The sequence below is a fragment of the Deinococcus metallilatus genome (assembly GCF_004758605.1).
GTDB classification, from domain to species: domain Bacteria; phylum Deinococcota; class Deinococci; order Deinococcales; family Deinococcaceae; genus Deinococcus; species Deinococcus metallilatus.
Window position 1 is genome coordinate 2022501 of record NZ_CP038512.1, and the last position, 114760, is coordinate 2137260.

A 114760-nucleotide genomic window follows, 5' to 3' on the forward strand; every position below is an offset into this window, starting at 1 on the left:
GGTTGCGCCGATCCAGGCCTGCACCGGAATCATCCCCCAGCCGTACGTCACGAGCTTTGAGGCGGCTTGCAGATCGTGGCATGGCTCTGCCGGAACGGTCACGAAGTACCAGGGGGCAGGGCCACGCCAGTACCAGAGGGGGCCGCTGAACTCAAGATTCATGACGCAGCTTACCGGAGGGTTCGTGGTCGCCGTACAGCTCCGCGTAATGCTGGCCGAGGTCCACCAGAAACCCCATCTCCTCCTGGGTGGTGCGGGCGGAGAGGCGGGTTTCGAAACTCAGGAGCAGGGCCGCGTAGGCGAGGGCCGCCGCCCCCAGCAGCGCGAGGACGACGGGCGGGGGGCCGGGGGGATTGCCGAGCAGGGACGCTCCGCCGATCAGGATGCTGGTCAGCACCAGCAGGGCCACGGCCAGATACAGCGAGGTCATCGCCCGCTGGAGGATACGGGTGCGGCGGGTCAGGCGCGGGAGTTGCCGGATGATCATGCGTTTTTCCTCGCGGGCGAGGGCCTCCTGCCTGCCCTCGGCACTGACCAGCACCTTGAAACGGGCCGTGAGGTGACGCACGCGGTCGGTGGCGCGGCCCAGGCGCGTGCTGGTGCTCATGATCAGGGTCCCCGCGCCGCTGATCAGCACGGCGGGCGTGATCATCGCCGTCAGGACGCTGAGGTTGGGGTCGGCCATGCCTTCAGGGTACGGTGTGGGGAGGAGTTAGCGGGAACCGCCGCAGATGCCGCCGGTGCGCGGGGGGCAGAGGCCGTCGCTGACGCCGAAGTTCCCCTTCTCGTCCCCGGTGATGACGAGGCGGATAGGTTGGGAATCGCGGTGAAGCTGCGTGCTGCTGGCCGTACCGTGATCGTCCACGACATGAATGACCAGGGTGCCCCGTGCAGGAAGGCGGCCCGCCCAAGTCAGCTTCTCCCCTGCGCGAATGGGGCGGCTGTTCAGATTGACGACTTCCCCCTGCGGCGTGACGGCTGTGACCAGGATCTGAAGCGGGCCACCGGGCTGCGTGCGGGTGCGGGAAAGGTTCACCTCCACGGTGAATGGCACCGCCTCACCCGTAAAACGCACGGTGTCGGCAAAGGGCATCAGCGGGGGCAGGCCACCTGCTCCCCCTGCCAGAGCAGGCGCGGCGAGAGCGGCAAGCAGGGTCAGGGTCAGGGGGAAACGTGGGCGCATGTCCCTCAGCCTACCTCCCCTCACGAACGTGCCCCATGCCCCTCCCCCACCCCGCCTTACCCGGTAGACTTTCCTGATGCAGCTTCTCCTCGACCTTCACCCCGACCGGTACCCGCTTGAGGGCTTCCGGCAGCGGCAACTGCTGGAGTGGGTGTTCGTGCAGGGCGTCGGCACCTTCGGCGCCATGACGAACCTGCCCGCGGAGGTGCGGGCCGACCTCGCCGCACGCTACACCCTGAATCCCTTCCGCGAGATCGAGACGGTACGCAGCGCGGACGGCTCGGTGAAGTACCTCTTTACGCTGCTCGACGGGCGGCAGATGGAGGCGGTCTACATGCCCTACCTCGACCGCAAGACCATCTGCGTGTCCACGATGGTCGGGTGCCCCGCCAAGTGCGCCTTCTGCGCGACGGGCGCGATGGGCTTCGGGCGCAACCTGACGCCGGGCGAGATCGTGGGGCAGGTGCTGGCGGTGGCGGGCGGTGAGGGCCTCGCGCCGCGCGAGCTGCGGAATCTGGTGTTCATGGGCATGGGCGAGCCACTGCTGAACTACGAGCACACCATGCAGGCGGCCCGCATCCTGCTGCACCCCCAGGCGCTCGGCATGAGTAAACGCCGGGTGACGCTCAGTACCGTGGGCTTGCCCAAGGGCATCCGGCGGCTGGCGGCGGAGGACGACCTGGGCATCAAGCTGGCGATCAGCCTGCACGCGCCGGACGAGGCGACCCGGCAGCGCATCATCCCCACCGGGCACCGCAACTCCATCGCGGAGATCATGGCGGCGGCGCGGGAGTATCAGGCCGTGACGGGCCGCCGGGTGACCTTCGAATACTCCATGCTGCGCGGCGTGAACGACCATCTCTGGCAGGCGGAGGAACTGGCCGAACTGCTGCGCGGCCTGGTCAGCCACGTGAACCTGATCCCGATGAATCCCTGGGACGGCTCGGGCTTTGAAAGCAGCACCGAGGAGGAGATCCAGGCCTTTTACGACGTGCTGGCCGGGCGCGGCGTGGACGTGAGCGTGCGCCGCTCGCGGGGCAAGGACGCGGGCGCGGCCTGCGGACAACTGGCCTTGAAACGGCCTGGGGCCGCCCCCGCTCCGGCCTGAACCCCGCCTTCTGCCTGTCTATGCCTCCCGCGTCCGGGAGGCCTTTTTGTTGTCGCCTTGACGCCGCCCGTCCCGGAATGAGGCGCGTGAGGAAGATGAACGTGCTTGCGGTCACACGGCCCGCCTGAGCATGAGAGAATTACAGCGCCCAGCGCATCCCAAAGCGCGTAAGGGTTCAGACAGAGCTCGGTCGCTAGCCTTTTCACGTTTCCCCTCAGGAGGCTCCTCCGGTGACCCAACCCAACCTCAAGGTGCTGCTTGGCCTGCTGCTGGCCACCTCTCCCGCCGCCTCGGCCCAGACGCTGCTCGATACGTCGGCGGCCATCTCCGTCCAGAACACGTTGCAGCAGACAGGAACACCGGTCAGGCCACAGGTGCCCACGCTGCCGTCCCCGGCGGCCACGCCGACCGGGACGAACAGCCCCAGCCCGGCCGCTGCCCCGGCGCCCCCCCCACCTCCGCCCTTCACCGAACAGCAGCAGGCGGCGCTCACGCAGGCGCAGACCGCGCTGGGCGCCGGGCAGTTGCCGCAGGCCCGCACGCTGTTCGAGCGCCTGATCGCGCAGAACTACCGGCAGCCCGAACCGCATTTCGGCCTGGGCCTGACGCTGCTGGCCCAGGGCAACCTGAAGGGCGCGGCCTTCGAGTTCACCCAGCTGGTCACCCTCGCGCCCGGTCGCCCTGAAGGGCCGTACAACCTGGGCGTGATCGCCACCCGTGAAGGCCGCTACGCCGACGCGCGGCGCCTCTACGGCGAGGCGGCCGCCCTCGCCCGCACCCAGGCCAGCCCCGCCACCCAGCGGCAGGTGCTCGAAGCCCTGGCCGCCGAACAGACCCGCGCCGGAGAGTTCGCGGCCCTGAGCGCCACCCTGGCTGAGATCACGGCGCTCGATCCCCAGGACGTGGACGCCCAGTTCCGGCTGGCGCAGGCCCAGGTGCTCGCCGGTCAGGGCGCCGCCGCGCTGCCCGGTGCCTACGCCGTGCTGGAGCGCCAGCCGCAGCGGCTGGACGCGGCCCTGCTCGTCGCGGACATCTACCTGGGCCAGGGGCTGCCGGACCGGGCGGTGCGCGAACTGGACACCGCCGCCGGGCGCGTCAAGACTGGCGGGGACCGGGCCGCCCTGCTGCTCCGCAAGGCGGACATCCTGGCCACGCGGGGGGACACGCGGGGAGCGGTTCTCGCCGCGCAGGCCGCGACCCGCGAGGACGGCCGGAGCGCCGCCGCGTTCGCGCGCCTGGCCGAACTGCACACCCAGCGCAACGACCGCCCCGCCGCGCTCGCCGCCTACCAGAAGGCCACGGCGCTCGCGCCGCAGAATGCCGCGTACTGGACCGGCCAGGCGGCGGTGCGGCTGGCGCTGGGGCAGATCGCGGAGGCGGCCCGGGACGCCGCGCAGGCCCAGCGCCTGAGCCCCGACCCGGCGACCCTGGCCCGCGCCCAGTTCGTGCAGGGGGTCGCGGCGTACCGCCAGGGCCAGTACGGTCCGGCGCGGGCCGCGCTGCGCTCCAGCACCCTCAAGGCGCCCAGTGCCAAGGCATACCTGTGGCTGGGCCTCAGCGCCTACGCCCTCAAGGACTACGCCGGGGCCGCGACCGCTCTGGGCGAGAGCGTGAAACTGAACCCCACACCCACCGCGCGGCAGAACCTCGCGTCGGCGCTGCTGGCCTCCGCCCGCTACGCCGAGGCCGAGGCCATCTTGCGCGGTCTGGTCAGCGACAACCCGGGAAGCGGCGAGGCGTGGTACCTGCTGGGCCTCGCGCAACGCGCCCAGGCCCGTGAACCCGAGGCCCGCCAGTCCTTCAAGACCGCCGCCCATCTGGGGAACACCCAGGCGAAGGGAGCACTGAAATGAGCCGCACGGAGAGCAAACCCCGCCGCTGGCCGGACCTCCTGATCGGCCTGCTGGTGCTGCTGCTGCTCGCGGGTTTCGCGTCCCTGCTGCTCGGCCAGCGCCGTTCACAGGTCGCCCAGGCCCCGGCCGCGCCCGTCACGGAACCGGCCCCGGTGCCGGAGAGCCCCAGCGCCGATATCCCCGCCGCCCCCGGCACCGACCTCACCCCGGACAACAACGGGGCAACCGCTCCCGCAGCCTCCACCCCGCCTGCGGACACGAGCGGGACGGATCAGGGCAACACCGCCAGCAGCCAACCGGGCACCTCGGCCCCGGCCTCCCAGCCGGACCACAGCACACAAACGTCCAGTCCAGCAGCGACCAGTCCAGCGACGGCGCCTGCGGCAGCTCCCCGGACAGACACGGCCTCCTCCAGTTCGCCTGCGACCAAGCCGGAAGAGACGCCGACGCCGGGCACGACCCCCCCGCCCGCAGCCTCCGGCAACGCGCCGACCAGCAACGGCGTCCCGGTGGTGCCCGCCGAACCCATCCCGGCGGCCCCCGCCGCGCCCCCTGTCCCCGCAGTCACGTTGACGCCTCCGCCGGTCAACCCCACGGTGCCAGCCCCAGCACAGCCGTCCGCCTCACCCCGGGCCGGGGGAGCGGTGGCCACCAGCGAGCAGCGGATGCCCCTGCGCAGTGACTACCGCATCAGCCTGGGCACGTTCGCCTCGACCGACGCTGCGCAGAGCCGCACGCAGGGTGTCCGCGATCTGGGGTACACCATCTACCCCATCGACGTGGGGAATCAGGTCGTCGCGCAGGTCGGCCCCTTCGCGGACGAGGCGACGGCCCGGCAGGCCCTGAGCGACATCCACCGCGTCTACCCCCGGGCGCTCCTGTACGCTCCCCGCCACCGCACCCTGACGGAGAACAGCGAGAGCGGGAGCAGTAGCAGCAGCGGCAGTGACACCAACGGGACCGCCAGTGAACCGGACCGCACCGCTGCCCCGGCGTCTCCCACCCCCACCACCCCGGCGCCCAGTGAGGCCACGGCTCCGGCCGCCGCCTCGCCTGCCCCCGCTCCCAGCGGTCCGGTTTACCTCCAGGTCGGGGCCTTTGACCGGGTGGAGAGCGCGCAGACCCTGGTCGGCCAGCTCCGCGAGCAGGGGTACGCGCCCACGGTGAACGCCCCCGAGGGCCGCAAGGTCACCGTGCTGATCGGTCCCTTCAGCGGCGCGGCCCTGACCAGCGCCGAGGAGAAGCTGGACGCGAACGGCTTCGACCACTTCCGGGTCCGGTGAGCGGCGATGACCGGCATTCCGACCGCGACCATCAGCAGGCTCGTGACCTACCTGCGCATTCTGGAAGGGCTGGAGGCGCAGGACGTGAGCCGCACCAGCAGTGGCGACCTCGCCGAGCGGGCCGGGGTCACCGCCTTCCAGGTCCGCAAGGACCTCGCCTACTTCGGGCGCTTCGGCACGCGCGGCATGGGGTACACCGTGCCGATCCTCAAGCGCGAGCTGCTGCGGGTGCTGGGCCTGAACCAGACCTGGAACGTGGTGATCGTCGGCCTGGGCCGCCTGGGTCAGGCCATCGCCAACTACCCCGGCGCCAGCGACTACCAGTTCCAGTACGTGGGCCTCTTCGATGTGAACCCAGAACTGATCGGCCAGAACGTGCGCGGCCTGCCGGTGCGGCACGTGGATGAGCTGCGCGAGTTCACCCGGACCACCCGGGTGGACATGGGCTTTCTGGCCGTGCCGCCCGAACGCGCCCAGGACGCTGCCCAGAGCCTCGCCGACGCGGGGGTGCGGGGGATTCTGAACTTCGCGCCCACCGTCATCCAGCCGCGCACCCTGGAACGGTCCGGCCAGCAAGAAATCAGTGATGAATGGCGTGCTGTGATTGTGGAGAACGTGGATTTCCTGGCGGGGATGAAACGCCTCGCCTTTTACATCCTGAACCCGCATCTCAGCACCGTGGATACAGAGGAGACTGAATGAGAAAACTGGGACTTTTCGCCCTTCCCCTGCTGCTGGCCGCCTGCGGCGGGACTGGGCCGAGCCTCGGTCAGGCCTTTTCCGCCCAGGCTGGGGTGTCCGGCGCCCAGGTGGACGTGACCATCGTGCGCGTCTACGACAAGGCCACCGGAGCCTTCAAGTACAACGAAACCGAGTATCGCCTCACGCAGCCGCAGGTGACCTTCACCATTCTGGCGGGCAGCGTCGGGGGCCGGGTCACCGGCGCACAGGTCACGGTGAACGACCAGAGCGGCAACCGCTATGCGGACGTGAACGGCCAGTACATCCAGAACTTCAACGCCCGGCTGAAACAGGGGTATGCCTGCCCCGACTCCTCGGGCAATGCGGCGCCCGGCTCTGATCCCGACACCTGCGCGGCGGCCAGCCGTGTCCCCATCACCCGCCAGCAGACCTTTCCCGAGGCCAACAATAACGGCACCATTCAACTCGTTACCCCCCGTATTGCCGAGTACGCCGTTCAGGACTGCGTGGACGGCTCCTGCCCTGCCAACCTCAGCATGGACGTGACCTTCAGTGTCACGGACGACCTCAACCGCGCCCAGACCGTCAGCGTCAGCAAGGCCCCCATCGTCGTGTACCGGGTCAGCGACACCCGGAGAGAGGAATAAATGCCCGACCGCCTGCCCCGCCCCCTGCACCGAAGTCCCGTTCTCTGGTTGCTCACTGCTGCCCTCACCGCCTGCGGAGGCGGGGGCACTCCCGCCGCGGGGGAGAACGGCAGCAACAAGCTGCCCGAGATCGTCGTGCGCGGCCCCGAGGGCAAGGCGCTGACCGCGGACAGCTACATCGCCAGTGGCGAGAGCCTCACCCTGAACGTCTCGGACCTTGACGGCAGCATCAAAAAGGTCAGCTACGTGATCGACCGCGGCACCGGCAGCGAGCGCGGCGGCGACCTGACCCCAGCGGGAAAGATTACCCTGCCCCTTCCGCCCTTGGCAGGCGGCCCGCACACCCTGGTGGTCACCGCCACCGATAACGCGGGCGGCGTCGGCACGGCCGAAGCGGCCTTCCGCATCGATGCCGCCGCCCCCACCCTCGGTGGGATCACCCTCAACGGCAAGGCCATCACGCCGGGCAGCACCACCACCCTCAGCAGCGGGGACGCTGCGGCCCTCCAGGTCAGCGCCAGCGACACGCGCGGCGACGCGGCCAACACCCCCGCTCCCGTCACCCTCCGCATTCTGGAAGGCACCCAGGTTCGCGCCAGCGGGAGCGGCAGCGTCAGCGCCGACCTCAGCAAGAACGCGGACGGCAGTGCCCGGACCGCCGGGACCGCCACCTTCACCATCGAGGCCCAGGACAGCGTGGGCCACACCACCCGCAGCACCTTCACGCTGAATTTCCTGGCGGCCACCGGGGGCGAAACCACCACCCCCACCTTCACCTGGCTGGCACCTACCAGCAGCTATGTGAATGGTCGCGTCCCGGTGCAGGCCCAGGCCGTCCGCAACGGGGTCGATCTCAGCAGCAGCATCAGCTATAGCGTCACCTGCGGCGCCATCGAAACCGGCAGCGGCCAGGCCAGCTGGGCCCTCGGCCCCACCTGTACCGACGGAAGCCAGCAGACCATCACGGCCACCGTCAGCGACGGCGGCAAGACCTACACCGCCCGCAAGACCGTCACGGTGGACAGCAGCGCCCCCACCGTGCAGATCACCGGCCCGCAAGCGGGGCAGACCTTCACGCAGAATCCGGTCACCGTCAGCGTGGTGGCGACCGACGCGATCAGCGGGGTGGACCGCGTGGTGGTCGAGGCCAGCAGCGACGGCGACAAGACCTACAGGCCGGTCGGCGTCGTCACAGGCGCCGAGGGCAGCGTCACCTGGGCACCCACCAACGGCACTTATACCCTGCGCGCCACGGCCACCGACAAGGCTGGCAACAAGACCGAGACGACACTCGGTCAAGTCCTGGTCGCCCTGACGAGTTCGAGTGCCATCACGCCGGATGTCCCCAGCGTCAGCGCCAAGGCGCAGGCGTCCAGCAACCCGGTGTATGTGCGCGGCCTGGGCAGCCTAACCGGAAGCGCCACCAGCACCTCGGGCCTCCTCAGCGGCCAGTTGCTGGTGGACGGGCAGACTCAGGGGACGCCGACGGCGGCCACCGACGGCCAGAAGGTGTCGTTCAGCCTCGACTTCGACGCACCGAACGTCACCGAAGGGCTGCACGACCTGGGTATTCGCTGGAATGACAAGGCGAATGCCACCGTGGACAGCCCCAAGGTCAGCGTGTTCGTGGACAGGACGGCGCCCATCGTGAAGTGGAATACCCCCACGAGCGGCACCGTCACCAACAGTGCCCCCATCAACCTGAACGCCACCGCCACCGATGCCGCGTCCGGTATCGCCAGCATCACGTACAGCGTGAACGGCCAGGCCGTCCCGGATGCCTGGCAACCCGCCAGCGAGGGGGGCTTCACCGTGACCGCCACCGCCACCGACAAGGTCGGCAACACGGGGACACAGACCACGACGGTGACTTACGACAAGACCGGCCCGGTCATCACGGCCACCAGCCCCGCGAACGGTCAGGAATTCAGCACCGCGCCTGTCACGATCAGCGCCACCGCCAGCGACAACCTGACGGGCGTGAGCAGCATCGAGGCGACGGTCCAGGGACCGAAGGACAGCGCACCGAGCACACTGGGCATCCAGCAGGGCAGCAAGTACACCGCTGCTTACACGCCCGTCGACCCCGGAACGTACACTGTGAAGTTCCTTGCGCTGGACGCGGCGGGTAACGCGGCAACGGTAGAAACCCGGACGTTTGTCTATAACGTGACGACGACTCCGACGGAAAAAGCGCCCGCGCCGATTCTGGGTGTCGTGGGAAGCAGCCCCTACACCGGCAACATGAGCGTCAATGTCTCGGGGAACTTCGACACCAACAGTCAGGTGGACCGGATGATCCTTCAGATCACGGACGCAAAAGGGGTCATCGACAACACCACGTACATCACCGGTCAAGCGCAGGCCAGCTTCAGCGTGGACACGACGAAGTTCGCCAATGGTGATCTCAGGCTCCAGGTCATCGCCTACACGAAAACGGGTCTGCGGGGCACCAGCAACGTCACCACCGTCCAGGTGAAGAACGTCATCAATCCTGTGATTGCCGTCGCGGCGCCATCGAACGGCGCGGCAGTCAACACGCCCACTGTTCCAGTCCGCGTGACGATCACCAAGAGTGGAGACACGAATTACACGTTCGATCCGGCGTCCCTGACCGTTGATCTCCTTGACTACCGTGGTCAGTTGCTGGAGACGAGAACAACCACCACGGTTCCGCAGGAGCAGGCAGTGACATGTACGCCGAGTGCGGACGGTGCCACGCACACGTGTGACACCAGCTTTGACATGGCAGGCATGCCCGCCGATACGTACACCATCCGCGCGACAGCGAAGGCCGTGGTGGACGGTGCGGCGACAAATCCTCAGATCTTGAAGACGGAGAGCAAGTTCACCTCGAATACTGTCAGCGTGAACCCACCGGCCTCTGTGATTCGCTTCCCGACCGCCATTACCAAGACGGATAACACGCGGGCGCCTGCCAGGGTGGACAGCGGTTCCGGCTTCTTTGCCACGGTTAGCGACAACACGGCCGTGCAGTACGTCGAGGCGCGGATAGTGGGCCCCTTCGCGGAAGGCAATATCGAAACTGATGGCACCAAGCAGTGTCAGGCCAGCGGCAGCGTCCTCACAGGTGAGTCAGCAGTCAACGTGCTAGTGCTGAATGTTCCCGGAGCGAACTTGCCTCCTTATCAAACGCAGGACGTGTTCATTCCCAGCCTGGATATTGACGGTTCCACGTATGTACCCAATAGCAAATCAGGGCAACGCTATGACCTACGTGTGACCGTCGCGGACTCGGAAGGCAACAGGAACATTCAGTGCGTGCCTGTTCGTATCGAGCGTGGGCTGGCCCGGCCAGATTACCAGCAGGGCAGCACAAAAACGGCCAACCCGGCCCCTGGCGAATTGAATCCCTCGAGCGGAAGATGGTATCTGGATAATGTCCCCGCCAATTCCCGCGTTGTTGCAGTGTTCTATGCGAATGGAAAGCAGGTGGGAACCAGTTTCATTGCCAATACCGATGGAAAGCGTATCGAAGTCTCTCAATCCTTTGCCGATGTTGGTACTTATCAAGTGAAGTGGCTGATTGAAGACATGGACGGACTGTCAAAGTCTGCCGGTGTCGTCACCTCAAAGGAAGGTGACTACATCGAGGTTGCACGCAACCCCAAATAAGCCCTAAAGGAAACGCCCCACCCGTGGAGAGGTGGGGCGTTTCCATTTCGCCTTGCTCAGAACTTGATCAAATACTCCGCGAACCCGTCATCCCGCGTCCGCAGCAGCGTCGCTCCGGCGGGCAGGTTCTTCTGGGCGTTGGGGCTGCTGACGTACAGCAGGGTCGCGCCGGGGATGGGCGTGAGCTTCCAGTTGCCGTCAGCGGTGGGGTTCACCGTCTTCTGGTCCATGAAGTACTTGATGATGGCCTGGCGCGTCTCATCGGGGGCCTGGAGGATGATGTTCTTGCCGTTCAGGCCGGGGAAGTTGCCGCCACCCGAGGCGCGGTAGTTGTTGGTGGCGACCACGAACTGCGCCCCTGGGTCGATGGGCTTGCCCTGGTACATCAGATTCTTGATGCGGTGGGCATCCGGGTTCACCACCTCGCCCTTGCTGTTGTAGCGCGAGGGCTGCGTCACGTCGATCTCGTAGGTGACGCCGTCGATCACGTCGAAGTTGTAGGTGGGGAAGCTGTCGTCGACGAGCGCCTGGGGTTCGGTCTTGCTGGGGTCGATCTGCTTGAACTGCCCGGCGCTGCGCTCCAGCCATTCCTGAAGCTGCGCGCCGTTCACCAGCACGGCCTGAACGGTATTGGGGTACACGTACAGGTCAGCCACGTTCTTGATGGCGAGCGTCCCGGCGGGGATGTCGGTGTAGTAGCTGGCCCCGCCCCGGCCCCCGGCCTTGAAGGGCGCGGCGGCGGACAGCACCGGCAGGTCCTTGTACTGGGTGTTCGCCAGCGCGGCCTTCACGTAGGCGGTCTGCGCATTGCTGACGAGCTGCACGCTCGGGTCGTCCTGCACCAGTGCCCAGTAGGAGGTGATGGGGGCGGCGAGGTCGGCCACCTTGGCGCGCACATACGCCAGCGTCCCCTCGTGGGCCTGCTTGACCGCATTGGCGATGCGCGGGTCGGGCGTGACCAGGCTCTTCTTGGCCGCCTTGTCCCAGATGGGGCGGATGCTGGCGGTGCCGTCCACGACCGTCCACTTCTGATTCTTGCGGTCGTAGTCCAGCTTGAGGTCCACGATCCCCAGGTCGCTGCCCCAGAACCCGGCCATCACGACGGGCTTGCCGTTGATGGTGCCCTTGGTGATGTCCGCGCCGGGGATGCTCTTGTACACCGGCCCGGGGAACTCCTGGTGGCTGTGGCCGCTGAGGACCACGTCGATGCCGGGCACCTTGGTGAGTTCGGTGGCGGCGTTTTCCTGGCCGGGCTGGTAGTCGGCGCTGATGCCGGTGTGCGCGACCGCGACGATGATGTCCGCGCCCTGCGCCTTCATCTGCGGAACGAACTTGCGGGCGGCCTCCACGATGTCGGTGGTGACGATCTTGCCGTCGAGGTTGGCCTTGTCCCAGTTGACGATCTGCGGGGGCAGGAAACCGATCACGCCCACGTTGAGGACGTAGGGGCGGCCCGTGGTGTCGTAGACCACCCGGCGCTGGATCAGGTAGGGCGTGAAGGCGTTCTCGCCGGGCTTGCCGGTGCCGTCGTCCTTGTAGGCGTTGGCGCTGACGATGGGCATGGGCGCGGCGGCGATCACCTGCTGGAGAAAGGGCAGGCCGTAGTTGAACTCGTGGTTGCCGAGGTTGCCCGCGTCGTACTTCAGGACGCGCATCGCGGCGTGCATGGGGTGGAGCTGCCCGGGCTTCAGCGGCTGCACCCGCGCCACGAAGTCGCCCAGCGGGTTGCCCTGGATCAGGTCCCCGTTGTCGTACAGCAGCGTGTTGCGCTTCTCGTCGCGGGCCTGCTTGATCAGCGAGGCGGTGTACTCCAGGCCGAACTCGCCGGTGGGCTTGTCCTGGTAGTAGTCGTAGCCCAGCGCACTGGTGTGCAGGTCGGTGGTTTCGAGGATACGCAGGTCCACGGTCTGCGCGCCCGCCGCTCCCAGGAGCAGGGCCGTCATCAGGGCAAGTTGCTTACGCACGCCCCGTAGAATACGCCGCCCGCTCAGGGATGTGTAGACGAGGCCAGGTGTTGCGGCCCCAGGTCACGCGCCGCGCGCACCCCCATCAGCCCCAGCGTGAGGTCGAACTCGGCCAGCACGTTCTGAATGACCTCGCGCACCCCCGCCTCCCCCGCAATGGCGAGGCCGTAGGCATAGGGCCGCCCCAGCAGCACCGCCCGCGCGCCCAGGGCGAGCGCCTTCGCCACGTCCGACCCGGTACGGACACCGCTGTCGAGCAGCACGGGGAGGTCACCGGCCGCCACGACCACGCCGGGCAGCGCGTCGAGGGCGCCGATCTCGCCGTCGATCTGACGGCCACCGTGATTGCTGACGATCAGGCCGTTCACGCCCCGGCGCACGGCCTCGCGGGCATCGTCGGGGTGGAGGATGCCCTTGAGGAGGATGGGGAGGTCCGTCCACTGGCGCAGGCGGCTCACGTCATCCCAGCCGAGGTCGGGGCGGGTGTAGGTGGCGGTGAAGCGGGCGGCGGCGGCCTGCATCTGTTCCAGGCTGAGGCCGAACTTGCGGCCCTTCGCGGCGAGTTCGGCCCCGGCCCGCAGCAGGGCGGGCGTGCGCGGGGGCTGGACGGTGGGGGCGGGGAGGGGCCCGGCATCAGGCACAGTCAGCCGCGAGCGGAACACCGGGTCGCTGAGGTACTGCGCGATGCCGCGCCCGCGCAGGAAAGGCAGGCTGCCCAGGTCCAGGTCACGCGGGCGCCACCCCAGCAGCGTCGTGTCGAGGGTCAGCACGATGGCCTGGGCGCCGCAGGCCTCGGCGCGGCGCACGAAGGAACGGGTCACCTCGTCGTCGGTGCCCCAGTAGAGCTGGAACCAGCGGGGCGAGTCGCCCATCGCCGCCGCGCAGACCTCCATCGGCACCGACGCCTGCGAGCTGAAGATGAAGGGGACGTTCTCCGCCGCTGCCGCGCGGGCCACCGCGAGGTCGGCTTCCGGATGCGCGGCCTCCAGCACGCCGATAGGAGCGAGGAGGAGGGGCGCGGCCAGGGTGTGCCCCAGCACCTCCACGCCGAGGTCACGTTCGCGCGAGCCGCTCAGGCGGCGCGGCAGCAGGCGCACCCGCTCGAAGGCGGCGAGGTTGGCGCGCATGGTGCGTTCGGCCCCCGCTCCGCCCGCGATGTACGCGAAATCCGCCGCGCCGAGTTTGGCCTGGGCCGCTGCCTGAAGCCGTTCCGGGGCCACGGGCACGGCGGGCCGCTCGCCGCCCAGACCGCGCACGTACACCCGTGTCTGCCGTGCCCGTCCCGGTCCGGTTCCGATGTTGGTCATGGGTCAGGATAGAACGCTTGCTGCTTCAGAGGCTGGCCGCCACCCGCGCGAACAACGGGGGCATCGGGGGCACCCCCCCGCCGTTTACCCAACCGAAGCGGCGATCCCGCAGCGGGCCGCCCTCCCCTACCCCGAGGCCGTCCGGAAAGCGGGCCCTGAGGTCCAGAAGCTCCGTGACTTCCCACGCTCCCGGCAATACCCCCAGCGCCCGCTCCACCTCACGCGCGTGGCCGAAGTGCATCAGGTGAACCTCCTCGCCGTCCTGCCAGGCGAAACGGGCGGTGAGGTGGCCGAGAGCCGCCAGGGAACCGGGCGCCGCGACGTGCCGTGCGTGGGGGCCGGGGCGCAACCTCAGCGTCACCTCCAGCGCCTCGCCCAATGCCCCGAAGCTTCCGACGAAAGGCCGGGTCAGGTCGTAGCCCTGCACGTTCTTCACGGTTCGCCCGCCCGCCCGGATCACACCGCCCGAGGGCGCCCGGAAGGTCACGCCCAGCACCTCGGCGCCGAAGAAGAAGGTCTGAGCGAAGCCGCCGCGCGACACGAGGCCCCCCACGCCGCCCGGCAACTCCACCGGCGGAAAGGGCGGGAACAGCCCCGCCGGGAGCGCGGCGTAAACCTCCAGCAGCCCGGTGTCGCCGCTGACGATGACGGTCTGGTCGCTGGGCGAGAGGTCAAGGATGGGCATGGAGCCTCCTGTGGAGGGGCAGTGGGGAGTGGTCAGTGGTCAGTGGAAGGGTCACGGGTGAGCCTCGTCTGCAAGTTCCTCCGGCAGCACCTTGCCGGGATTCAGCACCCCTGCCGGGTCCAGCGCCCGTTTCACGTCCCACAGGGCCTCCAGTGTCACCGGGTCCACCGCCTCACGCATGAAGGGGCGTTTCATGGTGCCGATGCCGTGTTCTCCGCTGAGGACGCCGCCGTGGCGGATGGCGACCAGGGCGATCCGGTGGGCGAGGTCGTGGACGGCATCGGGCGACTCGCGGCGGGGGTCGAAAAGGATGTTGGGGTGCAGGTTCCCGTCCCCGATGTGTCCGAACTGGACGACGTGAAAGCCGCTGGCGTCGCCCAGCGCACGAATCTCGCGCACCACCTCCGGCAGCACGGAGCGCGGCACCACGATGTCCTCGTTCATGCGCTGCGGGCGGATGCGGCCCAGCGCGGGGCTGACGCTGCGGCGGGCCTGCCAGAGGGCGGCGCTCTCGGCATCACCAGCGGCGCGGCGCACGCTGCCCCCGGCTGCCAGGCAGGCGGCCTCCACCAGCGCGCGTTCCTCCTCCACCGTTTCCAGGTCGTCGCCGTCGGTGTCCACCAGCAACAACGCCCCCGCCTCCCGTGGCAGGCCGAGGTGCAGGAAATCCTCCACGGCGTTGAGGCAGGCGTGGTCCATGAATTCCAGCTTGCCCGGCACGGCCCCGGCCGCAATCGCCGCGCTGACCGCCTCGGCACAGGCGCCCACTTCCGCGAAACTCGCCATCAGCGTCCGGGTGAACTTCGGGGGCGGGGTCAGGCGCAGGGTGGCCTCGGTGATCAATCCGAGCGTCCCCTCCGAGCCGATCAGCAGCCCGGCCAGGTCGTAGGCGTCGCGGGTCAGCTCGTGGACTTCCCCGTCCGCGTCCACGAATTCCAGCGCCCTGACGTAATCGCCGCTCACGCCGTACTTGAAGCACAGCGGCCCGCCCGCGTTCTCCCCCAGATTGCCGCCGATGGTGCTGGTGCGGAAGCTGGCCGGGTCGGGGGGGTAGATCAGACCGAAGGGCCTTGCCTTCTCCGTCACCGCCAGCGTCACCACACCCGCCTGCGCCCGCACCTCGCGCCGCTCGGGGAAGATGTCCAGCCGGGTCATGCGGGTGAAGGAGATGACGAGTCCCGGCAGGGCCGGAGCCGCCCCGCCCGAAAGGCCGCTCGCCGCGCCGCGTCCCACGATGGGCACGCCCGCCGCCCGCGCCGCCCGCACCGCCGTCACCACGTCCGCCGTGCTCTCCGGCAGCACCACCGCGAGCGGCGTCGCCCCGAACTGGATCGCGTCATAGCGGTAATTCCGCCGCTCGGAGAGGTTGGAAAGCACTTTTTTGGGGCCAAGCAGGCGGGTGAGTTCGGCGGCGAGTGGGTTGTCCGGCGAGCCATTGGAGCGGGGCTTGGGGGCGGGGGAAGCGGGCGAGAGAGCGACTTTTTGGGGGGTCATAGGTCGCCTTCGGCTCCCGGGAGTGGGCAGTGGGAAGTGGTGAGTGGGAAAGGACGGGCGAACGCCTGAAGCCTCCGCTCTTCAGCCTTCCACAAGCCACAAGCCACAGGCCACAAGCCAGAACACCACTCACCACTTCCCACTACCAACCGACCTCCTCTCACAACTCCCCCCGGTACGCCAAATCGAGCACTTCCACCGTATGCAGCACCGGCACCCGGCTTCCCTGCCGCCGCACATGGCTCTGAATCTGCGTGTGACAGCCGATATTGCCGCTGGCGATCAGGTCGGGCGTGATGGAGAGGATGTTCTTCGCCTTCCGCACGCCGAGCTGGTTCGCCAGTTCGGGCTGTTCGAGGTTATACGTTCCCGCCGAACCGCAGCACAGGTCGCCTTCGGGCACCTCCAGGACCGTCAGGCCGGGAATGGCGCGCAGGAGTTCGCGGGGGGCGGCGCGGACGCCCTGGGCGTGGGCGAGGTGGCAGGCGTCGTGGTAGGCGACGGTGAGGGGGCGGGAGGTGGGGAGGAAGGGTTCCAGTTCGCCGTCCCGCAGCAGCCCCGCCAGAAATTCGCTGATGTCCTGCACTTTCGCGGCGAAGGCCCGCGCCTGCGCCTCGTCTTCGAGGCCGTGCAGCACCACCGGGTATTCCTTGAGGCCCGCGCCGCAGCCCGCCGCGTTGCTGAGAATCGCGTCGTAGTCGTCGGGATCGAAGGCAGCGAGGTTCTGGCGGACGAGCCGCAGCGCCTCCTCCCGCGCACCGGTGTGCAATGCGGCGGCCCCGCAGCAGCCTTGCCCTTCCGGGATCACGACCTCGATGCCGCTCCGGGCCAGCACGCGCAGGGTCGCGGCATTGAAGTTGGGCGCGAGGGCCTGCTGGGCACATCCGGCCAGGAAGGCCACCCGGCCCCGGCGTTGGCCCTTCGCGGGCGTGACGGTCGGGCTAGGCTGCATCGCCGGGACATGTTCGGGCAATAGGTCGAGCGGCGCCCGCAGCGCGGCGGGCAGCACGGGGGCGAGCGGCTTGGCGTACTGCCCCACCCGCGCGGCGAGACTGAACACCCTGGGGGCGGGGAGAATCTTCAGGATGGCGGCCCGCTTGGCCCGGTCCAGCGGCGAACGCTCGCGCTGGGGTTCCGACCAGCCCCGGAAGGAGGTGATCAGTTCGCCGTAGGGCACGCCGCTGGGGCAGGCCGTCACGCAGCCCTGACACCCCAGGCAGCGGTCCAGGTGCGGGGCGGCGTCCGCGAGGGTCAGTGTTCCTTCCAGCACCTCCTTCATCAGCACGATGCGTCCGCGGGGGCTGTCCATCTCGTCACCCAGGACCGCGTAGGTCGGGCAGGCGGGCAGGCAGAAGCCGCAATGCACGCAGGCGTCCACCGCATGCGCCATCACCTCGCCCTGCGGCCCGATGGCCTGCACGGGAATGTCGTTGTTCACGGCCCTGCTCCAGTGGATACAGCCCTCATCGCTGACAAGATAGGCGCGCGGGGCGGGGGAAAAAGGGAGATATGTAGGCGAGCCGTCAGCCCGGCCGCAGCCGGGGCAGGCCAACGAGCAGGGCCAGAGGTCCGGCCAGCAGGCACCACAGGGCCGTCTCCAGGCCGAAGCGCTCCGCGACCGCGCCCAGCAGTAGCGGCACGGCTCCGCCCACCATGCCTGCAACGCTGCCCAGCGCCATCACGGTGCCGCTCCGTTCGGGCAGGCTGGCATACAGCCTCGCCTGCAAGACGGCGTACCACCCGGCGTTCAGCAGGCCCAGCAGCCCCAGCAGGGCCAGCTTGGCGATCACCTGCGGCGCGAGCAGGAAGGCCGGGAACACCGCCGCCGTGACCAGCGCGCTCAGGCGCAGGTACCGGACGCCGGGCACGCGCTCCAGCAGCGGCAGCACCAGCACGTCCCCCACCAGCCCCACCCCGGTAAACACCGCCACCGCGAGGCCTCCCATCCCCGGCGTCGTCCCCACCGTATCCACAAAATACAGGGCGAGAAAGCCGCGCAGCACGTCCAGCATCAGGTTCGCCGCCTCCAGCAGCAGGAGGGCCTGCCAGACCTCGCCCCGGCGCAGGGCTGCCCAGAGGCCCCGCACCGTGCCCCGCCATTCCAGAGGCACAGCAGGCTGGGAGGCCAGCGCCGCAGGCGACCTCCACGCCACCACCAACGCCACCCCGGTCAAGGCGGCCAGCCATCCGTACACGGGCCGCCACCCCAGGCCCAGCGTCAGGGCGAGGCCGACCAGCAGCGGGCCGACCACGTTGCCGACCGACCCGGCCAGCGACCAGCGCGCCATGTTCTGCTCACGGCGCGAAGGCTCGGCGTCCATCAACGCGGCCTGGGTAAGGCTGACGAACGCGCCCGAAGCCGGGTAGAACAGCCCCAGCGCGGCGAGCAGCGGCCAGAAGCCCCCCGCCCCGGCGAACAGCGCCAGCGAGGCCGCGAACACCAGGCCGCCCCCGAGCACGAGCGCACGCCGATACCCGAAGTCCGCCAGTACGCCGAGGACCGGCTCCACGAGGTTGGCGAGGAGGGCGGGCAGGCCCAGCAGCAGGCCCACCTCCAGATACGAGAGCGAGAGGTCATGGCGGACGAGAGGCCAGGCGGCCCCGGTCACCCCGTCCACCAGTTCGTCGAGCAGTTCGATGGTGAGCGCGGCGGCCAGAAACGCGAGCGGCAACTTCAGCAGACGTGGCGGGTGCGTCACGGGTTTTTCCCTTTCACGAGAGCGGCGTCGATCATCGGCGGCTCGTCGCAAAAGGGGTGGAGGCAGCCCCGTGAAGACCGGCAGCCCGGAGGGGCGACCGACCGTAGGGGCACGCAGGCCTTACCAGGGCGGGAACGTCATAGGACAGTGTAAGCCGTCAGCGATCAGCAGCGGAGGCCAGAGCTGAAGCCTTCGCCTCTGACGGCTGAAAGCTGACCGCTCCCTCACCCCCGCCGGACCTGCGCCAGAATTCCCGCCGCGATCTCCTCCACGCTGGCGCTGGTGGTGTCGCGGACGGGAATCCCCGCGCGCTGGAAGAGGCGTTCGGCGCGGCGGACCTCGTGTTCGCACTGCTCCAGGCTGGCGTAGCGGCTGTTCGGCTTGCGCTGGGTACGGATGGCGTGCAGGCGGCGGGGATCGATGGTCAGGCCGTGCAGCTTGGTGCGGTAGGGTTCCAGGGGAATCGGCAAGGACTCGCGCTCGAAGTCGTCCTCGGCGAGCGGATAGTTGCTGGCCCGGATGCCGTGCTGGAGGGCCAGGAAGAGGCTGGTGGGCGTCTTTCCGGCGCGGCTCACGCCGACCAGGATCACGTCCGCCAGCCCGTACTGGCGGTCGCCCAGGCCGTCGTCGGTGGCGAGGGCGAAGTCCAGGGCGTCCATGCGGGCGAGGTAGCCGCTCTGGTCGTGCATGTCGTGGTAGCGGCCCACGCTGCGGGCAGCCTTGACTCCGAATTCCTCCTCCAGCACGCCGAGGCCGGGGCCGAGCAGGTCGAACACGCGGGCGGGGGCCGCCTCCAGCTCGCGCATCACGGCGGCGTCGGTGATCGTGGTGAAGATCAGGGGGCGCTCGCCCCGGTCCGCCAGCGCCGCGACCTCGCGGGCCACCCCCTGCGCGGCGGTCACGCTGGCGACGAAGGGCCGCTGGAGATACTTCAGGGGCTGGTCCGGAAAGTGCGCCAGCAGCGCGCGGGCGGTGTTCTCGGCGGTCAGGCCGGTGTGGTCCGAGACGATCAGAACCGTGCGGGCGTGCGGGGTCATGGGGGCAGGGTGACACGCGGGGGTGGGGGCCTGTCCAGATGGCTCAAGCCGGATGGATAAAGACTGTCCCCAGGCGGGGGGCAGACGGGACCGGGCCACCGGGTTAAGCTGTGGAGGCTTCAGAACACGAACCCCCGCCGTTTCCAGGGGCGGGAAGCCCACCTGCACGCGGAGGACGCATGGACATGATTCGCTGGTTCCAGACACTAAGGATGACGGACGTGGAGATCGTGGGCGGCAAGAACGCCTCCATCGGCGAGATGATCCAGGGCCTCGCCGGGGCCGGGGTGCGGGTACCGGGAGGCTTCGCCACCACCGCCGACGCCTTCCGCGCCTTCCTCGCCCACAACCGGATCGAGGAAAAGATCAACGCCAGGCTCGAAGCCCTGGACGTGAACGATGTGGTGGCTCTGGCCGCCGCCGGGAAGGAGATTCGCGGCTGGGTCGAGGAAGGTGAACTGCCCGCCGAACTGGAACAGGCCATCCGGGATGCCTACGCGCAGATGACCCAGGAGGCCGGGGGCACCGAGCCCGACGTGGCCGTGCGTTCCAGCGCGACCGCCGAGGATCTGCCCGAAGCCTCCTTCGCCGGGCAGCAGGAAACCTTCCTGAACGTGCGGGGCATTGACAGCGTGCTGCACCACGTCCGCCTCGTCTTCGCTTCTCTCTACAACGACCGGGCGATCTCCTACCGGGTCCACCACGGCTTCGCCCACGCGGAAGTCGCGCTGTCGGCGGGCGTGCAGCGGATGGTCCGCACCGATCTGGGCGTGAGCGGCGTGGCTTTTACCCTGGATACCGAGAGCGGCTACCGGGACGCGGTGCTCGTCACGGCGGCCTACGGGCTGGGCGAACTGGTGGTGCAGGGGGCGGTCAACCCCGACGAATACTTCGTGTACAAACCTGCCCTGAAGGCCGGAAAACGCGCGGTGCTGCGGCGCACGCTGGGCAGCAAGGCCCGCAAGATGATCTACGCCGAGGGCGGCGGTGTGGAATCGGTGGACGTGCCCGAGGAGGAGCGTCGCCGCTTCTGCCTCTCGGACGAGGACCTGACCGAACTCGCCCGCCAGTGCGTGACCATTGAGGATCACTACGGCCGCCCGATGGATATCGAGTGGGGCAAGGACGGGCGCGACGGTCTGATCTACATCCTTCAGGCCCGGCCCGAAACGGTGCAGAGCCGCGCCGGGCGCACGCTGGAACGCTTCGAGCTGCAAGGCAAGGGCGAAGTGCTGGTCGAAGGCCGCGCGGTGGGCAACCGTATCGGCGCAGGGACGGTGCGGGTGATCCGTGAGGTCAGCGAGATGGACCGGGTGCAGGACGGCGACGTGCTGGTGGCCGACATGACCGATCCCGACTGGGAACCGGTGATGAAGCGCGCCTCCGCCATCGTGACCAACCGGGGCGGGCGCACCTGCCACGCGGCGATCATCGCGCGTGAGCTGGGCATCCCGGCGGTCGTGGGCACCGGCAACGCCACCCGCGAGTTGCGGAGCGGTGATGAGGTGACGGTCAGTTGCGCGGAAGGCGACACCGGGTACGTGTACCAGGGCAAGCTCCCCTTCCGCGTGAACCGGGTCGAACTGGACGCCATGCCGGAAGTCGGCATGAAGATCATGATGAACGTCGCCTCGCCCGACCGCGCCTTCTCCTTCGCGGCGCTGCCGAACGAGGGCGTGGGGCTGGCGCGCGTGGAGTTCATCATCTCGAACGTGATCGGCATTCACCCCCGCGCGCTGCTCGATTACCCCGACGTGCCCGAGGACGTGAAGGCGCAGATCGAGGAGAAGACCGCCGGGTACGCCTCGCCGCGCGACTTCTTCCGGGAGAAGCTGGCCGAGGGCGTGGCGAGCATCGCCGCCGCCTTCGCGCCCAAGCCGGTGATCGTGCGCCTCAGCGACTTCAAGAGCAACGAGTACGCGCACCTGATCGGCGGCCCCGCCTACGAGCCGCAGGAAGAGAACCCGATGATCGGCTTCCGGGGCGCTTCCCGCTACCGTTCCGCCGACTTCGCCGCCGCCTTCGCGCTGGAGTGCGAGGCGATCCGCGAGGTCCGCGACGAGATGGGCCTGACCAACGTGCAGGTGATGATTCCCTTCGTCCGCACCGTGGGCGAGGCGCAGACCATCAACCGGATTCTGGAACAGAACGGGCTGAAACGCGGCGAGGCTGTGTCTGAAGGGGATGAGGGCCTCAAGGTCATCATGATGTGCGAGGTGCCCTCGAACGCCATCCTGGCCGACCAGTTCCTCGAACACTTCGACGGCTTCTCCATCGGCAGCAACGACCTGACGCAGCTTACGCTGGCGCTGGACCGCGACTCGGGGCTGGTGGCCGACCTGTTCGACGAGCAGAACGAGGCCGTCCTCGCCTTGATGAGCCAGGCCATCCAAGCTGCCAAGCGCCAGGGCAAGTACGTGGGCATCTGCGGGCAGGGACCCTCCGACCACCCGGCCCTCGCCCAGTGGCTGATGGAGCAGGGCATCGACTCGGTCAGCCTCAACCCTGACAGCGTGCTGAGTACCTGGCTGCACCTGGCGGGTGAAGGCGCCGGGGAGAGGGAGGCGGCGCGGACCTAGCCTCTCACCGACAGGAGCGGGACGACCCGTAGGCAGGTCGTCCCGCTCCTGTTCGCGCCGAATCAGCGGCCGGTCACTTCAGGCTCTCGGCACTCACTGTCTGCACTTTGGCGACCTGCGGCTGGAGAACGTCGTCGAAGCGCATGATCAGCACCCGCGAGTTCAGCCGCTCGCCGGTGTCCGAAAAGGCGACGGCGCCCGTGATGGTCGCGCAGCGGCTCTTGTCCGCCGTGAAGCAGGCGGGGAGGTTCACCTTGCGGACGGCGGCGCTGACCTGGGCGCGGGTCGGCAGCGCGCGGTTGCCCGTGGCCGCCGCCTTGATCGCGGCCAGCAGCGCGTTCGTCGCGTCGTAGGCATAGAGGGCCACGCCGCTCGGCTTGGTCTTGTAGGCCGCCTGATACCGGTCATTGAAGTCCAGCGCGTTGGAAAAGGCACTCACCGGCCCGAAGACCGTGCTGTACACGACGCCTGCCCCCGCGATCCCGGCCCGCTGGAGGAAGCTGGGCGAATCGAGGCCGTCCCCGCCCATGAAGGTCGCGGTGACGCCCGCCGCCCGCAGCGCCTTCACCAGTTGCGAGCCGGTGTCGTCCGTTCCCCCGAAATACACCATGTCGGCCCCGCTGGCCTTGACCCGCTTCACGACCTCGGCAATCTGGGCGGCGGTGGACGCGCCCGCATAGGCGGCCACCGGCACCTTGTGCTTCTTCAGATTGTCGAGGAGGGCCCGGGTCAGCCCGTTGCCGTAGGCCGTGTTGTCGGAGATCACGAAGACCGACGCGGCCTTCAGTTCGTCCGCGATGTAGCCCGCCGCCGCCACCCCCTGCGCGGCGTCCGGTGCGACGACCCGGTTGAAGTGCGTCCAGGCATTCTGCGTGAGCTGATCGTTGGTGCTGGCAGGCGAGATCATGGTGAGCCTGGCCGGGGCAAACGCCTGGGCCACCACGTTCGACACGCTGGAGTTCAGCGCACCGACCACGCCCAGCACGCTCTTGTCCGCCAGGACGGATTTGGCGATCTGCGGCGCCAGCGTCGCCGAGGCCTGGTCGTCATACGGCGCCAGGACCAGGTCATAGCCCAGCGCCTTGAAGGCCCCCGCCTGCTCCTGCACGGCCAGTTCGGCGCCGCGTTTGACCTCGCTGCCCATCGGCGTCAGGCTGCCGCTCAGCGGACTGACCGTGGCGATCTTGATGGTCGCGGCATTCGCCACCCCGGCCAGGAGCAGCGCGGAGAGGGCCACCTGCTTCAGCCTCTTACCCCTTGAACTTTGCATACTTCACAGTACGAATGCCAGATAACAGCACTCTTACATTCCTCACTTGTAAAGCTGAAGGGTTCAGTCCACCTGCTCGAACAGCCGGGGCGGTGGCTCGGTCGGCGGTCCCAGGCCCGAAACGGTGATGCCGACCAGCCGCACGCCGCGCCCCAGGATCAGTTCGCGGGTGACGAGGCGGGCGGCCACACGGGCCAGCGCCTCCGCCTCCCACACGGCATGGGGCAGGGACACGCGGCGCGTCACGGTGACCCGGTCATCGAACTTGAGTTTCAGGATCACCACGCGCCCCGCCAGGCCCGCCCGCACCAGCCGCCGCTCCACGTTCCGCGCCAGGTGGGGCAAGGCCGCCTGCACCTGCTCCGGCGTGTGAAGGTCATCCGCGTAGGTTTCCTCCGCACCGATGCTGACGGGGGCACGGTCCGGTTCCACGGGCCGGTCGTCCTGGCCGCGGGCGATCCAGGCGAAATGCTCCCCGATCCGCCCGAAGAGCCGGGTCAGTTGCTCGGGCGGTGCCGCGCGCAGGTCGGCCCCGGTGTGAATGCCGCACGCGGCGAGCTTGCGTGCCGTTGCCGGGCCGATGCCGTGAAAGTCGGCGGTGGGCAGCGAGGCGAGCAGCCCGTCCGCCTGTTCGGGCAGCAGCAGGGTCAGCCCGTCGGGTTTGTTCAGGCCGCTCGCCAGCTTGGCGAGGAACTTGTTCACGCTCACGCCCGCCGTCGCGGTGAGGCCGGTGCGCGCGTGAATCTCGGCGCGGATGCTCCCGGCGATCCGGGTCGCGCTCGGCCCGCCCGTCAGGGGTGCGGTCACGTCCAGGTACGCCTCATCCAGGGAGAGCGGCTCGACCAGCGGCGTGTAACGCAAGAAGACCTCGCGCACCTGCGCGCTCACCTCGCGGTAGGCCTCGAAGCGCGGTTCCACGACCCGCAATTCGGGGCAGCGTTCCAGCGCGCGGTAGAGGGGCATGGCACTCCGCACGCCGAAGGGCCGCGCCTCGTAACTCGCCGTGAGAACGACGCTGCGCTTGCCGCCCCAGGCGACCGCGACGGGCTGCCCGCGCAGGCGGGGATCGTCACGCTGCTCCACCGACGCATAGAAGGCGTCCATGTCCACGTGAATGATCTTGCGCGGCCTCTCCTCCACTTCGGCCCCGTCAGTCCAGTTGCAGGGAGATCGCCTTCAGATACTCGGCTTCCGGGAAACTCGCGTGGTGGTCGGGGGCGTGGCGGCTGGTCCGCAGTTCGCGCCATTTGCGGCCACTGCGCCGCGCGGCACCCCGCACCGCCTCGAAGAACTCGTCGGCACTGACGTGGGCACTGCACGAGGCGCTCACCAGCACGCCCCCGGGCGCCAGGCGGCGCAGGCCGTCCGCCGCCAGCTTGCCGTAGGCGCGAATGGCTCCCACCCGTTCTGCCTCGCGCCGCGCCAGGGACGGCGGATCGAGGATGATCAGGTCGAACTCGCGCTTCGTCTCCGCCAGCCACTCGAACACGTCCGCCTGCACCGTCTCGTGCCGCGCGGTGAGGCCGGGGTTCAGCGCGAAGTTCCGCTCGGCACTCGCCAGAGCATGTGGGCTGATGTCGAGGCTCACCACCTCCCGCGCCCCGCCCCGCGCCGCGTACAGGGAGAACCCCCCGGAGAAGGAAAAGGCATTCAGCACCCGCCGCCCCTTCGCCAGCGCCTCCACCCGGCGGCGGTTCTCGCGCTGGTCGAGGAAAAAGCCGGTCTTCTGCCCGCGCACCACGTCCGCCTCGAAGCGCAGGCCGGATTCGCGGAAGATGACCGGGCCGTCCGGCTCGTCACCCGCGAGCGTCTGACCATCACGCAAACCGGCCTCTTCTGCCAGCGCCACGATGTTGCGGCTGAGGCGCAGCACCACCCGGAACCCCGGAAAGCGTTCTGCCAGGAGTTCCAGCAACAGGGGCAGGTGCGGGAACCAGGCCGCCGTGTAGAGCTTCAGCACCAGCGTGTCCGCGTAGCGGTCCACCACGGCGCCGGGGAAGCCGTCCGATTCGCCGTTCAGCACCCGGTAACCGTCCGTCTCCGGGGCGAAGAGCGCGGCCCGCCGGAGCAGCGCCGCGTCCAGACGGGCCGCCCACCACGTCTCGTCCACGATCACGGGGAACCCCACGTGCAGCACCCGTACTCTCAGGGGGGAGTGCGGGTCGTACAGGCCCAGCGCCAGAAAGCGGTCGCGGCGGTCATACACCACCGCCAGTTCGCCCGCCTCTCCCTCGCGATTCTGCTCCCGCACGCTGGAGGCGTACAGCCAGGGGTGCCCGCCGCGCAACTGCGCTTCCGCCGCCGCCGTCACACGCAGGCGCAGGCGGGGGCGGGCAGGGGAAGTCGTCGCGAGGTCGGGCATCGGGAGGCAGGGTAGCGCAGGCAGAAGGAATGAAAAGGGGCGCGCCGGACCTTGCCTGGCACGCCCACAAAAGCCTTCAGCTTTCAGCAGTCAGCCATCAGCCTTCTGCGTCAGTCCGCCGCCTGCTCTCCCTGCTCCTCCTCCGGGTACACCTCGAACACGCCCGCCGCGCCCATGCCGCCGCCAATGCACATGGTGATCAGGGCCTTGCCGCCGCCACGACGGCGCAGTTCGTGGATGGCGGTCGTGGTGAGCTTGGCGCCGGAGCAGCCCAGCGGGTGCCCCAGAGCAATCGCGCCGCCGTTCACGTTCAGCTTCTCCTCGGGCAGACCGAGTTCGCGGATCACGGCGAGGCTCTGCGCGGCAAAGGCCTCGTTCAGTTCAATCAGGTCGATGTCGTCGAGGGTCAGGCCGGTCTGGGCCAGCACCTTCGGGATGGCCTTCACTGGGCCAATGCCCATCAGTTCGGGTTCGACACCCGCCACCGCGAAGCCCAGGAATTTCGCCAGCGGCTTCACGCCGAGTTCCTGCGCCTTCTCGCCGCTCATGATCAGAACGGCGGCGGCGCCGTCACTGAAGGGGCTGGAGTTGGCGGCGCTGACCGAACCGGTGGTCTTGAAGGCGGGGCGCACCTTCGCCATGTCCTCCAGGTTGGCGTCGTCGCGGATCAGTTCGTCGGTGTCGAAGAGGACCGTCTCGGACTTCAGCTTGGTGCCCTTCACGGTGTCCTTGCGGACGGGCACAGGGACGATCTCGTCCTTGAATCGGCCGCCGTCGCGGGCTGCCGCCGCCTTCTGGTGGCTGCGGAGGGCGAACTGGTCCTGATCCTCGCGGCTCACGCCGTACTTCTGCGCCACGTTCTCGGCGGTCAGGCCCATGCCGATGTAGGCGCCGGGGCGCTCGTCCACCAAGTCGGGGTTGGGGCTGGGGTTGTGGCCGGTCATGGGGACCATGCTCATGCTCTCCACGCCCCCGGCCAGCATCACGTCAGCCTGCCCGGTCTGGATCGCGGCGGCGGCCATCGCGATGGTCTGAAGACCGCTGGAGCAGAAGCGGTTGATGGTCACGCCGCCCACGCTGTCGGGCATCCCGGCTCGCAGCGCGGCCAGACGCGCCACGTTGAGGCCCTGCTCGGCTTCGGGAATGGCGCAGCCGAGGTACACGTCCTCGACGATGGCGGGGTCCACGTCCGCGCGCTTCACGGCCTCATTCAGCACCAGGGCGGCGAGGTCGTCCGGGCGGGTGTTGGCGAGGGTGCCTTTGACGCCGCGCCCCACGGGGGTCCGGACGGCGGAAACGATGACTGCGTCACGCATGAGGTTACTCCTTTAGAGGCTCCAGGCGTCGTATTTGCCTGAAATGTACTGCTCCAGAAAGGCTTCGAGTGTGTAAGAGACACGGATACGGCTATCGTCCTCATGTCGCCAGACGAATACACCTTCGTCCACCTCATTGTTCAGGATTCGGAAGAAGAACAGATCGCCATCCGCGTCTTCTCCAAAGAAAAACATCCCAGCGAATGACAGATACAGTTCCCCCCAGTGTTCTCCACGGAGTTCCTGATTTTTGAAGATGGCCTGTCGAGCGGACAAGATGACTGGAGACAAGAGTTCCAGACCGTCTGAGAACTTAAGGAAATCCTTGTAAGCGGTGGGAAGTGGGAGATTGATGGAGTTACGAAGGCTCTCCAGATCATCCCTACGGACGGGAGGATTGACCGTCGTTTGTTCCGACAGCGTGACAATACCGGCCCAGTCTGTCACACGCCTCCTCCTACCGGCTGAGGAAGAACCCTCTGAATGAACCCCTCCACCGCCCCCTCATACCCCTCCGGGTCCACGTTCCACACCCGGATGTGTTCGGCTCCCTCGGCCCGCACATACTCCACCAGATCGGGGCGGGCGGCGGCCAGGGCGTCGGATTGCTCGACGGGGACGGTGATGTCGGCGGTGCCGTGGAAGACCAGCATGGGCGTGGCGAAGGTGTCCGTCGCGCTGAGGTGGTCCACCGCCGCGAAATCCTGCTTGCTGCGGAACACGGTGGCCCGCTCCAACGGACCCGCAGCCCAGGGAATGTGCAGGCGGCGCGCGTGGTGGCGCAGCAGGGCACGCCACTCCAGCGCGGGAGAGTCCAGAACGACCCCGGCCACCAGAGACGCGAGCGGACTCCGCCGCAGGAACGACAGCACGATGTTCCCGCCCATGCTGAAGCCGAAGAGCAGCACCCGCCACGCCCCGTGGGCCTGGGCATACTGCACGGCGGCCTCCAGGTCCTCCCACTCGGCGGCCCCGAGGCGGTAGTAGCCGTCCGGGGTGCGCGGGGCACCGTGGGCGTTGCGGAAGGTAATGGTCAGGCTGGGCAGGTCCAGGCGGCGGAACAGCGGCAGCACCCGCAGAGCGTCCTCGCGCAGCCCGTTGTAACCGTGGACGAGGATGACCCAGGTGTCCTGCCGCTCACCGGGGACCAGCCACGCGGGCAGCTCCCCCACCGGCGCAGGCACGGTCACGTCCTGAAAGTCCAGGCCGAGCGTGGCAGGCGTGCCCCCGTAGGCGAGCGAAGTGGGCCGCACCCTCGCGCCGACAGGCAGCGTGCCCTCCAGCTTCAGCACCGGACGGGTGACCGTTTTCCGCGTCACCTCCGAAGCCGGGCCGAGCAGCGCGTGACCTTCCGGCCAAGTCAGACCCAGCACGCCGGGACGCACGCTCTCGGCGGTCCGCGTGAGCTTGACCTGCCCCTCGCCGTGTGCCAGCACCCGCGCCGCCTTCACGATCCGCCGCACCGGCTTGGCCCGCACCAGGGCATCCGAAAAGCGCCACGCCGAACCGAGCAGGCCCAGGACACCTACGCCCAGCGCGGCCAGGGCAGCGGGTTTCAGGGGTGAGGGGAAACGGGTCGTCATGGCACTCCTTTCAGGGGCAGGGTTCAGTTCCGCAGGGGCTTGCCGGTCTTGAGCATATGCGCGATGCGGTCCTGGGTGCCCTTCTTGCCCAGCAGCGTCAGGAAGGCCTCGCGTTCCAGGTCGAGGAGGTGCTGCTCGCTGACCTTGGCGTTCCGGTTGTTGCCGGTGCCACCGCTGAGGACGCGGGCGAGTTCGCCAGCAACGACGGCGTCGTACTTGGTCGCGTAGCCGCCTTCGGTCATGCCGTAGAGGGCCATCTTGACGGCGGCAATCGCGGCGTCCCCCATCACCGGGATGTCCTGGCGGGGCGTGGGCTGGATGTAGCCGGGCGCGAGGGCCAGCACCATTCGCTTGGCCTCCTCGATGATGTGGTTCTTGTTCATCACGACGGTGTCGTGGTCGCGCAGGAAGCCGAGCTTGCGGGCTTCGAGGGCGCTGGTGGACACCTTGGCTGTGCCGATCAGCTCGAAGGCACGCTGCACGGCGGGGAGCAGCGGCTGGCCGGGCTGAATCTGATCCGTGAAGCGCAGCAGCATTTCCTTGGTGCCGCCGCCACCGGGGATCAGGCCCACGCCGACTTCCACCAGGCCCATGTACAGTTCCGCGCTGGCGACGATGTGGTCGGCGTGGATGCTGAACTCGCAGCCGCCGCCGAGCGCCAGGTTGAAGGGGGCCGCGACGGTGGGATGCGGGCTGAAGCGCATGGAGGTGGTCATCTGCTGGAACTGCTTGACCGCGCTGTCCAGCTCGTCCCATTCCTCGTCCTGCGCCTGCGAGAGGATCAGCGGCAGGTTCGCCCCCGCGCTGAAGTTCTCGCCCTGGTTGCCCAGCACCAGGCCCGCGTAGCCCATCTCCTGCACCAGCTTGTGCGCGTCCTGCACGGCGCGGAGCTGGTCTTCCCCGAGGGCGTTCATCTTGGCGTGCCATTCGACCAGCAGCACGCCGTCCCCCAGGTCCACGATGCTCGCACCGGGGCGCTTCTTGACGACCTTCGTAGCGTCCTTCTTGAGGTCAGTCAGGATGAAATACGGCGCCTGGTACTGGGTCGGCTCGCCCGCCGGAGTGACGGTTTCGCCCTCCTGGTAGAACTTGTCGCGGCCCGTCTCCTTCATCTTCTGGAGGAGGGGCGGGAGGGTGCGGCCTTCCTTTTCCAGGTTGGCGATCACGTTCTGGACGCCGAGGGTATCCATCGTCTCGAAGGGGCCTTCCTCCCAGCCGAAGCCCCACTTCAGGGCATTGTCGATGTCCTGAAGGCGGTTGGAGACGTTCCCGGCCATCTTGGCGGCGTACCAGAAGCCGTCGTCCATCACGCCGCGCAGGAAGTCGCCTTCCCTGCCTTCGGCGTTGTAGAGGGCCTTCACGCGCTGCGCGAGGGGCAGGTTCTTCACCTGTTCGACCAGCGGCACCTTCACCTTGCCCCGGTCCTCGTATTCCAGCGTGTCGAGGTTGAGGCTGAGAATCTTGGTCTTGCCCTTCTCGTCCTTCGTCTTCTTGTAGAAGCCGCTGCCGGTCTTGTCGCCCAGGAACTTCTTCTCCTCGACCAGCTTTTTAAAGGTGTCCGTGAGGCTGAAGTCCTCGTTCTCCGGCGTGGCCTTGTTCAGGTCGTTGGCGACGTGGTAGATGATGTCGAGGCCGGAAAGGTCGGCGGTGCGGAAAGTCGCACTCTTGGCGCGGCCCAGGGCGGGGCCGGTGAGTTGGTCCACCTCGTCGGGGGTCAGGCCCGCCTCCTGCATGTGCTGCATCGCGCGGACGATGCCGTACACGCCGATCCGGTTGGCGACGAAGCCCGGCACGTCGTTGGCGATCACGATGCCCTTGCCGAGCACGTTCTCCCCGAACTCGATGAAGGCCCCCAGCACCTCGGGGTCGGTCTTGGGCGTGGGGATCACTTCGAGGAGGTGCAGGTAGCGCGGCGGGTTGAAGAAGTGGGCGCCCACGAAACGGCGCTGGAAGTCCTCCGAGCGGCCCTCGATCTGGAGGTGCATCGGGATGCCGCTGGAGTTGCTGGAGAGGATGGCCGTCTTCTTGGCGACACCTTCCACCTTCGCCCACAGGTCGCGTTTGGCGTCCAGCTTCTCGATGATCGCTTCAAGAATCCAGTCAGCGTCCTTCAGCTTCTTCAGGTCGTCTTCCAGGTTGCCCGGCGTGATGAGCGAAGCGCGGGCGGGGTCCATGAAGGCGGCGGGCCGGGCCTTGAGCGCCCGCTGGATGCCCTGCTTGGCGAGGAAGTTGCGGTCGGGGTTGTCCGGCAGCACGATGTCGAGCAGGGTGACGGGAATACCCGCGTTGGCGAGCTGGGCGGCGATGGCGGCCCCCATCACGCCCGCGCCGATCACGGCGGCCCGTTGAATGCGGTACGGCTGATTCTTCATGCGACCTCCAGAAGCAGGAATGGAATCTTGAACTCGGTCCAAATTTTAGGCGGCGTCGGGGCGTTTGTCCACTGCTGCCGCACGTTTTGGCTCTGGCCGCCGCTCGTCCCTTGAGACGTTCTTCATCCTCTGGCAATCGGTCCGGCCTGACCGTACAGTAGGCATCAGTTCCTTCCACAACCCATGCCCCACCGGAGCCGCAAGGAGACGCGGCTGGACGCCGAAGCGCCCGCTCACAGTGGACGGGCGTTTCTTGCTGGGAGCCGTCAGCTTTCAGGAGAACATCCTGCTGACCGCCGAAAGCTGATAGCTCTAAATGAAGCTTTTGACCACGTACACGGCCGCCAGTCCGGCCAGCGCGGCGAGCGCCGCGAAGCTCAGACGGCGGTCCCGGTTCCAGGCCGAGAGGGCGACCCACACGGCGGCCAGCACCGGAACGAGCGCCACCCACGTGACGCCGACCACCGCCAGGGCCGGAAACAACACGGCGACGGCCAGCAGGACCACCGCCACCCAGAAGCCCGCCGGGTACAGCCAGGCGGGGAGGCCCGCGAGTTCGTTGTCAGACTTGCGCCCTGGCGTCATCCGTGCCCCCAGTATTTCCACAGAAGCTGCCCGGCGGTGAAGACCAGCAGCAGGCTGAAAAACAGCTTGAGTTGCGCGGCGGGGATACGGCTTTGCAGGCTGGCTCCGGCGCGCGCCCCCACCAGCACGCCCAGCGCCACGCCCGCCGCCAGCCGCACGTCCAGCAATCCGCCCGCCTGGTACACCAGCGCGTTCCCCACGGCGGTCAGGCCCATGATGAAGGTGCTGGTGGCAATCGACTGCCGGATCGGGACGCCCGCGAGCAGGTTCAGCACCGGCACCTGCACGGTGCCCCCGCCGATGCCCAGCAGGCCGCTCATGATGCCCGCGAAGGTCATGGCGGGCGGGACCAGGCGGCTGGGGGTGCGCTCCACCTCCACCCGCCTGAGGCCCCGCAGCAGGTTGTAGGCGGAATACAGCAGCAGCAGCGCGAAGACGGTGGCAACGACCTTTGCGGGCAGCACCAGCCCCAGGAAACTGCCGACCGCGCCGCCGATGATGGTGTACGGCGAGAGCAGGTAGCCGGTGCGGGCGCGCACCAGCCCCTGTTGCAGGTAGCTGGCCGCGCCGCTCAGCCCCACCGCCAGGACCCCGATCTGACTGATCGCCACCGCCTGCTGGATGGTGAGGTCGCGCCCGAAGTGCGGCACCACGAATTCCAGGGCAGGGACCACCACCACGCCGCCACCCAGCCCCAGGATCGCCCCCAGCACCCCGGCGAGCAGGCCGACACCGATCACAGCAAGCATCACGAGAGGATCACGGGGACGAGGCTAACACGCCCAGCGCGGAACAGGGCCCAGAGCCCGGCCTTTACCCGTATCGCTGCCGGGCGTTCGCGCACTCCCCCTGGTTAGGCCGCCCGGCGCGAGCGGAGCGGGCCTGACAGGTCGGCTCCCGCCAGGGAGCTGGGAGTTTCCTGAACGGCCCGGTAAGAGAATCCGAAGGTGTAACACAACAGGTCGCCGGACAATTAAAATCAATGTCAATCTTTACAGCACACCCCGCACGACAGGAGGCAGGCGAATGAGGCAGCACCGAATACTCAAGACGGCGCTCGCGCTGGTCCTCGTGACAGGAGCCGGACAGGCCGCCAGTGGGACACCGACCAAACCGGGGACTGCCACCACCTCCAGCGCTGGCCAGGCCAAGCCCGCCACACCTCCCAAAACCACGGCAAAACCTCCGGCGAAAACCCCGGCGAAGAACACGGCAAAGACTCCAGCGAAGACTTCAGCAAAAACCCCAGCAAAACCTCCCGCGAAAACTCCGGCAAAACCGGCCGTCACGCGCCCCACGGCTCCCCTCCCGGCGCCGCATCCGGTCAGCTTCAAGAACGGCGATCCGGTCGCCATCCTCCTACTGGGCATCGACCGCCGCGCGCAGGAACGTGGCCGCAGCGACACCATCATGGTTCTGGTGCTCAATCCCCGGCAGAACCGCGCCAAGCTCCTCAGCATCCCCCGCGACTCCCGGGTCGCCATCCCGGGACGCAAGGGCCTCGACAAGATCAACCACGCCTACGCCTACGGCGGGACCGGCCTCAGCGTCAAAACCGTCAGTGCCCTGATCGGGCTGCCCATCTACTACCACGCCGAGGTGGACCTCGCGGGCTTCGTGCAGCTCGTCAACGGCCTCGGGGGGGTCACCGTCAGCGTCAAACAGGGCTTCAAGTACGAGGGCCTGACCTACCAGCCCGGCGTGTCGCGCATGAACGGCACGCAGGCACTGGGCTACACCCGCATGCGCTACGACGATCCCAAGGGGGACCTCGGGCGCATCGAACGCCAGAAATCGGTCCTGGAGGCCCTGGGCAAGCAGCTCCACACCCTGCGCGGGATCGCGTACGCGCCCGCCATGCTGAATATCGCCCTCAAGAACGTCCAGACCAACATCGGTGCGGGCGACGCCTTCAACCTCTACCGCAATTACCGCCCCAGCCTGAAGAACGTCGAGCGGCTCTACCTGGGAGGGAAATCCCGCAAGATCGACAATCTCTGGTATTACGTGCTCGACCCGCAGTCGGTGAAGCACGTGTCCGCCGTGCTGCAACACGAAGCGCAGGGCGGGAAGCGGTAGCGGCCGGGGCTGATCGGGCCGCCTCTCGGTACGAAGCGGTCCTGAACAAGGATGCGGACAGTTTCATCATCTTCCGGGCTTTCCCCACAATGACGCGGCGTCGCCGTCCGCCCCTCCCCAGCAAGGGAAGAGGGGCTTTTGGCGTCCTGCACAGCCTTCCCAGATATATCCCTTGCAGGGGGGTGCAAAACTGTCTGCACCCTTGCCTGAAGCGGAGCAGTCGTGAAAGTTTAGTGTTTTCCCAGAATCGGGGGGTACAGTAAACCTACGTTTTGACTCACCCTGGGGGTTGGCGTGAACGTTTCAGACGGTTCCGCTCGGACGTTTTTTCCACTGGGTCTCAAGGAAGCAGGATGAAGGCGCTGCTGGTCGGCCTCGTCCTCAGCACGCTGGGGGTGGGCTTTGTGGCGGGCCGCTCCAGCGTCTCTGCCCCTGCCGGGGGCGGCGTCACCGTGGTCCCGCAGCCCATGACGGTTCAGGCACAGAACGATCCACGTGAACTCATTCCACTCACGCCTCGCCCCGGCAACGCGCCCGGGCAGGGGCAACAGCCGCAGCCGGGCCAAGGAGCGTGCACGGTGCTGATGTTCAAGGACGGGCAGTTTTATCAGTTGCAACCGGGAACACCGGGTCCTGGCGGTGAGCAGCCCGGTGGTCAGCCGGGAGGGGACGGGGAGTTGTTCCCGCTGCAACCGTTCCAGGCCCCCGGCCCGCTGCCGGGCCTGCCGCTCCCGCAGCCGGACGTGCCGCTGACGCCCCCGCCGGACCTGAGGGTCTGATGACGGGCGCCTCTCCCCTCACCCCGCTCTCGCCGCAGGCCGTCATGGAGGCCGCCGCGCGGCTGCGCACGTTGCTGTTCGAGGTCAAGAAGGTCATCGTCGGGCAGGACCTGCTGCTGGAGCGCCTGCTGGTCGCTTTGATCGCGCGCGGGCACGTGCTGGTGGAGGGCGTGCCGGGACTCGCCAAGACGCTGGCGATCCGCACCACCGCCGACGCCATCGGCGCCAGCTTCCGGCGCATCCAGTTCACGCCGGACCTGGTGCCCGCCGACCTGATCGGCACCCGCATCTACAACCAGAAAACCGGGGCCTTCGAGGTCGAACTCGGCCCGGTGTTCGCCAACCTGATTCTGGCCGACGAGATCAACCGCGCGCCCGCCAAGATCCAGTCGGCGCTGCTGGAGGCCATGCAGGAGCGGCAGGTGACCATCGGCGTGCAGACCTTCCGGCTGCCCGATCCCTTCCTGGTGCTGGCGACCCAGAACCCCATCGAGTCGGAAGGCACCTACTTCCTGCCGGAAGCGCAGGTCGACCGCTTCATGTTCAAGGTCCTCGTCAGCTACCCCGGCTTCCACGAGGAGATGACGGTGGTGGAGCGCGTCTCGCAGACGTTCCCGCCGGTCGGGGTGCAACTGTCGGTCGAGGAGCTGCGCGAGCTTCAGGGCCTGGCCGATCAGGTGTACGTCCACCCGGCCGTGACCGAGTACGCGGTGACCCTGGCCCGCGCCACCCGCGACCCGGCCCAGGCGGGGTTGCCGGAAGTGCAGCGGGCCGTCGCCTACGGGGCCAGCCCCCGCGCCAGCGTCAACCTGATCCTGGGAGCCAAGGCGCTGGCCATCGTGCGTGGGCGCGAATACGCGCTGCCGGAGGACGTGCGTGACCTGGCGCCGGAAGTCCTGCGGCACCGCCTCATGCTCTCCTACGAGGGGCTGGCCGAGGAGGTCCGGCTGGAGGACCTGGTGGGCCGCCTGATCGCCGCCGTGCCGCTGCCGCGCGTGCATCTGGGCGACCCCCACGGCGCCTCCTCCCCCGGCGTGACGCGCGATGAACCTGCTTAGACGCCGCCGCAGCGTGACCGCCCCGCCGCCGGTGCCCAGCGGGGTCCGGCCACCGCCGGAACGCCCCGCCCAACTGCTGCGGCGGCTGGAATTCAGGGTGGTGCGGCGCCTCGACGGTTTCCTGTTCGGGGATTACCGGGGCCTCTTCTACGGTCCCAGCCTCGACCTGGCCGAGGTGCGCGAGTACCAGCCGGGCGACGAGGTGCGCCGCATCGACTGGAACGTCACCGCGCGCAGCGGACGGCTGCACGTGCGGCAGTACCGCGAGGAACGCGAACTGACCGTCTGGCTGCTGGTGGATACCTCGGCCTCCATGAACTTCGGCACGCGCCGCACCCTCAAACGGGACCTCGCGCGCGAGTTCGCGGGGGTGGCGGCGCTGGTGGTCACCCGCCACGGCGACAAGATCGGCGTCAGCACCTTCGGGGCCAGCTCGGATGTGGTCCCGCCGCGCGGCGGGCGTTCGCAGGCGCTGGCGGTGCTGAACCTGCTCGCCCGGCCCGCCCGCCCGGAGCAGCCGCAGCCTGCCGATCTGGCCTCGGCCCTGAAGGCCGCCGAACGCACGTTGCGGCGGCGCTCGCTGGTGTTCGTGGTGTCGGACTTTCTGGAGCCGGGCAGCGGGGGCTGGGCCGGTGCCCTGGGCCGCCTGGCGCAGCGCCACGACGTGGTGGCCGTGCGCGTCTCGGACCCCGCCGAGCGGACCCTGCCGGATGTGGGCGGGCTGCGGCTGCGTGACCCGGAAACGGGAGAGGAGCTGTGGCTCGATACCTCCGACCCGCAGGTGCGCGCCGCACATGCCCGGCTGGTGGGCGAGCGGGACCGGGCGCTGCGGCGGGCGCTGCAATCGGCCCAGGTGGACCTGCTGGACCTGGACACCGAGCGGGACCCGGTGGGGCCCCTGCTGCGCTTTGCGGCAGTCCGCCGGGGGCGGCGCCCATGACCTTCGGTTTTCCCGCCCTGCTCTGGCTGCTGCTGCTGCTGCCGCTGGCGGCGTGGGTACTGTGGCTGGGCGCCCGGCGCCGCGAGCGGCAGGCCCGGCGCTACGCCGACCCGCACCTGCTCGGGGCGGTGCTGCGCGCCGGACGTGGCCCGCGCCGCCGCCTGCCGCTGCTGCTCCAACTGGGCGCGCTGGCCCTGCTGCTGTTCGCGGCCGCGCAGCCGGTCGCCCGGCCCCGCCTGCCGGTCAACCAGGCGGCGGTGATGATCGCGCTCGACGCCTCGCGCTCGATGCTCGCGGACGACGTGCCGCCCTCCCGGCTGGAGGCGGCGCGGGCCATTGCGCGGCAGTTCCTGGCGCTGGCACCTGCCTCCACCCGGATCGGCTTCCTGACCTTCTCGGACAACGCCTCGGTGCTGGTGCCGCCCACCACCGACCGTCAGGAGGTGCTGGGCGCCCTGAACCGGGTGAAGCCCGCGCAGGCGACCTCGTTCGCCAGCGCCCTGGTGAGCGGCGTGCGGGCCCTGCCGCAGCGCGAGAACGCGGTCCCGCCGCGTGAGTTGCTGGAAGGCCAGCCCGCCCCGCGCAGCACCCCGCTTGACCCGCGGACGCTGCCTCCCGGCGCGATCCTGCTGCTTTCCGACGGCATCTCGAACCGGGGGGCCAATCCGCTGCTGGCCGCGCGCTTCGCCTCCGACGAGCAGGTCAAGCTGTACGCCGTCGCGGTGGGCCGGGAGGGCGGCGCGGTCAGCCGGGTGGAGGGCCAGCTGGTGTTCGTCCCGTTCGATACCCGGGAACTGCTCCGCCTGACCCAGCTCACCGGCGGACAGTTCCTCTCCCCACCCGACCCGGAGGGGCTGCGCCGGTTGTACCGCGACCTCGGCACGGCGATCCGCTGGGAGCCGAGCGAACTGGGGCTGAGCGGACCCGTGGCCGGGCTGGCGGCGCTGCTGCTGGTGCTGGGCGGCGGCCTCGCGCTGGCCTGGCAGCGGAGGGTGCCGTGAAGGAGGTGCCGTCATGAGTTTTGGCTGGCCCTGGGCGCTCGTCCCGCTGGGGCTGCTCCCCCTGCTGGTGTGGCTGTACCTGCGCGGGCTGGCCCGGCCCGCCGAGGCCGCCGCGCTGCACCCGGATTTGCCGCTGCTCGCGCGGGCCAGCGGGCGCCCGCACCCCCTGAGGCGGCATGCCCCGGCGCTGCTGTACCTGGTGGCCCTCACCCTGGCGCTGCTGGCCCTGGCCCGGCCTCACGCGCCGCTCCCGCTGCCCGACAACCGGACGACGATCATGCTGGCCATCGATGTCTCGCGCTCGATGGAGGCCCAGGACATCGAACCCAACCGCTTCGTCGCCGCGCAGGAGGCCGCGCGCCGCTTCGTGAAGTCGTTGCCGGAGGGCGCGCGGGTCGGCCTGACCTCGTTTGCCGGGTACGCCGTCCTCAACTCGCCGCCCACGACGCAACACGCCCAGGTCTTCGCCGCCATCGACGCGCTGAACATGGCCAACAGCACCGCCATCGGCGAGGGGCTGCTGGAGGCGCTGCACGCCCTGCCGGGACGCGGCCCGGACGCTCCTGCGGGCAAGGAACGGGTACCTGCGGCCATCGTGCTGCTTTCCGACGGCCGCAACAACAGCGGCCCCGACCCGCTCGAAGCGGCGGCGCAGGCCAGGAAGCTGGCGGTGAAGGTCTACACCGTGGGCCTCGGCACCCAGAACGGCAACTTGCGCAGCAACCGCTGGGACGGCTTCCGGGGCGGCGTCGACGCCGCGACCCTTCAGCAGATCGCCGCCGCGACCGGCGGGCGCTACTTCGAGGCGCGCTCCGCCGATCAGCTCAGCTCGATCTACCACGACCTCGGCCGCTCACTGGGCTGGACCTTGCAGCCCCGCGAGGTTTCGGGCTTCGTCGCCGCGCTGGCCGGACTGGCGCTGCTGGGGAGCCTCGCCGTCTCGGAACTGCTGACCCGGCGCCTCCTTTAGAACATTGAACAGAATAAGGCTGTGCAGAGACGGGTGGGGGCGCGGGAGTACAGCCTGGACCTCCGGGAACGGCTCGTCGCAGCGGCGTTGACGAACCCAGACCCGCATGTCAGCCTTTCATCCCCGTGAGGACGATGCCCTCGATGATCTGGCGCTGGAAGAACGCAAACACCAGCAGCACCGGAATCACCGCCAGACTGCTCGCCGCCATGATCAGCCCCCACTGCGTCCCCGCCTCGCCGTTAAACAGGGCCGTGCCGACCGGGAGGGTGCGGAACTGGGGCTGCTGGATCACGATGAGCGGCCACAGGAAGGCATTCCAGTTGCCCAGGAACGTGAAGATGGCGAGGCTGGCGAGGGCCGGGCGCACCAGCGGCAGCGCGATGTGCCAGAAGATGCCGAACTCGTGCATCCCGTCGATGCGCGCGGCTTCCAGCAGGTCACCCGGCACGCTCTCGAAGAACTGCCGCATCAGGAACACCCCGAAGGCACTCATCAGGCCGGGGAACAGGATGGCGAAGTAGGCGCCGGGCACCGATCTCGTGAGGTGCAGGTCGGTGACGCCCACGAACCAGGGGATGACCAGCATCTCGGTGGGGATCATCAGCGTGGAGAGAATCAGGATGAACACCAGGTTCTTGCCGGGAAAGTCGAACTTGGCGAGGGTGTACCCCACCAGCGAGTCGAAGAACAGCACGCTGAGGGTCGTCACCGTCGCCACCAGCAGGCTGTTGCCGAACCACTGGAGGAACTGCGTCCCGCCCAACACCTGCCGGTAGTTGTCCAGCGTGGGGTCGGCGGGGAAAAAGGCCAGGTTGAAGAGTTCCTGAAAGCTTTTCAGGCTGGTGAGCAGCATCCAGGCGAAGGGAAAGAGCGTGAGGATCACGCCCAGCGTGAGGACCAGATAGGCGAGGCCCGTCCGCAGGTCCACCCGCTTGCGGGGAAGGGCGGTCGTGGCCGTCAAACGTCATACCTCCGGGTCAGGAAGCGCAGTTGCAGCAGCGTGATGAGCAGGATGATCACGAACAGCACCACCGTGATCGCGGAGGCGTAGCCCATCTGGTAGCGCCCGAAGGCGAGCTGGTAGATGTAGAGGGCAACGGTCATGGTGCTGCCCAGCGGCCCGCCCTGGTCGGTGAAGTTGAGGTTCACCACCTGCGTGAACAGTTGCAGGTAGGCGATGGTCCCGGTCACCACGCTGAAGACGATGGTGGGGTTCAGCAGGGGCAGGGTGATCTTCCAGAACGCCTGGGGGCTGCTGGCCCCGTCAATCTCCGCCACCTCGTAGTACACGCGGGGAATCGCGGCAAGCCCGGCGAGGAACAGCACCACCTGGAAGCCCAGGTTCTGCCAGACGACCAGCGCGGCGGTCGTCGGGAGTGCCTGACTCGGGGAGGTCAGAAACGCCTGCGGCGGGATATGCAGCCACATCAGGAAGGTATTCACCGGCCCGAACTGCGGGCTGAACACCCATTGCCACACCCAGGCGGCAGCCACGATGGGCGTCACGTACGGCGCGAAGTACAGGGCGCGGTAAAGCCCTTGAAAGGCGCGAATGCGGCCCAGCAAGAGCGCGATGCCCAGGCCCAGGACAAGCTGCGCCGGAACGCCGATCAGGGTGTACAGCGCCGTATTCTTCAGCGCCTGGCCGAATTTCTCGTCCTGGAGGAGCGCCCGGTAGTTCTCCAGCCCCAAAAAAGGCTGCTGCTCCTTGAGGATGTTCCAGTCAAAGAGGCTGAGGCGCAGGGCCATCAGGGTCGGGATGAAGCGGACGATCAGGAAGAACAGCAGCGGCAGCAGCAGGAAGGTGTACGCGGTGAGAATCTGGTGCCGCCGCAATGAACCGGGGCGGGCGGAGGAACGGGCGGGTGCCCGGTCCCCCCGCGCCTCACTTGTAGTAGCCATTCAGAATCTTCTGCTCGTCCGCCGCTGCCTTCTTCACGGCGTTCGTGGGACTGTCCCCTTGCAGGATCACCGAATTGATCGCGTCCACCCAGGCCTTGCGCTGCCCGGCCTCGTCCACGAACAGGGTCGAGTGCGCGAAGGGCAGGGCGTACACGAAGGGACCGTAGACCGGGTCACGGCGCAGGGTGGGATCGTTCGCCAGCTTCTTGCTCGCCGGGATCTCCCCCACTGACTGGAGCCAGGTGCGCTGGGTGTCCTCGCTGGTCAGGAACTTCAGGAACTTGACGGCGGCGGCGAGCTTGTCGCCCTTGGCGTTCTTGGTGATGCCGTTCACCCAGCAGGAGCCGAAGTTGCTGCGGACACCGTTCCCCTTGAACACGGGCAGCGGCACCACGCCCCAGTTGAACTTCGCGCCCTTCTGGATGGTGCCGATGGCAAAGGACCCGTCGATGATCATGCCGACCTTCCCGGCGATAAAGGCGTCGCGGTAGCTGTTGTTGCCGGGGAAGAAGTTGGGCGTGCCCAGCTTGTACTTGGTGTAGAGGTCGGTGTAGAAGGTCATCGCCTTCACGCCCGCGTCGCTGTCGTAGGTGACCTGCCTGCCGTCCTTGCTGTAGGGCGCGCCGCCGAACTGCCGCACCAGCACCTCGCGCACGACATGGTAGTCCTGACCGTCGGGCTGGATGCCGAAACCCAGCGTGGTGAAGCGGGGCGGTGCGCCCTTCACGACCTTCTGCGCGGCAGCGATGAAATCTTCCCAGGTGCGCGGGGGCGTCAGCACCCCGGCCTGCTTGAACAGGTCCTTGTTGTAGAAGACGGCCAGCGTGCGGACGGCGGTCGGCAGCGCGTAATACTGCCCCCCGATCTTGCTGGTCTGGACCATCGGCACGAAGGTACTCTCGATCTGCTTCGCCGGGAAGTCCTTGGCGGGCAGCGGCTGGAGGTACCCGCTGTCCACGTACTGCGGCAGCCAGCCGTAGTAGAGGTTCACCACGTCGGGACCCTGCCCCGCCGGGACGCTGGAGGCCACCTTCTGGTTGTAGGCGTCGTAGGGGAAGGTTTCCTGCTTGATTCTAATGTCGGGGTTCTGCGCCTCGAACTTCTGGATCAGCTTGTTCATGGTGTCGACCTTGCTGGCGTAGTCGTACTGCCAGTAGGTGAGGGTGACGGGCGCAGCGGCGGCGGTGGCGGTGAGGGTGAGGGCCAGCGTGAGGAACTTGCGCATGGGAGGCTCCTTGCAGGGTGAGAGGCGACTTGCCGAGGGTCACGCGGGGCCACAGGGAGGGCAGGGCCTGCTTGCCGCCCCAGGCGAAGGCGGCCCAGGCCAGCCCGCTCTGGCTGCTGTTCGCGCCCACGCGGGCATTCGCCTGGTCGCCGCCCTCCATCACGATGTTCAATCCCAGGGTAGCGCCTGACTGGGGCTTCGTGGGCATCGCGGGCCAGGGAATCCGCAGCTCGATGTGGCGGCCATCCGGTGCTGCCCGTGCGTGCCCGGCCCGACCTGGGCGGCGGGGCAGGCCAGCGCGGCCAGAAGTGTGGTCCCAATCCGGCGGTTCACCCTTCCGTTCCTCCTTCCAGACGTGTCCGGGCGTCTGCGAAGCGTTGCTGGGTGTGCTGATGGATGAGTATGTCCTGCTCCAGCCGTTCCCGCGCCGTGTGGAGGGCCCCCCGCATTACCGCGGGGGCCGGACCGCCAAAGGTCGTGCGGCGGGCGATGAAGGCGGCGGGGTCGAGTGCGGCGGCCAGTTCCCTTTCGGGCAACTGGACCCCCAGGGGCGCCAGGTCCCCAGCGGTGACGGACGCGAGTGGGCGGCCTGAGGCCTGAAGTTGCGCCAGCAGGGTCTTGACCGCCCCGTGCGCCTGACGGAACCCGCCCCCCTGCTGCCGGGCGATCACGTCCGCGAGTTCGGTGACGGCTGATCCGCTCCCCTCCGCTTCCTCTCGCCAGGCGGTGCGGTTGATCACCGGGGCAGTCAGCGCGGCGGTGAGCAGTTCCACGCCCTCGCACAACTCCTGCCACATGCTGTGGAGGGGCGGCTGCATATCTGGGCCGGGGTCGTTGATGTCCCCGAAGGGCACGTTATGCGCGCACAGCATCACGCTCTGCGTGGCGCCGATGGCCTTGCTGAACTTCGTCCGGGCATGTTCCAGGGCCACCGGGTTGCGCTTCTGGGGCATCACGCTGCTGCCCTGCACCAGGCCGTCTTCCAGGGTGAGGAGGCCCCGGGACGCCCACAGCAGCAGGTCGTAGACGCCGCGCGACAGGGTGGTGGCCGCCGCCGTGACGGTTCCGGCCAGTTCCACCTGCCAGTCGCTGGCACTCACCGCGTCGTAGGTGTTCTCGATGGGCCGGTCGAAGGCCAGCAGGCGCGAGGTCAGTTGCCGGTCAATCGGAAAGCTGGTGCCTGCCAGCGCCACCGCGCCCATCGGACTCAGGTTCACCCGCCCCAGGGCGGCGAACATCCGCCCGGTGTCGCGCGCCAGCACGTTCTCGAGTCCGGCGAGATAATGCGCGAGTGTGGTGGGCTGGGCAGGCTGATGGTGCGTGTAGGCGACGATGACGGTGTCCACCTCACGTCCGGCGAGGTCCAGCAAGGTGCGGCGCAGGTGCAGCAGGCGCTGGCTGGCCCGCATCAGGCGCTCACGGGCATTGAGGCGGTAGAGGGTCATGTCCAGGTCATTGCGGGACAGCGCGGTGCGCAGCGCCCCCGCCGCCTCCGGGTCCTCATCCGCGAGGCGCCGGTCCAGGCTGAAGAACACGTCCTCGACCTGGGGATCGTAAGGCGGGAAGGGGGCACGTCTCAGGGCGCGGAGCAGGGACGCCGCCTGTCCGGCGTGGGGCAACCCCTGGGTGTCCAGCATCAGCGCGTGGGCGGTGAGCGCGTCGAACAGGTGCGGCAGCAGGTGCGCTCTCGCATAGGCATCATCAGGCCTCAGGACGGTGGACAGGTAAGTGTCATGCCACACAGGAACGGGCCTCCTGCCAGTGGAGGGCGTCTTTCAGGAGGTGCTCCTGGGCGCGCTGCCGGGCGAGCAGCACCGCTCCCTGCAACGGCGTGCCGCTGGCGTCCTGCGGAAGGGAAAGGGCAACCCCCGGCTGTAGTTGTTGAAGCCGGTCTGCCAGCGTGTGTGGTCCGCATTCCAGCAGCTCACGGACAATGGCGGTCACGGTGACCTTGGAAAGACCAAGTTGCTCGGCAAACTGTGGACGTGTCCGCACCTGGGTGCCCAGCAGTGCCCGGAGAACCTGCTGCCGGTTGAGTCGTCGAAGGGTCTGCGGTTGTCCCATGCTCACCCCGTTCGGAAACTTTGCTTACGAATTGCAGACAGGGTATGGCTCAGCCTCTCCTCATGCAACCTAGAGAAGGTTGCCGTTGATCGTCACGAACCTTGGGGATGACGCCGCAGACATGATCGCGGCAGATCGTGAACCGCAGGCTCACCGTGATCGGTCACCCGGAACCCGCCGAGGACGAGCAGTTCTCCACGGCCGCAGCCCGCCTTGCAGAACGCCGACGAGACCGATAGCTCGTCGGTGACTGGGTCGCTCCCCCCATCCGCTGGACGAGGTGCTGGCCCGCTTCCGCGCCGGGGAAGGGCGGGCGCAAGCGGACGGTTTTGCTCGATGATCCCAAACTCATGGCGGCCCTCCGCCAGTACTTCCGGCAGCTCCCTTATGCCCACGGACACCTCATTGCAGGCGCGGAAGAACGGTAAGGGGTAAGGGTCACCGGCACACCCAGACCACCCTTCGCTACGCGGAGATCAGCGGTCAGACGGCGGAAGCAAAGGTGAGCGCCGGGGCCTGTTCCGCCCCGGCGCTCTCTGTCACTTACTGGCCGTCATTGGTTTCGCTGTCCTGACCGCCTTCCTGATCCCCTCCCTGTTCGTTCTGCCCCGCCTGTTCCTGGTGCAGCACCCGGCCGTTCCCGGCGTCCACCTTCACCTCGGTCTGGCCGATCACGACCGCATAGACCAGACTGCCGTTCTCGTTTTCGAGCTTGACGCTGCTGACGGTGCCGGGCAGGGCGGCCTGGGCCGCCGCAGCGGCCTGCTGGGGCGTGATGCGGGCAAGGCCGCGGAGCTGGGCTTCTTCCTGGGCCTCTGGCAGTTCCGTCCCCTGCTGCTCGGCGGGGAGTTGGATGCTGCCCTGGTAGGCCGGGGTCTGGTCGTCCTGCGTTTCCGTGTCGTTGTCCCCCGTGTTCTGGCCCTGCGCCGTGCGGGTCTGGGCCGCGCCGCTCTGTGCCGGGGTGGTCTGGGCGAAAGCGTATCCGACCAGCGGAACGCCGACGGCGGCGGTGGTGGCGAGGGCGAGCAGGATGGTGCGCGTATTCTTGTTCATCAGTGATTCTCCTTGGCGGGGGTGAGGCCCTGTGCTTCACCTACCGCCAGGATGCCTGCACACGGTATAGGGGCGGTATAAACCCCGTCCAGCACGGGTAAAGTCGGATTTAACCGATCTGGTGCGGTGGGTGCAGACCGGATCAGCCCACTTCCCCTGTAAGAGAGGACGGACGGCCAGGGGGTATACCCGAATTCAACCTGCCCGAACTACGTTGAGTCATGCGCCGAATCCTCCTGCTGTCTGCCGCGATGTTGCTGTCCACAGCCGCCGCCCAGCCTCCCGCGCCGGTCCCGCCCGTCACGCCACCCGGACAGGTGCAGCCGCTGGCCCCCGGCACGCGCGCCGCCCCGACCCTCCCCACCCTGACCCTCACCCCGGCCATTCCCGGGGTCCGGAAGGTGGAGGTGCTGGGCAACGGCTTTATCGAGGTGGCGCACGCGCTGGTGCTGCTTCCGGCGGGGGAAGTCTCCCCGCAGCGTGCCCTGGCGCTGGCTGTTCAGAGCGTGCAGGGGGCTTACCGCGCCGACCCGCAACTCGCGGAGGTGGATGTCAGCATGTACCGGGCAGAAACTTACCGGGGGTTGGGCGGACCGCTCCCCGTGCTGACCCTCTCGGTGCCCCGTGCGCGTCTGAGGACCTTCCAGAGCGAACTCACGGCCGACACCTATGACCGCCTCTGGACCCCGGAGAACATGGAGCTGCCCGAACCGCCCGGCACACCCGCCCATGAGCCCGAACGCCTGCCGGTCTTTGTGGGCACGCCAGCAGAGTTGCAAAAACAGCGGCTGGAACAGAGCCTCGCCCAGGCGCGCGGTGGTGTGCGGGGCGGCCTGCTCTTCAAGGGGAATCCCACGGGGAGGCAGGTGGCCCTCACCTTCGACGACGTGCCCCACCCGCTGTACTTCCCGCTGGTGCTGGACCTGTTGCGGCGCGAGCAGGCCCGCGCCACCTTCTTCATCATCGGGCGCAACGCTGAAGCCTACCCCTACTTCATCCGTGACATGGTGCAGGCCGGACACGAATTCGGAAACCACACGTACCACCACGTCCGGTTGCCCCACCTGACGGACGCGCAGATTCGCGCCGAACTCCAGTCCACCAATGAGCTGCTGACCCGCCTGACCGGCGAGCCCGTGCGTTTCTTCCGTCCGCCCGGCGGCGAGTACAGTGAGCGCGTGCTGAACATTGCCCGGAGTCTGGGCCTGACCACTGTCTTCTGGACCGACGACCCGGGCGACTTCCAGAATCCGGGGGTAGAGACGGTGGAGGCGCGCTTTGCCCGTCACCTGCGGCCCGGCGGCATCATCCTGCTGCACGACAACGCGCCGGACGGCCTGGCGGCCCTGCCGGACCTGCTCAAAGCGGCGCGGGAGAAGGGCTACCGGGCGGTTCCCGCGGGAGCGTTCGTCCGGTGAACCTGAACCTCTGGCTCTCCGGCCTGGACCCCACGCTGCTGAACGCCGCGACCTTCGGCCTGCTGACGCTGGAAGGGGCGGGGATTCCCGGCGTCCCCGGCGTCCTGCCAATGCTGGCGCAGTCGGCCCTGATCGATGCAGGACGCACCACGCTGGCGGCGGCACTGACCTGGGGGGTGCTGGGCAACTGGCTGGGCAGCCTGCTGGGGTACGCGGCGGGGCGCTGGGGCCAACGCTGGCTCCCGCCGCGCTGGCAGGCGGCCATCCGGCGGCAGCGGAACCTGGACCTGCTGGAACGCTGGGGCGCACCGCTGATTGTCGTCAGCCGCACGGTGGGCAGCCTGCGGACGCCCGTGACGCTGGTGGCGGGCATGACCCGCTACCCCTGGCCGAAGTACCTGCTGCTGAGTCTGCTGGGGGCCTTGTTGCACGTTGGGGTGTGGCAGACCGTGCTGTGGCGGTTCGGCCCGGCGGTCCTGCCCCACATCGAACACTACGGTGCAGAGGTGCTGGCCGCCGTGTTGCTGGCGGCGCTGCTCCTCTGGCTGCTGCGCGGGCGGATGGGCCGCATCACCCCTCAGCGGTAGTTCCCGGTATGCCCCAGCGAGTAGCGCCCTGGCTGGGGGAAGAAGGTCAGGCCGTGCGGCCCCTGTCCCACCCGGACCTCGTGGATCACCTGGCCGCTGCGGGTGTCGAACACATAGACGACGTTGCTGTAGCGCCCGGAGAGCCAGAGCTGCTTGCCGTCCGCCGAGACGCTGCCCATATCGGGACTGCCGCCGCCCGGAATCCGCCACCTGGCCGTCACCCTGCGCGTGGCGAAGTCCAGCACGCTCACGCTGCCCTCGCCCCGGTTCGAGACAAAGAGCCGCGTCCCGTCCCGGCTGGGGTACAGACCATGCGCCCCCTTCCCGGTGGGCACGAAGCCGAGCTTGCGGGGCGTGGGGCCGCGGCCGTCGATCAGGTGCAGCCCGCCCAGCATCATGTCGGCCACGTAGTACACCTGACCGTCGGGCGAGAGGCGCACGTCCTGCGGCATCCCGCCCACGTGCAGCTTGCCGGTGACCTTGCGGGCCAGCAGGTCCAGCTTGATCAGGTCCCCGCTGAACTCGCACGCCGCCAGCACGTGCTGTCCGTCCGGGCTGAAGTCCAGGTGGTTGACGCCCTGGCAGGGCACCGGAAGGCTGAAGACCAGGCGCATGGTCCGCGCGTCACGGAAGTCCAGTCGGCGCTCGTTCTCGGCCACCACCAGGGCATAGCGCCCGTCGGGGGTGAAGTAGAGGTTGTAGGGGTCGGGCGTGGGCACCGGCTGGCCGGGTTTGCCCGTGCGCGGGTCGATGGGGGTCAGCGACTGCCGCCCCTGGTCGCTCGCCACCCACAGCGTCTTCAGGTCGTGCGAGGCGACCACGTGCTGCGGTTCTTTGTCCACCGGAAAGGTGCGGATCACCTTGAAGGTGGCCGGGTCGATCACGCTCACGGTGTTGTCCTTGCCGTTGGGGACGTACACACGCGCCGGGATGCCCTTCACCGCCGGGCTGAGCATCCCCGCATGCGTGTGCGCGTAGATGGACACGGCGGAGGCCGGACTGCTCAGGAGCAGCAGACCGAGGAGCCATTTCATGGAATCACCCTCACCAGATGCGCCTTGACTTCCCGAAGCTTGTGCTGATGGATCAACGTGTGAACTTTCCGCAAGGGAGTTCCGGCGGGCACGCCCAGCGAGGACACGTCCAGGGCGTAGAAGTCCACGTAAATATCATGCCGTCCCCTTGCACAGAGGGCGGTATACCCCGGTTGCCCGGCGTCGTTGAGGGCCACCTTGCCGCCTCCCACCTGAAGGCGTGAAGCGTCCTGCGTGTCCAGCCGGGTGGTCTTGAGCGGCAGGTCGAACACCAGCCAGCGGCCACTCAACTGATTCGGCCTCTGATCCCACAGCAGCACGGCCAGACTGCGGGTGCCGGGAGGAGGCGGGCCAAAGGTGAGGGCCGGGGTGGACGCCGAGTGGCAGGCCAGCGCCGGGTCATGTGGGAAAAGGGTCACGCTGAAGGGCGCCGTTCCCGCTTGCGCGGCGGACAGGGAGAGAAGGGCGAGAAGGAGCGGCTTGAGCGTCGGCATAGAAGCACCTCTCCGTCAGTTGGGGAACGGCGCCAGGCATCCACGGTTCACCTGCCTGGCGCGTTCATCAGGCCGCCCGCAACACTTCCGTGACCCTGCGTCCCGAAGCCCTGCGGGCAAAGTTCAAGGCCAGCGTGGTCGCGACGATCCCGGCCACCAGCAGACCCAGCAGGTAGAGCCAGGGCAGCAGCATGTGTTCGGGCGGCGGGTCGAACACGCCTTGCAGCAGCTTGATCAGGGTCTGAGCCACACCCAGGCCGATGACCAGCCCGAACAGGCCCCCGAACCCCACCACGACCAGCCCCTCGCCGTTCAGGAACGCGCCGAGCTGACGGGGGCGGGCCCCCAGGGCATTCAGGACCGTGAAGGTGCGGCGGCGCTCCGCGAGGCCCAGGGCCAGCACCAGACCCGTGGAGGCGGCCAGCAGCAGCACCGCGAAGGCCAGTTCGAGGCGGGCCAGCCCCGACAGGTTCACGGCGGTCAGCCCGGACGCGATCCGGCTGCGGACGGTGGCGAGGTCCGTGACCTGCACACCGGGCAGAGTGCCCGTGGCCTTTCGGGCGGCCTGCACGACGGCTGCCGGGTTGCCGCTGACCTTCAGCAGCGCGACCTCCGCCGCACCGTTCCCGGTCATCCGCGCGAGGTAACTCGCGTTGGCGACCAGGAAGGAATCCTTGGGGGCGGTGGGAAACTCGCGCACCACGCCCACGAAGGTGAAGGGCACCACCTGATACCGGTGCGTCCGGGCATTCAGCAGCCGGAGCCGTAGCGGGTCCCCCAGCGCGAGCTGGTAATCGTTCACGGTTTCCTGGGACACGAAGACCGCGTCCGGGCGGGCCTGAAGTTTCGCGAGGGCCTGCGCGGCGGACAGGTCCTTGAAGTACGTGTCCGAGAGATGGCTCACGTCGGTGAAGTGCCGGGCATCGATGCCAAAGAGGTCCTGAAGATCGGCGCCGACATACGCGAAGCGGTGGATCAGGGGCTGGGCATCGGTGACGCCAGGCAGGCTCTTCAGCATGGCCAGGTGGTTTCCTGCGGGCGCATTCGCATTGCCGGTCACGGTCACGTCCGCGCCGTTGGTCAACACCGCGTCCACCCGAGCCTGGTCGTTGTAGGTGGCGTTGAAGATCGAGGTGGACACCGCGAAGGCGGTGGCGAGGGCCACCAAAGCCGCGCCGCGCATCAACAACGGGCGTTGCCGACTCAGCGAGGCCGCGACCACGCCGGAGAGCGGGCCGCTCAGAGGACGCAGCAACCGGGTCAACAGGTTCTTGGCGAGCAGCAGGCCCAGCAAACGCAGCGCCAGCAGCGTGCCGCCCAGCCACAGGGCGAGGGGAGCGACGAAGGCCTCGAGTTGCAGACTTGCTTTAGCGACGCCTTCGGGGGCGAGGACCAGTTGATAGCCGCTGGCCGCGCTGCGCCAGAACACCAGGCCCGCGAGGGCCAGCAGCAGCACGTCCAGGTACAGGCGTTGCCAGAGCGGGGTCCCCGCCCGGCCCACGGCCTGCCGCTGCGCCACCACGCTCGCACCGCGCACGGCCCGCAGGGTAGGGAGCAGCACGGCCACGAATGCCAGCCCCAGGCCCACGAGTGCGGGAAGCAGCCAGACAAGCGGGCCGAAGGCCAAACCGCCGGTGAGGTGCGGCGCGATCAGGGCGGCCAGCGCCAGGCCCAGCAGCGTCCCGATGCTGCCAACGGTCAACGCTTCCGCCGCACCCAGACGCACCACCGTCCGTTCGGACGCGCCGCGCACCCGCAGCAGCGCCGCTTCCTGCTGCCGCTGCGCGGCACTCGCCCCGGCGACCGTCAGGGTCAGGGCGGCGGCCAGGATGGCTCCGGGCAAGCCCAGGAAGAGGAACAGCGCCTCGGCGTACAGGGCGTCCTCACGGGCACCGTCCAGCTTCACCGCCAGGTTGTTCCCGACGACGGCAGAGCCAGAGAGGCGCGCTTCCACGTTGTTGGCAAGGCTGGTGACCAGGGCGAAGGCCTGGCCGGGATCACTGGGCAGGGTGCGGGCCAGCCGCACGTGGAGTTGCTCGCGGACAGTGTTCGGGCGCGCGACCTTTTGCGGAGCGAACAGCGTGTCCCATTGCCTGCGGGGCAGCAGCAGCACGTTGTCCGGTGGAGCCTGCGGGGCCAGACCTCTGGGCGCGCCGACGGCCTGGAACAGCGAGTCGGCCTCCGGCAAATCCACGATGCCCGCCACCTTGACCACTGCGGGCGCGGCCCCATAGCGCAGGATATTCACCGTGTCCCCGACCGCCGCATGCAGGTTCGCCGCCGTCTGCTGAGACAGCAGCGCGCCGTCCGCCGAGCCTATCAGCGGGCGAATCTCGGCGGGAAACTGCGCGCGGTAGCCGTCCGGCAGACCCAGCACCTTGCCCGCGCCGGTGGTCTGCACCGTGCCCCCCGTGCTGGCCGTGAAGCCCGCCACGTCCGCGTATCCGACCGGGAGGAGGGTCCTCACGGGCGTGGCGGCCCGGATCGCCTGCTCCGCGGCCTGACGGGTGGTTCCCGCCCCCAGCAGCACCTGCCAGTCCACCGGCACGGACGCCACGGCCCGCCGGGTCATGTTGGCCCGCCCCGCCGAGACGAAGGCGAGCAGCAGCGCGAGAAAGGCGACGGTGAGCGCGACCCCCGCCGCGCTGCCCCAGATGCGCAGGGGACGGCGTGCGAGGAGGCCCTGAAGCCAGACCCGGTTCATGAGGTTTCCTCCTGCCTGCGGGTGACCGAGACGAGTTGCCCGTCCTGCATCCGCCAGATCGTGTCCAGGCGGCGGGCCACGTCGGGGTCATGGGTGGCCATCACCAGCGCCGCGCCCGGGTCAAGAGCGGCGAGCAGCACGTCCAGCAGGTGCTGGGCGGTCGCGGAGTCGAGTTGCCCCGTGGGTTCGTCGGCCAGGATCAGGCGGGGATGGGTGACCAGCGCGCGGGCCACCGCCACCCGCTGCGCCTGCCCGCCGGAGAGTTCTTCGGGCAGGTGGTCGGCCAGGGGCAGCAGTTCCAGGCGTTCCAGCCAGAACGCGGCCTCCTCCTGCGCCTCATTGGGCGGCTTCCCGTTCAGCAACAGGGGCAGCGCGACATTCTCCAGCGCGGTCAGGGGCGGCATCAGGCTCTGCGCCTGGAAGACGAACGCGACCTTGCCGGGCCGCAGGTCCTGCCCGTTGCCCAGCGCGGGCCAGGTCACCGTGCCGCTGGTCGGCGTGTCCAGTCCCCCCAGCAGGTGCAGGAGGGTGCTTTTGCCGCTGCCGGAGGCTCCCAGCAGGGCCACCCGGTCCCCGGGGCAAATCTGAAGGGTCGCGCCTTGCAGGGCCGTCACGGTCTGTCCAGCCACCTGGAACGCCCGCGTGACCTGCCGCGCGTCCACCAGGGGCACCGCCGCAGGTGCCGTGAGGTGAGGTTGCCCCCGGGGGCGTGCCTCTGCTTCAGGCATCCTGCCACCGCCCGTCCTTCAGGCGCAGCACCCGGCTGGCGTGGGCGGCCAGGCGCGGGCTGTGCGTGGCGATCAGGGCGCCGTGCCCCGGCTGACGGACGAACGCCTCGATCACCTGCGCGACCTGCACCTCGGTCTGGAGGTCCAGCTCGGCGGTGGGTTCGTCCGCCAGCAGGATGGCCGGGCCATGCGCCAGCGCCGCCGCGAGGGACACGCGGGCCGTCTCCCCGCCGGAAAGCTGGCTGGGATAGGCCGCCAGCCGCCCCGCCAGACCCAGTTGGGCCAGGAGTTCGCGTGCCCGGACCTCATCGGGTTTGCCCAGGATGCGCCCGGTCAGCAGCACGTTTTCCAGCACGTTCAGATGCGGGAGCAGGTTGCCGCTTTGCAGCATCACGCCCAGGTGTTCGGCGCGCAGCCGGGCACGCTGCACCTCCGGGCGGCGCGAGAGGCGACGGGAGGCGACGGCGACCTCCACCTGGCCCCCATCGGGGTCGTCCAGTCCCGCCAGGCAGGCCAGCAGGGTGCTTTTCCCGCTGCCGCTGCGGCCCAGCAGCACGACCAGTTCGCCCGCCCGGACCTCCAGGCTGGCCCCGCGCAGGGCGCGGGTTTCATCGTCTCCAACATGGTAGAAGCGGTAGACGTCGGTGGCTTGCAGCAGGGTCATGCTCTCACCTCCACTGGATGGACTGGGCCATCTGCTTCCAGGCGTCCACGTTGTCCGCCCCGAGCGGCGCACTGAAGCGCACCCTGAGCTGCTGCCCGTTCCACGCGAGGACGTACAGGTCGTTCTCCACCGGCAGGCTCTTGCCCGTCACGGCGTTCGGTGCCCCAGCGGACGTGAAGCGGGCCAGGACCGCCGGGCCAGCGGGCAGACGGACCGCCTGGACCGAGGTGACCTTCAGCCCTGGAATGGTTTTCGCCAGCGCGGGCAGGAGCGAGCCTTTCACGTTTTCCACCGTTGGGGAAGCCGCAGCCTTGCCGCTGCTCACCTCCACCGCGCCGAGTTTGGATGTGAAGCTCACCCGGTTGCCCTGCACGCGGCGTGCCCAGCCTTCCGGAACCGTGAGGCTGTAATGCCCCGCCGCGCCCGTGTAGCGCACGAAGACCTGCGAGTCGGGAATATCGCCGACCGGATGGGTTTCCGGGGCCACCTGGGATTGCGCGTGGGCCGGGCCGCCCAGTGTCATGGCGTTCAGAGCGAGTGCCAGCAGAAAGGACTTGTTCATGGAACACCTCCGCCATGACCGTAGTCCCGGAACGTAAAACGCCGGTATAGCGAAAAAAGAGCGTCACCCGGCGCCTGTGAGTCGGGAACCGGGTGACGCATCGCCCTGCTGTTCTTCGCTACGCCGCCTCCCGGACGGCGATCTGAGCCTGCCGGTCAGCCCCAGGGGCAGCTTCATGTTCAGGAGCCAAGACGCGAGTCGGGCCGACCGCCCCGCCCTGAACGGAATGGGGGGATGACGTGCAGCATGAGCAGCGAGGGGGGTGTTGGTAACGTCGCCAGAGCAGCCAGGCCGCGCGGAACGCGCCTCACTCTGCGAGCGATGAAGCCGCCGGGTCCCCCAAGGTCGGGGAGGCGCGCCCCAGCAGTTTCATGCGGAAGGCGTGCGTGTGCCCGTCCAGCCGCTCCACGACGGCGAAGCGGAAGCGGGCGCCATCGTGCATTTCGAGGATGCACTCGCTGCCTTCCTGGACGGGAAGGGCATCCACGTCCGGGTCGAGGGCGACGCGCATGAAGCCCCTTCCCCCCTCCAGGGCCTCGATCCGTCCGGGAATGGCCGCGTTGCCGAAGTGCGCGACGATGCTGTTGAACTCTCTCATAGGATTCTGGCGCGCATGGCCTTTAGGCGTCCCCCATCATCAGGCCCTCGATGGTGTGGCCCTGAACGATGGGTTCGAGTTCGTCGACGACGCGGCAGATCAGGTGATCCTTGACCTCCTGCGGCAACCGCTCGTAGTACGCGCGCGTGAATTGCAGGTCGTGCCACTCGTCATGCCCGGCGCCCGGCGCGTCCACCCCCAGGACCAGGACCGGGCGGGGCTTGTCGCTGTGATTGGCGGTGCCGCGGTGAATGGTCAGCGCGCTGCGGGCGGAGATGTCCCCCATTTTCGGCATCTTGCGCTGCGCGAGGGCCTGATAACGCGGAAACAGCGACACCGGGGGGAACATGCCGTGGTCGAAGGCGCTGGGGTCATCCCACTGGGTGCCGGGCGCGATCTCGAAGGGCCCCATGTCCGGCTCCACATCCACGGCGGTGAGATTGAAGGCCAGCGAGTTCAGGCGGCGGTCCACCAGCGTCTCGTCGCCCGCCCGGAAGTCGCGGTGCCAGGGCTGGTCCTTCGCGCCGGGGTTGGGCACGTCGAAGCCGATCTCCACGATCTTGTAGTCAGGCCCCAGGACGCTCTCGCACACCGTCCTGACCCACGGATGGGTCACGAGATCGAGAAAACCGCTGATGTCCTCGGGGTGAATCTCGACATAATGGCGGTTGGTGCCGCGCCCGACGGCGCCGCCGGGCCGGGCCAGCGCCGCCTCGTACAGCACCGGGAGTTCCCCGGCGAGTCTCGCCACCCACTCGCGTGAGAATGCGCCCTTGAGGCCAATGATGCCGTCGCCGTAGATGCCCGCCATGATGGTGGGCACGTCGTACTGTGGATCGGCGTAGGGCGTGGCATTGATCGGGGTCTGGTCGGCGGTGGGCGGCGTACTCGGAGCTTCGGCACTCATGGACGCGGCGGCCTTGGCGTCATTCGTGACAGTCATGGTGTCCTCCTGAACGGGATACGCACGAGGGGCGGAAAAACGGTTGGCGGTCCTCTCATTGTGCGCCTCTCCCAGGGTGCGTGAATGAAACGTGCGGCGTCAGGGTTCAGGACCCGCCCCCAGCCGCCCGGCGGGTCAGCCGGTTTTGCAGCACGACCACCAGCAGCAGGAAGGCTCCCCGGATCACGCTCTGCCAGTACGCGCTGAGGCTGATGGTGCCGCGCCCGTTTTCGAAGTTGAGGATGTTGAAGATGATGCCCAGGAGCAGCACCCCCACCAGCGTGCTTCCCACCGACCCCAGGCCCCCGGTGAGGAGCGTGCCGCCCACGACGACGGCGGCGATGGCGGTGAGTTCCCACCCCAGGCCCTCGGTGGGCTGCCCGGCCCCGAACTGCGAGGCCAGGATCACCCCCGCCAGGCCCGCCAGGGCGCCGGACAGGGTGTAGACCAGCACCTTCACGCGCTCCACGTTCAGGCCCATCAGCCGGGCGGCTTCCTCGTTGCCGCCCACCGCGAGGACGTGCCGCCCGAACGGTGTGGCGCGCAGCAGCAGGGCACCCAGCACATAGGCCACCCCCAGCAGGACCGCCGTGAACGGCACCCCGCCCACGTTCCCCTGTCCCAGAGCCGTGAAGCCGTGGTCGTAGTCCACGCTGACCGACTGGTTGTTCGCAAACAGCAGCGCCAGGCCGCGCGCGGCGAGCAGCATCGCCAGCGTGGTGATGAAGGGCAGGATGCGCGCGTAGGCGATCAGCAGGCCGTTCACCAGCCCCAGCAGCGTCGCGGCGGCCACCGCGCCCAGCAGGGCGGGCCACAGACCGTGCGGGCTGAGGAGGGCGCCGATCACGCTGGCAAAGGCCGCGATACTCCCCACCGAGAGGTCGATGCCGCCCGTCATGATCACGAAGGTCATGCCCAGCGCGATCAGGCCGAACATCGAGTTGTAACCCAGCACGGTGAACACGTTGTAGGCGCTCAGGAACCCCGGATAGCGCAGCGCGCCGAACAGGATCAGCAGGGCCAGCGCCACCAGCACGCCGTAGCGTTGCAGCAGGCTCACGGCGCGGGCGCGGCGGTCCCGCGCCAGTTCGCGCGGGGGATTCAGCAGGGACATTCAGCTCCTTTCCGTGTCAAATTGTCGAACGGTCTGACGGTCTAACTGTCTAACCGCTGAAGGATTCAGATCAGCGAGGGCCTGAGCGGTTCGGCGGTTAGACCTTTTGACAGTTAGACCCTCCGCAGGAGGTCTAATGCTGCTGCCGCTGCACGTACACGGCGAGCAGGATGATGGCCGCCTTCACCACCAGGGCCGCCGCGTCGGGCACGCCCTTGGCGAGCAGCGTGAAGCGGATCAGTTGAATGATCAGGGCGCCCAGCAGTGTTCCCAGGATGGTCGCGCGCCCGCCGGTGAGGGGCGTGCCGCCCACCGCGACGGCGGCGATGGCGTCCAGTTCCATGTTGAGGCCGACCTGATTGGCGTCCGAGGAGGAATTGATGGCAATCACGATCAGGCCCGCGACCCCCGACAGCAGGCCGCTGATGGTGTACACCAGCAGTTTCACCCGCTGCACGGGCACCCCGGCGAGGCGCGCGGCCGCCTCGTTCCCGCCCACCGCCAGGACGTAGCGCCCGAACACCGTCCGCGCCATGATCCAGGCGAAGAGCGCGACAACCGCCAGCATCAGGATCACCTGGAAGGGAATCCCGAAGGGACGGCCCAGGCCGATGTACTGGAAGGGGGCGTTGGCAAAGGTCTGGAGCTGCCCGTTCGTCATCACCTGCGCGATGCCGCGCCCCGCGATGAACAGGATCAGCGTGGCGATGAAGGGCTGGAGGCCGAAGCGCGTGATCAGCGTGCCGTTGAAGAGGCCAAAGCCACCCGCCACCAGGACCGGCACGGTGAACGCGAGCAGCACGCCCAGCGCCGCGTTCCCGAAGGGCGGGTGCCCGAACAGCATCGGGGCCAGCGCGCCGCTGATCGCCATCAGCGCGCCCACGCTGAGGTCGATGCCACCCGTGGCGATCACCAGGGTCATCCCGACCGCGACGATCACGGTGGTCGCCACCTGGGTCAGGTTCACGTTGAGGGTCTGGACGCTCAGGAAGTGCGGCGTGAAGAGGGCATTGAACAGGAAAAGCAGCACCAGCGCGGCCAGCGCGGCGTGAATCTGCGTGTGGCCACGCCACCACCCTGCGCGCTGCCGGGCACGTCCGGGCGCCTGCGGGGCGACGGGTCCCGCGTTGGAGTCAGCCACGCGCCCCTCCTTCCGGTGCCCCGGTCACGGCGAGGGGACTCGGGTCCTGCGCCATCGCCGCCATGATGCGGTCCTGCGTCAGCTCCTCACGCGAAAGTTCCGTCACCGTGCGGCCCTCGCGCAACACCACGACGCGATTTGAGCCTTCCGCGAGTTCCTCCAGTTCGCTGCTGATCATCAGCACACCCAGGCCTTCCCGCGCGAGTTCGCTCAGCAGGCGCTGAATCTCGGCCTTGGCCCCCACGTCGATGCCGCGGGTGGGTTCGTCGAGGATCAGCAGTTCCGGGTTCAGGCACAGCCAGCGGGCCAGCAAGACCTTCTGCTGGTTGCCGCCGGAGAGTTCACGGATCTTCTGATCGGGTCCGGCGGTCTTGATGCCGAGCTGGGCGATGAACCGGTCCACGATCTCCGCCTGCCGCGCCGCGTCCACGACGCCAGAACGCGCCAGGGCAGGCAACAGCGCGAGCGTGAGATTCTCCCGGACGGTCATGTGCGGGATGATGCCTTCCGTCTTGCGGTCCTCCGAGCAGAAGCCGATGCCGCGCGCGATGGCGCCAGCGGGCGAGCGGAAGCGCGCGGGCGCGCCGTTCACCCGCAGCTCGCCCCCGGTCAGGTCGTCCGCGCCGAAGATCGCCCGCGCCGTCTCGCTGCGCCCCGAGCCGAGCAGGCCCGCCAGGCCCACGATCTCCCCCGCACGCACGTTGAGGCTGGCGTCTTTCAGGGCAGGCCCGGTGCGGAGGTGCCAGGCTTCGAGCAGCGTCTCGCCGGGCGGCCCGCTGCGCTCGAAGGCCGTCTCGCCCTCGCGGCGCACCTCCCCGATCTCCTTGCCGAGCATCTTCGCCACCAGTTCGAGTTTGCTGATGTCCCCCATCGCCCGCTCGTCCACCGTGCGCCCGTCGCGCATGATGGTGACGCGGTCACACACGGCATACAGCTCGTCGAGGCGGTGCGAGACGAAGACCACGCCCACGCCGTCCCCCTTCAGTTGCCGGATCACGCCGAACAGCGTCTCCACCTCGCGGTCGTCGAGCGAGGAGGTCGGTTCGTCCATGATCACCAGGCGGCTCTGGAAGGACACGGCGCGGGCAATGGCGACCATCTGCTGCACGGCGACGCTATAGGACGCCAGGGGCCGCGTCACGTCCACCCGCACGCCGAAGCGTTCCAGCAGTCTGCGCGCCTCCGCGTTCATGGCGCGCCAGTCTATGAAGAGGCCCCGGCGGGGTTCACGCCCCAGGAAGACATTCTCCGCGACGGAGCGGAAGCCGACCAGATTGACCTCCTGGTAGATGGTGCTGATGCCGCCGCGCTGCGCGGCCTGCGGGGAATGGAAGTCCACCTCCTGCCCGGCGAGGCGGACGGTGCCCCGGTCCCTGCGGTACGCGCCCGTCAGAATCTTGATCAGGGTACTTTTCCCCGCGCCGTTCTGCCCGATCAGGGCGTGGACCTCGCCCTGCCCCACGTGTAGCGAGGCGTCTTGCAGGGCCAGGACGCCGGGAAAGGTCTTGGTGATGCCCTCCATCACGAGGAGGGGTTGGGCGTCGTTCACGTGGCCCCCTGGGAACGCGGGCGGGAGGTTCACGGACAGGAGACTCTCCGTGAACCTCCGGCTCCGCCGTCCGTCAGTACGAGGTGCTGAGGCTGGCCTTGGCGTTGTTGGCGTCGAAGAAGCGGTCGGGGTTGATGATCTTGGCGGGAATCTTGTCACCCCTGGCGTAGCGGATCAGCGTCTCGTAGGCCTTGGGGCCGAAGCGCGGGTTGCATTCCACCGTCGCGCCGAGCTTCCCGTCGATGATGGCTTGCAGCGCGTCCTTTTCCCCGTCGATGGACACGACGGTCACGTCCTTGCCGGGCTGCTTGCCCGCCGCTTCGAGGGCGGCGATGGCACCCAGCGCCATCTCGTCGTTGTGGGCGTACACGGCGGTCACGTCGGGGTGCGCCTGGAGCAGCGTCTCCATCACCTGGCGGCCCTTGTCGCGGGCAAAGTCGCCGGACTGCGAAGCGACGATCTTCATGCCGGGGAACTTCTTGATGTAGGTGTCGAAGCCGGTCTTGCGGTCATTGGCGGGGCTGGAGCCGGTGGTGCCCTCCAGCTCGATGATGGTGGCCTTGCCGTTCGTCTTCTTGGCGAGCCAGTCAGCGGCGCGCTGGCCTTCCTGCACGAAGTCCGAGCCGATAAAGGTCACGTAGTCCACCCCCGGCTTCGCCAGCTTGGGGTCCACCGTGCGGTCCAGGAGAATCACCGGAATCCCGGCGGCGCGCGCCTTTTTCACGGCGGCGGCCAGGGGTTTTTCCTCACGCGGCGCCAGGAAGATGGCGTCCACCCGCTGCGCGATCATCGAGTCCACGTCGCTGACCTGCTTGGCGGCGGACCCGGCGGCGTCGGTGTACACCAGTTGCCAGCCCAGCTTCTTCGCCTCGTCCTGCATGCTCTTGGTCTGGGCGAGGCGCCAGGGATTGTTGCTCTCCGTCTGGGCAAAACCGACCTTGTAGGTCTTCTTCTGCGCCAGTTTGGGCAGGCCCTGCGCGAGGGCGAAGGCGGACAGTCCGGCGGCGGCGAGCATGACCGAGAGGGCGAGGGGACGCTTCATGGTTCTTCCTCCTGTCTCCACGGGGGAACTTCGGCGCGGTGGCACGAGCTTCTCAGGCTGAAGGCGGGTCAGGCAGCGGGTGGGCGTCCTCCCTTCCGGCAGGCGGGGGTTGGTCAGGGCCTTGAATTGCAATGCTTTTCACAGCCTGCGCCTCCTCTGGGGCACTGTCAAGCCCCCTCATCCACGCGGGTCAGGCGAGCCGGTCCGGAGGCCCAACCTCAGCTTCGCGGTTGCCCTGGGGACAGTCCATTGATGCCCAGGTGGTGTTGATAGACCGCGCGAGGGCCTGACAGGAAGTTCCTTCCGGGACGTGCTTGGTCGTTCTGAAGGGAGCATCCCCGCCTGCACGGGGAAAACACTCTGGAATACCGAAGCCTGACAAGTCTCAAGACCCCAGAAGTCTCTTTATGGTGATACTGAACACAATTTTCATAGGGCACGGGCTGAAGCTCCCTCTCCCAGGCGTACGGAGAGGGATCATCGCCCGTCACGCAGTCACACCCCGAGATAGGCCCGGATGATGTCCGGGTCGCCCATCAGTTCGCGGCTCGGCCCTTCCTTGACCAGCCGCCCCAGTTCCAACACGTAGGTGCGGTCGGTGACCTTCAGCACCTGCCGGACGTTCTGCTCGACCAGCAGGACGGTCAGGCCCAGTTCTCGCAGGGAGCCGATCACCCGCATCACCTCGGACACGACCAGCGGCGCGAGGCCCAGGCTGGGTTCGTCCATCAGGAGGACTTCCGGCTCGCTCATCAGCGCGCGGCCAATGGCGACCATCTGTTGCTCCCCGCCGGAAAGGGCCGCTGCGGGCGTCAGGCGTTTTTCCGTCAGGCGCGGAAAGAAGTCGTAGACCTTCTGGAGATTGGCGGCCCGGTTCGCCTTGGTGCGCGGCAGGTAAGCGCCCATCAGCAGGTTCTCCTCGACCGACATCTGGCCGAAGAGCTGGCGGCCCATCGGCACATGCGCCACCCCCAGGTCGGTGATCTTGTGCGGCGGCACGCCGTTGAGGTTGTGGCCGCGGTAGGTGGCGGTGCCCGCCCTGGCCTTCAGCATCCCCGAGAGCACCCGCAGGATGGTGCTCTTGCCGCTGCCGTTCCCGCCCACCAGGCCGACCAGCTCGCCCTTGTCGACATGCAGCGAGACGCCGAACACCACCTGCACCTCCCCGTAGGCGACCTCCAGGTCTTCGGCGTTCAGCACGCGGTCACGGACGGGGACGGGGACAGGTTGGGGCTGGACGCTAGTCATGGTCATCTCCCAGGTAGGCGCGGATCACGTCGGGATGCGCAGCGACCGCCTGCGGCTCACCCTCGGCGAGCAGTTCGCCAAAGGCCATGCAGATCACGTGATCCGAGAGAGACATGATGACGTGCATGATGTGCTCGACCATCACGACGCCGAGGCCCGACTGGACCAGCGAGCGGATCAGGGCCACCATTTCCTGTTGGGCGGGCGGGTTCAGGCCCGCGATGCTCTCGTCGAGGAACAGCAGGCGGGGTTCCAGCGCGAGCGCCTTGGCGAGTTCCAGGCGGCGGCGGCGGGCCAGGTTGAGTTCGGCGGCGGGCTGCGCGGCGCGGTCGGCCAGGCCCACCCGTTCCAGCACGGCATACGCCTGATCCTCCGCCACCCGCCCCCGGTGGTGCAGGAAGCTGGCCACCAGCACGTTTTCCAGCACGCTGAGATTCTCGAAGGGCCGCTCGACCTGGAAGGTGCGGGCCATGCCCAGCCGCGCCCGCGCCTGCGGCGGCACCTGGGTCACGTCGCGTCCGTCGAAGGTCACGCGGCCCGCGCTGGGGCGCGCGAAGCCGGTCAGCGCATTGAACAGGGTGGTCTTCCCGGCCCCGTTCGGCCCGATCAAGCCCAGAATCTCGCCGGGCCGCACCGCGAGGCTGATGTCCTTTACGGCGGTCACGCCGCCGAACCGCACGGTGATCCCCTCGGCGGTGAGAAGGGGTGGCCCCTGCGGCGCGTGGACGGGCTGGCCGGGGAAGGGGGTGACTGCGGGGAACTCGGGCGTGGTCATCTTGCCGTCCCCAACTTGCGCCCGGTGCGCCCGAAGAGGCCCATGATGCCGTCCGGGGCAAACAGCGTGATGACGAGGATCAGGACGCCGTAGATCAGCAGGTTGGCGCTGGCGAAGACTGTGCGGAACACCTCGCCGAACACGCTCAGCAGCAGGGCGCCGATGATCGGCCCCTGGATACTCCCCCGCCCGCCGATGATCGCCATCAGCGCGATCTGCACGCTGAGCGGCAGTTCCAGCAGCGTGTGCGGCTCGAAGGCTTGCAGGTAGATCGCGTAGAGGCTCCCGCCCAGGGCCGTCAGGGCCGCGCTGAGCATGAACGCGAGCACCTTCATCCGCGTGGGATCGATGCCCAATGCCCGCGCCCCGTCCTCGTCCTCGCGCACGGCCTGGAGGGCGTAGCCCAGCCGCGAGCGGCGCAGCAGGTGCGTGACCAGCAGCGTGAGGGCCACGAAGGCGAAGGCCAGGCCGTATTCCACCTTGCGGTCGAACAGGTCCAGGCCGAAGAGTCGGGGCAGTTCCGGCATGAAGAGGCCCTCCGCCCCGCCCGTCCACGAGCTGTTGATCGCCACCAGCCGCAGCACCAGCGCGACCGCGATGGTGGACAGCACGAAGTAACTCCCCCGCAGGCGGAACGTCAGCGCCCCCCACACGGCGGCCAGCAGCGCGGCCAGCCCCATGCCGATCAGGGCGCCCCACCACGGCGCCACCGGGCCGCCGAAAAAGGCCGGGACGCGCTCCGGCGTGGCCAGCAGCGTCAGGGTATAGGCCCCGACCCCCACGAAAGCCGCGTGCCCCAGGCTGAGCTGCCCCGCCCAGCCGCCCAGAATGTTCCAGCTCATCGCGAAGCCCGCGAAGATCAGGGTGGCGACCCCGAAGTTCAGCGCCTTGCCAAAGACGAAGGGGTACAGCAGCATCACGGCCAGCAGCACCAGGCTCAGCCAGACGTTGCCGAAGGTGAGGGCGCGGGGCCGGGCGGCGGGCAGCGGTGCGGCGGTCGTCACGCGGCTCCCTTCCCACTCGCGTCCGCCCGGAAAAAATGCGGGGAAAACGCCGATTTTTTCGGAATCATACGCGCTTCACCGTCCTCCCGAACAGCCCTTCCGGGCGCAGCAGCAGCACCAGCAGGAAGGCGATCAGGCCGTAGGCGTCCCGGTAGTTGTTGCTGATGTAAAAGGCCCCCAGCGACTCGATCACGCCCAGCACCAGCCCGCCCACGACCGCGCCGGGCAGGTTGCCGAGGCCTCCCAGCACGGTCACGATAAAGGCCTTGGTGGTGTAGTTCTCGCCCACCGTCGGGAAGGCGTACAGCAGCGGCATCAGCAGCACGCCCGCGATGGCGGCAAAGGCCACGCCCAGCCCGAAGACGATGGCCTGGATGTGCCCCGTCTTCACGCCCTGCAACTCGGCCCCCAGGGGATTTTGCGCGGTGGCGCGGATGGCGCGGCCCAGCTCGGTGCGGTAGAGCAGCAGGTTCAGGCCCACGATGGCCGCCACCGTGCCCAGGCCCGCGATCAGCAGCGGGATGCTGACCTGTACCCCGCCGAGCTGAAAGGTGCTGGTCGCGTAGGGCACGTTGATGCTCTGCGGCTGCGCCCCGAAGGTCAGCAGCAGCGTGTTGCTGATGATCAGCCCCAGGCCCAGCGTGGCGAGGATGCTGCCCTCGTTCAGCCGGTCCCCCAGCCGCGAGAGCACCAGGCGCTGGATCACGAAGCCCAGCGCGAAGCCAGCCGGTGCCGCCACCAGCAGGCTGAGATAGGGGTCGAGGTGAAAGGTGCGAAAGAGCGCCAGCGTGATGAACATGCCGATGGCCAGAAAGTCGCCGTGCGCGAAGTTGATGATGTTCATCACGCCGAAGATCAGACTCAGGCCCGTGCCGATCAGGGCGTACAGCCCCCCGGTAAGGAGGCCCTGCACCAATGTTTGAAGGAGTGCCGTGACGGCGGCTTGATCCATGAAGGCTCCTTTGGGAAGTGGTCAGTGGTGAGTGGGAAGTAGGTTGTCATTACCCTCCACTGACTACTCACCACTTCCCACTTACTTTCTCGGAAAGACGATCTTGCCCCGTGCCGCCGTCGCCGGGCCGACCGTCACGAACTGGCCGTTCTGGACCTGCGTGATCAGGCCCACGACGCTGTTCTGGTTCTGGTAGCCGCCATAGGTGCGGAAGTTGACGGGGCCGAAGGCGGTGCTGAGGCGGGTCTGCATGAGGGCCGCGCGGACCTTTTCGGGGTCGGTGCCGCCCCGCTGGATGGCGTCGGCAGCGGCGAGCATGGCGGCGTAGCTCTGCGCGGCGTGCTGGGAGGGTTCCTCGCCGTTCAGCGCCTTTTTGAGGCGGGTGTAGAGGCTGCGCGCCCCGGGATACTGCACGTCGGGGTTCCAGACCATCGTGACGAGGTAGTTCTCGGCGGCGGTCCCCGCGCCTTTCAGGAAGTCGGGGAGGGCGAAACCGGTGGCGATCCCGGCGATCACCTTGGGCGAGAGTCCCACCTCCTTCACCTGCTTGGTGAGCGCCACGGCGTCCTCCTCGTAGCTGGCGAGGATCACCACGTCGGGGTTCTGGCCCCGGTAGCGGTTCAGCAGGGGCCGGAAGTCGGTCAGGCCCTTGTCGTAGGTGTCCTGGGCGAGCACCGTAAAGCCCGCGCGGGGAAGCAGGCTGGCCGCGTCGTTCAGCACGCTCTTGCCGAAGGCGTCGTTGCTGGTGAGGATCACCGCCGTCTTCATGCCGCCCAGCTTCCTGAGCTGGTCAATCAGGCTGCGCGTGTAGACCGAGGACTGGTTGTTGACGCGGAAGGTGTAGGGGTTGCCGGGCTTGGTGATCGTCTCGTCGATGGCGGTCGCCACGATCAGCGGCACCTTGACCCGCGCGAGGTACTGCGACAGGGGCTTGGTGATTCCGCTGGAATAGGCGCCGATCACCACCGGCACCTTCCGGTTCACCAGCCGCTCGGCGGCATTCAGGGCCTTGTTGGTGTCGCTGGCGTCGTCCTCCAGCAGCAGTTCGAGGCGGTTGCCGTTGACGCCGCCGCGCGCATTGATCTCGTCGAGCGCCACGCGGAAGCCCGCCTGCTGCATCCGCCCAAAGGTGGCGAAGCGGCCAGAGAGACTGGTGATGGCGCCCACCTGGATGGTGTCGGCCAGGGCCAGCGAGCCGGTCGCCAGCAACGCGAGGGCGGCGAGGGTGCGGCCACGCCGCGAACGGGACTGCCTGGGGCTGGACGGTGTGGATTTGGACGGTGTGAGGCTGGACGGTGTGAATCTGAACATGGGGCCTCCGGCGGCTCAACGCTCGAACTTGATGGGGCGGGGCACGACGCTCGCGGGGTAGACGGGCACGAAGGCCCCGTTCTGGACCTGCTGCGCGACCATGGTCAGCGGGTTCTGGTTGCGGAAGCCGCTGTAGTCCTTGAACTGGATCGGGCCGAAGGCGGTCTGCATGTTGAGGCTGCCCAGGGCTGCCTTCACCTTCTCCCGGTCGGTGCTGTCCGCGCGGCGGATCGCCTCGGCGGCGGCCAGCACGGCGGCGTAGGCCTGCGCGGCGTGGTAGCTGGGGTCCTGCCCGCCCAGCGCCTTTTTCAGCTCGACATTGAGTTTCTGGGTGCCGGGGTAGCGCAGTTGCGGAATCCAGGCGGTGGCCGTCACGACGTTCTCGGCGGCCGTTCCCGCATCCTTCACGAAGTCGGGCAGCGCGAAGCCCGCCGCGCCCCCCGCGAACAGGCGGGGCTTCACGCCCACCTCGCGCGCCTGGCGCATCAGGGCCACGCTGTCTTCGGCATAGGACACCATCAGGATGCCGTCGGGGTTCTTGGCCTTGATGCGGTTCAGGACAGGGCGGAAGTCGGTCAGGCCCTTGTCGTAGCGCTGGTCCTCGACCACGGCGATGCCGTACTCCTTGGCGATGTCCTGCGCGGCGTCCGCGACGCTCTTCTCGAAGGCGCCCGTTCCCGCGATGATCGCCATGTTCTTGAACTTGTTGGCGCGGAAGATGTTGAGGATCGCGCGGGCGTACTCGGTGGCGGGCTGGTTCAGGCGGAAGATGTAGTCGTTGCCGGGCTTGGTGATGTCGTCGCCGCTGGAGCTGAAGACCAGTGCCGGGACCTTCTGGCGGGCGAGGTACTGCGCCTGCGCCTTCACCAGACTCGACGAGTATTCGTTCAGCACCAGCGGCACGCCCGCGTTCACCAGGCGCTCGGCGGCGGCCAGGCCCTTGTTCACGTCGCTGGCGTTGTCCTCGATGACCAGCTCGATTTTGCGCCCGAGGACGCCGCCCTTGCGGTTCACCTCGTCCACGCCGACCTTGAACCCGGCGAGCTGCATCTTGCCGAACTCGGCAAAGCGGCCGGTGACGGAGGTGATCGCGCCGATCTTGATGGTGCCCTGCGCGTGCGCGGCGGACAGGGCGGAGAGAGCGAGGGCGAGGCCGAGGGTCAGGGTCTTACGCATGGGTTCTCCTTGGGGAATCAGGGCCTGGTTGGTTGGGCACGGACGGCCTGCGCGACGCGGGTCAGGTGGGCGCGCATGGCGGCCTCGGCGGCGGGGCCGTCCCGTTGCCGCAGGGCGCGCTCGATGGTGCGGTGTTCCTCGTGGCTGCGGCGCAGGTGCGCGGGAGTATTGAGCAGCAGCGGCCCCGCCAGACGCATCTCCCGCGCGAGCAGTTCGGCGTGCCGGGCCAGCCGGGCGTTCCCGCAGGTCTGGACGATGATCTGGTGAAACCGGGCGTCCAGCTCGCGGAACCGGCCCGCCTCTCCCAGCGCCGCCGCCCCCTGCGCGTCCAGCACGCCCCGGAGGGCGGCGAGGTCGGGGGCGGTCATCCGCCCGGCGGCCAGGCCCGCGGCCAGGCTTTCCAGGGCCGCGCGCAGTTCGTACAGCTCCAGCAGGTCACCCAGGTCCAGCCGCGCCACTTCCGCGCCCCGGCGGGAATGCTCGACCGCCAGGCCTTCCCCCACCAGCAGCAGCACGGCCTCGCGCACGGGCGAGCGGCTGACCTGGAGATGGCGGGCGAGTTCCGGCACACTCAGGCGGGTCCCCGGTGCCAGCTCCCCGGCCAGGATGGCCGCGCGCAGCCGTTCCCGCACCACGTCGACGACGCGGTCACTGGCGACAGGTTGAAGCACGGCCAACCAACCTCCCTTCCGGCGAGGCGTGAGGCCCCCGGCGATAACTCTGATGTGAAACACGGTGAGTGTTACATGTAAGAGTGCTGAATTCAAGCGGGAGTCAGGCCCACGCGGGAGAGCTGCGGGGCTGTCGCGGGTGCAGGAGTTCTCTGGAACGTTACGCTTCTGCCCGCTTTTCCCAGGCGAAGGCGGCGATGGCGGCGGCCAAGGCGAGGGTCGCGAGCACCGAGGCGACGACGGCTGGCCAGCCGGACGCGGCATACGCCAGACCGACCAGAACCGCGCCGAGGGCACCCCCCGCGTAGTACGCGAGGTTGTACAGGCCGGACGCGAGCGAGCGCCCAGACCTGACGCTCGCCGCGACGTACCCGGTGGTGGTGGCCTGAGCGATAAAAATGCCGCTCGAACCGACCGCCAGGCCCAGGATGATCAGCGGCAGCGGCGCGGCGAGCGTGGCCGCGAAGCCCAGCGCGGACAGCGCCAGTGCCCCCAGCAGCACGCGCCGGTACCCGAAGCGGGCGACCAGGCGCCCGGAGGGTGGGGTGACGATCACGCCCAGCAGGTACACGGTGAACACCGCCCCGAGGGCCGCGGAGGTGAGCCGGTAGGGGGCGGCCGCCAAGTGGTAGTTCACATACGTGAAGGCGGCCACCAGCGCAAACAGCAGGGCGAACCCCACCGCGCAGGCGGCCAGCAGGGCCGGATTCCGCAGGTGGCCGGTCAGGGTGGGCAGGGCCTGCACGGCGCTCTGGGGAACAAAGTTCTTCGCACGCGGGAGAACCACCCAGGCCACCAGCGCGATCAGGACGTTGGATACGGCAATCACATGGAACGCCTCACGCCAGCCGTACGCCTGGGCGACCAGGCCGCTGATGAACCGTCCGCCGAACCCCCCGACGACCGTGCCGGTGATGTACAGCGCGAGCGCCGCCGGAACGCGGGGGGCGGGGAGTTCCTCCGCCACGTACGCCGTCGTGACGACCATCACCCCGGGAATCAGAAGGCCCTGCATGAAGCGCCAGAGGATCAGGTGCCCCAGGGAGTCGGTGCGGGCGATCAGCAGGCACGGCAAGGCGAGCAACAGCAGGGCGCCCACCATCAGGCGTTTGCGCCCGGTGGCGTCCGCCAGGAGGCCCACCAGCGGGGCACAGAGGGCCATAGCGAGGGTGGTGGCGCTGACCGTGACGGACGTGACAACGCTCGATGCGGCGAATTCCCGCGAAAGCTCGGGCAGCAGGGCCTGGGTGGTGTAGACATTCAGAAACGCGCCACACCCCACGAGGGCAAGGACGGGCAGAAACGCGCGGGAAGCTGTGGAGGACTCTGGAGGATTCGCCACGCGCCCATCATGCGGCGTGCAGGGTGACCCGTGAGGGGCTGGCCCACCCGTCCACTGTGATGGACGTCCTCCAGCAACGTCCGCACCCCTCCGCCTGAGGCGAGGAGCTGTCCCACGTTCCCTTCCGGGTAGGGTTGGCGCCTGTCCCAGACGCGGCCCTTGTCCTGGCGCGGCCTCACATTCTGAAAGGGATCGTCCCGGGGTGCCCTCGCCCAACGCGGGGCCGCGTAGAGCGTCCGGGCCCCCGCGAGCAGCCGTATCGACGTCTTCAATACAGGCCTGTCGGCAGTTCAGCACCTGGCGTTGTGTCCGCTGGCGTCCCGGGCGACACTGCTGTATGACCGCTCCTTCGACATTGTGCGCCTGCGTTCAACCACCGTCCGATGACCGCCCCTCTGGCCAGGGAAGCGCACGGCAGGCGCGAGCGGTGAGTTCCATCGGCCTGTCCCAGGTACCCCCGGGGCTGCATGATTCATGGGGCGCCCAGGGGCACTCTGGCACGCCGGTTTCACCCCGGATTCGGGCTGCACGCCCGTCCCTGGGCGCACCGTGAACGCGCGCCGCTTCACGCAACTGGACGTCTTCGGCTCGGCCCCCTGCACCGGAAACCCCCTGGCCACCGTCATCGATGGTGCGGGGCTGACCACGGCCGCCATGCAGCGGTTCGCCCGGTGGACCAATCTCAGCGAGACGACGTTTCTGCTGCCTGCGACGACGGAAGCGGCCGATTATCGCGTGCGTATTTTCACGCCTGTGCGTGAGCTGCCGTTCGCGGGGCACCCCACGCTGGGTTCCTGTCAGGCCTGGTTGGAAGCGGGTGGACAGCCGAGGGCCGAAGGAATGGTCGTGCAGGAATGCCAAGCGGGCCTCATCGAAATCAGGCGGGGGCCAGGGGACGGACGCCTGGCTTTCGCGGCCCCGCCCCGTCGACGCACCGGTCCGCTGGACGCGCCGCTCCTGAACGACATCGTCAGGGTCCTGCGAATCCCGGCCACCGACGTGGTCGCGCATCAATGGGTGGACAACGGGCCCGGGTGGGTTGCCGTGATGCTGCGTTCCGCCGCTCAGGTGAAGGCCTTGAACCCTGACTTCAGCCAGATGAACGACCTGGAACTCGGCGTGATCGCTCCCTATCCGGCGGGAAGCGAGGCGCAATTCGAGGTTCGGGCGTTCATTTCGCAGGGAACGGCCGTTCCGTATGAGGACCCGGTGACCGGGAGCCTGAATGCCAGCCTCGCCCAGTGGCTCATGGAGGCCGAACTGGCACCCGCCCGATATGTCGCTTCTCAGGGGACGGCGTTGGGGCGCCAGGGCCGGGTCTACCTGGAACGCGACTCGCACGGAGGCGTCTGGGTAGGTGGTCACACGTTCACCGCAATCCACGGAACCGTTTACCTGTGACGGCCAGCAGATCCGCCGTCGACGTGACAGGTCACGCTGGCGCTGTATCCCTGGCGTCGCCCAGGAACAGGTCGGCCGTTCCTGGATGACGGCGTGCTCGCGTCCATCAGGCGGGGTCGAGAGCGTTCCACTTCTGAGCCGGTAAAAGCGAATTGAGAAAGCGCCTGACGATGGCAGAGAAGCGTTCCGGCTGATCAATGTGAAGCGCGTGACCAGCTTCAGGGACTTGTTCAACCTGAAGGCGAGGATTAAGACCTTGCAATTCTTCTGCCACAGTGGCGGAAATGACGCCTTTTTCAGCGACGACGAGCAAGGTGGGCAACTGGATGTCCCGCACCAGAGGTCTGAAGTCCGGGTTCGGTGGCGTTAGCACATCGAACGCACTCATGCGGGTTTGCAGGCGTGCCCGGGAGAAGAGTTCAAGGGTTTCCTCTGCCCGCTTGGGATGCCTGCGGCGTGCGTCCGCCACAACGTACTCAAATGTCTTTTTGAGTATTTGCCGATGCTGATCCGCCACATCACTGTCACGCACTTCTCGCTGAACCGCCGAGCTTAGAAAAGAGGGATCAGCCAGGATCAAGCCCCGCAGGAGGCCTGGCTGACGCTGAGCCACCAGCCCCGCCGTCATCCCTCCCATGGAATGTCCGAGGAGCACTGGCGGGGACAACCCTAGGACTTTGATCAGGCCGGAAAGGTCATTGGCATGGTCTTCATAACGGTATCCATAGGCAGGCGCACTCGACTCGCCATGTCCCCGGGCATCCGGCATGATGACGTCATAATCGGTGGCCAGGGTGCGCGCCAAGCCCGTCCAGCACAGCCCGTTTGTCATTAAGCCGTGCAGGAGGATCAAGGGCGGTTTGTTGCCCCCGGTTCTGGTGTAGTGAATGTTAATTCCATTGGTTTCGCAGACTGCGGAATGCCAATTGTTCATCTGTCTCCTGCTTCTGACGTGATTCACTTGTCTCCCCATTAGGCCAGGCTGGGGCTGAGCGCAAGGGACAAAGGCGGCAGTGGTGTGAATCGTCACTCATGCTCAGCCTGGGTTACACGTTCCAGGGTCCGACAGCGTGGTTGAGGCTGGCCCATGGCCCCCGCTTTACATCCGGATCAACCGTGCGTCTCGGGCACATAGGTCAACAGCAGGACCCCTGAGCCCAGGTCCCTGGTGGACGCCAGCTTCATCGGCAGTCGGTCACCGCCGGAGAAGAGGCGTTTGCCGCTCCCGAGGACGAGGGGGTAGACCATCAGGCGGAGCTCGTCCACGAGGCCGTGGCGCAGCAGCGTCTGGACGAAGGTGCCGCTGCCGTACACGAGGAGGTACGGGCCGTCCCCTTCTTTCAGCGTCCTGACTGCCTCGACGACGTCTCCTTCGAGGGCGGTGGCATTCCAGGAGAGGTCCTTGAGCGTGGTGGTGGCCACGAACTTCGGCAGGCTGTTCATCCGCTCACCGAATGCCCCGGTTTCGGTGGCGTTCGGCCAGTACTGGGCGAAGCCCTCGTAGGTCACGCGGCCCAGCAGGAGGCCGCCACTCTTGAAGAGCTCCTCGCGCTTGAACTGGCCGATCTCCGGGCTCTCGTAGCCCCGCTGCCACGGGGTGGAATCCTCGTACACCCCGTCGAGGGTCAGGAACTCGGTCACGATCACTTTGCGCATCTGTGCTCCTTTCGCTGCTCATCGGCCGCTTCAGCCGGGTCGGGAGAATGGAATGCGATTTGGACATCCATAAGTCCTATCGCTGTCGAGTGCGGCGTGCTAGCAGTGGCCGCCGTGCTCGCCCGGTGGGGCCGCGCTGCCGAGGTCGTCACTGTACCCGGCGGCGAGGCCCGACCACCGGGGCGCCGGAACGCCCCTCCCGTGGGAACGAAGAGCCGAGGTCCAGCCCGATCTCCTTCAGGCGGAGGCGAATATTCCTGAAAATCTGCCGGGCCTGTTCCGGGGCTCCTCCCTGCACGAGGGTGGCGCTGGCGGGGTCCTGACCCACCCGACCGGACAGAGAGACGAGTTTGCCGCTCTGGACCACGTCAGAGAACGGGCCAGTCGCGGGAGCGAGACGGGAGCCGACAAAAGCTTTCCTCGGCATACTAAAGGCTGCGCGGCATGGAATGAGGCACGTGCCCCCGCAGCGTGCAGCCGCCCTGATTGAGCTGCGGACGACACCCTCAAGGCTTACTGACTGAAAAATTGCACCAGTTTCGGGGCGATCACCGCAGGATCAACGTTGTGGTTCTGCCCCTCTAGGATTTCCAAGTAGGCGTCGGGCAGCGCCGCCGCCAGAGCCTCGGCCGACTCCCGCATCCAGGGGCTGGACCCGCCCCCGGCCAGGACGAGCGTCTTGGCTGGCACGCGCGCCGCCAGTTCGGTCGGCACGCGACCATCCCCCATCACTGCCGCGTCGTAGACCAGTGAGGGCGCCAGGGCCTCCACCCTGGGCCACCACGGGGCGGAGCGGAACTGGGCGATCTGTTCGGCCGGGGTGCCGGTCAGCAGCATGAAGTGCTGCGCGGCGTCACCCTTCCGGCCAGCAGCCACCAGGGCCTCCAGCCGCTCGCTGTAGACCCGCTGACGCTCCGGCGCGCCGGGGTCCTGCTGATAGGGCGCTTCCCACAGCGCCAGGTGATCGACAGGCAACTCCGCTGCCGCCCGCAGCGCCAGGGCGGCCCCGGACGAAAAGCCGAACAGGGACGCTGAGCCACCGATGTCCTGCACGAGGGCCCGCAGATCTTCTATTTCGCGCTCGACGCGCTCCTCGGCCCCGCCAGGCCCTCCCGCCGCGTCCCCGCTCTCTCCCCGGTGCCGCCGGTCGTAGCAGACGACGCTGAAGTTTGGGGCGAGGCGCGTGGCGATCCCACGCTGACTCGACCGGTCGTTCAGGGCCCCGCCGATGAGGACCACCGGTGCTCCCTCCCCCGAACACTCGTATGTGATCAGGGTTCCGTCAAAGGACCGGACTGTTTTCGTTTTCATCATGATCCTCCCAGGGTCGTGAGATGCGGCCCGGCAGATGCGCTGGCCGGGTTCGACGCGGGCCAAACCATCGCCTCATGGACAGGCGCTCCCGCAGGTCACGTTGAGACTGGACACCGTCATCGCGCTGGCGAGGTCCGACGCGGCGAGCACGGCGGCGTCACCGATCTCGGCCAGCTTCGGAAGGCGCTTCAGCGCGAGCCCCTGTCCAAGCTGCGCCTCGAATGCCGCGCGGGTGAGCCCCCGCAGCCTGGCGTGCTGCTCGAACACCTCATCCACGCCCGGGGCGTCAGGTGAACCCGACGACCGCAGGCAGAGCGCCCTCACCCCATGACGCCCGACTTCGAGGGCCAGCTGCTTGAACAGCAGTTCGGTGGCGGCGCAGGCGATGCCGAAGCCGCCCGTGTTCGTTCCGGGGACCTCCGCCGTGATGCCCAGGATCACACCCGAGCCCGCCTGCACCATCTGCCGTGCGGCCGACGTGGCCGTGATGAACTGGGTCTTCACGGCTCGCTCGACCGGGCGCGCCACGTCGGCCAGCGACATCTCCAGCAACGGTGCGCCCTGCACGTCCTCCAGGCCGACCGCGTGAAACGAGATGTCCAGGCGGCCCGTTCGGGCGATGATCCGGTCCAGGTACGACTGCACCTGAGCGGCATCGGTCGCGTCGACACACGCCGCGTCGGCCACCCGGCCGGTGTGCTGGAGCCTGGTCGCCGTCGCCTGCACGGCCGCCAGGGTGCGGCCGGTGAGGTACACCTGCGCGCCGTGCCGGGTGAACGCCTGAGCCACAGCGCCGCCGACGGCTCCCCCCGCGCCGTAGATAATCGCCACTTTGTCCTGGAGCAACATCATGTCGTTTTCTTCCTCCTCTGGCACTCCTCCGTCGGTGCGGGCGGAGTGCGGTGATTGGCTCGCACGTCCCCTCGGTGTCGCTGCCGCCCAGATTCCCGGGGGTGGGGCCCCGAGGCCCTGCGCCGCGGCCTATGCACGTGGAGCCACTGGAACGGAAGGCCGCTTGCCCTGGCGCGGTGATCACTCGTCATGTTCAGGGAGTATTCCGTGACACGAAATTCGCGGCAATGCGGATTCCCGTTCCGAACGGAATGCCGTATCGATGCGGTCAATGGAACAGGTTTTCCGCTGGCTGCCACCGGGGCTGTCCCTTCAGCTCGGTCATCCGAGTGCCAGACAGGGCCGGGGGAACCTAACTCCCGCGTACCGTGACGGACACCGCCTCCATCCTGGCGGCGATGACCGGCGTTCACTGATGCTGGCGCCTTCAGAAGCTGGAAGGAACTGGCGGATGGTGCGGTGCCCGGGCGCCGTCAGACTCGGATGACGTGGGGTTTCCTGTCCACGCACGATTCTGAAAACCCATCTTCGCATTCAGCGATTCCCTGACGTTCTGGGGCGCTTCCATCGAATTTCGCCATAGAATGCCGCATGGGTTCCACCTCGCCCTGGCCGCACGAACCGTCACCCCTCCTGCGCACGCCCTTGACGGCGGTGCTGGCGGTGGCTGAAACCGGAAGTTTCAGTGAGGCGGCGGCGCGGCTGGGCCTCGCCCAATCCACCCTCAGTTACGCGGTCCGGCAGGCGGAGGACGCCCTGGGTATCGTCATCTTTGAGCGGGGGCGCCACGGCGCGCGGCTCACCCCGGCCGGTCAGGCCGTGATGGTCCATGCCCGTCACGCCGCCCTGGCCGTGCAGGCCATGCAGCTCACAGCCCACGGTCAGTTGAGCGGAACGCTCCGCCTGGCGGCCAGCCGCAGCATCCTCCGCCACGTGGTGACGCCCGCGCTGCGTCCCTTTGCCGCGCATTACCCGCAGGTGGAGGTGGTCCTGACCGATACGCGGGGGGAACACGACGAGGTTGCCGATCTGGTGGCCAGCGGCAAGGTCCACCTCGGTCTGGGACGCCTCCCCATGCCCTCCGGGCTCGTGACCACGCCGGTTGTCGGTGATGAATACCTCATCGTGAACGCGGCGTCCGCGCCACCGCTGCGCACCTGGGACGACTTCCATGCCGCCCGCTTCATCGTCTGCGAGGAAGACTGCGCTCCATACGTGGCGGCGCACATTGCGAGGCACTCCCGACCCCCTGCCGCGTCGGTTCGGCTCAGCGACGCTGGCGTGGCCCTGGGAATGGTGGCCGAAGGGCAGGGCTTCACCGTCCTCAGCCGCCTGGTCGTGACGCCCCTCCCGCGGGGCTTGCGGACCGAGTCCCTGCCCACACCGCTGTGGCGTTCCACGGGCCTGGTGACGACGGATGCGGGGGCCTGCCATCCACTGGTGACCGCGTTCAGTCAACTGGTGCTGACCCCGGACGCCGTGAGGGCCCAGGTGGGACCCCTGGCGCGATTGCTCCAGCTTCCCGAAGGGCAGGCTCACCCCCAGCCGGACCCGTCGGTTGACGGGCAAGCCTGTTAGCCGCTGCCAGGGAAGGCGTTGAAGTTCAGGAACCGGGCTCGCTGGCGCGCCGGGGAGCTGGGCGCTCCAGTGGGTTCTGGCAAGTCGACGAGGAGCAGGCCGACGGACATGGCAGGCAACGTGAACCTCAGGCGGCCGGACTATCCATATTTTCGATGATGCCGGGGGGTTTCATCTGCCTCATGCATTGCTGGCTCGCCTGCGGCACCCCACAATGGGATCGTTTTTCTCCCTCCGCTGCTTTCCCCTTACCCGGACAAGGAAGGTACGATGTCGCGTCCATTGCTTCTTACGCTGCTCCTGACGACCGTTCTCAACCCTGCCGTCGCCAGCGGAACGGGCGGCGTTCAGACGGTTGCCCCACCGACCTTGCCGTGGGCCACACCGGTCCGGGACCTGCAACTCGCGGCAGATTCGCGTGGTCAGCTCACGCTGGCCATCATCACCGACACCCGTGAAGCCAGCAGCGGCCGGGGGACCTTCATGGCGCGCGCCGTCAGCGCCTGGCAGTGGGCGGCGGGGACCTGGACGCCGATGGGCGGCATCCTCAACTATGACCAGCCGCGCCCCGCAGCGAACCTCAATCTGGCACTCGACGCCGGGGGCACCCCCATCCTGGCATGGAACGAGAATTACGGAGACAACGATGTCGTCGTCTTCCGAGCCTGGCAGGGCGGGGCCTGGACCGACTGGAAGACCCGGTATCTGGGGATCAGTTCACCGCAGGCCGCCAAGATGCGGGCCCTCGCGGCCTGGCAGGGCACACCCATGCTGCTGTGGGGCGAAAACGTGCGCGAAGGCGTCGGCACCGTGCTCACGCTGCGCCGCTGGCAGGACGGCGAGTGGCTCCGCAGCCCGCCCCTCAACGAAGGCACCGGGTACGTCCGGCAACCCGCCCTGGCCCTGAACGGCCAGGGAGAAGCCACCGCCGCCTGGGTCAAAGGCCCCATCGAGGCCGGTCAGGTGGTGGTGAAACAGCAGTCGGGCGGTCACTGGACGCCGCTGGGTCAACCCTTCAGCCGCCATCCTCAAAGCTACGTCGCCTCCCCGCACCTGGCCCTGAACAGGGACGGCCAGCCGACGGTGGCCTGGCTGGAAGACCGTGGAGGCCGCGACACCCTGTTCGCCTCCCGCTGGACAGGCTCGCGCTGGGAAGCCCTCGGCGGGGCCATCAGTACGGGCTTCGCCTCGGCGCCGTCGCTCGCCCTCGACCAGGGCGGCCAGCCCGTGATCGCCTGGATCGAGGAGCGGGGCGGGGTGGGCCAGGTTCGTCTGGCCCGCTGGACTGGCCGGGCATGGCAGACCTACGGGCCGGTCAACCTGGACCCCGCGCACGACGCGCGCTCACCGTCGGTCGTGGTGGACGCCTCCGGGGCGCCCGTCCTCGCCTGGCGCGAGGACCTCGGCGGGATGTACGGCCTTCAGCTCCGCCGCTTCGCTCCCTTGACGGCGGCGACTTCCCCTTTTTGATCCACCGGATGACCGTCTGCCGGTGACCCCCAAGGGCGCGCCGGACACCGCGCAGGCTCATCCGCTCGCGGAAGGCATCGAGAATTTGCTTCCGGGTCACTTCACTGCGCTACGGGTTTGGCGTCTGGATGGAAACGACGACCACACCCGGCATCAGTACGTGCGGGTGCCATTTTTCGCCTTCCCATTCTTGACTGTCTGGCTGCGGTGGCAGGCCGGACACTCGGGCATCCCTTCATTCCATCACCTCCCCGCAGCCACGACCCGTACTTTCTCTGCTTCGCAGCTTTGCAAGGCCCTTCGGTCAGATTTCCAGGTTTACAAGTCAACCTTTCGGAGTCCGTATCCATCACGACTGAGCAGCCTACCCGAGTGAAGGTGCCAGAACCGCCGAACCGGTTCTGGCAGCGCGAACTCCTGCCCTCACCTACCTGTTTTGCGGGAAGCCCAGGTCCACCCGGCTGCTCGCCGGGTCCGGCCAACGCGAGGTGACCACCTTGGCGCGGGTGTAGAACTTGATCCCCTCCGGCCCGTACATGTGGCTGTCCCCGAAGAGGCTCGCCTTCCAGCCGCCGAAGGAGTAGTACGCCACCGGCACCGGGATGGGCACGTTGATCCCCACCATCCCCACCTCGACCTCGAACTGGAAGCGCCGCGCCGCCCCGCCGTCCCGGGTGAAGATGGCGGTGCCGTTGCCATACGGGTTCTCGTTGATCAGGCTCAGGCCCTCGTCGTAGCTGTTCGCGCGCACCACGCACAGCACCGGGCCGAAAATCTCGTCCTGATAGGCGTCCATCTCGGGCGTCACCCGGTCGAGGAGCGAGACGCCCAGGAAGAAGCCGTCCCCGTCGAACGGCTGTTCGCGCCCATCCACCACCACCGCCGCGCCCTGCTGCCGCGCGCGCTCGATGTACCCCGCCACCCGGTCGCGGTGCTCGCGGGTGATCAGCGGCCCCATCTCGTTGCCGGGTTCGTCCCCGGGGCCGACCTTGAGGGCGGGCAGACGTTCCTGAATGGCCGAGACGAGGGCGTCCCCCACCTCACCGACCGCCACAAGGACGCTGATCGCCATGCACCGCTCGCCTGCCGAGCCGTAGGCGGCGGAGACGGCGGCGTCGGCGGCCATGCCCACGTCGGCGTCGGGAAGGACGAGCATGTGGTTCTTCGCCCCGCCGAGGGCCTGCACCCGTTTGCCGTGCGCGGTGCCCTTCTGGTAGATGCTGCGGGCGATGGGCGTGCTCCCCACGAAGCTCACGGCGGCGATCCCGGGGTGCTCCAGCAGGGCGTCCACCGCCTCCTTGTCCCCGTGAACGACGCTGAATACGCCGTCCGGCAGCCCCGCCTCCTTGAGCAGCTCCGCCAGGAAGAGGCTCGCGCTGGGGTCCTTCTCGCTGGGTTTGAGGATGAAGGCGTTGCCGCAGGCGAGGGCGTTCGCCAGCATCCAGAGGGGCACCATCGCCGGGAAGTTGAAGGGCGTGATGCCCGCCACCACCCCGAGCGGCTGCTGGATGGAGTACACGTCCACCCCGCTGCTCACCTGTTCGGAGTAGCCGCCCTTGAGGAGGTTCGGCACCCCGCAGGCATACTCGACATTCTCGATCCCACGGGCAATTTCCCCCAGCGCGTCGGCACGAACTTTGCCGTGCTCGCGGGTGAGGATGCGGGCCAGTTCCTCGCGGTTGCGGTCGAGCAGGTCGCGGAAGCGGAAGAGGACCTCGGCCCGTTTGCCCAGAGGCGCGGCCCGCCACGTCTTCGCGGCGACCGTGGCAAGCTCGACCGCCCGGTCCACCTCGGCACGGCTGGCCAGCGGCACGAGCGCCTGCACCTCCCCGGTGGCCGGGTTGTAGACGGGAGCGGTGCGCCCGGAGGTCCCCTCGGCGGGGCCACCGGAGAGCCAGTGGGTGAGGGTCTGGACGGCGGGCTTTTCAGCGGTACTGGTCATGGGGGAACCTCCGGGGTGAGGGCGAAAAGTGCTTTGGCACTGGCATTTTTGCTCCTCCCCCTTGAGGGGGGAGGCCGGGTGGGGGTGAGTAGGCCGGGCGTCGGAAGGCCACTGAGAAGGCTCTTGAACCCCGTTTTTAGGGCAAGCTCCGCTTGCCACCCCCCTCCCAACCTCCCCCGCAAGGGGGGAGGAGTAAGGGCGCATTCAATCCGCCGCCACCGGCGCCCCGATCATCTCGTCCACCAGAGCCAGCGCCTCCTCGTAGACGGCGAGTCCGGCGTCCAACTCCTCCTTTGTAATAACGAGAGGTGGGCAGACCCAGAGCATGTTGAAGCGGCTGAAGGCGTAGACGTGTTTGGACTTGATGTGGGCGGCGAGCTTCGCCATCTCCGGCGAGGTACCGTTGTAGGGAGCGAGCGGCTCCTTGGTCTTCTTGTCCCTCACCAGCTCCAGCACGCTGAAAAGCCCGATGGAGCGCACGTCACCCACACAGGCGTACTTGCGCTTCATGGCCTCCAGGCGTTCGCCCAGGTAGTTCCCCAGCTCCAGGGTGTGCTCGAAGAGGTGTTCCTCCTCGTATACCTTCAGGTTGGCGATGGCGGCGGCCAGGGACACCGGGTGACCGCTGTAGGTCAGGCCACCTGCCAGAAAGTGGTTCTCGAAGTAGTCCGCGATCTTCTGGTTCACGACGACGGCGCCGAGCGGCATGTAACCGCTCGTGAGGCCCTTGGCGCAGGTCACGATGTCCGGCACGATGCCGTAGTGCTGGGTGGCGAGCCATTTGCCGGTGCGCCCGAAGCCGCTCATCACCTCGTCGTCGATGAGCAGGATGTCGTACTTGTCGAGCAGCGCACGCAGCCGGGGGTAATAACTGTCCGGCGGGATCAGCACGCCGTTGCTGCCGGTGATCCCCTCCACCAACATCGCCGCGATGGTGTGCGGGCCTTCGAGCTGGATCACCTCCTCGATGTGGGTGATGCAGCCGTCCTCCCACTCTGAAGCGCTGCCGCCCATCGGCGGGCGGTACATGTAGGGGTCGAATACCCGCACGATCCCGGGAATGCCCGGCTCCACCGGCCAGCGCCGGGGATCGCCCGAGGCGCTCATACTGCCCATGGTCGCGCCGTGGTAGGAGCGGTAGCGGGTGATGATCTTGTCGCGCCCCGTGTAGAGCTTGGCTATCTTGATGGCGTTCTCGTTGGCCTCGCTGCCGCCCAGGGTGAAAAAGCTCTTGGCGAGGCCCGTGACTTCCGCGAGTTTCTTGCCCAACTCTGCGCGCACATCGGTGGCAAAGCTCGGCCCGGCGAAGCACATGCTGTCCACCTGGGCCTTGATCGCCTCCAGCACTTTGGGATGCTGGTGCCCCACGTTGAGGTTGATGAGCTGCGAGGAGAAGTCGAGCCAGGTGTTCCCGTCCCCGTCGTAGAAGTAACTGCCCCGCCCGCCCGTCATGTGGATCGGGTGGGTCTGCTGCTGCACACTCCACGAGAAGAGGGTGTATTCGCGGTTCTCGGCGATGACCTGCTGGGTGTCGGGCCTGGGTTCCGGCATAGGGCGCCTCCTGGGTGGGGCGAAGGGGGATGAGGGACGACCTGATGGTAGGTTCCGGGGGCAGCCCTGCCAAGAGACAGAGTGTCCAGGCGGAGTCAGGAGTCATAACCTTCTTTTCCAGAGCTGGGATGGCGTTGCCGTCCACCCCCCTCTGCTCCGCAGCTCGACGAGTCCCCGACCCCTCTGCAAGCAGCTCTGCGAGTCCCCCGCAAGGGGAAAGGGGCTTCTTGCGCCTTACACACCATTTTCGGGTACCCCGGCGCAAGAGGAGGCAAAACTGGCCGCACCTTTGATAAGGCCGGGGATCACGGCGGGGCGGAAGTCTCCGTGGTCCGCAGCAGTTCGAGCGCCAGGCGCAGCCCGAGTTGCCTCCGGGCATCTTCCAGTTCCCCCAGCATGACCCGGAGTTGCTCCATGCGGTAGTACACGGTCTGGCGCCGCACGCCGAGCCGCCGGGCCGCTTCGGCCACATTGAAATTGACGGTCAGGAGGGTGTCGAGGGTCGAGAGCAGCGTTGCGCGGGGCCGGAGCGGCAGCGAGAGCAGCGGCCCCAGATGGGCCGTGACGAAGTCGGCCCCCCGCCCCGTTTCGGCCAGCGCCAGCCAGAGCGGCTCCAGGGACGGCTCGGCGGGGGCCGTGACGGGGGCCAGGATGCGGGCGTGCGCGGCCTTCGTGAGCTGCTCGAAGCTGACCTCACGGCGGGCGACGAGCAGCGGACAGTCGAGCTGCCGGGCCGCGGCCAGCAGGGCGGGAGGCACCTCCTGAACGTTCCGCACGAGTTCCAGCAGCAGCCCCACCGCCCCCCCCTGGGCGAGGGAGTGCAGGTACGTCTCCTGGGCGCTCTCCGTCATCGTGAGGAGCGGCAGGCCCGTGCTGAGCAGCAGCTCGCCCCCCGTCAAAAACCGCGCCGCGTCGGGGAGTTCGGAGATATGCACCCACGTCACCGGCTGGCCGAGCTGCGCCCTGCCGCACGCGACCTCGATCTCCGCGAAGGCGGGGAGGGCCAGCAGGTCGTGGAGGGTGGTCTGCATCAGGGGCACCGGGTGCGGCGTGTGGCAGGAGAGGACCGGAGCGGCGCCTGGGTGGTGAGCCGACAGACGCTCCGGTTGATCCCTCACGGGCGCCACCTTAACCGACGGGCCTTCAGGATGAAGACCGGGTCCCGGCTTGTCAAATGGCAAGACAGACCCAGTAGCGTCTGGGAAGTAGCTCTGGTGCGGCGCTTTCCTTCCACCCCTTCCACTTGCGCCGCTGCTGAGTCGCTGGCGCGGTGCAAGCGCAGCCTGGAGCCTTTGTCCTCAAGAGAGCGGGTTTCCCGTTTTCTTTCTGGCAACTGGCGACTGGCTTCTTCTCCAAAGGAAATCTTCCGACCAATCCACTAACGGCAGGCCGTCGGGAATTTGTCGCAGTAGCTCTGCTGGGAACCGACGGTCTTGGCGTTGAGGATGGCGTGGACGATGGCCCGCGTCATGACATCGGCGGCGGCGGCCCCGATGGCGCTGAGCTGACCCACGTCCTTGACCTCCACCTCGCCGGTCCCGAGGGCAAAGACCGTGTCGCCGTCGAACATCGTGTGGACTGGCCGGATCGCGCGGGCCAGGCCGTCCTGGGTCATCTGGGCGATCTTCTGGGCCTGCGCCTTGGTGAGTCTGGCATTGGTGGCGATGACGCCGATGGTGGTGTTCTGGCCGACCTGCGCGTTGAGGACGTAGGTGTTGAGGCCCGAGGCCGGAAGGACGCCCGTCGGAGCCTTGAGGTTGCCGAATTCCTTGCCGATGCCGAACGAGCGGCCATACAGGTCACCCGTCTGGGGGTCAAAGACGCTCCCGGCAGGATTGACCGCCACGATGGCCCCCACCACCACACCCCCGTCGAGCACGATGCTGGCGGTGCCCACGCCGCCCTTGACGGCCCCCGCGTAAGCGCCCGTGCCCGCGCCCACATTGCCCTGGGCGACGGGTCCATCTTTGGCCGCCTGCGCGGCGCGGTACCCGAAGTCGGCGGTGGGGCGCTTTTTCCAGTCGCCGCCGCGCCCCAGGTCGAACAGAATCGCGGCGGGCACGATGGGCACCACCCGGCCTTCCCCGACGGGATACCCCAGCCCCTTTTCCTCCAGAAAGCGCATCACGCCGTCCGCGGCGGCAAGGCCGTAGGCGCTGCCCCCCGAAAGCATGATGGCCTGCACCTTCTCGACGAGGTTCATGGGATTGAGCAGGTCGGTTTCGCGGGTCCCCGGCGCGCTCCCGCGCACGTCCACGCCGCCGACCGCGCCCTGCTCGACCAGGACGACGGTGGTGCCGCTCAGGATGGCCGGGTCCTCATACTGCCCGACCTTGACCCCCGGAACGTCGGTGATCGCGTTGAGCGGCCCCGGCTGGCCCGGTGCGGAGGCCGCCAGGGTGCCCGAGAGAAGCAGGGCTGGCAACAGCGCGCGCAGCATGGTCATACAGTCCCTCCTTTGGAAGTGGGCCGGGTGGCCCAGGTGGATGACGGGTGAACGGGGCTACGAGAGCAGGATCACAGTGGCGGTGTGAAGCGCCCGTCGATGGCCGTCCAGCCGCCGTCGACATACAGGATCGTGCCCGTGATGTAGGAGGCAGCGTCGGAAGCGAGGAAGACCACCGCTCCGGCGAGTTCTTCGGGCTTGCCCCAGCGGCCGAAGACGCTCTTTTGCGCGTAGGCGTCGTACCACGCCTCGTTTTTGCGGATCGGCGCGGTGAGCGGCGTGTCGATGACGCCCGGCGCGATGGCGTTGGCCCGCACTCCCCTGGGGCCAAGCTCGCTCGCCAGGCCGCGCAGCATCTGGAGGGTCCCGGCTTTGGTCGCGGCGTATACGCTCTGCCCCGGCTCGACCACCTGGGAGCGCACGCTCGAAAAGGCCAGCAGGCTGCCGCGCCCCTGACGCGCCATGACACGGCCCGCGCTTTGCAGCAGGTGGAAGGTGCCCCCCAGATTGACCCGCAGCACCCGCTCGAACTCCTCCTGGGTGTAGTCCAGCAGGGGCTTACGGACATTGATGCTGGGGCTGCTCACCCCGATGTCGAGGTGGCCGTGCTGCCGCGCGATCTCGTTGACCGCCGCCTCGACCGCCGCCGCGTCGGTGAGGTCGAGTGTGCGGCTTTCGGCGCTGCCCCCCTGAGTGGTGATCGCGTTCGCGACGCGCTCCGCCCCCTCACCGTCGAGGTCCGCCACGACGACGTGCGCCCCATTGGCCGCGAGGGCTTGCGCACTTGCCTCACCGATGCCGCTCGCTCCCCCCACCAAGAGCGCTACCTTGCCGTCCAGCCGAAACATGTTGCTGTAGTCCATCCAGTCGCTCCTTTCACCTCTGGCTTCACCTGGCCTGGCTGGGTTCACGCTCCAGCGCCGCGAGCAGCGCGTCCCCGACTTCGTGTGTGCTGCAAGACCCCCCGAGATCGGGCGTAAAGACCTGCTGGCGGGTGACGTCCTCCATCGCCCGCTCGATGCGCCCGGCGGCCTCCCGTTCGCCGAGGTGCGCGAGCATCAGGGCCGCGCAGGCCACCGCGCCGAGCGGATTGGCCTTCCCCTGCCCGGCGATGTCGGGGGCCGAGCCGTGGACGGGTTCGAACAGGGCGAGCCGCTGGCCGGGGCACAGGTTCGCGCTCGCCGCGAGGCCCAGGCTGCCCTGCAAGCCCGCGCCGAGGTCGGTCAGGATGTCGCCAAAGAGGTTGGAACCCACCAGCACCCCGAAGCGCGCCGGGTTCTTGACGAGCTGATACGCCACGGCGTCGACATGCATCTTCTCGAAACGCACGTCCGGATGCCGGGCCGCGACCTCGGCGGCGACCTCGTCCCAGAGGGGAAAGGCGTGCCGCAGGGCATTCGACTTGGTGACGCTGGTGACCAGGCTACCCGGCGCGGCGAGCGAGAAGGCGTACTCGACCACCCGCTGAATGCCCCGGCGCGTGAACACCCCGGTCTGCACCGCCAGCTCGTATTCCCCCTGCCCCTGCCGCCCCCCCAGGCCCGCGTACTCGCCCTCGGTGTTCTCGCGGACGAAGGTGAAGTGGGGTTCACCGACTTCGGGCCGCAGCGGCGTGGGGACGCCCGGATAAAGCCTGACCGGGCGCAAGTTGACGTACAGGTCGAGTTCCCGGCGCATAGGCAGGATCAACCCCCAGACCGTCAGGTCGTCGGGCAGATCGGGGCGACCCACCGCACCGAAGTAGATGCTGTCAAAGGTCCGCAGGGTGGGAATGGCGTCCCCGGGCATCATCCGCCCGTGGCGGTCGTAATAGGCGCTGCCCCAGGGCAATTCTTCGAGTTCGAGCGAAAAGCCCGCGTCCGCACCGCCCACCGCGCGCAGCACCCGCAGCCCCTCGGCCACCACTTCCGGCCCGATGCCGTCACCGGGAATCACGGCGATCCGGTAGGTGTTCATCCGCTCCTCTTCCCCAGCAGGTCGCGCAGGCCGTCCCCAAGCAGGTTGAAACCCAGCACCACCGCCGCCACCGCGAGGCCGGGAAAGACGGTGGCATAGGGCGAAAGGACCATGAAGCTCTGCGACTCGCGCAACATCCGGCCCCAGCTCGCCGTGGGGGGCTGGATGCCGAGGCCCAGGTACGAGAGGCTGGCCTCGATCAGCACGGCGGCGCCCATCGTGAGGCTCGCCTGCACGATCAGCGGCCCCAGGATGTTGGGCAGGATGTGGCGCAGCATCACCCGCCGCGGGCGGGCACCCAGCGCCGTCGCCGCCTCGACGTAAGGCATAGCCCGCACCTGCAACACGCTCGCCCGCGCCACGCGGGTAAACGCCGGGATGGCGGCGATGCCGACCGCCGTCATGGCGCTCACCAGACCCGGTCCCCACGCGGTCACCAGCAGCATGGCGAGCAGCAGCGCGGGGAGGGAGTAGAGCGCCTCCAGCAGCAGCATGATGATCCGGTCGGTGCGCCCCCCGAAAAACCCGGCGAGGAGGCCCAGTGCCAGCCCCGCCCCCAGCCCGATCCCCACCGCCACCGCCCCGACCAGCAGCGAGGCCCGCGCGCCGACCAGGATGCGGGCGAGCAGGTCGCGCCCGTACTGGTCGGTCCCCAGCAGGTGCGCCGCGTTGGGCGGTTGCAGGCGCCCCAGCAGATCCTGGGCGTTGGGATCGGCGGGCAGCCACACCAGGCTGAGGAGGGCCATCAGCACGACCAGGCCCACCAGAGCGCCGCCCAGCCGCAGGGCGGGGGGCCAGCGGTTCAGGGGTATCCGCCACGCGGACGGAGTGCCCCGCCCCGCCGCCGACTCAGCCATAGCTGACCCGCGGGTCGAGCGCCGCGTAGGAAAGGTCGACAAGCAGGTTCGCCAGGATCACCAGCGCCGAGAGCACCAGCACGATGCCCTGCACCATCGGGTAATCGCGGGCTTCAATCGCGGTCAGCACCAGCGTGCCGAACCCCGGAAGCGAGAACACGACCTCGACAATCACCGAGGCGGTCAGCAGTTCGGCGAACTGCACGCCGAGAACAGTGACGATGGGAATCAGGGCGTTGCGGAGGGCGTGGCGGTAGAGGACCCGCCGCTCCGGGACGCCCTTGGCACGCGCCGTGCGGACATAATCCTGACCCAGCGCGTCGAGCAAGCTCGCCCGCACCATACGCGCGAGCACCGCCACCCGCGTGAGCGTCAGGGTGAGCACCGGCAAGGTCAGCGCCAGCAGCGCCCGGCCCGGGTCCTGCCAGCCGGGAAAGCCGCCCGAGGGCAGCCAGCGCAGCCACACCGCGAAGGCGAGCATCAGCATCAGCCCCACCCAGAAGCTCGGCAGGGCGGAGACCAGCACCGCGAGCGTCGTGATCAGGGTGTCGCGTCCGCGCCCCGTTGGCCGCGCCGCCGCGCGGGCCGCCGCGCCCCCCAGCCACAGCGCGAGGAGACTGGAGAACAGCAGCGTCAGCCCGATCAGCGGCAGGCTGACGCCCAGGCGTTGCCCCAGCAGTTCGCCCACCGGCGCGTCGTAGCGGATCGACTGCCGCAGGTCGCCGTGCAGCGCCCCGGAAAGCCACTCCGCGAAGCGCGTGAGCGGCGGCTGATCCAGCCCCAGTTGATGACGCAGCCGCGCGAGTGCCTCGGGTGCGGCGTCGAGGCCCAGCACCGTCTGCGCCGGATCGCCGGGGATGGTCAGCAGGATGCCGAACACCAGGGCGGCGGCGATCAAGAGGGTCAGCGCCGCGCCGAGGAGCCGCTGGAGCACGTAATTCAGCACGGCCTAGAGCCTGTTCGGAAAGGGTCTGTGGCGGACGGAGACAACCTGGCTTCCATGCATGTAGGGCAGGCTGCGCCTGCCACCCCCCTCCCGGCCTCCCCCGCAAGGGGGGAGGAGAAAAAACCTCGTTTGTTTCCCAGATAGGCCCTTACTTACGCAGGTAGACCTGGGTCACGTTCAGGCTCGGCAGGGGCTGGTCGGTCCACCAGCCCACGACCCGGTTTTTCATGGCTGCCATGTACGGCAACTCCTGAACCCAGACATTCACCGCGTCGTCCGCCAGACGCTTTTGCAGGGCGCGCATGGTGAGGCAGGCGGCGCTGCGGTTGGTGCTGCGCAGGTAGCTGTCGAACTGCTGCCGGAACTGGGGGCTGTCGTAGTGGAAGTAATAGCTCTTGTTGGCGTAGATCCCGATGTCGTTGGGTTCGGCGTGGCCAATCACGCTCATGTCGTAGTCGCCGCCCTGGAACACCTGCTTGAGCCAGGTGCTGAAGTCGACCAGCTTGATCTCGGTCTGGATGCCCACCTTGTTGAGCTGCGCCGCCACCGCCTGCCCGGTCCGCACCGCGTAGTCGTACTGGGAAGGCAGCGTCAGTGTGATCTTGAGGGGCTTCTGGGCGGTGTACCCGGCCTGCTGCAAGAGGGAGCGGCTGAGCCGCGGATTGGGCTTGTACAGCCCCGCGAGATCGTAATAGCAACTCTCGACGGGGGTGCGGTGCGTCCCGATCACGGTGCCGTTTCCGAGCATCACGCCTTGCAGGATCGCGTTCTTGTCGACGGCGTACTGCACGGCCTTGCGTACCCGGATGTCGTTGAACGGCGCGCGGCCATTGTTCATGCTGACCGTGACCTTGTTCGTCGAGTTCCCCACGATCACGTTGAAATCGCCCCCCTGCTTGAGGCTCAGGGCATTTTCGGGGGCCAGCCCGTAGCCGATCACGTCAATATCCCCGGAACGCAGCGCGGCGAGTTGCGCGTTGGGGTCGGAAATGAAGCGGAAGGTGACCGCGTCGAGGTACGGCAGCGCCTTGTTGTAGTACGCCGGATTGCGCTCCAGCGTGATGGCGCTGCCGCGTTGCCACGACACGAACTTGAAGGGGCCGGTGCCGATGGGCGCCGACTTCATGGCGTCGGTCTTCCCGGCGGGCATGATCACCGAGTCGGCGCGGGCGAGGTTGAAGAGAAAGTCGGCATTGGGGCGCGCGAGCTTGATCACGACCGTGTTCGGGCCGCTCGCCGCCACGCTCGCCATATCGGCGTAGTACTCGGGGTGGGTGTGGCCCGACTTGGGGTCCATCGCCCGTTTGAGGGCCGCCACCACGTCGTCGGTCCCGAAGGCGCTGCCGTCGTGGAACTTGACGCCCGGACGCAGGGTGAAAGTGTACGTCTTGCCGTCCGCCGACACCTGATAGCGCGAGGCGAGGGAAGGTTCAATCTTCCCGTCCGGCCCCAGCTTGACGAGGCCTTGGAGCACGTTGTCGTACAGAAGGCGGCTGATCTCGGCGGAGGTGCTGCTGGTGGGATCGAGCATCGGCGGCTCGGCACTCACCGAGACGGTCAGCCGCCCGCCCCGCGTGGGCTGGTCCGCTGAAGACTGGGCATTCGCGCCGCCAGCCGCGAGGACCAGCATCAGAGATGCACCCAGGGCCATCCTGCGAGTTGGGATCATCGGTCTTCCTCCCTTTCCAGAAACAAGGTGGCCGCTGCCGCGTAGGTTCTGGCGGCCCGGATCAGGTCCTGAACCTCCACATACTCGTCGATCTGGTGCGGAATGTCACGCCGCCCCGGCCCGCACGTCACGATCGGAAGACCCGCCCAGGCATGCAGGAAGGTGCCATCGGTGGCGCCCGGCACGCCGCCGTAGCGCACCGGAAACCCCAGCAACTCGGTCGCACGGGCCAGAGCTTGCACCACGGCGGCCTCCGGGGGCGTCTCGGTGGCGGGGCGGTCCTCGAACACGTTCATGGTCACTTGCATACCCTCGTCGAGACACTCCTCCGCCAGACGCAGCAGCGCGGCCTGCAAGGCGGCGTGGTCCGTGGCTGGCACCGTCCGCACGTCCAGGCCCACGGTGCAGAGTTCGGGAATCACGTTGTTCTGCCCTTCGCCCGCGCTCGCCTGCATGACGGTGGGCGTGACGTACACGTCGCCCAACTGTGGATGACGCTCGCCAGCGTACGCCGCCTGCACCTCGGGGAGCCGCGCCACGAACTGGGCGGCGGCGGGCAGCGGATTAAGACCGGCATAGGGCATCGCGCCGTGCGCCATGCGTCCCCGGAAATGCAGCCAGATACGCAGCGCCCCCTTTTGCCACAGGCAGAGTTCGTGTTCTTCGGGTTCGCAGATGATCGCCCCGGCAAAGCCCGCCGCGTACCCTCCCCGCACGAACGCCTTGACGCCGAGCATCAGGCCTTCCTCATCACACAGGATGGCGAGGCGCAGCCGCCGTGAAGAGCGCGGCAGCACCCGGCTCACCGCCACCGCCGCCGCGACCGCGCAGGCCACGCCGCCTTTCATATCCGCGCTCCCGCGCCCGTGGAGGACGCCGCCTTCCACGCGCCCCTCGAAGGGGGGAACCCGCCACAGCGCCGGGTCACCGCTCGCCACCACGTCCGTGTGCCCTTCGAGGATCAGCCCGCCTTCCCCCTCGCCCCAGTCGGCGATCAGGTTGGGGCGTCCGGGGGCCACCTCCTGCCAGGTGGTCTGAAAGCCCTGCGCCCGCAACACTTCCTCAAGGAGCCGGGCGGCCACCTCTTCACCGGGGTGGGGCGCCTGACTGTCGACGGCCACCAGACGCGCCGCCAGGTCGATCAGAAAAGCCTCGTCCATAGCGGCAGCGGCACGCAGGGCCAGCACCTCCGGGTGGGAAGACGGGGAGACGGAAACCGGCGAAGACATGGACGCTCCTCTCAGATGAAGCCCGACTTGAAGGTTGAATGGCATTATCCTCAGCCACTTCAAACAACTCAATGGACACTGTGTACAAAAGCCCGACATGGGAGGCAGCCTCTGCTGGTCTGCCCCCCGAGAATTGGACAAAGCTGACTGGAAATTATCGGCTCGCCCTGGCGGGGAAAGGGAGCTTCCCCTTCCCGCGACCAGAAAGCGAGGATGACTTGTGGAACATCAGCGCAGCAGAGGGGGTGATCCCCGCCCAACCCTCACCCGCCCTGAATCCACGCCATCGCCCGGTCCGTCAGCCGGTCCAGCGCCACCACGCTCAGCTCAAGGTGTTCCTCCAGTGTGTCCTCAATCCTGTTGTGGCTGATGCCCCGCAGGCTCTGGACGAAGAGCATCACGGTGGGTACCCCCGCGCGGGCCACCTCCGCCGCGTCGTGCAGCGGGCCGCTGGGGAGGCGGTGGCTCGTCGGCACCGTCTCCAGGATGGCCGCCTCCGCCGCGCCGATCAGGTCGGGGTCGAAGGGGATGGGTTCGATGTTCCACAGCCTCCCGACTTCGACGGTGCAGCCGCCCTCCTGGGCGAACCGCCCGGCCGCCTCCTGCGCGTCCTGCCACATCGCTGCCAGTTTCCCGGCGTCCAGATGCCGCTGGTCAAGGGTGATCTCACACCGCTCCACTACGCTGGTGACGATGCCGGGCCAGGTCTTGACGCTGCCAATCGTGCAGACCCCGCCGTGCCGCTCCGCGATGGCGTAGATTTCCTGCCCCAGCCGCGCCGCCGCCAGGAAGGCGTCGCGCCGGACGTTCATCGGCGTGCTGCCCGAGTGCGCCGCCTGCCCGTGAAAGGTCAGGACGTGGCGCTCGACGCCCACCGTGCCGAGCACCGCGCCCAGCGGCAGGCCCAAACCCTCCAGCACCGGCCCCTGCTCGATGTGCAGTTCGAGGTAGGCGGCGGCGTTCTTCAATTCCTGCCGCGCCTGCTGGGCGTCTTCCAGCCGCACGCCCACCCCTGCGAGGGCGTCCGGCAGGCTCACCCCGTCCCGGTCGGTCAACTTCGACATCTCCGCCACGTCGAAATGGCCGCTCGCCGCGCTCGACCCGTACAGGGAACGGCCAAAGCGCGCCCCCTCCTCGTCGGCCCAGTCCACCAGGCGCAGGGTGACGGGCGGACGGCCCGCGTACTGGGCGCTCACGCGCCGCATTACCTCCAGCCCGGCCAGCACGTTGAGGGCACCGTCGAGCCAGCCGCCGTTCGGCACGCTGTCGAGGTGCCCGCCGATCAGGAGTTCGCGCCCCGACTCGCCCTTCAGTGTCGCCCACAGGTTCCCGGCGGGGTCCTGGTGAACCTCCACGGGAAGTTCGGCGAGGCGCTCTTTCAGAAATGCCCGCGCGCGCAGCCAGGGGTCGGTGAAGGCGACACGCTGGGCGCCCTGCTCGTCGCCGGTCAGCCGCCGCAACTCTTTAAGTTCGGCCACGGTGCGGGCGGGATTGAGTCCGGTCCGGGGCGCCGGGGCGACCTCTCCCCCACTCACCGCGGGGCCTTCTTCCCGGTCGCCGCCTCCCACACCGAGTACGTCACCGCCGCGGGGTCGGGGTCGGCCTTCAGGATGCCCAGGTTCCTCAGGAGCGCCACGTTGTTGCGGTACACGGCGGGGTCGAGGTAGCCCGCCATACCCCGGGTCGTCGGGCCAATGTTGTAGAGCTTGGCGACTTCGGCCATCTGCCAGGTCTGGTGGCCCCTGGCGTCGGCGCGGGTACCGCTCCCCTTGCAGGTGTTGCCACACAGCGGCAGGACGATGTTCACGGCCTCGGCCTGATGCTTCACCGCGTAGTCCCAGCCCTTCAGGCTCGCGCGCACCAGCCGGGCGGCGATCTGCTGGCCGCTCTGGCCGCTGCCCTTGAAGTTGGCCGTCTTGAGGGTGCGGTCGGTGGTGAACATCAGGTCTTCGAGGAGGTTGATCCCGTAGTCGGCGGCGCGGAAGATGCGCAGCTTGTCGAGGCTGTACCCCAGCCCCACGATCTGGTCGATCTCGTTGTAGGTCATGGCCGACACGAGGTCCACCTTGTCGGGGAACACGATGCTGGGGTCGAAGGGATAGGTCACCGCCTGCACGTCCGGGTTGCTGACGGTGCTGTCGAGGCTGGTCGTCAGCCCGTACTTCTTGAGGAGGGCCACCGCCGGGTACTCGTTGCCGCTGGGCCACACGCCCACCCGCTTGCCCTTGAAGTCCTGCGGCTTGGTGATGCCGCTGCTCTTCAGGGCCACGAGGGTATAGCCGCTCTTCTGGAAGATCTGCGCGATGTGGACCACCGGGATGCCCTGCGCCCGCGCGGTGAGCAGGTCGGTGATCCAGGTCGTCCCGAAATCGGCGGTCCCGGTCGCCACCGTCTGGATCGGCGACTGGTCCCCGGTGGGCAGGAACTGCACGTCCAGCCCCTCCGCCTTGTAGAAACCCTTCGCCTGCGCCACGAAGAAGCCCGCGAACTGCGCCTGCGGAAACCACTTGAGCTGCACCTTGACGGGCACCAGCTTCTGGGCCTGGGCACCGGGAGCCAGCAGGGCGGCGGCAAGCGCGGCAGTCACGGCAACGGTCAGCTTGGAATGCTTCATGTGTTCCTCCGGGGGGAGAAGAAATGCGAGTTGTTTTCTTTTGCCCCTCCCCCTTGAGGGGGGAGGCCGGGTGGGAGTGAACGGGCCGGACATCCAAGAAAAACGGTTCTTCCAACAGTCCTTCACGAGTTCTGAGACACCGGCGCAAACCGCCGCTCCAGCACACTGATCAGCCCGAAGAACGCCAGCCCCACCACGCTCGCCAGCACGATGGCCGCCCACACGACGGCGAGATTGAAGCGCCCGACCTCGATCTGGATGCGGAAACCCAGCCCGTGCCCGTTCGTGCCGAAGAATTCCGCCACGATGGCCGAGATCAGGGCGAGGGTGCTGCCCACCTTGAGGGCGTTGAAGACGAAGGGCAGCGCCGTCGGCACCCGGACGTTGCGGAAGGTCTGCGCCGGGCTGGCCGCGTAGGTGTGCAGCAGGTCGAGGTGCAGGGGCTGGGCCGCCTGAAGCCCGCGCACCGCATTCACGACCACCGGAAACAGCACCGTGATCGCCACGACGACCGCCTTGCTGGGCCACTCCAGCCCCAGCGCCTTCACCACCACCGGGGCGAGCGCCACGATGGGCACGGAGCTGAACAGCGCCGCGTAGGGCAGCGCTCCGCGTTCGAGGAAGCGGAAGCGCACCACCAGCAGCGCCAGCGCCAGCCCCAGGACGGTCCCCGCCAGGAAGCCCAGCAGTGCCTCCAGCACGAAGGTGTAAAAGGTGTCGAGCAGGAGCACCGTTCGGGCCTCCCACAGCGCGGTGAGGACGCGGCTGGGGGTGGGGATCAGGCCCGCCGGGACCCCGTAGGCGCGCAGCAGAACCTCCACGCCGAGCACGGTCAGCAGCAGCGTGAAGGCGGCGGGCAGGACCCGCGCGGCCCGGCCTTCTCCCCGCGCCGCCGAGTGGATGCCGAGGACGCCCAGGAGCAGCAGCGCCAGCACCCCCAGCAGCCAGGGGAGCGGGCGGCCAGGCGCCGCCCCCTGCCGGGAGAGCGCGACGGCGAGGCCCAGCAGGCCGAGGGTACTCAAGGCCAGCGGCAGCGCCGCGCCCAGCCCAGGGCGGCGCACGGCCCCGCGCCACGTCACCGCCCCGCTCGCCACGGCGTCACCACCCGCTCGAGGAGGCCCACCAGGGCGACCAGCGCCACACCCAGCGCCGCGCCGTAGCCCATGATGACCCACAGCGCGATGGTGTCGGACGCCCGCGAGTTCTCGGCCAGCATCTTGCCCAGACCGGAAAAGGAGATCGTGCTGATCTCGGCCACGATGCTGCCCACCAGCGCCGCCGTCACCGCCACCTTGAGCGCCGTGAAGAGGTACGGCAGGCTGGCGGGCAGCCGGAGCTGGAAGAACACCCGCCCCGGCGACGCGCTGTACGTCCGCATGAGGTCCAGTTGCAGCGCGTCCGGGCTTCGCAATCCCCGGCTCATGCCCACCGCGACGGGAAAGAAGGCGATATACGCCGCGATCAGCGCCTTGGGCACGAACCCCTGCACCCCGTACTGCCCCAGCAGCACCGCCAGCATGGGCGCGATGGCGACGATGGGCACCGTCTGCGACGCGACCAGCCAGGGCAGGGTGGCCCGCTCGAAGGACCGACTCAGCACCAGCAGCGCCGCCAGAATCAACCCCAGCCCGGTCGCCAGAACGAGTCCCAGCAACGTCTCCCCGCCCGTCACGACGGCGTTGTAGGGCGCGGAGGTGGGGGCCGTGGGCGGCACGCTGAGGGAGCGGAATCCTTGCACGAGCTGACCCGGCGCGGGCAGCACCGGGTTTCTAAGCTGAGTCGCACAGGCAATTGCCGTCGGGCACCCCAGGTCTGCCCCACTCGCCAGCGCCCGCGACGCCGGGCCGACATTCGCCCACAGCATCAGGGGGAGGTAGAGCAGGATGGCGACCACCAGCACCGCCAGCATCGGGAGGAGGGGGGACGCGGCGAGCCTTCCTCGCCTGGGTGCGGCGGTCATGCGTGCCCTTTCCTGAGCAGTTCCCGTACCTGGGTCATCCGCTCGAAGAAGCGCGGTAATTCTCGGGTGTCGTCGCCCCGGGGCTGCGGCAGGTCGATGTCCACCACCCCCTCAATCTTGCCGGGGCGGGCGGTCATGACCACGACCCGCGTGCTGAGGAACACCGCCTCACCGATGCTGTGCGTCACGAAGATGACGGTCTTGCCCGTCTCGCGCCACAGCCGCAGCAGTTCGAGGTTCAGGTGCTCGCGCGTGATCTCGTCGAGCGCCCCGAAAGGCTCGTCCATAAAGAGCAGCGGTGGGTCGAAGGCGAGCGCGCGGGCGATGCTCACCCGCTGCTGCATCCCGCCCGAAAGCTGCCAGGGGTAGCGCCGCTCGGAGCCTGCCAGCCCCACGAGCTTCAGCATCTCGCGGGCGCGGGCCGCCCGGTCGCCGGGCACGTTCATCACCTCCAGCGGCAGCAGGACATTGCTCAGCACCGTGCGCCACTCCAGGAGTGCCGGGGCCTGAAAGACGTAGCCGTACTGCCGCTCCCGCCGCGCCTGCCCCGGCGGCTGTCCCCCGATCAGGATGGTCCCGGCGGTCGGTTGCACGAGGTCCGCCAGCAGCCGCAGCAGCGTCGTCTTGCCGCACCCCGAGGGTCCGATCAGGCTGATGAACTCCCCGCGCCCGATGGTGAGGTTCGCGTCCTGAAGGGCGACCGTCTGCCCGCCCGGATGCGGAAAGACCATTTGAAGGGCACGGACGGCGACGATGGGGTCAGAGGAGGGAGGGTGAACGGCCTGGGAAGTGAACACTTGTGTCACGGGGCGGCTCCTCTGGGGAAAGGCTTCAGGGATTTGTCTTTTCTCCCCCTCCCCTGGTGGGACTCGTAGCGCCGCTTGCGGAGAGGGTTGGGGCGAGGGGCGTGTGACCGGCTTCCGCGCTCTCAAGATGGCCTGCCTCATCTACTCGCCGCGCCACGGGTCGTTTGCGTTCACCCCTTCTGCTGCGCAGCTCTACGAGTCCCAGCCTCCCCCCTCTCCTGCGGAGCTGTGCCAGCCAAGGGGGAGGAGCTATAAAGCCTCACCGCCGCAGCAGTTGCCCCCGTCCAGGGTCCCCGACGAATTGCCCGCCCTCCACCGCCACCTCGCCGCGCACCGTCACCACGTCGGGGCGCCCCTCGATCTCCCAGCCCTCGAAGCCGCTGTAGTCGTTGTTCATGTGGCTCGTCGCCGCCGAGATGTGGCCCCGGTAGGCGGGGTCGTAGATCACCAGATCGGCGTCGCTCCCCACCTCGATGGTCCCCTTGCGCGGGTAGAGGCCGAAGAGCTTCGCCGCCCGGGTGCTCGCCGCGTCCACGAAGCGCGTCAGGCTCAATTCCCCCCGCTTGACGCCATAGGTGTAGAGCAGGTTCACCCGGTCCTCGATGGCGGGGATGCCGTTGGGAATCCGCGTGAAGTCGCCCTCCCCCATCGCCTTCTGGCTCAGATCGAAGGGGCAGTGGTCGGTCGCCACCGTGTCGATGTCGCCCCGCGCGAGGGCGTCCCACAAGGGAGCCTGGTTGCGTCTGTCACGGAGCGGCGGACTCATCACGTACTTCGCGCCCTCCACCCCGGGCCGCTCGGCGCAGGTCTTGTCGAGGAGCAGGTGGGGAATGACGACCTCGATGTGGAGGTTCACCCCGCGCCCCCTGGCCTCTAACGCCGCTTCCAACGCCCGCAGGTTGGAGAGGTGGACCACGTACCCCTCGGCCCCGGTCATCTCCAGAAAGGCGGCGAAGTGGGCGGTGCCCTCGGCCTCCACTCCCTCCGGGCGGCTCGGCTCGTGCCATTCGGGGCCAGTCCTGCCCTCCGCGAGCAGCTTGCGCTGGAGTTCCGCCACCAGATCGGCGTTCTCACAGTGGGCCGTGACGATCACGCCGAGTTCCCTCGCCAGCTTCAGCGTCTGGTAGAGCGCGTGATCGTCGATGCCAAAGGCGCCCTTGTAGGCCAGGAACACCTTGAAGGACTTCATGCCCTGCGCCACCAGCTCGCGCAGGGTGGCCTCGGTTTCATCGTCCCAGCGCGTTACGCCCAGGTGGAAGGTGTAGTCGCAGGCGCTGTGGCCCCCGGCCAGCCCGGTCCACCGCTCCCAGCCCTCCCGCAGCGGCTCGCTCTGGGAGGGGACGAGCATCTCAATGTAGGTCGTCGTCCCGCCGATCAGGGCCGCCTGGCTCGCCGTTGTGTGGGTGTCCTTGGCGAAGGTACCCATGAAGGGCAGGTAGACGTGGACATGCGGGTCGATGAAGCCGGGGAAGACGTACTTGCCGCTCGCGTCGATGACGCGGGTGCCCTCGGGCGCGGTCAGCCCCTCCCCGATAGCGGTGATGGTTTCGCCCTCCACGAGGAGGTCGGCCTTATACTGCTTATCTGCCGTAACTATCTCGCCGTTCTTTATAAGTAGGGCCATACGTTAGCCTCCGCAAAAAGGGTCAATTCACCAAACTCCTACGTAGGCTACTGCCACCGGAGACGCCAGCAGAACATACACGCTCCCTTGTTCATTCACATATTTCTGTCGTTCAAAAATGTAGGAGGGGGGAATAATAGCCTCCATTCGAGTGGCTACCCTTTCATCGAATAGGAAGCTGTGCATTTGGGACAGTGATCCTTCGATGTCAACATCAGGTCTCCATTCCCCGACATGGTAATTTGGGTCTATCAGATGCCTCTCCTTCAAGAATTCCAAAATCTTTGGTCGGATTGTATGGACAAAGGAACCTCCCACTTTATGAGAATCCGCAGGCAAGCTCTCATAAGTCAGGTTTGATTCTGAGCCGAAAAGAATGATCTTGTCCCCCTCCTGCGTCTTTCCCAAAAACAGCGCGAAGCCTCCAAACTCATCTGTGTAGACACCGTCAAAACTCAACGCAAAAATGGAGTCAACCCGATTCTGGCGAATGGAGTCTAAGCCAAGATGTCTTTTTAGAGACTTCTCAAGTCTTAAAAGTCCTTCTCTTGTAGGGTTGTCCACTCTGTTTCCGCCCGGCTTGTAGTTAAACTCCAACAGAGCAGGAAGTTTAAAACTTAAATCACCAAACCCATGCATGAAATTCTCAAGCAAACTCGTCTTCGAAACGAGGGCTTCTACTTTCGATTTGGAAATGTACACATAGTTCATTCGTTTACCCTCAGTGAATCTCGATCCCCGCCTCCTCGCGGTACGCCTCCATCGCGCCCCACTCCTGGGTCACGGCGGGGCGGGTGGCGGTCAGCTCGTCCCAGGTGACGGACGGGCGCCCGCTGGGCACGCTGACCATCTCGATGCAGCCGTCCACCGGGCAGACGTTGGCGCACAGGGCACAGCCCACGCAGTCGGGTTCACGGATCACCGGGCGGGGGCGACCGTCCGCCACATGCTTGCCTCCGTCGCGGATGTCGAAGCCGGGGTTCACCCGCACGCCCTCCGGCGAGTACAGGTCGATGCACTGGTGGGCGGTGTCGTTGCAGGCCACGTAGCAGAGGTCGCAGCGGATGCACTTGTCGGGGTCGATACGCGCGACCGCCTGGTAGCCCAGGTCCAGCCCGCCGAAGCTGCTCATCTGCGGCAGGCTGCGGCCCGTCACCTCGGGGATGCTGGCAAAGCCCTTGTCGTCCATCCAGTTGCTCAGCCCGTCGATGAAGTCCTCCACGATGCGGTAGCCGTAATGCATCGCCGCCGTGCAGACCTGGAGGGCCGAGGCGCCCAGCAACAGGAACTCGGCGGCGTCGCGCCAGGTCTGGATGCCGCCCATACCGCAGATCGGCACGCCGCTTTTCCGCACGGTGGGATCGCACATCAGCTCGCTGAGCATGTGCAGCGCGATGGGCTTGACCGCCGGACCCGCGTACCCGCCGTGGGTGGCCTGCCCGCCGATGCTGGGAGTCACCAGCAGCGTGTCGAGGTCCACCTTCATCACGCTGTTGATGGTGTTGATGAGCGAGAGCGCGTGTGCCCCCCCCGCCAGCGCCGCGTGCGCCGGGTCGGTGATGCGGGTGACGTTGGGCGTGAGCTTCACGATAACGGGGAGGCGGGTCACGCTCGTCACCCAGTAGGTGTTGAGCTGGCACATCTCGGGCACCTGGCCCACCGCCGCGCCCATGCCGCGCTCGCTCATGCCCTGTGGGCAGCCGTAGTTCAGCTCGATGCCGTCTGCCCCGGTGTCCTCGATCTGCATGACGATCTCGCGCCAGGCCGCAGGGTCGGCGTCCACCATCGCCGAGACGATCAGCGCCCGGTCGGGCCACAGCCGCTTGATCTCGGCGATCTCGCGCAGGTTCACCTCCAGCGGGCGGTCGGAGATCAGCTCGACATTGTTGATAGCAAGGAGGCGCTGCCCGCCCAGGGTCAGGCCGCCGTAGCGGTTGGAGATGTTGAGTACGGGAGCGCCGATGGTCTTCCACACCGCCCCGCCCCAGCCGTACTCGAAAGCGCGGTGAATCTGTGCCCCGCTGTTCGTCGGCGGCGCGGAGGCCAGCCAGAAGGGGTTGGGCGCCCGGATGCCCGCGAAGTTCACGGAAAGGTCAGCCATGATTCGCCTCCAGGGGAGAGGAGTGGGAGAGCGTCAGTCCGCCGCTGCGGGGGCGGCACCCAGCATGGCGTGGATGCTCGCCGCCGCCAGCTTGCCGTCCTGCACGGCCATCACGGTGCTCGCGCTGCCGCGCACGCGGATGCAGTCGCCGCCCGCGTAGACGCGGGGTTCGCTGGTTTGCAGGCCGTCGTCCACACAGATATAGCCCTTTTCGAGGGCGAGGCCGAGGTCCACCGCGAGGGCCGGTTTCTCCTGCCCGATGGCGGCGATCACGGTGTCGCAGGGAATGACGAACTCGCTGCCGGGTACGGGTTCCGGGCGGGGACGGCCCGAGGCGTCCGGGTGGCCCAGGCCCATCCGCACGCAGCGCAGGCCGATCACTCGGCCCCCCTCCACCTCCACTCCGATGGGCTGGGTCAGGAAGGTGAAGCCCACCCCCTCGTGCAGGGCGAACTCGTACTCGTGGCGGTAGGCGGTCATCTCGTTCTCGGTGCGGCGGTAGACGATCTCCACCTCGGCACCGTGCCGCCGTCCCACGGTCGCCGCGTCGATGGCGGTGTTGCCCGCCCCGATCACGACCACCCGCTGACCCAGGGCGAGCGGCCCCACCTTCAGTCGCCAGGGTTCCACCTTGCTGGCCTCGATGACCGCCAGCCCGTCGAGCACCGCCTCCTCACCGGGGACACCGAGGGCGGGCACCGCGCCGAGGCCGAGGGCGAGGAATACGGCGTCGTACTGGGAGAGCAGCACGTCCAGCCCCTCGCGGTCGGTCAACTCGACCCCGGTGCGGACCTCCACGCCGAGGTTTTGCACCGCCTCCACCTCGCGCAGCGACACCTCCACCGGCTCGCGCAGGCCGATGATCCCGTAGGTGCTCAGGCCGCCGCCGAGTTCGCGTTTCTCGAAGAGGGTCACCTGATGCCCCAGCTTGGCAAGTTCCGCGCTGGCGCTGATCCCCGCCGGGCCGCTGCCCACGACCGCCACGCTCCGCCCGGTGGGGGGCGAGGGGGTGAAGACCTGGAGGCCGCGATCAAAGATGTGATCGGTGGCGTACCGCTGGAGGCGCCCGATCTGGATAGGCTCGTGGTCCTTGCCCAGCACGCAGGCACCCTCGCACAGCTCCTGCACCGGGCAGACGCGGGCACAGGTGGCCCCCAGGAAGTTCGCCTCCAGAATGACGCGGCCCGACCCGCGCAGGTTTCCGGTCGAAATCTTGCGGATGAAGGTCGGGATGTCGATATGGGTGGGGCAGGCCTGCATGCACGGGGCGTCGTAGCAGTACAGGCAGCGGTTGGCCTCGGCGGTCGCCTCGTGGGCGGTGAGCGGAGGCAGGGCCTCCTGAAAGTGATACACCTCGGACTCGGGGACGACTGGACTCGAACGTTCCATGACGGACCTCGCTTCTCTGGAGGCGGGTCGGTTCGTGCCCTCACCGGAGCCGACTTAACCGAAACTTGATGAATTCTTACTCTAAGGCCGGATATACACTGCGTCAAGTTCTTGACCGGCGAGTCAGGTCGGTGCGCGGAGAAGAGAACAGAGATGGTGGTGAGGGCGGCCAGAAGCTGATCTGTCGGAATGCGGAAGCGCTATAAAAGCGAGCTTGCTGTGGGCACCGGCGACATCCGTCGTCTCGGCCAGCAACGAACCGCTCCCTTCCGCCGTTCCCTCCAACGTGAAACCGAGTACCTGCTGCCAGAAGTTGGTGGCGTGCTGCAAGTCGCTTACGGTGAGTCCGATATGGGCGATGGCCTGGACACTTAGGGACTTCGTATTCTCTATTTGGCATGTCGGGCAGGGCACGTTCCCAATGCCTCATCCTCAGGAGTTGCAGCATGACCAGTGCCATCTGCAATGCGGGCCAGCGGCCGCGCCCGTAGCTTTCCTTTCCCCACCGTGAAGCAGGCACCCCTCCCCACAGCCTGGGCATTGACCGAACAAACGACCACCAGGCAGGACCCTACACTCGGCAGATGTTCGTTGTGTCTCGACCCCTGGGAGTTCGCGCACGTGTCTGACGCGGCCCTCTCCTCCCCCGCTTCCAGCCGCGCCGTGCTGCGCCTGCCCGAGTTCCGGGCCATGCTGCTCGCCACCGTCTGTAGCACCCTGGCGGGCCGCGCCGTCGCGCTCACGGTGGCCTATCAGCTCTATCAGCTCACCAAGAGTCCGCTCACCCTGGGCATTCTGGGACTGGTCGAGGCCATTCCGGCCCTGAGTCTCGCGCTGCTGGGCGGTGTGGTGGCCGACCGGAACGACCGTCGCCGCATCCTGCTGATCACCACCGGCGTGGAAGTGGCCTGCTCACTGCTGTTCTTCCTGTACGCGCCGCACGCCCCGGCGCTGGGGTACGGGCCAATTCTGGCGCTGATCTTCCTGCTGGGCACCGCCCGCGGCTTTTCCGACCCGGCGCTGCCCGCCTTCGAGGCGCAGGTCGTTCCCCGCGAGCTGCTGCTGCGCGCCTCGGCCTGGCAGTCGAGCGCCTGGCAGGCGGCGGCTATCGCAGGTCCGGCACTGGGGGGCGTGCTGTACGCAGCAGTGGGGGCACGCGGCTCTTACCTCTTTGCTGCGGGGCTGTACGGGTTGGCGCTGGCCTGCCTCGCCTCCGTCAAGGCCAAGCCGCGTCCGGCGTTCACCCCCGGCGAGCCGGTGTGGAGAAGCGTGAAGGAGGGTCTGGCCTTTGTAGTGCAGCGGCAGGTGCTGGTGGGCAGCATGGCGCTGGACCTCTTCAGCGTGTTGTTCGGGGGCGCGGTGGCGCTCCTGCCGGTCTTTGCCTCCGACATCCTGCGGGTGGGGCCGCAGGGGCTGGGGGTGCTGGTCGCCGCCCCCAGCATCGGGGCACTGGCCGTGATGCTGTATGCCACCCGCCACCCACCGGGGCAGGGCGCCGGGCGCACGCTGCTGCTGGCGGTGGCGGGCTTCGGGGTGTGCATGTTGGTGTTCGGGCTGTCACGCCACTTCTACCTCAGCGTGGCGGCGCTGGTGGCGGCGGGGCTGTTCGACGGCATCAGCATGGTGGTGCGCAAGGCGACGCTGCGGCTGAAGGCGCCCGACCACATGCGCGGGCGGGTGAGCGCGGTGAGCAGCATGTTCATCGGGGCCAGCAACGAACTGGGCGCCTTCGAGAGCGGGCTGGCCGCGAGCTGGCTGGGCACCGCGCGCAGCGTGTGGCTGGGCGGCATCGTCACCCTGCTGGTGGTGGGCGTGACGGCGTACCTCGCTCCGGAGCTGCGGGCGATGGACCTCACCGATATCGCAGAGGACCGACCAGGATGACGGGGCAGGGCGAGCCTCAAGGGTACGTTTGGACGGAAGAGGAGCTGCTCAGGCACGGGCTGCTGTAATGGTACGAGGCCTGGGTCAGGGCACGGCTCGAACAGGGGTACACGCGGGCGCAGTTGGCTGCCGAGTCATGCCGAGCGGGCAGTGACGGCCTACCTGCTCCTGTGCCAGGTTGAAGCGCTCCACCGGGTCACGCGGCTTCCACGGATCGAAGGCGACCAGCAGCGGCCCCACACCTGTGGGGAACACTGGGCAGCGTCCTCGCGGCCCTGCAAGGCATCCGGTTCATCCCCACACCTGTGGGGAACACGTCGGCGCTCACGGCCAGGTTCTGCGCGACAACGGTTCATCCCCACACCTGTGGGGAACACACGTCCCGCACGGCGGTGATGACGGGCTTGGCCGGTTCATCCCCACACCTGTGGGGAACACGGATTAATTCCCTGGTCAAGCGGATTGCCCCACGGTTCATCCCCACACCTGTGGGGAACACGGCCCAGGCGGAAGGGGGTGCCCTGTGAGCGCCGGTTCATCCCCACACCTGTGGGGAACACGTATGCCGTGGCGGTATTGCAACTGGCGACAGCGGTTCATCCCCACACCTGTGGGGAACACATCCATGCCGCCGTGGCGCTGGGGGCGCCGCCCGGTTCATCCCCACACCTGTGGGGAACACCCCAGTTGGAAGCGGGGGAGACGTACTCCAGTCGGTTCATCCCCACACCTGTGGGGAACACCGAACACCGGGCCAAAGGACACCGATATGGGACGGTTCATCCCCACACCTGTGGGGAACACGGCCTGAGCGTGCCCGTTCGCGTTGACCTGGACGGTTCATCCCCACACCTGTGGGGAACACACCCCGACACCTACCCCGACGAGTACGCGCGGCGGTTCATCCCCACACCTGTGGGGAACACGTCTTAATGAATGGGGAAATAGGGCAGCGGGGCGGTTCATCCCCACACCTGTGGGGAACACGTCGCTCCTGGGGACCGGGCGGGTGAAACCTGCGGTTCATCCCCACACCTGTGGGGAACACGTTTTTGGTACGCTTCAAGGGAGCCTCCCTCGCGGTTCATCCCCACACCTGTGGGGAACACTCCTTGACGGCCTGACCGTGCTGGACACGCAAAGGTTCATCCCCACACCTGTGGGGAACACACTTCAGAAACACAAGGTCGCCCGCTTCTCACCCTGCCGCAAGTCCCTCCACACGGTCTGGAATTGGCTTACATTTTCATGCGGCGCGGGGGACAGACCCCGACTCAGTCTAGCCGCTCATAGGTCAGGCCGAGTTCCGGGTCAAGGCGGACGCGAGTGTTTCCCAGCGTGGCCTCGCCATTCACAAGCACCAGCGGTTGGACGTCGCGCAGGAGGGGATGGGCGGCCCAGCCGACGTGCGCCGTGCCGAGCCTGACGCCGTGCCGGTCGTGGTGCGCGCCCATGTGGCGCAGGAGGTCGTGCCGGGACACCTGGAGGCTGCGGGCATACACCGCACGGGCCGTGTCCCAGTCGTCTTTTCTGAGGGTGACGGTTTGTGCGGGGTGGTTCGCACATTCATCCAGGAACAGGCCGCGCTGGATGCAATGGACCGGCACGATCCGCAAGTTCTCCTCGCCCAGCCGCGTGCCGTGGCGCGGGCCTTCCGGGGTGGGGTCCGCGTCGTCGTGGGTAGGTTCTCCGTCGGGATCGCCTTCACCCGGGGGCGGCGCCAGGTCGAGCAGGGCCTCGGGCGTGCCGATGTGGGCGAAGGCGCCGGTCAGGGCGTCGTTGCGGCGCCGGTGCGCGAGTTGGAGGTCGGCGCGCTCCAAGGCCGTCTGCTGCGCCGCGTCCAGGCCCACAAGCAGCGGGGAGGTGGGGTCATAGACTGTCTGCACCAGGGGGTCGAGGTCGTCCGGCAGTATCAGGTGCGGGCGGTCCTGGAGGGCGTGCCAGGTGCGGTACATCAGGGCTGGCTCGTACACGTACTTCCAGTGGTACTCGGTCAGGGCCGCTTCGGGCCAGCCGTCCAGACCCGCGACGTACAGCATAGGCGTCTCGTGCGCGCCGCGGCGGCCCGTGTTGTCGGCATGCCGGTGCAGCCGCCCGGCACGCTGAAGCAGCAGGTCCACGGGGGCCAGGTCGCTGAGCATCACGTCGGCATCGAAGTCCAGGCTCTGCTCGGCCACCTGGGTGGCGATCAGGATGAAGCGCTCGGGGCGAACGTCGCCGACGTGTTCCCGACCGTTCTTGACGTAGCGGGCCGGTTGCTTGCCCAGGTAGCGCAAGACCCGTTCTTCGCGCTGGGCGCGGTCGTCGGCCGGGTAGCGGGCGTGGTAGAGATGCACGCCAACGCGCCCGGGGTGTTTGCTCGCCTGGCACATGCTCTGAAAGCGCCCGCCCAACTGCGCCCGCACCTCCCGCAGTATGTCCTGCGCGCGCTGCACCGTGTTCACGATGACGGCCACGGTGCCGCCCGCCTCGGCCAGCGCCACGGCCTGCCGGGCCAGAGCGGCCGGATCGGGGGCAGTGGCCCGGAGGGTGAGGGTCGTGCGGCGGCGTGGGCCGGGGACGTGACGGCTCCCGGCCTTCGTGTCGCCGCCGCGGGCCACGGTCAGGCGTGGATAGGTCGGGGCGGGGTCGGGCGTGGCCCCCCAGGCGTCCAGCAGGTCGCGGCGCGTCTGCGCGGGCAGGGTGGCGCTCATGATGATCACGCTCGAATCCAGGGCGCGCAGCCAGCGGCACAGGGCGTAAATCAGTTGCGTCGTGTACGTGTCGTAGGCATGCACCTCGTCCAGCACGACCACGCGGTTGCCCAGGCCCCACAACCGCACGAACTGGTGCTTCACCCCCAGAACGCCCAGCAGGGCCTGGTCCACGGTGCCCACCCCGTACTCGCTCAGCAGGGCACGTTTGCGGTGGCTGAACCATTCGGCGGCCCCCACACTGCCCCCCGGGCCGTCCGCGTCCAAGGCGTGGGGGGCAGCCCGGCCCGCCTCCGCCACGTTGGGCGTCACCGGCAGGGCCTGCTGGGCCGGGGGACGGGCCTGCGCGCGGGAGGCCCCGGCCAGGTGCGCCTGATAGGTGTCATTCAGGGCCGCGCCGCCGTGCAGCAACTGTAAATCCACCGTAATGGGGCCTGAGCGGGCACGAGCCTGCTCGCCCAGGAACGTCAGCAGGCGCGTGTACATCGCGTTGCCGGTCGCCTGGGTGGGCAGGGCCACGTACAGGCCCCGGTGCCCGGCCGCGTTCTGGAGTTGCAGGTAGCTGTACAGGGCCCCCTCGGTCTTGCCCTCGCCCATCGGGGCCTCCACCAGCACCAGCGCCGGGCGGGGGTCGTCCGCGTTCAGCAGGTCGGCCAGCAGCGTCTGGAGGGGCCGCGCCCGGAACCCGGGGAGGTAGGCAAAGGTTTCGTCCACGCTGCCCGGATCAGGATTCAGGGGCTGGCGAACGGTCCAGCCGAGGGCGTCCAGCGCGCTACGCGCCCGTTCGGCAGCCTCCTGCACGTACCCGGCCGGGTCAGCGAAGGCCAGCGGGTCGGGCGTGGGGGCCAGAGGAAAAGAGCTGCCGATCCAGTCGGCGAAGCTGGTCAGGCCCGCCAGGCGCATAAAGGCCGCGCCGGTCAGGGCCGTCACGGGTGGGGGCGCCGCGTCTTCCAGGCCAAAGCCCTTCAGCACCAGCTCCAGCAGTTCGGCCTGCACCGCCGCCCATCCGGGACCGGTGCCCCGGTCATGGGCCGGAGGGGTGGGGGCACGGAAGCCGTGGTGGCAGCCCAGGGCGTCGGCCACGCCGCGCGCCAGCGGGCCGGGCCAGCCGCGCGCCGTCAGCAGGCCGGGCAGCAGGTTCTGGGTGACCAGGCCGTGGGGCGTGGCGGGTTTGTGCGCGGGCACGCTCAGGTGGGAAGCGAGGCGCGCGGCCCCCTCGGGCCAGAGGTGCTGAAAGGCGGGGCTGGCCTTGCCCAGGTCATGCAGGGCGGCCAGGGCACAGGTCCAGCGCAGGGCCGTGGCCTGATCCGCAGCGGAATCCGCGCCGAGGTCCGCCGCGAGCAGGGCGCGGGTGCGGGCAGGCTCGCGCTCCAGGATGGCCTGCGCGCAGGCGCCCACATCCAGGAGGTGGTGCAGCACCGGCAGCCAGCCCGTCTGGGCGCCGTCCTGATGGGCCGACTTCTGGCCGCTCTTGGCCCACAGCAACGGCACCGCCGCGCTGACCGGGGTAGGGGGTGGGGTCATGGTGCCCAGCGTAAGGCGGCGGGACGGGGGGGCCGTGCCGACTTTTGGCTCACTGAACCGGACGACGCGTTTGGACGCCTGGGGCGCGCACGCTGCACCTGTCGCCGCAAACGCTGCCCCTGAGCGCGTTTGGACGGGGTAGGCCCGCGCCTGCGCCCACGCGCGACCTGTCTGTTCCGGTCCCCGCCCGCGCTCCCATCCCCCGTTTTGCCGTGTTCTGGCCGCCACTGCCGTGGGGGCCTGGGGGCGCCCTTGTCCCGCGCGTTCATGGCCAGACCGCGCCCCAGGAGTCCACCATGCCGCACCCCACCGCTGTCCGCCGCGCCCTGCCTCTCCTCCTCGGCCTGTTCCTGATGCTGAGCGTGCCGTGGAGTACGCCCACCCAGCCCATGCTGGCCGGGGACGACACGAAGATCGGCACCGGCGGCGGCTGAACCGCGATCCCTGAAAGGGGGAGGGGCCACGCAGCAGCCGTGGCCTCTCCCCCTTCTCTCGCCGCACAGCCGGTACGCTGTCGCTGATGCCCACGCACCGCCGATCCCCAATGCGCCCGGCCATTCCCTGGGCCGCCTGGGAGGAGTCCATCCGGACGCTGACCGAGCTGGGGCAGGTGGAGGCCGCTCTGCTGAGTATCGAGCGGGCCATTCCCGAACTGCAAGACGCCGCGCAGGGCGCTGCGCTCCTGGCCCTGCTGGACACGGCGGATGCCGGGGGACGCCTGGGCCGCGCGGCCCTGCGGATGCGGTTGCGGCTGTGGTCGAACGTGCCGGGCGGCGCGGCCGAGGTGGAGCGTCTGGCAGGCCAGGCGCTGGAGCATGGCCCGCCGGACGCCTTTTTGCAGGTGTTCCTGGCCTGGGCGCTGGCGCAGCGTGAGGCCTATGCCGAGGCCCTGAGCGCCGCCGAGCGTGCCCTGCTCCACGAGGCGGACCTGCGGCCCAACGAACGCACGCTGGCCTGGCGCATGAAGGGGCTGAGCCTGAACCGCACCCAGCCGGACGGTCCGTGGGAGGCGGCCTTCGCGCAGGCGCTGCAAGGCACCGAAGGGCACGCCCGCGCCCTGATTCTGATCGACCTGGGCGGCCTGCACAGTCGGCGCGGCGACGAGGCCGGGGCCATGATGGCTTTTTCCGAGGCCCTGCCCCTGGTCCGGCAGCCGCGGTACCGCGCGTGGACGCTGAACAGCATGGGGCTGATCTGCCTGCGCGCGGCGCGTCTGGACGAGGCGGAGACGTACTTTCAGCAACTCGCGCGCCTGCCGGGCGCCTTCCAGAGCCGCGCCCTGTCGGGTCAGGCGGGGGCGCGCCGGGCGCTGGGCGAGTGGGCGCGGGCGGGCACCCTGTACGAGCAGGCCGCCGCGGTCGCCCGTGCAGCAGGTGACGAGGACGACCTGCGCCAGGCGCTGCGCGGGCTGGGCCACACGCAGCGCCTGGCCGGACACCTCCTGCTGGCGCTCGACACGTTGCGGCAGGCGTCGCGGGTCACGGCGGCCGACCGGGCCTCCGGGCGGTCGTGGGTGAACGTGGACCTGGCGGCGACGCTGGTGGGGCTTCCAGCACTGGATGCCGCCAGCGTGCGTGACCACCTGGCCCGCGTTGGCCCACTCGACCGCGAGGACGGCGACCGTGCCCTGATCGTGGGCGCCGAGCTTGACCGCCGCGAGGGCCGCACCGAACAGGCGCGGGCGGCCCTGGGGGGCCTGGACCGCAGCGTGCTGTGGGTGCGCGAGGAGGCGCAGGCCTTCCCGCTGCTGTTTGGTCTGTTGTCAGAGCAGCAGCGGCCCGCCCCACTGCCCCGCCCCCCACAGACCCGGGTGGTTCTGCGCGTGCTGGGCCTGCCCGAGGTGCAGGTCAACGGCAGGCGCGTCCCTCTGCCGGACCTCGCGCTGGTCATGCTGGCCGCGCTGGTCGAGGCGGGCGGCGAACTGACCACCGACGAATTGACCGAGGTGCTGCGGGATCACCGGCCCCGCACCGCTCGCCTGGCCGCCCAGCGGGTGTCGCGCACGGCCAGGCAACTCCGTGATGCGCTGGGCTGGCCGGGCAGCGTGCAGGCCCAGAGCGGCCGCTACCGGCTCGACCCGGACACGGCGTGGGCCTCGGACCTGGACGCCGCCCGCCGCGAGGGCCGCGAGATCGAGGTCTTTCTCAGCGGGGTTTCGCTTCCCTGGGCCACCGAGCGGGAACAGGAGTTGCGTCAACAGGACACAAGTTTGCTGACATAAATATCCCGCCTCAAGAGGGCGCGACAGGGGTGCGACGGCTCTCCCCTACTTTGTGGGTCATGGGTGATCCTGTCCCCCCTCCATTTGGCCCCGAAGTCCTGCCCGGCCGACACCCACGCGCGCCCCGGCAGGCCAAAACCTGGGACAAGGCCCGCCGCCTGTCCCGGCTGGTGCATGAACTGGAAGCACGGCGCTCCACGACCGCGCAGCTCGCCCAGCGCTTTGGGGTAGGCCAGCGCAGCATTCAGCGGGATATCGAGGCGCTGCGCGAGATGGGCCACGACGTGGTGGAACACCGCAACAAGGAATACTCCATTCCGCGGAGCGGCACTCTGCTGCGCCCGGCAGAAGCGCTCGCCGCCTACGCCGCCATCCGCCTCGCGCACCACCATTCCCCGGCCCTGAACAGCCACTACCGCCAGGCCCTCCAAAGCATCTCGCTGACCCTGCCCGAACGCATCAGGCACACCCTGAACGCCAGTGTGCGCGACAATGGGGCCACGCCCTTCGTCGAGCGTCAGATGGAACAGGTCGCCGCCGCCTGGATGGACCAGCGCGTCCTGAGCTTCGATTACCGCCGCCCGAACGGCACGCTGGAGACGGGCAACGAGCTGTGCGTGTACTTCATCGAGATCAGCCGCACCAATCTCGCGCCGTACGTCATCGGGCTGGAGCGCCGTCACCGGGGGAAGGTGCGGACGTTCAAGCTCTCGCGCATGCACAACCTCTGCCTTCTGCCCGACACCTATGAACCCGACCCGGAGTTCGAGCCGCGCGACTTCCTGAGTGACGCCTGGGGGGTCATCGGCGGTGAGGCGACGGTGGCCGTCACCGTCCGCTTTGCCCCGGAGGCCGCCTACCGCGTGCTGGAGGGCGGCTTTCCGAACGCCACCCTGATTCGCCAGGACGGGCACGTGGATATGGAGTTCCGCGCCGGGACCGACGCCACGGGCCTGCCCCGCGAACTCCTGCCCTTCCTGCTGAGCTGGGGTCCCCGGGCCGAGGTGCTGTCGCCGCCCGATGTGCGCGAAGCGTGGCTCAGCGAACTGCGCGAGGCACTCCGCCGGTACGACAGGCCGGGGGGAGGCGAGATCGAATGAAGGAGAGAAGCGGGGAGCCAAAGTGCAGGAGTAGGATATGTATGGGTGGCAGCTCCCCATCTCGGTGGGGATGGACCGCTACCACTCAAGGTTGGCAACAACCAGATGGTCTATCCCCACGCTTGTGGGGATTGGATGTAAAGCTACCACTCAAAGTTGACACTCCTTCAACAGAGTTGTACGCTCTGAGGGCATACAGAGAGCGTCCCCGGACGGCAATCCGGGGGCAGCACGCATCTCTCATGCAGCCGTTGAGTTTCAACTGCACTGGGAGTTTACCTCCCGTGGTGCCTCGCCTCTCGTGTTGGAGGTCACAACTATGCCTGACGACATGTTCGAGCAGGAGGTCCTTTCGGCGGTGGAAGCCGCGTGGCGACGGGCGGCATTCCGCTGTGCTCGCAAGATTGAACCCTGGGCATTTCTCAAGATGTTCCGGGCCGAGCTTGCTCTTGAGCTGGCAGAACGTCGCCTGGAACGTTCGGGCTACCTCCTCTGAGTGCCGGGGGCACGGCTGGGGCAATTCCCCGCCGTGTCCTGGCATCGGCCAGTGCAAGTGTGCCCACCACAATTCGCCGTGCAGGAGGTGCCTTTGTTTTCTTTCAATCTACTTGACGAACCCTGGATTCCCGTCCGGCCAGGGGACGGCGGCCCTGTCCGCGAGGTCGGCCTGCGTGAGCTGCTGACCCAGGCCCGCGCGTTTCAGCGCATTGACGACCCGTCGCCGCTGGTGACCGTGGCGCTGCTGCGCCTGAGCCTGGCGCTGCTCCACCGCGCCCTGCGGGGGCCGAAGAATGCCGAGCAGGCCGCCGAATGGTTCAGGGACGGGTTTCCCGAAGACCGACTGGAGGCGTATTTCACCGCACACGCGCAGAACTTCGACCTGTTTCACCCCGAGCGGCCCTTCTGGCAGGTGCGCGACCTGACGCCCGATCTGGAAGGCGGCAAGTACCGCAGCCACTGGACGCGCCTGGGCAGCGAGGTCGGCAGCGCGAACACCTCGCCGCTGTTCAACCCGGCGGCCCGGCCCGGCGGGGAACGCAGCGACCCCCTCAGCCCGGCCGAGGCGGCGCGGCGGCTGGTGGAGGGGCAGACTTTTTTGCTGGGCGGCCTGATCAAGCGCTTCACGACGTCCGCCAAGGCCGCGCCGGTCGCCACCTATGCCCTCACGGCGGCGCAGGGCCACACCCTGCACGAGACGCTGTGCCTGAACCTCACCCCTTACCCGGAGTACGGGACCGATCAGGCCGTGTGGGAGCGCGAGCCGCTGACGGTCGCCGCCGTGAAGCGGTACTACGAACTGGAGCTGGGCGACGTGCCGCTGGGCCGCGCCGACCGCTACACCTGGCCCGCGCGCAGCGTGCGGCTGATCCCGGAAGGGGATGAGGCGGGTTCAGTGCGGGTGGCCACCATCGGCTTCGCGGCGGGCCTGCCCCTGGAGGGCGCCCCGGAAGGCGCGGGCCGCAACCTCGACCCGATGGTGACGCTGCGCGCCCCGGCCGACCCGAAAAAGCCCGAGCGGTTTCCGCTCAAGCTGCGGCGCGAGCAACTGCTGTGGCGCGACCTGAGCGCCCTGCTGCCCGACCCGCACCACGAGATTCAGGTGGCCGGGCAGGGCGGGGACACCCACTTTCAGGCCAGCTCCGGCGGCCAGGCCCCCGGCACCCTGACCCACGCCCGCCTCGTGCTGGAGGGGGTGCGGGGCCGCCAGGACGTGGCGCTGACGGTCACGGGGCAACTGAGCGACCAGGGCAAGACGTTCGCGTACCGGCAGGAAACCTACACCCTGCCCGCGGCGTTCGTCACGGATGCCGAGGGCTTCACGGCCGCCGTGACCGACGCGCTGGGGGCGGCGCGGGGCATGGCCGAGGGCCTGCGGCAGGCCACCGCCCGCCTCGCCGCCGAAGTCCTTTCCCGTGGCGGCGAGCGCGACCCCCACAAGGAGGACGTGGCCACGCTGGCTCGCACGCTGCCGGGCCTGGGGGCGTACTGGGCGGGATTGGAAGCGCCCTTCCGGGTATTCCTGTCGGAGCTGGGCACCCCCGAGCAGGCGCGGGCGGCCTGGGTCAGCGCCGTGGACCGCCAGGCCCGCCGCGCCTGGGAATTGAACCTCCAGGGCGCGGGCGGGGACGGACAGACGCTCGGCTTCGCGTACCGCCCCCGCCGCACCGACGGCAAATACCAGCCCAGCCCGCAGGCCCTGCTGGAGCGCGCCCTGAGGGCGCTCCACCGCTCCACCGATGTCCAGGAGGTCGCCCCCGCATGACCGATACTGCCACCCCCACCGAACCCACCCCGCACGAGCGGCTGCTCGTCTCCCTTTCGCGCCTCGACCGGGGCCAACTGGCGCACCTGCGCCGCTCGCTGGGCGACGACCGGCCCGGCCAGAGCGTGCCCTGGCTGGAGGGCGTGTTCCTGCGCTCGGGACTGAACCTCGCCGGGCGCGAGGGACAGTGGCGCGCGCTGGCCGTCGTGGCGGGCCTGTACGCCCTGACCGAGCGCCCCGACGGCACCGAGACCTTTGGGGCCGCGCCGGAACACCGCCCCTCGTTCGGGCGCACCTTCGGGCAGCTCTATCTGGACCAGGACCAGCGGCCCAGCACCGAGAAACGCTTTCTGGCCCTGCTGGACGCCGACGCGGACGCCCTGCCCTACGCGCTGCGGCAGGCGGTCACGCTGTTGGCGGCGGGCGACCTGCGGCCCGACTGGGTGCAACTGATGGCCGACGTGAGCGACTGGTCCCGCGACGGCGCGGGCGACCGGGTGCGCCGCCGCTGGGCGCTGGACTTCTACCGCCGCGCCGAACGCCTGAGCGACCCCGACCCCACCGCCGGGGAGCCGGACGCCCCCACCGGCCCCCTGCCCCTGGACACCCCCACCCCCTCGGATGAGGAAGGAGAGACCCTGTGAAAGCCCTTCTGGAACTGCACTACCTGCAAAACTTCGCGCCCAGCAACCTCAACCGCGACGACACCGGCAGCCCCAAGGACGCCTACTTCGGCGGCACCCGGCGGGCGCGGGTGTCCTCGCAGAGCTTCAAGCGGGCCATGCGGATGGATTTTCGTGAGCGCGGCACCGTGACACCCGCCGAACTGGGCGAGCGCACCAAGCGCGCCCACGAGGCGGTCCGGGACCGGCTGGTCGCGGCTGGCAAACCTGCGGCCGAGGCGGAACAGGCGGCCGTGGAGGCCCTGCGGGCCGTGAAACTCGACGTGAAGGTCAGCAAGCGCAAGGACGGCACCGAGGAGAAGAAGTCGGAGTACCTGCTGTTTTTGGGGCGCGACGAGTTGCAGCGCTTCAGCGACCTGATTCTTCAGCACTGGGACGAACTGGCCCTGCACCTGCAAAAGCTGGAGGAAGAGAGCAAAAAGGCCAAACCCCGGCCGGTGGAGCTGGACAAGAAATTCAGGGCGGTGTTCCTGGGGGCGCTGGACGGCTCCCGCGCGGTGGACGTGGCCCTGTTCGGCCGGATGCTGGCCGACCTGCCCGACAAGAATGCCGACGCGGCAGCCCAGGTGGCACACGCGCTGAGCACGCACGCCATGCGCGGCCGGGAGTTCGACTTCTACACCGCCGTGGACGACCTGAAACCCGGCGACACGGCGGGCGCGGACATGCTGGGCACCGTGGAATTCGGCAGCGCCACCTACTACCGCTACGCCTGCGTGGACCTTCAGAAGCTGCTCCAGAACCTGGGGGGCGACCTGGATCTGGCGGTGCGGGGCCTGCGCGCCTTTCTGGAGGCGAGCGTGTACGCCGCGCCGACGGGCAAGCAGAACACGTTCGCGGCCCACAACGCGCCCAGCCTGATGGTGCAGGTGGTGCGCGAGGACACCAGCCCCCGCAACCTCGCCAACGCCTTCGAGCGCGCGGTCCGCGAACGTGGCGAGGGCTTCGTGCGGCCCAGCATGGAGGCCCTGGCCGCCGAGATGAAGAGGCAGGACGCGGTGTTCGGCGGCGCTGGCCGCGTCCGCTACGTGAACGCCGTGGACGGGCAGGAGGTGGCGGACCTAGAGGGGCGTCTGGACAGCGTGCAGGCCCTGATCGACGCCACCGTCGCGGACGCCGAGGGGTTGCTGCGCGGCCTGAAGGTCAGTGGGGCGCTGGGGTGACCACCCTGCTGATTCCCCTGGGCGGCCCCATGCAGTCCTGGGGCACCCGCTCGCGCTTCGACGACCGCGATACCGGGGCCGAACCCAGCAAGAGCGGGGTGCTGGGATTGTGTGCTGCCGCACTGGGCATCGACCGCGGCGCACCGATCACGCACCTGAGTGCCCTGCGCTTCGGGGTGCGGGTGGACCGGGCCGGAGTTCTCATGCACGATTACCACACGGCGCAACTGCACCCGCAGCAGCGCGGCAGCGGCACCAGCCTGACCCGCCGGGCCTACCTGGCCGATGCGGCCTTCTGGGCGGGCCTGTCGGGTGACGGGGCGCTGCTGCGCGAGTTGCACGCCGCGCTGCGTGATCCGCACTGGCCGCTGAGTCTGGGCCGCAAGGCGTTCGTGCCCGCCATTCCCCTGTGGTTCCCGGAAGGTCTGCGCCCGGATGCCCTGCTGCCCGCCCTACGCGGCGCGCCCACCCTGCGCCGACGGGAAGGGGGCGGTCCGGGCGAGACCGGGGACGACCTCTACCGCCTGGTGGTCGACCGGGCCGAGGTGGGTGAGCCGCCCCTGCACGCCACGCCCGGCGAGCGCCGCGACGACCCCAGCGCGCCCTTCCTTGAGCGGCGTTACGCCCTGCGTGACGTGATCGAGTGGGCGGAAGCCCTGCCGCACCTTCACCGGCCCCCGGAGGTGAGTCCGTGACCCTGCATCTGTCCCGCCTCTTTCCGGGTGAACGCCACCGCCACGCTGTCCGCGACTTGAGTAGCCCCTACGCCCTGCACCAGACCCTGCGCTGGGCCTTTCCGGGGGCCGGTCAGCCGGAGGCAGCGCTCCCGACTGGCGAGCGCCTGCTGTGGCGTCAGGACACCCTGACGGACCCCGACTCGGGCGAGCCTGGCCCGGTGCTGCTCGTACAGAGCGTGACCCCGCCCGACTGGGGCGCGCTGAACGCCCGTGACCCCGGGTATCTGCGCGCCTGGAACGTGCGGACGCTCGACCTGGCCCCGGTGCTGACGCCGGGCCAGCCCCTGCGCTTTCGCCTGCACGCCAACGTGACCGTGCGGCGCCAGGATGAGCAGGGCCGCAGTGCCCGCCACGGCCTCCACCGGCCGGAGGACCAGCTCGCGTGGCTGGACCGCCAGGGCGAGAAGAACGGCTTCGACCTGCTGGGGGCCGACATCCGCCGTGCCGGACGTGTCCGCACGCGCAAGGGCGCCCAGGTCATCACCCTGCATACCGTCACCTTCGAGGGCGCGCTGCGGGTGAGACAACCGGACCTCTTTCACGCGGCCGTGCGGGGCGGCCTGGGCCACGCCAAGAGTCTGGGCTGTGGCCTGCTCAGCCTCGCGCCGTTATGAGACGGGCGCTCCGCCGTGGCCGCCGTTCCGGGAGGAGGCCGGAACGCCAGGGACAGAGCGGTGTCCTTCGCGCGGGATGCCTGGGGCAACCGGCATGACCGGGGGCGGCATCATCTGGCACAAGCAGAACTTGCGCGAACTCCCCAAGTTCCGCGATGGCACCACGTACCTCTACCTCGAACACACCCGGCTGGAACAGGACGGGCGGGGGGTGCGCGCCTACCACCCGGACGGCATGGTGACCCTCCCCGTGGCGAGCCTGAGCGTGCTGCTCCTCGGCCCCGGGTGCAGCGTCAGCCACGAGGCCGTCAAGGCGCTGTCGAACACGGGTTGCTCGCTGCTGTGGGTGGGTGAAGGTGGGGTCCGCCTCTACGCGAGCGGCCTCGGCGAGACGCGCAGTGCCGTTCGCCTCCACCGTCAGGCCCGGCTCTGGGCCAACACCCAAAGCCGCCTCCGCGTCGTCCGGCAGATGTACGCCATGCGTTTCCCCGAAGGGTTGCCGGAGGACCTCACCCTCCAGCAGATCCGGGGCCGTGAGGGTGCCCGCGTGCGCGACGCTTACGCCCGCTACAGCAAGGCGCACGGTGTCAAGTGGGATGCCCGCCAGTACAAGATGCAGGACTGGGACCGGGCGACGCCGCTCAACAAGGCGGTGAGCGCGGGCAATACCTGCCTGTACGGCCTGGCCCACGCGGCCATCCTCGCCACCGGGTACAGCCCG

Annotated in this window: 100 protein-coding genes, 1 pseudogene and 1 CRISPR repeat array (2 of these 102 only partly in view); of the genes and pseudogenes, 29 read left to right on the plus strand and 72 right to left on the minus strand. The window is 68.5% G+C overall.

Features of this window, described 5'->3' with window-relative positions; translation table 11 throughout:
- The 3 genes in view from E5F05_RS15830 to E5F05_RS15840 are tightly spaced (at most 27 nt apart) and all read right to left on the minus strand, a layout consistent with a single transcriptional unit that may run on beyond the window.
- On the minus strand, nt 1–162 hold the 5' portion of the coding sequence (locus E5F05_RS15830; RefSeq protein WP_129119611.1) for a DUF1905 domain-containing protein. The gene continues 123 nt to the left of window position 1, outside the view; only the first 162 of its 285 coding nucleotides appear in the window; its start codon is at nt 160–162; its stop codon lies off the left edge, out of view.
- A complete protein-coding gene (locus E5F05_RS15835; RefSeq protein ID WP_129119612.1) occupies nt 152–685 on the minus strand; it encodes a DUF2721 domain-containing protein in 534 nt (177 codons plus the stop codon). Before E5F05_RS15835 ends, E5F05_RS15830 begins: the two co-directional genes overlap by 11 nt.
- A 27-nt stretch (nt 686–712) precedes the next feature.
- Nucleotides 713–1183 carry a hypothetical protein gene (locus E5F05_RS15840; protein ID WP_129119613.1) on the minus strand — a complete coding sequence of 157 codons (471 nt, stop codon included), beginning with the start codon at nt 1181–1183 and terminating at the stop codon, nt 713–715.
- 76 nt (nt 1184–1259) lie between these two features.
- Here E5F05_RS15840 and rlmN point away from each other — a divergent pair, with 76 nt between their 5' ends.
- The 6 genes from rlmN to E5F05_RS15870 all read left to right on the plus strand — a co-directional run bounded on the left by rlmN (nt 1260) and on the right by E5F05_RS15870 (nt 10412).
- A complete protein-coding gene (rlmN, locus tag E5F05_RS15845) occupies nt 1260–2291 on the plus strand; it encodes a dual-specificity RNA methyltransferase RlmN (protein WP_129119614.1) in 1032 nt (343 codons plus the stop codon).
- A 230-nt stretch (nt 2292–2521) separates the two neighbouring features.
- Nucleotides 2522–4144 carry a tetratricopeptide repeat protein gene (locus E5F05_RS15850; protein ID WP_129119615.1) on the plus strand — a complete coding sequence of 541 codons (1623 nt, stop codon included), beginning with the start codon at nt 2522–2524 and terminating at the stop codon, nt 4142–4144.
- A complete protein-coding gene (locus E5F05_RS15855; protein ID WP_129119616.1) occupies nt 4141–5427 on the plus strand; it encodes an SPOR domain-containing protein in 1287 nt (428 codons plus the stop codon). Before E5F05_RS15850 ends, E5F05_RS15855 begins: the two co-directional genes overlap by 4 nt.
- Before the next feature lie 6 nt (nt 5428–5433).
- The gene (locus E5F05_RS15860) at nt 5434–6129 is read left to right on the plus strand and encodes a redox-sensing transcriptional repressor Rex (RefSeq protein WP_129119617.1); all 696 of its coding nucleotides are present in this window, start codon (nt 5434–5436) and stop codon (nt 6127–6129) included.
- Nucleotides 6126–6776, plus strand: coding sequence for a hypothetical protein (locus E5F05_RS15865; protein WP_129119618.1), 651 nt, complete (start codon nt 6126–6128; stop codon nt 6774–6776). Before E5F05_RS15860 ends, E5F05_RS15865 begins: the two co-directional genes overlap by 4 nt.
- Nucleotides 6777–10412: an Ig-like domain-containing protein gene (locus tag E5F05_RS15870; protein ID WP_129119619.1), complete on the plus strand. Its 3636-nt coding sequence runs from the start codon at nt 6777–6779 to the stop codon at nt 10410–10412.
- Between the two features lie 56 nt (nt 10413–10468).
- On the opposite strand, the gene cpdB is transcribed toward E5F05_RS15870, so the two are convergent.
- The 7 genes from cpdB to E5F05_RS15905 form a co-directional block, all read right to left on the minus strand.
- Nucleotides 10469–12355: a 2',3'-cyclic-nucleotide 2'-phosphodiesterase gene (gene cpdB / locus E5F05_RS15875; RefSeq protein ID WP_129119869.1), complete on the minus strand. Its 1887-nt coding sequence runs from the start codon at nt 12353–12355 to the stop codon at nt 10469–10471.
- A gap of 44 nt (nt 12356–12399) precedes the next feature.
- A complete protein-coding gene (locus E5F05_RS15880) occupies nt 12400–13683 on the minus strand; it encodes an alpha-hydroxy-acid oxidizing protein (protein WP_129119620.1) in 1284 nt (427 codons plus the stop codon).
- A gap of 25 nt (nt 13684–13708) precedes the next feature.
- Nucleotides 13709–14368 carry an FAD-binding oxidoreductase gene (locus E5F05_RS15885; protein WP_129119621.1) on the minus strand — a complete coding sequence of 220 codons (660 nt, stop codon included), beginning with the start codon at nt 14366–14368 and terminating at the stop codon, nt 13709–13711.
- A gap of 51 nt (nt 14369–14419) precedes the next feature.
- A complete protein-coding gene (locus tag E5F05_RS15890) occupies nt 14420–15862 on the minus strand; it encodes an FAD-binding oxidoreductase (protein ID WP_129119622.1) in 1443 nt (480 codons plus the stop codon).
- 160 nt (nt 15863–16022) lie between these two features.
- Nucleotides 16023–17300 (minus strand): glycolate oxidase subunit GlcF, encoded by a 1278-nt coding sequence (gene glcF / locus E5F05_RS15895; protein WP_129119623.1) that lies wholly within the window; start codon nt 17298–17300, stop codon nt 16023–16025.
- Between the two features lie 85 nt (nt 17301–17385).
- Nucleotides 17386–18561 carry an MFS transporter gene (locus E5F05_RS15900; RefSeq protein ID WP_164973510.1) on the minus strand — a complete coding sequence of 392 codons (1176 nt, stop codon included), beginning with the start codon at nt 18559–18561 and terminating at the stop codon, nt 17386–17388.
- A 224-nt stretch (nt 18562–18785) separates the two neighbouring features.
- The gene (locus E5F05_RS15905) at nt 18786–19598 is read right to left on the minus strand and encodes a pyruvate, water dikinase regulatory protein (protein ID WP_129119625.1); all 813 of its coding nucleotides are present in this window, start codon (nt 19596–19598) and stop codon (nt 18786–18788) included.
- Between the two features lie 179 nt (nt 19599–19777).
- Between E5F05_RS15905 and ppsA the strand changes: the two genes are divergently transcribed.
- Nucleotides 19778–22177, plus strand: a complete 2400-nt coding sequence (gene ppsA / locus E5F05_RS15910; protein WP_129119626.1) for a phosphoenolpyruvate synthase — start codon at nt 19778–19780, stop codon at nt 22175–22177.
- A gap of 73 nt (nt 22178–22250) precedes the next feature.
- Here ppsA and E5F05_RS15915 read toward each other — a convergent pair whose 3' ends face one another.
- The 9 genes from E5F05_RS15915 to E5F05_RS15955 form a co-directional block, all read right to left on the minus strand.
- On the minus strand, nt 22251–23414 hold the full coding sequence (locus E5F05_RS15915) for a branched-chain amino acid ABC transporter substrate-binding protein (RefSeq protein WP_241687188.1): 1164 nt from the start codon (nt 23412–23414) through the stop codon (nt 22251–22253).
- Nucleotides 23415–23510: 96 nt separating this feature from the next.
- On the minus strand, nt 23511–24587 hold the full coding sequence (dinB, locus tag E5F05_RS15920) for a DNA polymerase IV (protein WP_129119628.1): 1077 nt from the start codon (nt 24585–24587) through the stop codon (nt 23511–23513).
- 10 nt (nt 24588–24597) lie between these two features.
- Nucleotides 24598–25809, minus strand: a complete 1212-nt coding sequence (locus E5F05_RS15925) for a 23S rRNA (cytosine(2499)-C(5))-methyltransferase (protein ID WP_129119629.1) — start codon at nt 25807–25809, stop codon at nt 24598–24600.
- A gap of 110 nt (nt 25810–25919) precedes the next feature.
- Complete coding sequence (locus E5F05_RS15930) at nt 25920–27125, minus strand: thiolase family protein (RefSeq protein WP_129119630.1); 1206 nt, start codon at nt 27123–27125, stop codon at nt 25920–25922.
- A 12-nt stretch (nt 27126–27137) separates the two neighbouring features.
- Nucleotides 27138–27572 (minus strand): SMI1/KNR4 family protein, encoded by a 435-nt coding sequence (locus E5F05_RS15935; RefSeq protein WP_129119631.1) that lies wholly within the window; start codon nt 27570–27572, stop codon nt 27138–27140.
- Complete coding sequence (locus E5F05_RS15940) at nt 27569–28708, minus strand: alpha/beta hydrolase (protein WP_129119632.1); 1140 nt, start codon at nt 28706–28708, stop codon at nt 27569–27571. The genes E5F05_RS15935 and E5F05_RS15940 overlap by 4 nt, the downstream gene beginning before the upstream one ends.
- Before the next feature lie 23 nt (nt 28709–28731).
- The gene (locus E5F05_RS15945) at nt 28732–31080 is read right to left on the minus strand and encodes a 3-hydroxyacyl-CoA dehydrogenase/enoyl-CoA hydratase family protein (protein ID WP_129119633.1); all 2349 of its coding nucleotides are present in this window, start codon (nt 31078–31080) and stop codon (nt 28732–28734) included.
- Nucleotides 31081–31392: 312 nt separating this feature from the next.
- On the minus strand, nt 31393–31665 hold the full coding sequence (locus tag E5F05_RS15950; protein WP_129119634.1) for a hypothetical protein: 273 nt from the start codon (nt 31663–31665) through the stop codon (nt 31393–31395).
- Nucleotides 31662–32414, minus strand: coding sequence for a sulfite exporter TauE/SafE family protein (locus E5F05_RS15955; protein WP_129119635.1), 753 nt, complete (start codon nt 32412–32414; stop codon nt 31662–31664). The genes E5F05_RS15950 and E5F05_RS15955 overlap by 4 nt, the downstream gene beginning before the upstream one ends.
- A gap of 277 nt (nt 32415–32691) precedes the next feature.
- On the opposite strand from E5F05_RS15955, the gene E5F05_RS21955 reads away from it, so the two are divergent.
- From E5F05_RS21955 to E5F05_RS15985, 6 genes are all read left to right on the plus strand, one after another.
- Nucleotides 32692–33744: an LCP family protein gene (locus tag E5F05_RS21955; RefSeq protein ID WP_129119636.1), complete on the plus strand. Its 1053-nt coding sequence runs from the start codon at nt 32692–32694 to the stop codon at nt 33742–33744.
- A gap of 353 nt (nt 33745–34097) precedes the next feature.
- The gene (locus tag E5F05_RS15965) at nt 34098–34523 is read left to right on the plus strand and encodes a hypothetical protein (protein ID WP_129119637.1); all 426 of its coding nucleotides are present in this window, start codon (nt 34098–34100) and stop codon (nt 34521–34523) included.
- Nucleotides 34523–35581, plus strand: a complete 1059-nt coding sequence (locus E5F05_RS15970; protein WP_129119638.1) for an AAA family ATPase — start codon at nt 34523–34525, stop codon at nt 35579–35581. The genes E5F05_RS15965 and E5F05_RS15970 overlap by 1 nt, the downstream gene beginning before the upstream one ends.
- On the plus strand, nt 35568–36521 hold the full coding sequence (locus tag E5F05_RS15975) for a DUF58 domain-containing protein (RefSeq protein ID WP_129119639.1): 954 nt from the start codon (nt 35568–35570) through the stop codon (nt 36519–36521). The genes E5F05_RS15970 and E5F05_RS15975 overlap by 14 nt, the downstream gene beginning before the upstream one ends.
- Nucleotides 36518–37522 (plus strand): VWA domain-containing protein, encoded by a 1005-nt coding sequence (locus E5F05_RS15980; protein WP_129119640.1) that lies wholly within the window; start codon nt 36518–36520, stop codon nt 37520–37522. The genes E5F05_RS15975 and E5F05_RS15980 overlap by 4 nt, the downstream gene beginning before the upstream one ends.
- A 13-nt stretch (nt 37523–37535) precedes the next feature.
- Nucleotides 37536–38492: a VWA domain-containing protein gene (locus E5F05_RS15985; RefSeq protein WP_129119641.1), complete on the plus strand. Its 957-nt coding sequence runs from the start codon at nt 37536–37538 to the stop codon at nt 38490–38492.
- A gap of 109 nt (nt 38493–38601) precedes the next feature.
- Here the strand turns inward: E5F05_RS15985 and E5F05_RS15990 are convergent, their stop codons facing one another.
- The 6 genes from E5F05_RS15990 to E5F05_RS16015 all read right to left on the minus strand — a co-directional run bounded on the left by E5F05_RS15990 (nt 38602) and on the right by E5F05_RS16015 (nt 44739).
- Entirely contained in the window at nt 38602–39456 is an 855-nt protein-coding gene (locus E5F05_RS15990; protein ID WP_221274211.1) for a carbohydrate ABC transporter permease, read from the minus strand.
- On the minus strand, nt 39453–40397 hold the full coding sequence (locus tag E5F05_RS15995) for a carbohydrate ABC transporter permease (protein ID WP_129119642.1): 945 nt from the start codon (nt 40395–40397) through the stop codon (nt 39453–39455). The genes E5F05_RS15990 and E5F05_RS15995 overlap by 4 nt, the downstream gene beginning before the upstream one ends.
- Nucleotides 40381–41622 carry a sugar ABC transporter substrate-binding protein gene (locus E5F05_RS16000; RefSeq protein WP_129119643.1) on the minus strand — a complete coding sequence of 414 codons (1242 nt, stop codon included), beginning with the start codon at nt 41620–41622 and terminating at the stop codon, nt 40381–40383. Before E5F05_RS16000 ends, E5F05_RS15995 begins: the two co-directional genes overlap by 17 nt.
- A gap of 329 nt (nt 41623–41951) precedes the next feature.
- Nucleotides 41952–43364: an argininosuccinate lyase gene (locus E5F05_RS16005; RefSeq protein WP_129119644.1), complete on the minus strand. Its 1413-nt coding sequence runs from the start codon at nt 43362–43364 to the stop codon at nt 41952–41954.
- Entirely contained in the window at nt 43354–43686 is a 333-nt protein-coding gene (locus E5F05_RS16010; RefSeq protein ID WP_129119645.1) for a hypothetical protein, read from the minus strand. Before E5F05_RS16010 ends, E5F05_RS16005 begins: the two co-directional genes overlap by 11 nt.
- Nucleotides 43687–44229: 543 nt before the next feature.
- Nucleotides 44230–44739, minus strand: coding sequence for a PepSY domain-containing protein (locus tag E5F05_RS16015; protein ID WP_129119646.1), 510 nt, complete (start codon nt 44737–44739; stop codon nt 44230–44232).
- A gap of 221 nt (nt 44740–44960) precedes the next feature.
- Between E5F05_RS16015 and E5F05_RS16020 the strand changes: the two genes are divergently transcribed.
- Together E5F05_RS16020 and E5F05_RS16025 are read left to right on the plus strand one after the other, a co-directional pair.
- On the plus strand, nt 44961–46157 hold the full coding sequence (locus E5F05_RS16020; protein WP_129119647.1) for a polysaccharide deacetylase family protein: 1197 nt from the start codon (nt 44961–44963) through the stop codon (nt 46155–46157).
- Nucleotides 46154–46744: a DedA family protein gene (locus E5F05_RS16025; RefSeq protein ID WP_129119648.1), complete on the plus strand. Its 591-nt coding sequence runs from the start codon at nt 46154–46156 to the stop codon at nt 46742–46744. The genes E5F05_RS16020 and E5F05_RS16025 overlap by 4 nt, the downstream gene beginning before the upstream one ends.
- Here E5F05_RS16025 and E5F05_RS16030 read toward each other — a convergent pair.
- The 20 genes from E5F05_RS16030 to E5F05_RS16125 all read right to left on the minus strand — a co-directional run bounded on the left by E5F05_RS16030 (nt 46735) and on the right by E5F05_RS16125 (nt 67796).
- Nucleotides 46735–47778, minus strand: a complete 1044-nt coding sequence (locus E5F05_RS16030) for a YVTN family beta-propeller repeat protein (RefSeq protein WP_129119649.1) — start codon at nt 47776–47778, stop codon at nt 46735–46737. The genes E5F05_RS16025 and E5F05_RS16030 overlap by 10 nt on opposite strands.
- Nucleotides 47775–48272: a hypothetical protein gene (locus tag E5F05_RS16035; protein ID WP_129119650.1), complete on the minus strand. Its 498-nt coding sequence runs from the start codon at nt 48270–48272 to the stop codon at nt 47775–47777. Before E5F05_RS16035 ends, E5F05_RS16030 begins: the two co-directional genes overlap by 4 nt.
- A gap of 67 nt (nt 48273–48339) precedes the next feature.
- Entirely contained in the window at nt 48340–50976 is a 2637-nt protein-coding gene (locus E5F05_RS16040; protein ID WP_129119651.1) for an ABC transporter permease, read from the minus strand.
- Nucleotides 50973–51704, minus strand: coding sequence for an ABC transporter ATP-binding protein (locus tag E5F05_RS16045; protein WP_129119652.1), 732 nt, complete (start codon nt 51702–51704; stop codon nt 50973–50975). The genes E5F05_RS16040 and E5F05_RS16045 overlap by 4 nt, the downstream gene beginning before the upstream one ends.
- Nucleotides 51697–52368, minus strand: coding sequence for an ABC transporter ATP-binding protein (locus tag E5F05_RS16050; protein ID WP_129119653.1), 672 nt, complete (start codon nt 52366–52368; stop codon nt 51697–51699). The genes E5F05_RS16045 and E5F05_RS16050 overlap by 8 nt, the downstream gene beginning before the upstream one ends.
- A gap of 4 nt (nt 52369–52372) precedes the next feature.
- Entirely contained in the window at nt 52373–52930 is a 558-nt protein-coding gene (locus E5F05_RS16055; RefSeq protein ID WP_129119654.1) for a hypothetical protein, read from the minus strand.
- A gap of 307 nt (nt 52931–53237) precedes the next feature.
- The gene (locus E5F05_RS16060; RefSeq protein WP_129119655.1) at nt 53238–53528 is read right to left on the minus strand and encodes a hypothetical protein; all 291 of its coding nucleotides are present in this window, start codon (nt 53526–53528) and stop codon (nt 53238–53240) included.
- A 22-nt stretch (nt 53529–53550) separates the two neighbouring features.
- Nucleotides 53551–54471, minus strand: a complete 921-nt coding sequence (locus tag E5F05_RS16065; protein WP_129119656.1) for a phytanoyl-CoA dioxygenase family protein — start codon at nt 54469–54471, stop codon at nt 53551–53553.
- Between the two features lie 106 nt (nt 54472–54577).
- Complete coding sequence (locus tag E5F05_RS16070) at nt 54578–55585, minus strand: ABC transporter permease (RefSeq protein ID WP_129119657.1); 1008 nt, start codon at nt 55583–55585, stop codon at nt 54578–54580.
- Between the two features lie 133 nt (nt 55586–55718).
- Nucleotides 55719–56726 carry an ABC transporter permease gene (locus E5F05_RS16075; RefSeq protein WP_129119658.1) on the minus strand — a complete coding sequence of 336 codons (1008 nt, stop codon included), beginning with the start codon at nt 56724–56726 and terminating at the stop codon, nt 55719–55721.
- Entirely contained in the window at nt 56719–58275 is a 1557-nt protein-coding gene (locus E5F05_RS16080) for a sugar ABC transporter ATP-binding protein (protein ID WP_129119659.1), read from the minus strand. Before E5F05_RS16080 ends, E5F05_RS16075 begins: the two co-directional genes overlap by 8 nt.
- A 73-nt stretch (nt 58276–58348) precedes the next feature.
- A complete protein-coding gene (locus tag E5F05_RS16085; RefSeq protein WP_129119660.1) occupies nt 58349–59317 on the minus strand; it encodes an ABC transporter substrate-binding protein in 969 nt (322 codons plus the stop codon).
- Between the two features lie 495 nt (nt 59318–59812).
- Nucleotides 59813–60565, minus strand: a complete 753-nt coding sequence (locus E5F05_RS16090) for an ABC transporter ATP-binding protein (RefSeq protein WP_241687189.1) — start codon at nt 60563–60565, stop codon at nt 59813–59815.
- A complete protein-coding gene (locus E5F05_RS16095; RefSeq protein ID WP_129119662.1) occupies nt 60558–61340 on the minus strand; it encodes an ABC transporter ATP-binding protein in 783 nt (260 codons plus the stop codon). The genes E5F05_RS16090 and E5F05_RS16095 overlap by 8 nt, the downstream gene beginning before the upstream one ends.
- Complete coding sequence (locus E5F05_RS16100; protein ID WP_129119663.1) at nt 61337–62344, minus strand: branched-chain amino acid ABC transporter permease; 1008 nt, start codon at nt 62342–62344, stop codon at nt 61337–61339. Before E5F05_RS16100 ends, E5F05_RS16095 begins: the two co-directional genes overlap by 4 nt.
- Nucleotides 62345–62408: 64 nt before the next feature.
- Entirely contained in the window at nt 62409–63296 is an 888-nt protein-coding gene (locus E5F05_RS16105; RefSeq protein ID WP_129119664.1) for a branched-chain amino acid ABC transporter permease, read from the minus strand.
- Nucleotides 63297–63377: 81 nt separating this feature from the next.
- Nucleotides 63378–64607 carry an ABC transporter substrate-binding protein gene (locus tag E5F05_RS16110; protein ID WP_129119665.1) on the minus strand — a complete coding sequence of 410 codons (1230 nt, stop codon included), beginning with the start codon at nt 64605–64607 and terminating at the stop codon, nt 63378–63380.
- A gap of 15 nt (nt 64608–64622) precedes the next feature.
- Nucleotides 64623–65783: an ABC transporter substrate-binding protein gene (locus tag E5F05_RS16115; RefSeq protein WP_129119666.1), complete on the minus strand. Its 1161-nt coding sequence runs from the start codon at nt 65781–65783 to the stop codon at nt 64623–64625.
- Between the two features lie 17 nt (nt 65784–65800).
- Nucleotides 65801–66454 carry a GntR family transcriptional regulator gene (locus tag E5F05_RS16120; protein ID WP_241687190.1) on the minus strand — a complete coding sequence of 218 codons (654 nt, stop codon included), beginning with the start codon at nt 66452–66454 and terminating at the stop codon, nt 65801–65803.
- Between the two features lie 160 nt (nt 66455–66614).
- Complete coding sequence (locus E5F05_RS16125) at nt 66615–67796, minus strand: MFS transporter (RefSeq protein WP_129119667.1); 1182 nt, start codon at nt 67794–67796, stop codon at nt 66615–66617.
- Nucleotides 67797–68345: 549 nt separating this feature from the next.
- On the opposite strand from E5F05_RS16125, the gene E5F05_RS16130 reads away from it, so the two are divergent.
- Nucleotides 68346–69197, plus strand: coding sequence for a PhzF family phenazine biosynthesis protein (locus E5F05_RS16130; RefSeq protein WP_129119668.1), 852 nt, complete (start codon nt 68346–68348; stop codon nt 69195–69197).
- Nucleotides 69198–69303: 106 nt separating this feature from the next.
- Here the strand turns inward: E5F05_RS16130 and E5F05_RS16135 are convergent, their stop codons facing one another.
- The 5 genes from E5F05_RS16135 to E5F05_RS16155 form a co-directional block, all read right to left on the minus strand.
- A complete protein-coding gene (locus E5F05_RS16135; RefSeq protein ID WP_129119669.1) occupies nt 69304–70131 on the minus strand; it encodes an alpha/beta fold hydrolase in 828 nt (275 codons plus the stop codon).
- Nucleotides 70132–70307: 176 nt separating this feature from the next.
- Nucleotides 70308–70853 carry a dihydrofolate reductase family protein gene (locus tag E5F05_RS16140; protein WP_129119670.1) on the minus strand — a complete coding sequence of 182 codons (546 nt, stop codon included), beginning with the start codon at nt 70851–70853 and terminating at the stop codon, nt 70308–70310.
- A 148-nt stretch (nt 70854–71001) separates the two neighbouring features.
- Complete coding sequence (locus E5F05_RS22115; RefSeq protein ID WP_129119671.1) at nt 71002–71280, minus strand: Rid family hydrolase; 279 nt, start codon at nt 71278–71280, stop codon at nt 71002–71004.
- A gap of 86 nt (nt 71281–71366) precedes the next feature.
- The gene (locus tag E5F05_RS16150; RefSeq protein WP_241687191.1) at nt 71367–72092 is read right to left on the minus strand and encodes an alpha/beta fold hydrolase; all 726 of its coding nucleotides are present in this window, start codon (nt 72090–72092) and stop codon (nt 71367–71369) included.
- A 147-nt stretch (nt 72093–72239) separates the two neighbouring features.
- Entirely contained in the window at nt 72240–73019 is a 780-nt protein-coding gene (locus tag E5F05_RS16155; RefSeq protein ID WP_206733024.1) for an SDR family NAD(P)-dependent oxidoreductase, read from the minus strand.
- 591 nt (nt 73020–73610) lie between these two features.
- Between E5F05_RS16155 and E5F05_RS16160 the strand changes: the two genes are divergently transcribed.
- A complete protein-coding gene (locus E5F05_RS16160) occupies nt 73611–74597 on the plus strand; it encodes a LysR family transcriptional regulator (protein ID WP_129119673.1) in 987 nt (328 codons plus the stop codon).
- 270 nt (nt 74598–74867) lie between these two features.
- Nucleotides 74868–76067 carry a hypothetical protein gene (locus E5F05_RS16165; RefSeq protein WP_129119674.1) on the plus strand — a complete coding sequence of 400 codons (1200 nt, stop codon included), beginning with the start codon at nt 74868–74870 and terminating at the stop codon, nt 76065–76067.
- On the opposite strand, the pseudogene E5F05_RS16170 reads toward E5F05_RS16165, so the two are convergent.
- The 21 genes and pseudogenes from E5F05_RS16170 to E5F05_RS22120 all read right to left on the minus strand — a co-directional run.
- Nucleotides 76057–76298: pseudogene (locus tag E5F05_RS16170) on the minus strand (helix-turn-helix domain-containing protein); the annotation flags it as partial. The gene E5F05_RS16165 and the pseudogene E5F05_RS16170 overlap by 11 nt on opposite strands.
- Before the next feature lie 196 nt (nt 76299–76494).
- The gene (locus E5F05_RS16175) at nt 76495–78009 is read right to left on the minus strand and encodes a CoA-acylating methylmalonate-semialdehyde dehydrogenase (protein WP_129119675.1); all 1515 of its coding nucleotides are present in this window, start codon (nt 78007–78009) and stop codon (nt 76495–76497) included.
- A 204-nt stretch (nt 78010–78213) separates the two neighbouring features.
- Nucleotides 78214–79560 (minus strand): aminotransferase class III-fold pyridoxal phosphate-dependent enzyme, encoded by a 1347-nt coding sequence (locus E5F05_RS16180; protein WP_129119676.1) that lies wholly within the window; start codon nt 79558–79560, stop codon nt 78214–78216.
- Between the two features lie 305 nt (nt 79561–79865).
- Complete coding sequence (locus tag E5F05_RS16185; protein WP_241687192.1) at nt 79866–80678, minus strand: PucR family transcriptional regulator; 813 nt, start codon at nt 80676–80678, stop codon at nt 79866–79868.
- Nucleotides 80679–80938: 260 nt separating this feature from the next.
- Nucleotides 80939–82006 carry a P1 family peptidase gene (locus E5F05_RS16190; RefSeq protein WP_241687193.1) on the minus strand — a complete coding sequence of 356 codons (1068 nt, stop codon included), beginning with the start codon at nt 82004–82006 and terminating at the stop codon, nt 80939–80941.
- A gap of 71 nt (nt 82007–82077) precedes the next feature.
- Nucleotides 82078–82869 (minus strand): SDR family NAD(P)-dependent oxidoreductase, encoded by a 792-nt coding sequence (locus tag E5F05_RS16195; RefSeq protein ID WP_129119677.1) that lies wholly within the window; start codon nt 82867–82869, stop codon nt 82078–82080.
- Nucleotides 82870–82894: 25 nt separating this feature from the next.
- A complete protein-coding gene (locus E5F05_RS16200) occupies nt 82895–83962 on the minus strand; it encodes an isocitrate/isopropylmalate dehydrogenase family protein (protein WP_129119678.1) in 1068 nt (355 codons plus the stop codon).
- A complete protein-coding gene (locus E5F05_RS16205) occupies nt 83959–84819 on the minus strand; it encodes an ABC transporter permease (protein WP_129119679.1) in 861 nt (286 codons plus the stop codon). The genes E5F05_RS16200 and E5F05_RS16205 overlap by 4 nt, the downstream gene beginning before the upstream one ends.
- Entirely contained in the window at nt 84812–85765 is a 954-nt protein-coding gene (locus E5F05_RS16210) for an ABC transporter permease (RefSeq protein ID WP_129119680.1), read from the minus strand. Before E5F05_RS16210 ends, E5F05_RS16205 begins: the two co-directional genes overlap by 8 nt.
- Before the next feature lie 148 nt (nt 85766–85913).
- The gene (locus E5F05_RS16215) at nt 85914–87395 is read right to left on the minus strand and encodes an ABC transporter substrate-binding protein (protein ID WP_129119681.1); all 1482 of its coding nucleotides are present in this window, start codon (nt 87393–87395) and stop codon (nt 85914–85916) included.
- 35 nt (nt 87396–87430) lie between these two features.
- Nucleotides 87431–88663, minus strand: coding sequence for a M20 family metallopeptidase (locus E5F05_RS16220; RefSeq protein ID WP_241687194.1), 1233 nt, complete (start codon nt 88661–88663; stop codon nt 87431–87433).
- Nucleotides 88664–88926: 263 nt separating this feature from the next.
- A complete protein-coding gene (locus E5F05_RS16225; RefSeq protein ID WP_129119682.1) occupies nt 88927–90198 on the minus strand; it encodes a Zn-dependent hydrolase in 1272 nt (423 codons plus the stop codon).
- Nucleotides 90195–91277 (minus strand): ABC transporter substrate-binding protein, encoded by a 1083-nt coding sequence (locus E5F05_RS16230; RefSeq protein ID WP_129119683.1) that lies wholly within the window; start codon nt 91275–91277, stop codon nt 90195–90197. Before E5F05_RS16230 ends, E5F05_RS16225 begins: the two co-directional genes overlap by 4 nt.
- Nucleotides 91278–91399: 122 nt before the next feature.
- Complete coding sequence (locus E5F05_RS16235) at nt 91400–92338, minus strand: ABC transporter permease (protein WP_244944499.1); 939 nt, start codon at nt 92336–92338, stop codon at nt 91400–91402.
- 14 nt (nt 92339–92352) lie between these two features.
- Nucleotides 92353–93237, minus strand: coding sequence for an ABC transporter permease (locus E5F05_RS16240; RefSeq protein WP_241687195.1), 885 nt, complete (start codon nt 93235–93237; stop codon nt 92353–92355).
- Nucleotides 93234–94043: an ABC transporter ATP-binding protein gene (locus E5F05_RS16245; RefSeq protein WP_241687196.1), complete on the minus strand. Its 810-nt coding sequence runs from the start codon at nt 94041–94043 to the stop codon at nt 93234–93236. Before E5F05_RS16245 ends, E5F05_RS16240 begins: the two co-directional genes overlap by 4 nt.
- 259 nt (nt 94044–94302) lie before the next feature.
- Nucleotides 94303–95667 carry a dihydropyrimidinase gene (hydA, locus tag E5F05_RS16250; RefSeq protein ID WP_129119685.1) on the minus strand — a complete coding sequence of 455 codons (1365 nt, stop codon included), beginning with the start codon at nt 95665–95667 and terminating at the stop codon, nt 94303–94305.
- Nucleotides 95668–95694: 27 nt separating this feature from the next.
- Nucleotides 95695–96378 carry a DUF7019 family protein gene (locus tag E5F05_RS16255; protein ID WP_129119686.1) on the minus strand — a complete coding sequence of 228 codons (684 nt, stop codon included), beginning with the start codon at nt 96376–96378 and terminating at the stop codon, nt 95695–95697.
- Between the two features lie 10 nt (nt 96379–96388).
- The gene (gene preA / locus E5F05_RS16260) at nt 96389–97768 is read right to left on the minus strand and encodes an NAD-dependent dihydropyrimidine dehydrogenase subunit PreA (protein ID WP_129119687.1); all 1380 of its coding nucleotides are present in this window, start codon (nt 97766–97768) and stop codon (nt 96389–96391) included.
- A gap of 33 nt (nt 97769–97801) precedes the next feature.
- On the minus strand, nt 97802–99157 hold the full coding sequence (locus E5F05_RS16265) for an NAD(P)-dependent oxidoreductase (RefSeq protein WP_129119688.1): 1356 nt from the start codon (nt 99155–99157) through the stop codon (nt 97802–97804).
- Nucleotides 99158–99280: 123 nt separating this feature from the next.
- Nucleotides 99281–99571, minus strand: a complete 291-nt coding sequence (locus E5F05_RS22120) for a VOC family protein (RefSeq protein ID WP_368773370.1) — start codon at nt 99569–99571, stop codon at nt 99281–99283.
- A gap of 207 nt (nt 99572–99778) precedes the next feature.
- On the opposite strand from E5F05_RS22120, the gene E5F05_RS16275 reads away from it, so the two are divergent.
- Nucleotides 99779–101041 (plus strand): MFS transporter, encoded by a 1263-nt coding sequence (locus E5F05_RS16275; RefSeq protein ID WP_241687197.1) that lies wholly within the window; start codon nt 99779–99781, stop codon nt 101039–101041.
- Nucleotides 101042–101328: 287 nt separating this feature from the next.
- A CRISPR array of direct repeats spans nt 101329–102211; the repeat unit is 29 nt; unit sequence CGGTTCATCCCCACACCTGTGGGGAACAC.
- 104 nt (nt 102212–102315) lie between these two features.
- On the opposite strand, the gene cas3 is transcribed toward E5F05_RS16275, so the two are convergent.
- Complete coding sequence (cas3, locus tag E5F05_RS16280; protein WP_129119689.1) at nt 102316–105258, minus strand: CRISPR-associated helicase Cas3'; 2943 nt, start codon at nt 105256–105258, stop codon at nt 102316–102318.
- A gap of 296 nt (nt 105259–105554) precedes the next feature.
- Here cas3 and E5F05_RS21385 point away from each other — a divergent pair, with 296 nt between their 5' ends.
- The 10 genes from E5F05_RS21385 to cas1e all read left to right on the plus strand — a co-directional run.
- On the plus strand, nt 105555–105692 hold the full coding sequence (locus E5F05_RS21385; RefSeq protein ID WP_164973512.1) for a hypothetical protein: 138 nt from the start codon (nt 105555–105557) through the stop codon (nt 105690–105692).
- 86 nt (nt 105693–105778) lie between these two features.
- Nucleotides 105779–107479, plus strand: coding sequence for a tetratricopeptide repeat protein (locus E5F05_RS16285; protein ID WP_241687198.1), 1701 nt, complete (start codon nt 105779–105781; stop codon nt 107477–107479).
- A 59-nt stretch (nt 107480–107538) separates the two neighbouring features.
- Nucleotides 107539–108579, plus strand: a complete 1041-nt coding sequence (locus E5F05_RS16290; RefSeq protein ID WP_129119690.1) for a helix-turn-helix transcriptional regulator — start codon at nt 107539–107541, stop codon at nt 108577–108579.
- A gap of 319 nt (nt 108580–108898) precedes the next feature.
- On the plus strand, nt 108899–109075 hold the full coding sequence (locus tag E5F05_RS21390) for a hypothetical protein (RefSeq protein WP_164973513.1): 177 nt from the start codon (nt 108899–108901) through the stop codon (nt 109073–109075).
- Between the two features lie 93 nt (nt 109076–109168).
- The gene (casA, locus tag E5F05_RS16295) at nt 109169–110842 is read left to right on the plus strand and encodes a type I-E CRISPR-associated protein Cse1/CasA (protein ID WP_221274209.1); all 1674 of its coding nucleotides are present in this window, start codon (nt 109169–109171) and stop codon (nt 110840–110842) included.
- Nucleotides 110839–111486, plus strand: a complete 648-nt coding sequence (gene casB, locus E5F05_RS16300; protein ID WP_129119692.1) for a type I-E CRISPR-associated protein Cse2/CasB — start codon at nt 110839–110841, stop codon at nt 111484–111486. The genes casA and casB overlap by 4 nt, the downstream gene beginning before the upstream one ends.
- Entirely contained in the window at nt 111483–112688 is a 1206-nt protein-coding gene (gene cas7e, locus E5F05_RS16305; protein WP_129119693.1) for a type I-E CRISPR-associated protein Cas7/Cse4/CasC, read from the plus strand. The genes casB and cas7e overlap by 4 nt, the downstream gene beginning before the upstream one ends.
- Nucleotides 112685–113383: a type I-E CRISPR-associated protein Cas5/CasD gene (gene cas5e, locus E5F05_RS16310; RefSeq protein WP_129119694.1), complete on the plus strand. Its 699-nt coding sequence runs from the start codon at nt 112685–112687 to the stop codon at nt 113381–113383. The genes cas7e and cas5e overlap by 4 nt, the downstream gene beginning before the upstream one ends.
- The gene (gene cas6e, locus E5F05_RS16315) at nt 113380–114039 is read left to right on the plus strand and encodes a type I-E CRISPR-associated protein Cas6/Cse3/CasE (RefSeq protein WP_241687199.1); all 660 of its coding nucleotides are present in this window, start codon (nt 113380–113382) and stop codon (nt 114037–114039) included. The genes cas5e and cas6e overlap by 4 nt, the downstream gene beginning before the upstream one ends.
- Nucleotides 114040–114115: 76 nt before the next feature.
- Nucleotides 114116–114760, plus strand: partial view of a type I-E CRISPR-associated endonuclease Cas1e gene (gene cas1e / locus E5F05_RS16320; protein ID WP_241687200.1) — the 5' portion only. The gene runs 300 nt beyond the window's last position; the window shows 645 of its 945 coding nt (coding positions 1–645); it begins with the start codon at nt 114116–114118; its stop codon lies beyond the right edge, outside the window.

What these genes read in the sequence shown, in the direction of transcription:
- E5F05_RS16060 (WP_129119655.1), bottom strand. Translation starts at nt 53,528, where the DNA reads ATGAGAGAGTTCAACAGCATCGTCGCGCACTTCGGCAACGCGGCCATT.
- E5F05_RS16155 (WP_206733024.1), bottom strand. Translation starts at nt 73,019, where the DNA reads ATGATGTTGCTCCAGGACAAAGTGGCGATTATCTACGGCGCGGGGGGA.
- E5F05_RS15980 (WP_129119640.1), top strand. Translation starts at nt 36,518, where the DNA reads ATGACCTTCGGTTTTCCCGCCCTGCTCTGGCTGCTGCTGCTGCTGCCG.
- E5F05_RS16000 (WP_129119643.1), bottom strand. Translation starts at nt 41,622, where the DNA reads ATGCGCAAGTTCCTCACGCTGGCCCTCACCCTCACCGCCACCGCCGCC.
- casB (WP_129119692.1), top strand. Translation starts at nt 110,839, where the DNA reads ATGACCGATACTGCCACCCCCACCGAACCCACCCCGCACGAGCGGCTG.
- E5F05_RS16010 (WP_129119645.1), bottom strand. Translation starts at nt 43,686, where the DNA reads ATGGGACAACCGCAGACCCTTCGACGACTCAACCGGCAGCAGGTTCTC.
- E5F05_RS21385 (WP_164973512.1), top strand. Translation starts at nt 105,555, where the DNA reads ATGCCGCACCCCACCGCTGTCCGCCGCGCCCTGCCTCTCCTCCTCGGC.
- E5F05_RS15975 (WP_129119639.1), top strand. Translation starts at nt 35,568, where the DNA reads ATGAACCTGCTTAGACGCCGCCGCAGCGTGACCGCCCCGCCGCCGGTG.
- E5F05_RS16285 (WP_241687198.1), top strand. Translation starts at nt 105,779, where the DNA reads ATGCCCACGCACCGCCGATCCCCAATGCGCCCGGCCATTCCCTGGGCC.
- E5F05_RS15940 (WP_129119632.1), bottom strand. Translation starts at nt 28,708, where the DNA reads ATGACGACCCGTTTCCCCTCACCCCTGAAACCCGCTGCCCTGGCCGCG.
- cas3 (WP_129119689.1), bottom strand. Translation starts at nt 105,258, where the DNA reads ATGACCCCACCCCCTACCCCGGTCAGCGCGGCGGTGCCGTTGCTGTGG.
- E5F05_RS16230 (WP_129119683.1), bottom strand. Translation starts at nt 91,277, where the DNA reads ATGAAGCATTCCAAGCTGACCGTTGCCGTGACTGCCGCGCTTGCCGCC.
- E5F05_RS16195 (WP_129119677.1), bottom strand. Translation starts at nt 82,869, where the DNA reads ATGGACTACAGCAACATGTTTCGGCTGGACGGCAAGGTAGCGCTCTTG.
- E5F05_RS15860 (WP_129119617.1), top strand. Translation starts at nt 5,434, where the DNA reads ATGACCGGCATTCCGACCGCGACCATCAGCAGGCTCGTGACCTACCTG.
- hydA (WP_129119685.1), bottom strand. Translation starts at nt 95,667, where the DNA reads ATGGCCCTACTTATAAAGAACGGCGAGATAGTTACGGCAGATAAGCAG.
- cpdB (WP_129119869.1), bottom strand. Translation starts at nt 12,355, where the DNA reads ATGACGGCCCTGCTCCTGGGAGCGGCGGGCGCGCAGACCGTGGACCTG.
- E5F05_RS15865 (WP_129119618.1), top strand. Translation starts at nt 6,126, where the DNA reads ATGAGAAAACTGGGACTTTTCGCCCTTCCCCTGCTGCTGGCCGCCTGC.
- E5F05_RS16105 (WP_129119664.1), bottom strand. Translation starts at nt 63,296, where the DNA reads ATGGATCAAGCCGCCGTCACGGCACTCCTTCAAACATTGGTGCAGGGC.
- E5F05_RS15885 (WP_129119621.1), bottom strand. Translation starts at nt 14,368, where the DNA reads ATGCCCATCCTTGACCTCTCGCCCAGCGACCAGACCGTCATCGTCAGC.
- E5F05_RS15950 (WP_129119634.1), bottom strand. Translation starts at nt 31,665, where the DNA reads ATGACGCCAGGGCGCAAGTCTGACAACGAACTCGCGGGCCTCCCCGCC.
- E5F05_RS15855 (WP_129119616.1), top strand. Translation starts at nt 4,141, where the DNA reads ATGAGCCGCACGGAGAGCAAACCCCGCCGCTGGCCGGACCTCCTGATC.
- E5F05_RS16175 (WP_129119675.1), bottom strand. Translation starts at nt 78,009, where the DNA reads ATGACCAGTACCGCTGAAAAGCCCGCCGTCCAGACCCTCACCCACTGG.
- E5F05_RS15870 (WP_129119619.1), top strand. Translation starts at nt 6,777, where the DNA reads ATGCCCGACCGCCTGCCCCGCCCCCTGCACCGAAGTCCCGTTCTCTGG.
- E5F05_RS16190 (WP_241687193.1), bottom strand. Translation starts at nt 82,006, where the DNA reads ATGACCATGCTGCGCGCGCTGTTGCCAGCCCTGCTTCTCTCGGGCACC.
- E5F05_RS16020 (WP_129119647.1), top strand. Translation starts at nt 44,961, where the DNA reads ATGCGCCGAATCCTCCTGCTGTCTGCCGCGATGTTGCTGTCCACAGCC.
- E5F05_RS16165 (WP_129119674.1), top strand. Translation starts at nt 74,868, where the DNA reads ATGTCGCGTCCATTGCTTCTTACGCTGCTCCTGACGACCGTTCTCAAC.
- E5F05_RS21390 (WP_164973513.1), top strand. Translation starts at nt 108,899, where the DNA reads ATGCCTGACGACATGTTCGAGCAGGAGGTCCTTTCGGCGGTGGAAGCC.
- E5F05_RS16090 (WP_241687189.1), bottom strand. Translation starts at nt 60,565, where the DNA reads ATGACTAGCGTCCAGCCCCAACCTGTCCCCGTCCCCGTCCGTGACCGC.
- E5F05_RS16140 (WP_129119670.1), bottom strand. Translation starts at nt 70,853, where the DNA reads ATGCGCAAAGTGATCGTGACCGAGTTCCTGACCCTCGACGGGGTGTAC.
- E5F05_RS16200 (WP_129119678.1), bottom strand. Translation starts at nt 83,962, where the DNA reads ATGAACACCTACCGGATCGCCGTGATTCCCGGTGACGGCATCGGGCCG.
- E5F05_RS16205 (WP_129119679.1), bottom strand. Translation starts at nt 84,819, where the DNA reads ATGGCTGAGTCGGCGGCGGGGCGGGGCACTCCGTCCGCGTGGCGGATA.
- E5F05_RS21955 (WP_129119636.1), top strand. Translation starts at nt 32,692, where the DNA reads ATGAGGCAGCACCGAATACTCAAGACGGCGCTCGCGCTGGTCCTCGTG.
- E5F05_RS15890 (WP_129119622.1), bottom strand. Translation starts at nt 15,862, where the DNA reads ATGACCCCCCAAAAAGTCGCTCTCTCGCCCGCTTCCCCCGCCCCCAAG.
- E5F05_RS15995 (WP_129119642.1), bottom strand. Translation starts at nt 40,397, where the DNA reads ATGGCTACTACAAGTGAGGCGCGGGGGGACCGGGCACCCGCCCGTTCC.
- E5F05_RS15945 (WP_129119633.1), bottom strand. Translation starts at nt 31,080, where the DNA reads ATGAAGAATCAGCCGTACCGCATTCAACGGGCCGCCGTGATCGGCGCG.
- E5F05_RS16035 (WP_129119650.1), bottom strand. Translation starts at nt 48,272, where the DNA reads ATGCCGACGCTCAAGCCGCTCCTTCTCGCCCTTCTCTCCCTGTCCGCC.
- E5F05_RS15880 (WP_129119620.1), bottom strand. Translation starts at nt 13,683, where the DNA reads ATGACCAACATCGGAACCGGACCGGGACGGGCACGGCAGACACGGGTG.
- E5F05_RS15835 (WP_129119612.1), bottom strand. Translation starts at nt 685, where the DNA reads ATGGCCGACCCCAACCTCAGCGTCCTGACGGCGATGATCACGCCCGCC.
- ppsA (WP_129119626.1), top strand. Translation starts at nt 19,778, where the DNA reads ATGGACATGATTCGCTGGTTCCAGACACTAAGGATGACGGACGTGGAG.
- E5F05_RS22115 (WP_129119671.1), bottom strand. Translation starts at nt 71,280, where the DNA reads ATGCCGAGGAAAGCTTTTGTCGGCTCCCGTCTCGCTCCCGCGACTGGC.
- E5F05_RS15925 (WP_129119629.1), bottom strand. Translation starts at nt 25,809, where the DNA reads ATGCCCGACCTCGCGACGACTTCCCCTGCCCGCCCCCGCCTGCGCCTG.
- E5F05_RS16220 (WP_241687194.1), bottom strand. Translation starts at nt 88,663, where the DNA reads ATGTCTTCGCCGGTTTCCGTCTCCCCGTCTTCCCACCCGGAGGTGCTG.
- E5F05_RS16040 (WP_129119651.1), bottom strand. Translation starts at nt 50,976, where the DNA reads ATGAACCGGGTCTGGCTTCAGGGCCTCCTCGCACGCCGTCCCCTGCGC.
- E5F05_RS16085 (WP_129119660.1), bottom strand. Translation starts at nt 59,317, where the DNA reads ATGAAGCGTCCCCTCGCCCTCTCGGTCATGCTCGCCGCCGCCGGACTG.
- E5F05_RS15930 (WP_129119630.1), bottom strand. Translation starts at nt 27,125, where the DNA reads ATGCGTGACGCAGTCATCGTTTCCGCCGTCCGGACCCCCGTGGGGCGC.
- E5F05_RS16160 (WP_129119673.1), top strand. Translation starts at nt 73,611, where the DNA reads ATGGGTTCCACCTCGCCCTGGCCGCACGAACCGTCACCCCTCCTGCGC.
- E5F05_RS16095 (WP_129119662.1), bottom strand. Translation starts at nt 61,340, where the DNA reads ATGACCACGCCCGAGTTCCCCGCAGTCACCCCCTTCCCCGGCCAGCCC.
- E5F05_RS16265 (WP_129119688.1), bottom strand. Translation starts at nt 99,157, where the DNA reads ATGGAACGTTCGAGTCCAGTCGTCCCCGAGTCCGAGGTGTATCACTTT.
- E5F05_RS16290 (WP_129119690.1), top strand. Translation starts at nt 107,539, where the DNA reads ATGGGTGATCCTGTCCCCCCTCCATTTGGCCCCGAAGTCCTGCCCGGC.
- E5F05_RS16180 (WP_129119676.1), bottom strand. Translation starts at nt 79,560, where the DNA reads ATGCCGGAACCCAGGCCCGACACCCAGCAGGTCATCGCCGAGAACCGC.
- E5F05_RS16050 (WP_129119653.1), bottom strand. Translation starts at nt 52,368, where the DNA reads ATGACCCTGCTGCAAGCCACCGACGTCTACCGCTTCTACCATGTTGGA.
- preA (WP_129119687.1), bottom strand. Translation starts at nt 97,768, where the DNA reads ATGGCTGACCTTTCCGTGAACTTCGCGGGCATCCGGGCGCCCAACCCC.
- E5F05_RS15970 (WP_129119638.1), top strand. Translation starts at nt 34,523, where the DNA reads ATGACGGGCGCCTCTCCCCTCACCCCGCTCTCGCCGCAGGCCGTCATG.
- rlmN (WP_129119614.1), top strand. Translation starts at nt 1,260, where the DNA reads ATGCAGCTTCTCCTCGACCTTCACCCCGACCGGTACCCGCTTGAGGGC.
- E5F05_RS15840 (WP_129119613.1), bottom strand. Translation starts at nt 1,183, where the DNA reads ATGCGCCCACGTTTCCCCCTGACCCTGACCCTGCTTGCCGCTCTCGCC.
- E5F05_RS16070 (WP_129119657.1), bottom strand. Translation starts at nt 55,585, where the DNA reads ATGTCCCTGCTGAATCCCCCGCGCGAACTGGCGCGGGACCGCCGCGCC.
- E5F05_RS16110 (WP_129119665.1), bottom strand. Translation starts at nt 64,607, where the DNA reads ATGTTCAGATTCACACCGTCCAGCCTCACACCGTCCAAATCCACACCG.
- E5F05_RS16135 (WP_129119669.1), bottom strand. Translation starts at nt 70,131, where the DNA reads ATGAACAATTGGCATTCCGCAGTCTGCGAAACCAATGGAATTAACATT.
- E5F05_RS16065 (WP_129119656.1), bottom strand. Translation starts at nt 54,471, where the DNA reads ATGACTGTCACGAATGACGCCAAGGCCGCCGCGTCCATGAGTGCCGAA.
- E5F05_RS15905 (WP_129119625.1), bottom strand. Translation starts at nt 19,598, where the DNA reads ATGACCCCGCACGCCCGCACGGTTCTGATCGTCTCGGACCACACCGGC.
- E5F05_RS16255 (WP_129119686.1), bottom strand. Translation starts at nt 96,378, where the DNA reads ATGAACTATGTGTACATTTCCAAATCGAAAGTAGAAGCCCTCGTTTCG.
- E5F05_RS16045 (WP_129119652.1), bottom strand. Translation starts at nt 51,704, where the DNA reads ATGCCTGAAGCAGAGGCACGCCCCCGGGGGCAACCTCACCTCACGGCA.
- E5F05_RS15985 (WP_129119641.1), top strand. Translation starts at nt 37,536, where the DNA reads ATGAGTTTTGGCTGGCCCTGGGCGCTCGTCCCGCTGGGGCTGCTCCCC.
- E5F05_RS15965 (WP_129119637.1), top strand. Translation starts at nt 34,098, where the DNA reads ATGAAGGCGCTGCTGGTCGGCCTCGTCCTCAGCACGCTGGGGGTGGGC.
- E5F05_RS16030 (WP_129119649.1), bottom strand. Translation starts at nt 47,778, where the DNA reads ATGAAATGGCTCCTCGGTCTGCTGCTCCTGAGCAGTCCGGCCTCCGCC.
- E5F05_RS16055 (WP_129119654.1), bottom strand. Translation starts at nt 52,930, where the DNA reads ATGAACAAGTCCTTTCTGCTGGCACTCGCTCTGAACGCCATGACACTG.
- E5F05_RS16015 (WP_129119646.1), bottom strand. Translation starts at nt 44,739, where the DNA reads ATGAACAAGAATACGCGCACCATCCTGCTCGCCCTCGCCACCACCGCC.
- E5F05_RS16240 (WP_241687195.1), bottom strand. Translation starts at nt 93,237, where the DNA reads ATGACCGCCGCACCCAGGCGAGGAAGGCTCGCCGCGTCCCCCCTCCTC.
- E5F05_RS16215 (WP_129119681.1), bottom strand. Translation starts at nt 87,395, where the DNA reads ATGCTGGTCCTCGCGGCTGGCGGCGCGAATGCCCAGTCTTCAGCGGAC.
- E5F05_RS16115 (WP_129119666.1), bottom strand. Translation starts at nt 65,783, where the DNA reads ATGCGTAAGACCCTGACCCTCGGCCTCGCCCTCGCTCTCTCCGCCCTG.
- E5F05_RS15955 (WP_129119635.1), bottom strand. Translation starts at nt 32,414, where the DNA reads ATGCTTGCTGTGATCGGTGTCGGCCTGCTCGCCGGGGTGCTGGGGGCG.